The organism is Halobacteriovorax sp. GB3, assembly GCF_028649655.1.
In the GTDB taxonomy this organism is placed as follows: Bacteria; Bdellovibrionota; Bacteriovoracia; order Bacteriovoracales; family Bacteriovoracaceae; genus BSW11-IV.
Window position 1 is genome coordinate 1,409 of record NZ_JAQSLN010000005.1, and the last position, 115,343, is coordinate 116,751.

110 protein-coding genes (1 of these 110 cut by a window edge) are annotated in these 115,343 nt (G+C 36.0%); 24 read left to right on the plus strand and 86 right to left on the minus strand.

Translation table 11 applies throughout. The features are described 5' to 3' along the window. Positions 1 to 102: 102 nt before the first annotated feature. The 10 genes from HBN50_RS15475 to HBN50_RS15520 all read right to left on the minus strand — a co-directional run bounded on the left by HBN50_RS15475 (position 103) and on the right by HBN50_RS15520 (position 9,015). Complete coding sequence (locus HBN50_RS15475; protein WP_273871533.1) at positions 103 to 741, minus strand: HD domain-containing protein; 639 nt, start codon at positions 739 to 741, stop codon at positions 103 to 105. A gap of 52 nt (positions 742 to 793) precedes the next feature. Continuing rightward, complete coding sequence (locus HBN50_RS15480; RefSeq protein WP_273871535.1) at positions 794 to 958, minus strand: hypothetical protein; 165 nt, start codon at positions 956 to 958, stop codon at positions 794 to 796. A gap of 24 nt (positions 959 to 982) precedes the next feature. Then, positions 983 to 1,270 carry a cytochrome C oxidase subunit IV family protein gene (locus HBN50_RS15485; protein ID WP_273871536.1) on the minus strand — a complete coding sequence of 96 codons (288 nt, stop codon included), beginning with the start codon at positions 1,268 to 1,270 and terminating at the stop codon, positions 983 to 985. Positions 1,271 to 1,285: 15 nt separating this feature from the next. Beyond that, on the minus strand, positions 1,286 to 1,975 hold the full coding sequence (locus HBN50_RS15490; RefSeq protein ID WP_273871538.1) for an SCO family protein: 690 nt from the start codon (positions 1,973 to 1,975) through the stop codon (positions 1,286 to 1,288). A 2-nt stretch (positions 1,976 to 1,977) separates the two neighbouring features. Next, the gene (locus HBN50_RS15495; protein ID WP_273871540.1) at positions 1,978 to 2,871 is read right to left on the minus strand and encodes a c-type cytochrome; all 894 of its coding nucleotides are present in this window, start codon (positions 2,869 to 2,871) and stop codon (positions 1,978 to 1,980) included. 10 nt (positions 2,872 to 2,881) lie between these two features. Continuing rightward, positions 2,882 to 3,463 (minus strand): cytochrome c oxidase subunit 3, encoded by a 582-nt coding sequence (locus tag HBN50_RS15500; protein ID WP_273871541.1) that lies wholly within the window; start codon positions 3,461 to 3,463, stop codon positions 2,882 to 2,884. Positions 3,464 to 3,476: 13 nt separating this feature from the next. Next, complete coding sequence (locus HBN50_RS15505; RefSeq protein ID WP_273871542.1) at positions 3,477 to 5,204, minus strand: cytochrome c oxidase subunit I; 1,728 nt, start codon at positions 5,202 to 5,204, stop codon at positions 3,477 to 3,479. Positions 5,205 to 5,239: 35 nt separating this feature from the next. Beyond that, entirely contained in the window at positions 5,240 to 6,049 is an 810-nt protein-coding gene (locus HBN50_RS15510) for a cytochrome c oxidase subunit II (protein WP_273871543.1), read from the minus strand. 116 nt (positions 6,050 to 6,165) lie between these two features. Then, on the minus strand, positions 6,166 to 7,971 hold the full coding sequence (gene cyoE / locus HBN50_RS15515) for a heme o synthase (RefSeq protein ID WP_273871546.1): 1,806 nt from the start codon (positions 7,969 to 7,971) through the stop codon (positions 6,166 to 6,168). A 75-nt stretch (positions 7,972 to 8,046) separates the two neighbouring features. Then, positions 8,047 to 9,015, minus strand: coding sequence for a COX15/CtaA family protein (locus tag HBN50_RS15520; RefSeq protein WP_273871548.1), 969 nt, complete (start codon positions 9,013 to 9,015; stop codon positions 8,047 to 8,049). A gap of 90 nt (positions 9,016 to 9,105) precedes the next feature. On the opposite strand from HBN50_RS15520, the gene HBN50_RS15525 reads away from it, so the two are divergent. Both HBN50_RS15525 and HBN50_RS15530 read left to right on the plus strand, forming a co-directional pair. After that, positions 9,106 to 10,200 carry a tryptophan 2,3-dioxygenase family protein gene (locus HBN50_RS15525; protein ID WP_273871550.1) on the plus strand — a complete coding sequence of 365 codons (1,095 nt, stop codon included), beginning with the start codon at positions 9,106 to 9,108 and terminating at the stop codon, positions 10,198 to 10,200. 2 nt (positions 10,201 to 10,202) lie between these two features. Then, positions 10,203 to 11,357, plus strand: coding sequence for an aminotransferase class V-fold PLP-dependent enzyme (locus HBN50_RS15530; RefSeq protein ID WP_273871552.1), 1,155 nt, complete (start codon positions 10,203 to 10,205; stop codon positions 11,355 to 11,357). On the opposite strand, the gene HBN50_RS15535 is transcribed toward HBN50_RS15530, so the two are convergent. From HBN50_RS15535 to HBN50_RS15570, 8 genes are all read right to left on the minus strand, one after another. Beyond that, the gene (locus HBN50_RS15535) at positions 11,337 to 11,882 is read right to left on the minus strand and encodes a DUF420 domain-containing protein (RefSeq protein WP_273871554.1); all 546 of its coding nucleotides are present in this window, start codon (positions 11,880 to 11,882) and stop codon (positions 11,337 to 11,339) included. The genes HBN50_RS15530 and HBN50_RS15535 overlap by 21 nt on opposite strands. Then, on the minus strand, positions 11,883 to 12,107 hold the full coding sequence (locus HBN50_RS15540) for a hypothetical protein (RefSeq protein ID WP_273871555.1): 225 nt from the start codon (positions 12,105 to 12,107) through the stop codon (positions 11,883 to 11,885). It abuts the gene before it with no gap. A 2-nt stretch (positions 12,108 to 12,109) separates the two neighbouring features. Next, complete coding sequence (locus HBN50_RS15545; RefSeq protein WP_273871556.1) at positions 12,110 to 12,742, minus strand: cytochrome c oxidase subunit 3; 633 nt, start codon at positions 12,740 to 12,742, stop codon at positions 12,110 to 12,112. A gap of 31 nt (positions 12,743 to 12,773) precedes the next feature. Next, positions 12,774 to 15,608, minus strand: a complete 2,835-nt coding sequence (locus tag HBN50_RS15550) for a c-type cytochrome (RefSeq protein WP_273871557.1) — start codon at positions 15,606 to 15,608, stop codon at positions 12,774 to 12,776. Between the two features lie 25 nt (positions 15,609 to 15,633). Beyond that, the gene (locus HBN50_RS15555) at positions 15,634 to 16,710 is read right to left on the minus strand and encodes a hypothetical protein (RefSeq protein ID WP_273871558.1); all 1,077 of its coding nucleotides are present in this window, start codon (positions 16,708 to 16,710) and stop codon (positions 15,634 to 15,636) included. Positions 16,711 to 16,747: 37 nt separating this feature from the next. After that, a complete protein-coding gene (locus tag HBN50_RS15560) occupies positions 16,748 to 17,530 on the minus strand; it encodes a cytochrome b N-terminal domain-containing protein (RefSeq protein ID WP_273871559.1) in 783 nt (260 codons plus the stop codon). Positions 17,531 to 17,571: 41 nt separating this feature from the next. Beyond that, positions 17,572 to 18,075 (minus strand): QcrA and Rieske domain-containing protein, encoded by a 504-nt coding sequence (locus HBN50_RS15565; RefSeq protein WP_273871562.1) that lies wholly within the window; start codon positions 18,073 to 18,075, stop codon positions 17,572 to 17,574. 116 nt (positions 18,076 to 18,191) lie between these two features. Further along, positions 18,192 to 19,067 carry a HEAT repeat domain-containing protein gene (locus HBN50_RS15570; RefSeq protein ID WP_273871564.1) on the minus strand — a complete coding sequence of 292 codons (876 nt, stop codon included), beginning with the start codon at positions 19,065 to 19,067 and terminating at the stop codon, positions 18,192 to 18,194. A gap of 145 nt (positions 19,068 to 19,212) precedes the next feature. Between HBN50_RS15570 and HBN50_RS15575 the strand changes: the two genes are divergently transcribed. After that, on the plus strand, positions 19,213 to 19,758 hold the full coding sequence (locus HBN50_RS15575) for a hypothetical protein (RefSeq protein WP_273871565.1): 546 nt from the start codon (positions 19,213 to 19,215) through the stop codon (positions 19,756 to 19,758). A gap of 12 nt (positions 19,759 to 19,770) precedes the next feature. On the opposite strand, the gene HBN50_RS15580 is transcribed toward HBN50_RS15575, so the two are convergent. Continuing rightward, positions 19,771 to 21,084: a hypothetical protein gene (locus HBN50_RS15580; RefSeq protein ID WP_273871569.1), complete on the minus strand. Its 1,314-nt coding sequence runs from the start codon at positions 21,082 to 21,084 to the stop codon at positions 19,771 to 19,773. A gap of 9 nt (positions 21,085 to 21,093) precedes the next feature. After that, positions 21,094 to 22,275, minus strand: coding sequence for a thiolase family protein (locus tag HBN50_RS15585; RefSeq protein WP_273871571.1), 1,182 nt, complete (start codon positions 22,273 to 22,275; stop codon positions 21,094 to 21,096). 86 nt (positions 22,276 to 22,361) lie between these two features. Between HBN50_RS15585 and HBN50_RS15590 the strand changes: the two genes are divergently transcribed. Both HBN50_RS15590 and HBN50_RS15595 read left to right on the plus strand, forming a co-directional pair. Next, on the plus strand, positions 22,362 to 22,781 hold the full coding sequence (locus tag HBN50_RS15590) for a hypothetical protein (RefSeq protein ID WP_273871572.1): 420 nt from the start codon (positions 22,362 to 22,364) through the stop codon (positions 22,779 to 22,781). A gap of 34 nt (positions 22,782 to 22,815) precedes the next feature. Further along, positions 22,816 to 23,241 carry a FliG C-terminal domain-containing protein gene (locus HBN50_RS15595; protein ID WP_273871574.1) on the plus strand — a complete coding sequence of 142 codons (426 nt, stop codon included), beginning with the start codon at positions 22,816 to 22,818 and terminating at the stop codon, positions 23,239 to 23,241. Between the two features lies 1 nt (position 23,242). Here HBN50_RS15595 and HBN50_RS15600 read toward each other — a convergent pair whose 3' ends face one another. From HBN50_RS15600 to glmU, 7 genes are all read right to left on the minus strand, one after another. Then, positions 23,243 to 23,719 (minus strand): Crp/Fnr family transcriptional regulator, encoded by a 477-nt coding sequence (locus tag HBN50_RS15600; protein ID WP_273871575.1) that lies wholly within the window; start codon positions 23,717 to 23,719, stop codon positions 23,243 to 23,245. Continuing rightward, positions 23,697 to 24,605 carry a Ppx/GppA phosphatase family protein gene (locus HBN50_RS15605; protein ID WP_273871576.1) on the minus strand — a complete coding sequence of 303 codons (909 nt, stop codon included), beginning with the start codon at positions 24,603 to 24,605 and terminating at the stop codon, positions 23,697 to 23,699. Before HBN50_RS15605 ends, HBN50_RS15600 begins: the two co-directional genes overlap by 23 nt. A gap of 3 nt (positions 24,606 to 24,608) precedes the next feature. Continuing rightward, positions 24,609 to 25,655, minus strand: coding sequence for an S-methyl-5-thioribose-1-phosphate isomerase (mtnA, locus tag HBN50_RS15610; protein WP_273871579.1), 1,047 nt, complete (start codon positions 25,653 to 25,655; stop codon positions 24,609 to 24,611). Continuing rightward, positions 25,655 to 27,928: a hypothetical protein gene (locus HBN50_RS15615; protein WP_273871580.1), complete on the minus strand. Its 2,274-nt coding sequence runs from the start codon at positions 27,926 to 27,928 to the stop codon at positions 25,655 to 25,657. The genes mtnA and HBN50_RS15615 overlap by 1 nt, the downstream gene beginning before the upstream one ends. An 82-nt stretch (positions 27,929 to 28,010) precedes the next feature. Beyond that, positions 28,011 to 30,260, minus strand: a complete 2,250-nt coding sequence (locus HBN50_RS15620) for an ATP-dependent helicase (protein WP_273871582.1) — start codon at positions 30,258 to 30,260, stop codon at positions 28,011 to 28,013. Between the two features lie 14 nt (positions 30,261 to 30,274). Next, entirely contained in the window at positions 30,275 to 32,098 is a 1,824-nt protein-coding gene (gene glmS / locus HBN50_RS15625; RefSeq protein ID WP_273871600.1) for a glutamine--fructose-6-phosphate transaminase (isomerizing), read from the minus strand. Between the two features lie 120 nt (positions 32,099 to 32,218). Further along, on the minus strand, positions 32,219 to 33,610 hold the full coding sequence (gene glmU, locus HBN50_RS15630) for a bifunctional UDP-N-acetylglucosamine diphosphorylase/glucosamine-1-phosphate N-acetyltransferase GlmU (RefSeq protein ID WP_273871602.1): 1,392 nt from the start codon (positions 33,608 to 33,610) through the stop codon (positions 32,219 to 32,221). Positions 33,611 to 33,848: 238 nt separating this feature from the next. On the opposite strand from glmU, the gene lon (HBN50_RS15635) reads away from it, so the two are divergent. The 3 genes from lon (HBN50_RS15635) to HBN50_RS15645 all read left to right on the plus strand — a co-directional run bounded on the left by lon (HBN50_RS15635) (position 33,849) and on the right by HBN50_RS15645 (position 37,134). Then, complete coding sequence (gene lon, locus HBN50_RS15635) at positions 33,849 to 36,296, plus strand: endopeptidase La (protein WP_273871604.1); 2,448 nt, start codon at positions 33,849 to 33,851, stop codon at positions 36,294 to 36,296. 101 nt (positions 36,297 to 36,397) lie between these two features. After that, a complete protein-coding gene (locus tag HBN50_RS15640; RefSeq protein ID WP_273871607.1) occupies positions 36,398 to 36,796 on the plus strand; it encodes a response regulator in 399 nt (132 codons plus the stop codon). A 59-nt stretch (positions 36,797 to 36,855) separates the two neighbouring features. Then, a complete protein-coding gene (locus HBN50_RS15645; protein ID WP_273871609.1) occupies positions 36,856 to 37,134 on the plus strand; it encodes a hypothetical protein in 279 nt (92 codons plus the stop codon). Here HBN50_RS15645 and HBN50_RS15650 read toward each other — a convergent pair. The 14 genes from HBN50_RS15650 to HBN50_RS15715 form a co-directional block, all read right to left on the minus strand. Continuing rightward, a complete protein-coding gene (locus tag HBN50_RS15650) occupies positions 37,131 to 37,322 on the minus strand; it encodes a hypothetical protein (protein ID WP_273871611.1) in 192 nt (63 codons plus the stop codon). The genes HBN50_RS15645 and HBN50_RS15650 overlap by 4 nt on opposite strands. Positions 37,323 to 37,544: 222 nt before the next feature. Next, positions 37,545 to 37,745, minus strand: a complete 201-nt coding sequence (locus tag HBN50_RS15655; RefSeq protein ID WP_273871613.1) for a hypothetical protein — start codon at positions 37,743 to 37,745, stop codon at positions 37,545 to 37,547. Between the two features lie 202 nt (positions 37,746 to 37,947). After that, positions 37,948 to 38,196 carry a hypothetical protein gene (locus HBN50_RS15660; protein ID WP_273871616.1) on the minus strand — a complete coding sequence of 83 codons (249 nt, stop codon included), beginning with the start codon at positions 38,194 to 38,196 and terminating at the stop codon, positions 37,948 to 37,950. An 81-nt stretch (positions 38,197 to 38,277) separates the two neighbouring features. Further along, positions 38,278 to 39,903 carry a DUF6531 domain-containing protein gene (locus HBN50_RS15665; RefSeq protein ID WP_273871619.1) on the minus strand — a complete coding sequence of 542 codons (1,626 nt, stop codon included), beginning with the start codon at positions 39,901 to 39,903 and terminating at the stop codon, positions 38,278 to 38,280. Between the two features lie 88 nt (positions 39,904 to 39,991). Beyond that, positions 39,992 to 40,882, minus strand: a complete 891-nt coding sequence (locus HBN50_RS15670; protein WP_273871620.1) for a type II secretion system F family protein — start codon at positions 40,880 to 40,882, stop codon at positions 39,992 to 39,994. A gap of 5 nt (positions 40,883 to 40,887) precedes the next feature. Then, positions 40,888 to 43,086: an ATPase, T2SS/T4P/T4SS family gene (locus HBN50_RS15675; protein WP_273871622.1), complete on the minus strand. Its 2,199-nt coding sequence runs from the start codon at positions 43,084 to 43,086 to the stop codon at positions 40,888 to 40,890. Next, the gene (locus tag HBN50_RS15680; protein ID WP_273871623.1) at positions 43,086 to 44,579 is read right to left on the minus strand and encodes a pilus assembly protein N-terminal domain-containing protein; all 1,494 of its coding nucleotides are present in this window, start codon (positions 44,577 to 44,579) and stop codon (positions 43,086 to 43,088) included. Before HBN50_RS15680 ends, HBN50_RS15675 begins: the two co-directional genes overlap by 1 nt. Further along, positions 44,580 to 45,389: a Flp pilus assembly protein CpaB gene (gene cpaB, locus HBN50_RS15685; RefSeq protein ID WP_273871624.1), complete on the minus strand. Its 810-nt coding sequence runs from the start codon at positions 45,387 to 45,389 to the stop codon at positions 44,580 to 44,582. A gap of 81 nt (positions 45,390 to 45,470) precedes the next feature. Beyond that, entirely contained in the window at positions 45,471 to 45,980 is a 510-nt protein-coding gene (locus HBN50_RS15690) for a hypothetical protein (RefSeq protein WP_273871626.1), read from the minus strand. Beyond that, entirely contained in the window at positions 45,974 to 46,534 is a 561-nt protein-coding gene (locus HBN50_RS15695) for a hypothetical protein (RefSeq protein WP_273871627.1), read from the minus strand. Before HBN50_RS15695 ends, HBN50_RS15690 begins: the two co-directional genes overlap by 7 nt. After that, positions 46,482 to 46,784 (minus strand): hypothetical protein, encoded by a 303-nt coding sequence (locus tag HBN50_RS15700; protein ID WP_273871629.1) that lies wholly within the window; start codon positions 46,782 to 46,784, stop codon positions 46,482 to 46,484. Before HBN50_RS15700 ends, HBN50_RS15695 begins: the two co-directional genes overlap by 53 nt. After that, positions 46,757 to 47,260, minus strand: a complete 504-nt coding sequence (locus HBN50_RS15705; RefSeq protein ID WP_273871631.1) for a prepilin peptidase — start codon at positions 47,258 to 47,260, stop codon at positions 46,757 to 46,759. Before HBN50_RS15705 ends, HBN50_RS15700 begins: the two co-directional genes overlap by 28 nt. Then, positions 47,260 to 47,469, minus strand: a complete 210-nt coding sequence (locus HBN50_RS15710) for a hypothetical protein (protein ID WP_273871633.1) — start codon at positions 47,467 to 47,469, stop codon at positions 47,260 to 47,262. The genes HBN50_RS15705 and HBN50_RS15710 overlap by 1 nt, the downstream gene beginning before the upstream one ends. Before the next feature lie 110 nt (positions 47,470 to 47,579). Beyond that, positions 47,580 to 47,768, minus strand: a complete 189-nt coding sequence (locus HBN50_RS15715; RefSeq protein ID WP_273871636.1) for a Flp family type IVb pilin — start codon at positions 47,766 to 47,768, stop codon at positions 47,580 to 47,582. A 477-nt stretch (positions 47,769 to 48,245) separates the two neighbouring features. On the opposite strand from HBN50_RS15715, the gene HBN50_RS15720 reads away from it, so the two are divergent. Next, a complete protein-coding gene (locus tag HBN50_RS15720; protein ID WP_273871638.1) occupies positions 48,246 to 48,776 on the plus strand; it encodes a hypothetical protein in 531 nt (176 codons plus the stop codon). Here the strand turns inward: HBN50_RS15720 and HBN50_RS15725 are convergent. From HBN50_RS15725 to HBN50_RS15735, 3 genes are all read right to left on the minus strand, one after another. Then, entirely contained in the window at positions 48,769 to 49,764 is a 996-nt protein-coding gene (locus HBN50_RS15725) for an SDR family oxidoreductase (RefSeq protein WP_273871640.1), read from the minus strand. The genes HBN50_RS15720 and HBN50_RS15725 overlap by 8 nt on opposite strands. A 118-nt stretch (positions 49,765 to 49,882) precedes the next feature. Continuing rightward, positions 49,883 to 50,716 (minus strand): flagellin N-terminal helical domain-containing protein, encoded by an 834-nt coding sequence (locus tag HBN50_RS15730; protein ID WP_273871642.1) that lies wholly within the window; start codon positions 50,714 to 50,716, stop codon positions 49,883 to 49,885. A 280-nt stretch (positions 50,717 to 50,996) separates the two neighbouring features. Beyond that, a complete protein-coding gene (locus HBN50_RS15735) occupies positions 50,997 to 51,845 on the minus strand; it encodes a flagellin N-terminal helical domain-containing protein (RefSeq protein ID WP_273871644.1) in 849 nt (282 codons plus the stop codon). A gap of 286 nt (positions 51,846 to 52,131) precedes the next feature. Here HBN50_RS15735 and HBN50_RS15740 point away from each other — a divergent pair, with 286 nt between their 5' ends. Further along, positions 52,132 to 53,169, plus strand: a complete 1,038-nt coding sequence (locus HBN50_RS15740; RefSeq protein WP_273871646.1) for a GNAT family N-acetyltransferase — start codon at positions 52,132 to 52,134, stop codon at positions 53,167 to 53,169. Here the strand turns inward: HBN50_RS15740 and HBN50_RS15745 are convergent. Beyond that, positions 53,166 to 54,899 carry an ABC1 kinase family protein gene (locus HBN50_RS15745; RefSeq protein ID WP_273871647.1) on the minus strand — a complete coding sequence of 578 codons (1,734 nt, stop codon included), beginning with the start codon at positions 54,897 to 54,899 and terminating at the stop codon, positions 53,166 to 53,168. The two genes, HBN50_RS15740 and HBN50_RS15745, sit on opposite strands and share 4 nt — an antisense overlap. A 153-nt stretch (positions 54,900 to 55,052) precedes the next feature. Here HBN50_RS15745 and HBN50_RS15750 point away from each other — a divergent pair, with 153 nt between their 5' ends. Genes HBN50_RS15750 through HBN50_RS15775 form a run of 6 tightly spaced genes read left to right on the plus strand, consistent with a single transcriptional unit; the run spans position 55,053 to position 59,790 of the window. Continuing rightward, positions 55,053 to 55,562, plus strand: coding sequence for a hypothetical protein (locus HBN50_RS15750; protein ID WP_273871649.1), 510 nt, complete (start codon positions 55,053 to 55,055; stop codon positions 55,560 to 55,562). Beyond that, positions 55,562 to 55,864, plus strand: a complete 303-nt coding sequence (locus tag HBN50_RS15755) for a hypothetical protein (protein WP_273871650.1) — start codon at positions 55,562 to 55,564, stop codon at positions 55,862 to 55,864. The genes HBN50_RS15750 and HBN50_RS15755 overlap by 1 nt, the downstream gene beginning before the upstream one ends. Positions 55,865 to 55,875: 11 nt before the next feature. After that, complete coding sequence (gene greA, locus HBN50_RS15760; RefSeq protein ID WP_273871652.1) at positions 55,876 to 56,355, plus strand: transcription elongation factor GreA; 480 nt, start codon at positions 55,876 to 55,878, stop codon at positions 56,353 to 56,355. Beyond that, a complete protein-coding gene (locus HBN50_RS15765) occupies positions 56,327 to 58,453 on the plus strand; it encodes an ATP-dependent DNA helicase RecG (RefSeq protein ID WP_273871654.1) in 2,127 nt (708 codons plus the stop codon). Before greA ends, HBN50_RS15765 begins: the two co-directional genes overlap by 29 nt. 28 nt (positions 58,454 to 58,481) lie before the next feature. After that, positions 58,482 to 58,913, plus strand: a complete 432-nt coding sequence (locus tag HBN50_RS15770) for an FHA domain-containing protein (RefSeq protein WP_273871655.1) — start codon at positions 58,482 to 58,484, stop codon at positions 58,911 to 58,913. Then, complete coding sequence (locus HBN50_RS15775) at positions 58,906 to 59,790, plus strand: alpha/beta fold hydrolase (RefSeq protein ID WP_273871656.1); 885 nt, start codon at positions 58,906 to 58,908, stop codon at positions 59,788 to 59,790. The genes HBN50_RS15770 and HBN50_RS15775 overlap by 8 nt, the downstream gene beginning before the upstream one ends. Here the strand turns inward: HBN50_RS15775 and HBN50_RS15780 are convergent. Next, entirely contained in the window at positions 59,787 to 61,031 is a 1,245-nt protein-coding gene (locus HBN50_RS15780) for a TIGR04552 family protein (protein ID WP_273871657.1), read from the minus strand. The genes HBN50_RS15775 and HBN50_RS15780 overlap by 4 nt on opposite strands. A 50-nt stretch (positions 61,032 to 61,081) precedes the next feature. Here HBN50_RS15780 and HBN50_RS15785 point away from each other — a divergent pair, with 50 nt between their 5' ends. From HBN50_RS15785 to HBN50_RS15805, 5 genes are all read left to right on the plus strand, one after another. Further along, entirely contained in the window at positions 61,082 to 61,570 is a 489-nt protein-coding gene (locus tag HBN50_RS15785; RefSeq protein ID WP_273871659.1) for a phosphatidylglycerophosphatase A family protein, read from the plus strand. Between the two features lie 224 nt (positions 61,571 to 61,794). Continuing rightward, on the plus strand, positions 61,795 to 62,922 hold the full coding sequence (gene recA, locus HBN50_RS15790) for a recombinase RecA (protein WP_273871660.1): 1,128 nt from the start codon (positions 61,795 to 61,797) through the stop codon (positions 62,920 to 62,922). 71 nt (positions 62,923 to 62,993) lie between these two features. Next, positions 62,994 to 63,500: a regulatory protein RecX gene (locus HBN50_RS15795; RefSeq protein ID WP_273871661.1), complete on the plus strand. Its 507-nt coding sequence runs from the start codon at positions 62,994 to 62,996 to the stop codon at positions 63,498 to 63,500. A gap of 45 nt (positions 63,501 to 63,545) precedes the next feature. Continuing rightward, positions 63,546 to 65,276 carry an ABC transporter substrate-binding protein gene (locus tag HBN50_RS15800; protein WP_273871662.1) on the plus strand — a complete coding sequence of 577 codons (1,731 nt, stop codon included), beginning with the start codon at positions 63,546 to 63,548 and terminating at the stop codon, positions 65,274 to 65,276. A gap of 132 nt (positions 65,277 to 65,408) precedes the next feature. Then, complete coding sequence (locus HBN50_RS15805) at positions 65,409 to 65,810, plus strand: hypothetical protein (RefSeq protein WP_273871663.1); 402 nt, start codon at positions 65,409 to 65,411, stop codon at positions 65,808 to 65,810. On the opposite strand, the gene HBN50_RS15810 is transcribed toward HBN50_RS15805, so the two are convergent. Further along, complete coding sequence (locus tag HBN50_RS15810; RefSeq protein ID WP_273871666.1) at positions 65,811 to 66,044, minus strand: hypothetical protein; 234 nt, start codon at positions 66,042 to 66,044, stop codon at positions 65,811 to 65,813. A gap of 401 nt (positions 66,045 to 66,445) precedes the next feature. Here HBN50_RS15810 and HBN50_RS15815 point away from each other — a divergent pair, with 401 nt between their 5' ends. After that, positions 66,446 to 68,260 carry an AMP-dependent synthetase/ligase gene (locus tag HBN50_RS15815; RefSeq protein ID WP_273871668.1) on the plus strand — a complete coding sequence of 605 codons (1,815 nt, stop codon included), beginning with the start codon at positions 66,446 to 66,448 and terminating at the stop codon, positions 68,258 to 68,260. Between the two features lie 84 nt (positions 68,261 to 68,344). After that, a complete protein-coding gene (gene rpoZ / locus HBN50_RS15820; protein ID WP_273871669.1) occupies positions 68,345 to 68,557 on the plus strand; it encodes a DNA-directed RNA polymerase subunit omega in 213 nt (70 codons plus the stop codon). Between the two features lie 50 nt (positions 68,558 to 68,607). Here rpoZ and lon (HBN50_RS15825) read toward each other — a convergent pair whose 3' ends face one another. The 24 genes from lon (HBN50_RS15825) to HBN50_RS15940 form a co-directional block, all read right to left on the minus strand. Then, positions 68,608 to 71,097, minus strand: a complete 2,490-nt coding sequence (gene lon / locus HBN50_RS15825) for an endopeptidase La (RefSeq protein ID WP_273871670.1) — start codon at positions 71,095 to 71,097, stop codon at positions 68,608 to 68,610. A gap of 14 nt (positions 71,098 to 71,111) precedes the next feature. Beyond that, positions 71,112 to 71,588 (minus strand): hypothetical protein, encoded by a 477-nt coding sequence (locus HBN50_RS15830; protein ID WP_273871671.1) that lies wholly within the window; start codon positions 71,586 to 71,588, stop codon positions 71,112 to 71,114. Between the two features lie 83 nt (positions 71,589 to 71,671). Continuing rightward, a complete protein-coding gene (locus tag HBN50_RS15835; RefSeq protein ID WP_273871672.1) occupies positions 71,672 to 73,459 on the minus strand; it encodes a matrixin family metalloprotease in 1,788 nt (595 codons plus the stop codon). Positions 73,460 to 73,462: 3 nt separating this feature from the next. Next, positions 73,463 to 74,191, minus strand: coding sequence for a hypothetical protein (locus HBN50_RS15840; protein WP_273871674.1), 729 nt, complete (start codon positions 74,189 to 74,191; stop codon positions 73,463 to 73,465). 107 nt (positions 74,192 to 74,298) lie between these two features. Further along, positions 74,299 to 76,887 (minus strand): hypothetical protein, encoded by a 2,589-nt coding sequence (locus HBN50_RS15845; RefSeq protein ID WP_273871675.1) that lies wholly within the window; start codon positions 76,885 to 76,887, stop codon positions 74,299 to 74,301. 41 nt (positions 76,888 to 76,928) lie between these two features. Further along, positions 76,929 to 77,681 (minus strand): hypothetical protein, encoded by a 753-nt coding sequence (locus HBN50_RS15850; protein WP_273871676.1) that lies wholly within the window; start codon positions 77,679 to 77,681, stop codon positions 76,929 to 76,931. A gap of 194 nt (positions 77,682 to 77,875) precedes the next feature. Then, complete coding sequence (gene rpsI, locus HBN50_RS15855; protein ID WP_273871678.1) at positions 77,876 to 78,280, minus strand: 30S ribosomal protein S9; 405 nt, start codon at positions 78,278 to 78,280, stop codon at positions 77,876 to 77,878. A gap of 22 nt (positions 78,281 to 78,302) precedes the next feature. After that, positions 78,303 to 78,740 carry a 50S ribosomal protein L13 gene (rplM, locus tag HBN50_RS15860; protein WP_273871679.1) on the minus strand — a complete coding sequence of 146 codons (438 nt, stop codon included), beginning with the start codon at positions 78,738 to 78,740 and terminating at the stop codon, positions 78,303 to 78,305. Between the two features lie 143 nt (positions 78,741 to 78,883). After that, complete coding sequence (locus tag HBN50_RS15865) at positions 78,884 to 81,772, minus strand: POTRA domain-containing protein (RefSeq protein ID WP_273871681.1); 2,889 nt, start codon at positions 81,770 to 81,772, stop codon at positions 78,884 to 78,886. Further along, positions 81,760 to 85,686, minus strand: coding sequence for a translocation/assembly module TamB domain-containing protein (locus HBN50_RS15870; protein ID WP_273871683.1), 3,927 nt, complete (start codon positions 85,684 to 85,686; stop codon positions 81,760 to 81,762). Before HBN50_RS15870 ends, HBN50_RS15865 begins: the two co-directional genes overlap by 13 nt. A gap of 64 nt (positions 85,687 to 85,750) precedes the next feature. Beyond that, positions 85,751 to 87,295: a hypothetical protein gene (locus HBN50_RS15875; protein ID WP_273871684.1), complete on the minus strand. Its 1,545-nt coding sequence runs from the start codon at positions 87,293 to 87,295 to the stop codon at positions 85,751 to 85,753. Positions 87,296 to 87,366: 71 nt separating this feature from the next. Beyond that, positions 87,367 to 88,710 (minus strand): acetyl-CoA carboxylase biotin carboxylase subunit, encoded by a 1,344-nt coding sequence (accC, locus tag HBN50_RS15880; RefSeq protein WP_273871685.1) that lies wholly within the window; start codon positions 88,708 to 88,710, stop codon positions 87,367 to 87,369. Positions 88,711 to 88,723: 13 nt separating this feature from the next. Beyond that, positions 88,724 to 89,164 carry an acetyl-CoA carboxylase biotin carboxyl carrier protein gene (accB, locus tag HBN50_RS15885; protein ID WP_273871686.1) on the minus strand — a complete coding sequence of 147 codons (441 nt, stop codon included), beginning with the start codon at positions 89,162 to 89,164 and terminating at the stop codon, positions 88,724 to 88,726. Positions 89,165 to 89,185: 21 nt separating this feature from the next. Beyond that, positions 89,186 to 89,758 (minus strand): elongation factor P, encoded by a 573-nt coding sequence (gene efp / locus HBN50_RS15890; RefSeq protein ID WP_273871687.1) that lies wholly within the window; start codon positions 89,756 to 89,758, stop codon positions 89,186 to 89,188. A 2-nt stretch (positions 89,759 to 89,760) separates the two neighbouring features. Then, on the minus strand, positions 89,761 to 90,207 hold the full coding sequence (locus HBN50_RS15895) for a type II 3-dehydroquinate dehydratase (RefSeq protein WP_273871689.1): 447 nt from the start codon (positions 90,205 to 90,207) through the stop codon (positions 89,761 to 89,763). A 68-nt stretch (positions 90,208 to 90,275) separates the two neighbouring features. Continuing rightward, positions 90,276 to 91,499 carry a hypothetical protein gene (locus tag HBN50_RS15900; RefSeq protein WP_273871690.1) on the minus strand — a complete coding sequence of 408 codons (1,224 nt, stop codon included), beginning with the start codon at positions 91,497 to 91,499 and terminating at the stop codon, positions 90,276 to 90,278. Continuing rightward, complete coding sequence (pilQ, locus tag HBN50_RS15905; protein ID WP_273871692.1) at positions 91,499 to 93,283, minus strand: type IV pilus secretin PilQ; 1,785 nt, start codon at positions 93,281 to 93,283, stop codon at positions 91,499 to 91,501. Before pilQ ends, HBN50_RS15900 begins: the two co-directional genes overlap by 1 nt. 72 nt (positions 93,284 to 93,355) lie before the next feature. Beyond that, complete coding sequence (locus HBN50_RS15910) at positions 93,356 to 93,802, minus strand: pilus assembly protein PilP (RefSeq protein ID WP_273871693.1); 447 nt, start codon at positions 93,800 to 93,802, stop codon at positions 93,356 to 93,358. Between the two features lie 23 nt (positions 93,803 to 93,825). Continuing rightward, the gene (pilO, locus tag HBN50_RS15915) at positions 93,826 to 94,449 is read right to left on the minus strand and encodes a type 4a pilus biogenesis protein PilO (protein ID WP_273871694.1); all 624 of its coding nucleotides are present in this window, start codon (positions 94,447 to 94,449) and stop codon (positions 93,826 to 93,828) included. A gap of 2 nt (positions 94,450 to 94,451) precedes the next feature. After that, entirely contained in the window at positions 94,452 to 95,066 is a 615-nt protein-coding gene (locus HBN50_RS15920; RefSeq protein ID WP_273871695.1) for a PilN domain-containing protein, read from the minus strand. Then, positions 95,063 to 96,169, minus strand: a complete 1,107-nt coding sequence (gene pilM, locus HBN50_RS15925) for a type IV pilus assembly protein PilM (RefSeq protein WP_273871696.1) — start codon at positions 96,167 to 96,169, stop codon at positions 95,063 to 95,065. The genes HBN50_RS15920 and pilM overlap by 4 nt, the downstream gene beginning before the upstream one ends. A gap of 79 nt (positions 96,170 to 96,248) precedes the next feature. After that, positions 96,249 to 97,037, minus strand: a complete 789-nt coding sequence (locus HBN50_RS15930; RefSeq protein ID WP_273871697.1) for a prepilin peptidase — start codon at positions 97,035 to 97,037, stop codon at positions 96,249 to 96,251. Beyond that, a complete protein-coding gene (locus tag HBN50_RS15935) occupies positions 97,034 to 97,801 on the minus strand; it encodes an ABC transporter permease (protein ID WP_273871698.1) in 768 nt (255 codons plus the stop codon). The genes HBN50_RS15930 and HBN50_RS15935 overlap by 4 nt, the downstream gene beginning before the upstream one ends. After that, complete coding sequence (locus HBN50_RS15940; RefSeq protein WP_273871699.1) at positions 97,801 to 98,661, minus strand: ABC transporter ATP-binding protein; 861 nt, start codon at positions 98,659 to 98,661, stop codon at positions 97,801 to 97,803. Before HBN50_RS15940 ends, HBN50_RS15935 begins: the two co-directional genes overlap by 1 nt. Positions 98,662 to 98,865: 204 nt before the next feature. Between HBN50_RS15940 and HBN50_RS15945 the strand changes: the two genes are divergently transcribed. Next, a complete protein-coding gene (locus HBN50_RS15945; protein WP_273871700.1) occupies positions 98,866 to 99,468 on the plus strand; it encodes a hypothetical protein in 603 nt (200 codons plus the stop codon). A gap of 36 nt (positions 99,469 to 99,504) precedes the next feature. On the opposite strand, the gene HBN50_RS15950 is transcribed toward HBN50_RS15945, so the two are convergent. From HBN50_RS15950 to HBN50_RS16020, 15 genes are all read right to left on the minus strand, one after another. Next, on the minus strand, positions 99,505 to 100,083 hold the full coding sequence (locus HBN50_RS15950; RefSeq protein WP_273871701.1) for a type IV pilin protein: 579 nt from the start codon (positions 100,081 to 100,083) through the stop codon (positions 99,505 to 99,507). A gap of 169 nt (positions 100,084 to 100,252) precedes the next feature. After that, entirely contained in the window at positions 100,253 to 101,470 is a 1,218-nt protein-coding gene (locus HBN50_RS15955) for a type II secretion system F family protein (protein WP_273871702.1), read from the minus strand. Then, positions 101,470 to 102,597, minus strand: coding sequence for a type IV pilus twitching motility protein PilT (locus HBN50_RS15960; protein ID WP_273871703.1), 1,128 nt, complete (start codon positions 102,595 to 102,597; stop codon positions 101,470 to 101,472). The genes HBN50_RS15955 and HBN50_RS15960 overlap by 1 nt, the downstream gene beginning before the upstream one ends. A gap of 11 nt (positions 102,598 to 102,608) precedes the next feature. Continuing rightward, positions 102,609 to 104,285, minus strand: coding sequence for a GspE/PulE family protein (locus HBN50_RS15965; RefSeq protein WP_273871706.1), 1,677 nt, complete (start codon positions 104,283 to 104,285; stop codon positions 102,609 to 102,611). 83 nt (positions 104,286 to 104,368) lie between these two features. Next, positions 104,369 to 105,043 carry a hypothetical protein gene (locus HBN50_RS15970; RefSeq protein ID WP_273871708.1) on the minus strand — a complete coding sequence of 225 codons (675 nt, stop codon included), beginning with the start codon at positions 105,041 to 105,043 and terminating at the stop codon, positions 104,369 to 104,371. Continuing rightward, positions 105,036 to 105,965 carry a bifunctional riboflavin kinase/FAD synthetase gene (locus HBN50_RS15975; protein WP_273871709.1) on the minus strand — a complete coding sequence of 310 codons (930 nt, stop codon included), beginning with the start codon at positions 105,963 to 105,965 and terminating at the stop codon, positions 105,036 to 105,038. The genes HBN50_RS15970 and HBN50_RS15975 overlap by 8 nt, the downstream gene beginning before the upstream one ends. Further along, on the minus strand, positions 105,962 to 107,620 hold the full coding sequence (locus HBN50_RS15980) for a BatD family protein (RefSeq protein ID WP_273871711.1): 1,659 nt from the start codon (positions 107,618 to 107,620) through the stop codon (positions 105,962 to 105,964). The genes HBN50_RS15975 and HBN50_RS15980 overlap by 4 nt, the downstream gene beginning before the upstream one ends. 1 nt (position 107,621) lies before the next feature. Next, entirely contained in the window at positions 107,622 to 109,484 is a 1,863-nt protein-coding gene (locus HBN50_RS15985; protein ID WP_273871712.1) for a vWA domain-containing protein, read from the minus strand. Further along, a complete protein-coding gene (locus HBN50_RS15990) occupies positions 109,481 to 110,467 on the minus strand; it encodes a VWA domain-containing protein (RefSeq protein WP_273871713.1) in 987 nt (328 codons plus the stop codon). Before HBN50_RS15990 ends, HBN50_RS15985 begins: the two co-directional genes overlap by 4 nt. Beyond that, positions 110,464 to 111,222 (minus strand): hypothetical protein, encoded by a 759-nt coding sequence (locus HBN50_RS15995; RefSeq protein WP_273871715.1) that lies wholly within the window; start codon positions 111,220 to 111,222, stop codon positions 110,464 to 110,466. Before HBN50_RS15995 ends, HBN50_RS15990 begins: the two co-directional genes overlap by 4 nt. Then, entirely contained in the window at positions 111,219 to 111,986 is a 768-nt protein-coding gene (locus tag HBN50_RS16000; RefSeq protein WP_273871717.1) for a DUF58 domain-containing protein, read from the minus strand. The genes HBN50_RS15995 and HBN50_RS16000 overlap by 4 nt, the downstream gene beginning before the upstream one ends. 80 nt (positions 111,987 to 112,066) lie before the next feature. After that, entirely contained in the window at positions 112,067 to 113,017 is a 951-nt protein-coding gene (locus tag HBN50_RS16005; RefSeq protein WP_273871718.1) for an AAA family ATPase, read from the minus strand. Further along, entirely contained in the window at positions 113,017 to 114,219 is a 1,203-nt protein-coding gene (locus tag HBN50_RS16010; protein WP_273871720.1) for a class I SAM-dependent rRNA methyltransferase, read from the minus strand. Before HBN50_RS16010 ends, HBN50_RS16005 begins: the two co-directional genes overlap by 1 nt. Next, a complete protein-coding gene (locus HBN50_RS16015) occupies positions 114,220 to 115,050 on the minus strand; it encodes a hypothetical protein (RefSeq protein WP_273871721.1) in 831 nt (276 codons plus the stop codon). 46 nt (positions 115,051 to 115,096) lie between these two features. After that, a protein-coding gene (locus HBN50_RS16020) for an NFACT RNA binding domain-containing protein (protein ID WP_273871722.1) crosses the window boundary here: on the minus strand, positions 115,097 to 115,343 show its final stretch. Its footprint extends 1,118 nt past the window's final position; the window shows 247 of its 1,365 coding nt (coding positions 1,119-1,365); its start codon lies beyond the right edge, outside the window; it ends in the stop codon at positions 115,097 to 115,099.

A 115,343-nucleotide genomic window follows, 5' to 3' on the forward strand; every position in this document is an offset into this window, starting at 1 on the left:
TTTTACTTTTACTTTTACTTTTACTTTTACTTTTACTTTTACTTTTACTTTTACTTTTACTTTTACTTTTACTTTTACTTTTACTTTTAGATTCTTTTTTTATTATTCAAATGCAACTTCTTCTTTTAGTTTTTCTAAAAAAAGTTTCATAAAATTATTTTTTTCTTTAGCTATTTTTTTTGCCTCTTTTGTATTTAAGAGTTCTTCGATCTTAAAAAGTTTTACAAAGAAATGGTCGACGGCATATTTCTTATCATCTAGATTTCTTTTGTCTGCATAAAAATCATCTTCATCAAAGAGGTGATTTTCTAATTTTCCACTTATATAAAAACAACGTGCAATACCAAGAGCACCTAATGCTTCTAACCTGTCTGCATCTTGAATAATTTTTGCTTCTATTGTTTTTGCCTGAATATTTGCTGAAAAACTATGGGCCTCTATAGCATGCTTCACTTTCTCAATTTTTGAATATTCTAATGAAAAATTCTCTTTCAGAATTTCTTCTGCTTTTTTTGCAGCTAATTTTGAACTTTCTTTTCTTTCGGGATGATTTTTTGGTAATGAAACAATATCGTGGAAATAAGAAGCACAGATTAAAATATCATCACACACATCATATTTTCCTTCTTGATTTATTTTCCTCGCAATTTTTAATACTCTTCTAAAATGGCCTAAGTCATGTGAAGCATCTTTTGTTTTATAATTTTGCTCAAACCATTCGACAATTTTAGTTTCCAACATCCTATTTCCTTATTTTTTGCCAAAAAAAAAAGGAGCACATAATGCTCCTTTTTTATTTTCCGTCTCTTTTTTCATCTTTTATGTAGATAAAGGTCTTTAGAATAATAAGTGCAACCACTAAAAAACCAATAATCCACCATGTTTGAAATTCAGGTTGACCGTCTTTTATAGGAACAGTCTTTGAATCTACTACTGACGATGTTTTTTGTTCTTCCATTTTAACATCCTTGTTATATGTTTTTTATCTATAATAAGATTCTAACATCAAAACCGCAGCATAAAGAAAAGCAGAACATGGAACTGCTGCAATATATTTTAACCATTTCTTTTCTTCATTTAAGTGCATGAAAAAATATCCAACAAGAAATGCCTTCCCTAGAGCAAGAGCAACAACTGAAGTCGACTTCTGAAGCTTAGTTAGTGCATCCATTCCAGGAATAATAACCTCTAGAACAGTTAGTGCTGTTAGAGCAAAGAAAATGATCATGTATAATTTAAAGTGACTTTTGTATGCTTTACCTTCAGCCATATTAGACTCTCCCTCTTAAAACGTATTCATTCTGTTAACGAGAAGACCTACATCAATCATCATTTGGTCAATGCTTGTCTTATCGGCATCATAGTATCCTCTGATCTCACCATCACCATCGACAAGAACAAATTTTTCACTATGAGCAATATCCATTAAAGTAACTTCTTCTCCATCGACGAGTCCCTTCATTGGTAATTTTGTACCCATTTTAACATTAAATCCATCTACGATGACTTTTTTAAGGTCTTCTTTAGGTCCTGTTAAAAATTTCCAAATGACTGGATTTGCCATTCTGACCCTCGAATATCTTCGAAGAACATCCGGAGTATCTGTTTCAGGATCAACCGTAAATGAAACTAGGGCAATTTTATCGCCTAGTCCTCTTACTCTTTTTTGGATTTTCTCCATTTCCTTAGACAGTCTCAGGCAAGATGATGGACAAGTTGTAAAAATAAAATTTGCAATATAAGTTCTTCCCTTAAGCTCATTTGAACCGAATGGCTTTTTGTATTCATTCGTAAATGTGAAAGTAGGAACTTTTGCAATTTTAGGTAGAGGAGCAGGAAGCTCTCTATTCATTGATCTGTAAATTGGATAAGAAAAGTTCGCAACAACGAAGATGAGCCAGAAAAGCTTGCTCTTCACAAGCTTCTCTACCCAATTATTTCTTCTTTCAAATCCTAATTTACTTACTTCAGACATTCTTAGTTACCAATTGCATCCATGAATGCTTTTCTCTCAGGCTTGTTTTTCATATCCATAAGATACTTAACGTAGTGAGATACGGCCCAGATGTCTTCATCGCTAATCGTTTCTTTCCAAGATGGCATAGCTGTTCCACCAATCCCAGCATTTAAACGAATATAAAGTTCTTCAACCGTTGTAGCAGATCTAACTTCATCCCAAGTAAATTCAGGTGGCAATGATTTAAATCCCCATTCAGTTTCTTGAAGCTTTACTTGATACATTGAACGATCAATATCAGCGTGAGTAAGGTTTTCACCATTCACTTTCTTACTAATTTCAATGAATTCATCTTTACTTACATAAGCTCTGTGACAAGATTGACATTGAGCTACAGTATGAAAGACTTCTTTCCCTCTTTGAATAGCACTATTTTTATGTGCTGGACCATAAGGGTCTTTAGTAACAACAATTTGTGTTCCTAATTCTTTATCTTTTCCTTCCCATACTTGAGGAGCAAAAGTTTTAATATAAGACACAACTGCAAACATCTGATCTTCAGTTAGATCCCATGGAAGCATAGCTGTTCCGTGTAGTCCTTTTTCAAGGATCTTATAGAAATGCTTATCGTGTGGAAGTTCACCAGTAACAACTTCACCGAATTTAAAAATTCCTTTAGTGAAATCTCTTGGAGGAACTTGTAGACCTTTTGCAGCTACACCCTTTCCATCACCTTTAACACCGTGGCAGGCCATACAGTATTCAGTATAAATTGACTTACCTTTATTTAGAACTTTGGCCTCAGCAACAATTCCACCTGCGAAGACTTTATCTTCTAGAAAGTGCTTTTCTGAACATCCTACTAAAGTAGAAATAAGTCCTAGTCCAATAAAGAGTTTATTTGCTCTTCTCATAGCTATCCTCTTATAAAACAAACATTACAACGTACATTAAAAACCAAACGATTCCCAAGAAGTGCCAAAACTTAGATACATTCGCAACTAATGTCGCTTTTTCATCAAAGTCTTGCTTAATAATCGCTGGAATCATTAATAATAAACCTAAAAGTCCTGCAACAATGTGAGCCGCGTGAATCCAAGTTAGAGTGTAGAATAAAGATGGGAAAATCCCAGCTTCAACATAAAGGCCCATGGCCTTCATTGATGCCCATAACTTGAACTGAACACCCATAAATGCAGCACCAAGAGTTAAAGTTACAAGATATAAAGGAAGAAGGATTTGTTCTTTTTTAAGTTCAAACTCTTTTTCAAATTTCCATAAACTTAAACTGCTTACTGCAATAATGAATGTACTTACCGTTGGAAGAAAGAGTGGAACCCTCTGCATTCCCATCGGTGGCCAAACATCAGAAGTCAGTCTGTAGATTGCATACCCAAGGAGTAAGGTTGCAAAAAGCATTGAAAAAGAAACGAGAAGAACAATCATTCCAATAGATGAAACCATTTTTCTACCTTCTAAATTTCTTATCTCAGTTCTTGCAACCATACTTTCCTCAGTATTAAGCTAATTCTTCAGTTTGATATTGGAAGTCTCTATCACCTGTTAAGTTCGGGTTACCGTACTCATGTGGTCCACACTTAACAACAGGAAGATCCTTGAAGTTATAGTGAGGTGCCGGTGAAGGAATCGTCCACTCAAGTGTTCCAACTTCCCATGGGTTGTCAGAAGACTTCTCTTTCTTAAAGAAAACTGCGTGTACAAAGTTAACAACGAAAATAATCTGAGCTAGACCCATAACAATCGCTGACCAAGTAATAAAAGTGTTAATTGGTACTAGATTTGCCATGAAGTCATAAACAAATGGGTTATAAAGGCGTCTGTGCATACCTGCGTATCCAACAACCATCATTCCCATGAAGATTCCGTTAAGACCTAGCATTGTGATCCAAAAGTGAACTTTCGCCCAAAACTCGTTCATCATCGTTCCAAACATTTTTGGCATCCAGAAGTAACAAGCAGCAAATCCACCTAGAAGAACAGAAGCGGCCATTGTGTAGTGGAAGTGACCAACTACAAAATATGTATCGTGAAGATAAAGGTCAGTTGTAACTGTTCCTAGGTAAAGACCAGTAAGACCACCTAGTCCAAATACAAATACAACACCAAGAGAAAATAGCATTGGTGAATGAAATCTGATTGAACCTTTCCAAATAGTTCCTAACCAGTTTGCAAAGAAAATTGCAGATGGAATAGAAATCGTCATCGTTAGAGTCATGAATGATTGAGTCAGAAGTGGAGACATCTGAGTCGTAAACATGTGGTGACCATAAACGATAGTTGAAAGAATTGTAATCGATGTCATTGAAAGAGCTGTCGCTTTCGCACCGAATGCTGGCTTTCTTGCAAAGAATGAAAGAAGGTCAGATACAATTCCCCAAGCTGGAAGAATAAGGATATAAACTTCAGGGTGACCAAAAATCCAAAACACGTGCTGAAAAAGGATTGGATCACCAGTACCGCTTGTCGCTGCTGCACCAGCTAAGAAGAAAGTTGTTCCAAATACTCTATCAAAGATAAGAAGTAGAACACCCGCTCCAAGAACTGGAATGAAGATAGCGTTTAGAATAGCAGTAAGTCCTAGACCCCAAACTGAAAGTGGCATATCAAAGTATCCCATCCCCGGAGCTCTAAGAACGATAATTGTCGTAATATAGTTAACTGCACCCATTGTAGAACTAACACCAAGAACAAAGATGGCCAATGCCCATAGAGTTTGCCCAACCCCTGGAGATCCAATCAATGTTGATAATGTTGGGTACGAAGTCCAACCACCTGCTGCCGCCCCTAGTGGAGTAAACAGTCCAGCTAGAAGCAATAGTCCTGAAATAAAAGCAATCCAGAACGAAAGCATATTAAGGAGAGGAAAAACCATATCTCGCGCACCAATCATCAGCGGAATGAGAAAGTTCCCAAACGCCCCGATAAGAATCGGCGTAATCGCATAGAAGATCATGATCGTACCGTGCATAGTAAATAGCATGGCGTATGTATCAGGTGGAACAACTCCCCCAGTCTCTGGGAATAAAAATTGTCCGATCATTGGGAATGGAACCCCTGGGAATGCTAGTGTCCAACGAATCATAAGGGCCATGATTCCACCAACACCTAGGAAGAAAATCCCGTACCATAAAAACTGCTTACCAATTACCTTGTGGTCGTATGAAAAAATATACTTCGACAAGAAGGTTGTTGGCTTAGCGTGCATGTGCTGTTCAAAAAATGCCATTTTTAAATATCTCCTTCAAGAGTCTTATTTTCTAATTACCAGTCCCATTTCCAACCCCAGAATAGTTCAGGGTTTTCAGGGTCATTCATTGCAAGAGCTCTTTTTTGAGCTTCATTCATCCATGCTTCGAAGTCTTCTGGAGAATAAGTTGTAAGGTGTGCTTTCATTCTGTAGTGGTAAGTTCCACACATTTCGGCACAAGCGATATCCCAGTCACCAGCTTTTGTTGGTTCCCACCAAAGGCGAGTTAGACGTCCAGGAATTGCATCAACTTTTCTTCTTGCATTTGGAAAGTAAAGTGAGTGAATAACGTCTTTAGAAAGAACTTGAAAAATGATCTTTCTGTTTGTTGGAAGTCTTAGATCGTTCAGTTGAACAACATCATCTTCCGTGTTGAACACACCGTCTTTACCTGCATAACGAAAGTTCCATGCCCATTGCTGTGCAAGAACTTCAACACGAAGTGGATTCTCATCCTTCTTCGGCCAGTTAGCAAAAACTCCGATGTAGTCATTGTTAGACATTCTTGTAATGTTCATATCGATTCCAATAAAAACCGATAGACCAATGATTGTCGCAACAATTACGTGGATCTTCTTATTACCGTATGTGTAGTAAGCCTTCGGGTGTCTCTTAGCACTATAAAAGTAAGAGAAACCAAAAAGTCCTGCACAAACAAGCGCAAAGAAAAAGAGGTTAAGATAGGTTGTATAAGCAAACAACCAATCGATTAGGTTACCATGAACAGAGATGTCTTCAGGTGGCTGCATTCTTTCCCAAAGACTCATGGATTTGGTTGCAGTATTAACTGCAGCAGCAGAAAGTAACGGCATAAACAAACTCATAAACTTTTCCCTTCAATAATTATGAAGCATTTAACCAAATATATGTCAGATAAAAATCTTTTCTATTCTATATTCAAAACGACGTTTTTTCTATTGATATCGGCGACTAAGTTGCTTTATCTAAAAAAAATCATCGATCCCAGTAAAATTGGTAAATAAAAGATGGACGCCCAAAAATAGTTTCTGGCCCAAGCTTTATGCCTTGCTTCATCTTTTAATATAAATCCCATGAAAGATAAAATAATAAATGCACCATTAACAATAACTGATACCCAAGCAAAAACATCTGTCGCAAAGCCCTGTGAATAAGGGAGGTAGGCGACAACGCCAAGCACAACAGTAAAGACAGCAATTCCTACATTTGTTAATTCATTTCCACTTTGATTTGGATAAACTTTAATACTCGCTGCGCCATAATCTTCTGCATGATAGATTGAAATGGCCAAAAAGTGCGGAAGTTGCCAAACGAAGAGAATAGCAAAAAGAATCCAGGCCATCGCATCCATTTCACCCATCACAATAGTCCAACCTAAAATAGGAGGAATTGCTCCAGGAATTGCCCCAATGTAAACGGCCGAAGGGCTTTTTTGCTTCATTGGTGTATATGCCCACAAATATAAGACTGCAGCCAGAGCTGAAAGATAACAAGTTGCTGGATTAACGTAAAAATAAATTAAAGGAAGAGAAATTAGTAAACAGGCCCAACCAAAAACTAGCGCGACATAAGGCTTCATTCTTCCAGACGGAAGTGGTCTGTCTTTTGTCCTCTCCATGAGTCCATCAACATCTCTTTCTATGTAGCAATTTAGTACTGCTGCACCCATGACAACCATGAACACGAGTAGAAAAGAAAAGATAGAAAAGAAAAAGTTGATCTGTTTTGGTGCCAGTAAAATCCCTACCCCAACAGTAACCATAACAAGGCTCGCAAGCCTTGGCTTAGTAAGCATTACCAAATCAGAAAGAAAAGTATTGGCTCCCTTTGGAAAAGCAAGAACTTCATATTCTTCAAGCTTCTTATTTAAAAACCAAAGAAAAATTAGCGAAAGAACAGCTAATGAATAGTGAAATGCTATAAAAAGCTCTCTATTTTCAAATCCTAAAACTGATTTAGCGACATAAAATCCAATAGAAGAGAAAGCGAGAAGGATACCACCATAATTTTGAACGGTTTTATACTGACTTCTATAGCGAGACTTCTTATACCTTAGTACGATTACAATACTAAAATAGAGTAACGATAATAATGAAAGAACACCAATCAGTCTGTGCACCATATGAAGCTCGGCCATTGGTGAGCTTGGCCACAGAAAGAAAGTTCCCACACCTTGCTCCACACATTGAAACAAATGGTCAGGTTCAAGGCCGCAGACTTTCCCCGCCCCAGACTTTCTTACTAAAAGACCTAAAAGGGCCTGAAGTAAAAATAGAGCAAAAGTAAAAAGAACTCCGTGCCTGTCTTTAGCTTTGTACAAAGTCTTTAACTCAAGAATTCTCTCTGAAGTAAGAGATTCCTTAACAAGAATGAATCTCAGGTTGATTAGTGAGACAATATAAACAATCGATAAGATAAAATGACAGATCGTCACAACAGTAGGGAGCTTATAAAGAGCGCTTACAGCACCAAGCCCCGCCTCTAAGAAAAGAAAAATCAAAGGCAGTGCGGCCTTTCTCTTGAATTCAGATACAGAGTTCTCATTTCTAACTCTTAAAAAAAGTATGAGCGTAGTGATAAAAACAATACCACCAAGAACTCTGTGGATCGTTGGAAGTAGCCCTTTGACAGTCATTTCTGGTGAATAACAAATTGGCCATGAAGGACACTGAAGTCCAGCTTGGCTCATTTGCATTAGCCCACCAGCCAGCATTAGGGCAAAAGCTAAAAGTAGCGATATATTAATTAAACTAATATTCTTTTTCATTGTCTCATTTTTGATTTAAGGATGGCTGTCTTATACCCAAGAGACAATATTTGTGCAACTAAACATGCAAAAGTCCTAGCTTTCTTTATGAAGATTTACGTCACAAAAACAAGTGTACTGAAAGCCCATAAGCATTACTGCGGCCAATAGATGAAGAGGCTGCATAGAAGCAGGGAAATCAAAGTAAGAAAGACTAATACCACTCAAAATTGAAATGGCTAAAGAGCCTAACATTCCATAAGCATGAAAGTTCAACTTAGGAATTTTTACAGGTAATTTCAGTAGCTTCATTGTAAAAATGATATGTACAACAACAAGTACTATTGAATAAGATCTGTGAACTAAAAACTCTAAACCTAGCTTTGAAACCCAAAACTCTCTCGCAATTGGCATTGCAGCTTTAGCAACATGATCTACTGCTTCCCTAACCTGCGTACCAAGCACAACTTGTATAAGAGTCAGACCCATTGCAGCAAGAGCATACTTCTTAAGAACTGCGTGATCTAATCCAGGAATAAAGTCTTTTATCGCTTCTTTCTCATTAATATATTTCTTTGTTTGCAGTAAAATGAACACGATGAAGATGGCCATAACCATGTGAGCAGTAATGATAACTGGTTTCAAATGAGTTGAAACCACAACTGCACCCAGCCAACCCTGAAAAATAACGGCGAATAAATTAAAGATTGAAAGTCTAAAGATTCGTTTATCGGACTTTCTGTATGCAAAAGACATGATCGCCAAAATAAGAATGAAAAAGCCCGTTAACATTCCAAAAAGGCGGTTCAAGTACTCTGTCCAAGTCTTCACGGCATTGAAGTCAGCGATTTCTTTACCTGAAATAGCAAATTTCGTCTTATAGTCTAGCGGCAATTCAGAAACATGAGTTGGTGGAACTATTTTACCAAAACATGTTGGCCAATCAGGACAACCCAAACCAGAACCAGTACTCCTTACGATTCCTCCAATCAAAATAAGAGCGTAAACAGTAACTAGAACAATATTGATAAATCTTTTGAAATTCTTTTCGCTGACAAAATTCATGATTTTCCTTACCTTGATTCATTGAGGAACCCAATTCAAATACAGTAGAATAGATGAAAAATCAAAGTAACATAAAAGGTGGATAAGAGTATGACGAGGATCAGTGGCCCAACTTACTATGGAGATTATTTAGAATTAAACAAACTTCTAGATAGCCAGCATCCTAAATCTAAGGAAATTGGAAACGAAGCTCACGATGAAACTCTTTTCATCATTGTTCACCAAGTCTATGAACTTTGGTTCAAGCAAATCTTACATGAAATGAAGTCTGTTCAAAAAATTTTCAACGCTCCAAACGTTGATGAAAAAGATTTGAGCTCATGTGTTTTTCGCCTTGAGAGAATCAAGAAGATTCAAGGACTACTACTCGGTCAACTTGAAGTAATGGAAACAATGACACCAATGGACTTCCTAGAGTTTCGTGACCTACTTGTTCCTGCATCTGGTTTTCAATCTGTTCAGTTTAGACAAATTGAAATTATGATGGGACTTAAGACAGATGACCGCATGGGTGTTGATAGAGAATACTTCCTTGGACGCCTTGATAAGAAAGACCAAAAAGAATTATTAGAACTAGAAAAAGAGGAATCTCTCTTGAAACTTGTTGAGAATTGGCTTGAAAGAATGCCTTTTACGACATTTGAAAGATTTGATTTTTGGAAAGAATTTGAATCAACAGTAAACGCAATGTTTGATGAAGACGAGAACGTTATTAATGAAAACCTCGCTTCACTAAGCGAAAGTGCACTTAAGATACAACTTGATAACCTAGATGCCACGAGGAACACATTTAATACTCTTCTCGATGAGAATCTACACAAACAACTTATCCTTCAAGGAAAAAGAAAACTTTCAAGAAAAGCGACTCTCAATGCTCTATTTATTCTTTTATATAGAAGTGAGCCAATTCTTCACCTCCCATTCGTTTTTCTCAGAAACCTAATGGACATTGATGAAAACTTTACGACATGGAGATATAAGCACGCAATCATGGCCCACAGAATGCTTGGGACAAAAATTGGTACAGGTGGTTCTTCAGGACATGCCTATCTAAAAAGAGCTGCTGACACAAATAGAGTTTATATGGATTTATTTAATCTTTCGACTTTCATTATTCCAAAATCAAAATTACCCGTGCTTCCAAATGAGCTCGAAAACCAACTTGGGTTTCACTTTAGAGGATAGAAATGTTTCAAAAATATTACTCTCGTTTTTTAAATCAAAACCCAGACAAACTTCACATGGCCTCACATAGTCATCACTATTGGCCCGATTGTACTCGAGAAGCAATGATTCAATACTGGGATGATTCAGCAAAATACGTTGATGAAAAATGGGGTTATATTTTTTCGCAAATTATTCCGAAGGCTCAAAATTTAATTGCAGATGTATTAAATATCGAAAACTCTGATTTAATTTCGTTTGCACCTAATACGCATGAACTTGATTTTCGTCTTCTAAGTGCACTAGACCTAAGAAAAGAAATCAAAGTACTGACAACTGATTCTGAATACCACTCCTTTGAAAGACAGATTCAACGACTTAGTGAATGGAGTAATATAGAAGTTGTTAAAGTCCCTGTTCACCCATTTGAAACATTTGAAGAAAGATTTATTGAAAAGGCAGAAGAGAATTTTGACTTTGTTTTTTTTAGCCACGTCTTTTTCAATAGTGGTCTTGTAGTTAAGAATTTAGAAAAGATAGTCGAAGCTCATTGGCGAGAAGACAATATCGTCGCAATAGATGGTTACCATGGCTTTATGGCCGTACCAACTGACCTTAGTAAGTTACAAAACAAAGCTTTCTATATCGCCGGAAGTTACAAATACGCACAAGGAGGAGAAGGCTGCTGCTTTATGGTATGCCCTCAAACAAATTTGCGCCCTCTTCAAACTGGTTGGTTTGCCGAAATGGACCAACTCGACACTAAAGAAGAAGGTCAAAATGTGACCTATTCTAAAAATGGTCTGCGATTTGCCGGAGCAACAATCGACTTTTCTCCTATGTATCGACTTATTTCAGTTCTAGAGTTATTTAAAAAGGAAAACATTACAGTTTCAAAAATTCATTTATACGTTCAAAAGCTACAAAAAAAATTCTACGACTTGCTTCCTGATGAAGGCTCTATTTCCAAGGAAAGTCTTATCTATCAAGATTTAGACCTCCATGGTCATTTTTTGACTTTTCAACTGGATTCTCACGAAGAAGCAGTCTCATTAAATAAGAAGCTAAAAGAGATGGGAGTCTTAGTCGATTACAGAGCAAATAGAATTCGCTTTGGCTTTGGAATCTACTTAAAAGAAAATGAAACGTTTAACTTTTTAACCGAAGTTTTTGAGTAAGAAATAGATAGCGACACCAGTAAAAGAAACATAGATCCAAATTGGAAAGGTCCACTTAGCTATTCTTTTATGCTTAGAATAATTCTTTCTTAGACCGTGCCACAATGTTGCAAAGATCATCGGAACCATGATTCCAGAAAGGACGATGTGAGTAATCAAGATAAAGAAATAAATAGGTCGAATAAAGCCTTCGCCCATAAATTTAGTATCGCCATGAAAATGATGATAGATAATATATGACACTAAAAATAATGCAGAAGTCCCTGTCGCACTAAGCATTGCCTTAATGTGTGCTTTTTTATGTCCTCTTTTAATCAGTATATAACCAACAAATAGAAGAACTGTTGTTATTGAATTTAGCCCAGCATTAACTGCAGGCATATATTCAACCCAACTATGGTGAGTTGATTGACCTTCATTGAAATAGATTAACCAAGTAAGAAAAGCTAAAACAACAAAGCTAACTATACCAATTATCGAATAGGCTAATTTATCGTCATTTTGTCTATTAAGAGAGTTATTCATTTACTTTAGGTCTGACTCTTTCAACTCATTAAGATGTCTATTCTTAATAATCGTTCGATAAAGAAGATAAAAAGGGATGTAAATCAAAACGATAAATACAATTAAAGAATAAACAAGGTACTTATCTTTAGGATTTTGCAAAGAACCAGCACATGCAGGACAGGCCATAACCTCTCCTGCAAATACTGTTAATAATGTAATTACTGTTAGAACTAGTGCTTTCATTTTTAAATAAGGTAGATAAATGTAAAAACAAGAATCCAAACAAGGTCAACAAAGTGCCAGAAGAGACCAGCAATCTCTAGCATTCCATAGTCACCTTTATCAAAGCGCCCTTCAAGAGCAAGCTTATACATATAACATAGGTAAATAACACCAGAAAGTACGTGAAGACCGTGAAATCCTGTAATCGAAAAAAATGTTGAAGAAAACAGGTTATTTCCGTGTGCATAAGTACTGAAAGTCATCCCCATATCAGTCATAAGGTGAGTGTACTCATATGCTTGAATACCAAGGAAGATTGCTCCACCAATAATTGTAGCAAGTAGCCAGTTTAGCATTGCTTTTCTATTTCTTTGCTTACAAGCATCAATAGAAAGAACCATTGATACAGATGAACAAATAAGAATGAATGTCATGAGAGCAGAAAGCTCAACACCACCAAGTGCCTCAACTGGGTTTGGCCAATCTTTTGTTGTTCTTAGAACACCATAAGCAATAAGAAGACCAGAGAAAGACATACCGTCTGTCCCAAGAAATAGCCACATTCCAATTTTATTTGGAGAAGCTTTACCAAATTGTGGATCCTCAGGATAACTGATGACTCCATCATGAGCTTCAACTTTATGATTTGATGCCATTGCACAAACTCCTAAAAAACCCTAAGGCCAATTACTTGGCCTCAGGAGAATATTTATCTTTACTAACTTCTAAGATGTATTTTGTTAGAGCTTCAATTTGCTTATCAGGATCTCCACCTAGGATTCCTGGAGCCATACTTTCTCCATCTTCCCAGAATGATGGCATCAGAGTTCCAGGCATAATTGCTTGAGGATCTCTCAACCATTTCTTAATCCATGACTTTCTTAGCCTTCTCTTAGCAAAGTGTAGATCTGGTGCCGTTGGAGTATCGTTTGTAAATCCAGCAGCGTGACAAGATGTACATGCAAGCTCATTGAAAAGTTGAATCGCAGCTCTCTTCTCACCAGGAAGCCACTTCACTTCAGCATCATTATCTTCAAATGTTTGCTGTCCTGATTTAGCTTGGAACATTGCTACAATTTTATTTCTTTCATCATTTGTTAAGTTGAATGATGGCATTCTTAGCCCATTCTCTTGAACAAACCATGGTCTAATTGGATATACATTCTCAAGGAAGTAATGGAACCAATCAGATTGAACTCTATGACCTTGATCAACAAGTCTTGGTGGACCTTGGTTGATGTCATCTTCATAGATTGCAAGGATATCCCCAAACATTCCATCAATTTGGTGACAACCAATACAGTTATACTTTTGAACAACTTTCATACCCTCAGCAGTAATTGCTTCGTTGGCATCAAGTCTCTTAACACCTTTAAGAGGTACTCTATCGGCAACTTGACCTAGAAGAGCAAGGGTAATTGAGTCAGCCTGCTTTTCAGTCATGTTAAAGTTAGGCATTCTAAGAAGATCTTTGAATGGTTTATCGACACCGTTATCCCATCTTCTTGGGTTAATGAGGTGAGCCTTAATCCAACCATCTCTTGAATGTTCAACATCGTACTCGTGTGCGAAACCAAATTGAGTAAGTGGCTTTGAACCAACTTTAGTAAGTTCTGGACCAATCGGTGCTCTACCATCAAAACCATCAATCGTGTGACATGAGTAACATCCGTACTTACCAACAGATCTGTAACCAAGCTCTAATGTTCTTTCTTTATCACTCATTGAAGCAAGCTTCTTCTTTGCTACTTCGACAGTATCGAAAGCTGAGAAATAAGTAACAAGAATCTCATCTCTAAGCTCTTTGTTCATTTCAGCAAATTCTAGAGATTCAAACTTGTTGTTCTTTAATGTCATTAAGTAAGCTGTAATATCATTTGCTTCTTTATTCGTAAGACGGAAAGAAGGCATGATCGTATCTTCTTGGTAGTGAGATGGTTTCTTAAGCCAAGACACGAGCCAGTCAGCATCAACTTTAGAACCAATACCTGTTAGGTATGGACCTTTATAAGCATCAACTTTCTTAGATTCTGATGGATAGTCTTCAACACCGTGACAAGACATACACCCAACATCTTTAACTAGTTTCTTTCCGTTTTTAACGTTTCCACCAGTAAACTTCATGAAAGGCTTATAGCTCTTTGACTTATCAAAGATAAATTCTGCCATAGCATTAACTTCGGCAATATTCTTATTGATAAATTTCTCTGTCTTAGTATTGTTATCCTGCATGAAAAATGATGGCATCTTTGCATGCTTATTAAATGATTTTGGATCCCATACCCAGTTCTTAAAGAATTTCTTATCTACTTTCGCAGCGATTTTCTCTAATGATGGACCTGGCTTACGTTTATGCTCCCATCCTTCGATTTTGTGACAAGCATAACATCCAAATTTTTCAATATTTCTGCGTCCCTCATTAAGAGCAGTTGCTCCAGGAATGTATTGAGTATCTGTGTGACACTTTACACATCCAGCTTCTGAGTATTGCTTCTTAAATTGTACGATAGGTACTTTGTGCGGCTCATGCCAGTGATATTTCTTTTCCCACTCTTTCTTTTGTTCTTCATTCTGCGGAATGTGAGCAGCAGCGTTGAAGTCTGTAACTCTGTGCCCTTCACCACCGTGACATGTAGTACAACCAAAACTCTTCATTGGGTGAGTTGAGTTAGCTCCAACCATAAGCTCTAAATTAGGGTGAGTTTTATGCGGGTTTGGTTGATCTTCATACCCAGCCTTGTCAATGAATGTGTGACAAGTCATACATCTATCAACTTTAGGAACGTGCTGGAAGTATCTATCATCTGTAATGTTAGAAAGAACTACTTGTTGAATCTTAATTGTAGGGTCAAGGAAATCAACAAATGGAGCGTTTCTAATTGCAAAGATCGGATCCATTTTTAGTTTATCTTTCGCTTTACCAAGAAGAGCTGTCTTCATTTCCATATCAGAAATTTTCTTCTCAACTGAAGTTAAAGACTCTTTTTTTCCAGAAATTTCTTTATTCTTAGCTTTTTCTGCAGTCTGAAGGTTCTTCATTCTGTCTTTTGATTCAGCAAAAAGTCTCTTATTACGACGAAGCTCTTTAAAAAGATCATTAGCATTTGGCTTATGATGAGAATGAGCGCCTTCCCATTTAAAAGTTAAAGCAGCAACTTGACCATTTAAACGACCATTAACGATTTGCTCATCTTTAATATCACGTTTAATGATAGCAAGTTCAGACTCAAGCTTTTTGATTTCGTCTTTCTTAGCTTCTACATCTTTAAGAGCCGCTTCTCTTTCGGCCTTAAGTTCAGCAAGTTTCTTTGCATCAAGTTCTTTCTCAGCTTCTTCGATCTCTTTAGCAATTTTTGCTTTTTTGATCTTCATCGCTTCAACTTGAATAGCTTTCCATGGACGAATATAGTCGTCTAAGAAAACCCATACAACTGTAATAAGGAGGCCCACAGACATGAAGGCAAATACCTTATTCAGTTTATCCATATTAAAGGCCATTCCTGGCTCATTCTTTTTCGTCATCGCTCAACCCTTTTTTAATCTCAAACTAGAGATTCAGCTCCCACTCTGGGAGTGCAACAATATACTTTAAACTGAATAGCCATCTTAAAACCATTTTAATTGGTAGTGATGTCATACCTAGAATCAAGATAATGAAGATGTAGTATCTTACCTTTCCCATATCTTGAACGAGTTTCTTACCCCATTTAGTCGTTGCAGACAGTGGAGGTAGAACCACACAGTAAATAGCAGTAAGTGCAATACCTAAAATCTCTCTAACAATAAGGTTTCCTGGCATTGGCATATTAAGCCACTTAACCCATAAGAATTCAGAAAGGTTTACGTTATATTCAGCAACAACCTTATGGAAATCCCAGAACTCGAATGGTCCATAGAATGTCCAGTTAGGTCCTCTAAGGAAAGTTCCAACAATAATTAGATAAATCCATAGGACTAGCCATCCAAACAAGAAAGCTGTAACGGCCATTTTTCTCTCAACGAAAGTAAAGTAACCATTTCCTTTAGGGTTTGTATCAATATAAGGAATTGCAAGTAGACCAACAACAATTAGTCCAGGAAGAACAACACCGGCCATCCAAGGGTCAAAGTATACAAGCATTTCTTGTAGACCAAGGAAGTACCAAGGTGCCTTGGCTGGGTTTGGTGCCCAAGTTGGGTTTGCTGGTTCCTCTAGAGGAGCTTTAAAGATAATCGCCCAAACAATTAAGAAAATTGTCGTTCCGATAATACACATTAGCTCTACGTAAACGAGGTTTGGCCAACACCAAACTTTTTCACGGTTCTCAGGCATTGCCTCGATCGGACACTCACCGGCTTCAATTCTTTTATCGTTCTCAGCACATCTATAAAGAGAGTACCAAGTTAACCATGCAATTAAGATGATAATGATGTTAATTGGAATGTTATCTGGCCATAAGATAATCGACATGAAGTTAGAGTCTGAACAAAACCAAGCTACGATTGGAAGTGTTACAGCTAATGCCCAGTATGCAAACTTTTTAGTCCCGATTTCTCGATAGTACTTAATCATGACAAAGAATAGAATCGTCACAATTGGGAACGATCTAATCGGGTCAGCCATCCAGTTAATAAATTCTTTCATTCTATTTTCCTTAACTTAAAAAAGTATTTTCTAATTCCTAAAGTGGTGCAGAAATACCACCGTCTTTTCTTACTCTCCAAAAGTGAACCGCAATAAGCGTTCCAACAACTAGAGGGATGAAAACACAGTGAAGGATATAGAATCTTAGTAGCGCTGGCTCTCCAACGAAACGTCCTGCTAGAAGCTGGAAACGAACGTCGTTTTTATCAGATACAAGAACGAAGTCCCCAATCTGAGCAAGAGCAGCACCTGGACCACCGTGTCCTAAGAACGGAGTAGCCTTAGCCATGTTTGAACCAACGGCAATCGCCCAGATCGCTAGCTGATCCCATGGAAGAAGGTAACCAGTAAATGAAAGTAAAAGTGTAAGAACGAGAAGGATTACACCAACACCCCAGTTGAATTCACGAGGTGGTTTATAAGAACCAGTCATGAATACACGGAACATGTGTAGCCACACGGTAATAACCATGGCGTGGGCACCCCATCTGTGAATCTCACGCATAATCCCCAAAGGCACGTGCTCTTTAAGGGCAATGATATCGTTATAAGCATACTCTGCTGTAGGTCTGTAATAGAACATTAACAGAAGCCCAGTAACAGTAAGAGCTAGGAAGATAAAGAAAGTTAGTCCCCCCATACACCAAGTATATCCAAGCTGAACACCAGACTTTTTCAGCTTAATTGGGTGTAAGTGAAGAAAAACGTTTCCAGCAATAACAGATGCTCTGTTACGCGCGTTATTAGGTGGCCCGTGTCTGAAGATCGACTTCCAAACCTGGGTCTCACGAACTTTGTCAGCAAAACCTTTTCCAGACATTTCTCTTTTCCTCTATATAAAATATTAAAAATTAATAATTATTAAACTGCTAAATACGAATCAGGGTGATCCCACTGACCTTTCTCATAACGGTAGATCTTAGTCTTATCAACTTTGATCTTACCTTCAGGTGTAAGAGCGATCTTATACCTTTCAAGTGGTCTTGGAGCAGGGCCCTCAAAGTTAATACCGTTCATGTAATAACCAGAACCGTGACATGGACACTTGAACTTTAATTCCGCCGGTAGCCAGTTTGGAACACAACCTAGGTGAGTACAAATGTTTGATAGAGCAACAAGCTTACCTTCTTGTCTAACCATCCATACACCAAAACCATTCTTCCAACGCTCATCTACACCCTCTTCGTACTCCGAAGGGAATCCCGCGATAAAGTCCATTTCTGGTTCAAAATTAACGTTTGGATAAGTGTATCTAAACACCAAACTTCCAAGCCCTGCTAATGCAGCAGTGAAAGCAACCCATCCTACAGTGACAAAGCTAAAGAACTCTCTTCTGTTCAATTGCTGTCTAGTCTCTTCTGCCATGGCCTTTAACCTCTTTTACGTAAACCACAAAACTATAAAAAAGCTGAACACTCAAGGTGCTCAACTTCGTTAAATAATTAAAAAAATATCTATAGCCAGATTATTCAATGAGTCTATCACTTTTTCAACTGTTTTAAAACTTCCTTGGCCTTAGATACAACCTTTACATCCTTGTCGTTTGTAGAAATTTCCTGAATTAAATCCAAAGGAGCTTTCCACTCAGACTTACTAACCGCGTTAAGTATATTCAGTTTTAAAGCTGCAATTTGCTCTACACTAAATAATGGCGATTTATTCTTATCCTGACTAGGAGTAAATTCTAGTGATAAAATCTCTTTAATAACTGGTAATGCATTTTCATTTTTAAAGTAAACTAATGATGTTCCGGCAGCAAAGCGAACACCGCGACCATCGTCTGACAACAGTCCTTGAAGCTTTGGCTCAGCTTCTGCAACACGGTGCGTCCCAAGGGCTAAAATAGCCGCTTGCTTGATTCCATGATCTTCTGCTTCAAGAAAATTTAGAACATCTGTCCAATCAACTGTGACACCCTGTGGTATATTTCCAAGGGCCACAACAGCGTGAAACTGAACATTCTTGTCTGTATCTTTTACCGCAGTCTGTAAAAGTTCCAACGCAAGAGGATTTCTAAGAGCTCCAAGAGCGACTACAACAAAATCTCTTGTTCTAGAGTCAACTGTATTCTTATATACATGAGAAAGGTTCTCAACTAACCAAGGGATATCTTCCTCTGGAATCTTATTACTTGCAATTAATTTAGATAGTTCTAGTGCTGATACCCACTTATTCCCAAATTGCTTTGACTGCATTTCGCGAACGAGGTCTTTATATGATTGATCAGTAGAGAGCATTTTCGTAACACCGAAAATAACGAGTGCACCTACTAATACGATTGCGATTGGAACAACAAGACTTCCCACGAAAGGATTCTCGAGCATTTTTTTATCAACTGGATTATTGTTTTTGGCCATAAACGTCTCAACGCTTTTCAAATTTAAGGATCTGTTCTATAGAATGTGGTGTCAGATTTAACAAATCTACATAACTATGACAATCAGATTCATGTCATATAACGTTTGAATATATTAATCTTATTATTTTAAATAAAGAGTAGTTATGGCCTATTTACTTCGCTCGCTAATTTTACTGATGGTTCTCGCTGTATTGCTAACAGCATCATTGGCCCATGGATACATTACGATGGAATTCAGCCACATCCAAATTGCAATTCCAACATTCCTTTATACTATTTTTGCTCAAGCATTTGTCATGTTCTACTTCATTGGAGTCTCAAGACTCGTGAACAACATTCAAATGATTCTCAAATCTGAAAACAATCTACCGGAGCTATTTGAGAATCCACCTGAAGATCTGACTCCATACGTTAAAAAAGTAGATCGCTTTGTACACGAAGCAGATCTCGCAAAGAGACAAACAATCCCTTGGACAATGCTCATGCTAATTTTGGGAATGATTGCTTTCTTACTTGGTGGAGCACACGATACCAACATGGTCGAAAAGACAACTCACTCAGGTGTTGTTTACGGCTTTCTTGCAGCAATGCTTATTGGTTTCTTCAGACAATGGTGGTTCCTTGGAAAGGCCCACCTACTTCTTAGAAAAGTTAAAACTCTATTCGATATACCAGATGGTCAAATGTAGTCCCTAACGGGGCTACATGCTTTTTACCCAAATAAAGACTTTGTTTTTTCCTGGTGGATTTCTTCGAGTTCTCGTTCTCGACTCATAAATAACAGCGGCATCAACTTCTTCAACTTCTGCCATAAATTCTTTTAGATAAGTTCTCGGAACATATAAGTTATAATAAAAACCACCCGGAACTGCGATTCCAGGTTTTACGTTATCAACTTGTTTCACGTCATATTTATCAATAAGCTTAGATAATCCATTTTTAGCTGTAGTCGCGTCTGAACTTCTCATGAGGATTCGATATACTTTTGTATTTCCGTATCGACTATCTCGATAACCTCTTTTCTTAACTTCTTCGTAATCGGATTGCTCAAGGTCAGCAGTATCAATATCTTTAGGCAGAGAATCCCAAGAAGTTAGTACAACTTCAGATTCAACCTCGGTACGTTCCACATCATCAAGAGTCTCACCTAATTGATTCTCAAACTCTGCTACGTTTTCAATATCTGAGATATCAAGTTTGAAATTGCTATCGACTTTAAGATCATCAACGCTTTTAAATGAGAGAGTTTTATCGAGCCATTTGAATTGTGGTTCATACACACTGATCTTATCGGCGAGATAATCTTCATACCAATTATTAATTGCTGTCACGGCCCAAACAGCAAGGAGACAAAAAAGAATTAAAGCAATCGCTTCTTTTACTATTTTAAGTTTTCCAATAAGGCGATCTTTACTTTCAATCTTTTTTAAACCTTTATCACCGTGAGAGAAATCTTTTTTCAGTCTAGCAACAAAGTTTGACCAATCTTCATATAAAGTCACTTCAAGAGAAGGCATAATTTCTTCAACATATGATCCAACATCAAACGTTTCAAAATGAATGGCCTCTTGAATATCTGCGAAAGTCAAAGAAAGGTTGTGGCTTCCAAGGTTTCCAATTTGAAAGACTTCACTGAAGTACTCTTCTTTATGAGGAGCAATATCAACGAAGTAGTTCCTTAAAATAACTCCAACAACAGAAGGGGCCATCTTAGATTGCTTAGAGAGCTCTAAGATGGTCAGCTTCTTTTCTACAAAACAAAAACAAATAAATTTTTCTTTTAACCAGTTAAACCAAGAAATGAGTGGTCCAACTTTAAGGATGGAACACGAGTAATTAAATCTCTCAATGATCTCACTAATCGTCATATCTCCGGCAAAGAACGTTTGCCAGAATTCTTCAAATTGCGATTTAAAACGACCCTGCCAAGTAACGCTTTCAAGGTTCAATTTGATCCATTGGCGAAACTCTTCAAAGTCACTTTCATTTAATTTTATTACACTCGCGTTTTCCATCCGAACATTCTAGCAACTTTTTAACAAGAGCGCTATTCCCTGACCTCCGCCAATACAGGCAGATGCGATTCCCATTTTCACATCATAATGCTTCATCTGACGCGCCAATGTAGTAGTGATTCGAGTTCCGGTTGCTGCGAGGGGGTGACCAATTGCAACAGAACCTCCCCATACATTTAACTTTTCCATCGGAAGCGAAAGGTCTTTAACACAGGCCAAGGCCTGGGCAGCGAAGGCCTCATTAATTTCAAAAAGATCAATTGAGTTTAGAGAAAGTTTATTTCTTTCAAGCAATTCTGTAATTGCAGGAGAAGGTCCAATTCCCATAATTGAAGGATCTACCCCAATGACATGACCATCAACAATTTCTGCAATTGGAGTGATTCCCTCTTTCTCACAAAATTCTTCGGAAGCAACGAGAACAACGGCAGCGCCATCGACAATTCCAGATGCAGATCCAGGAGTCACAACACCTTCTTTATCAAATGAAGGTCTAAGTGTTGTCATCTGTTCTAGCGACACGTCAGTTCTTATATGTTCATCTTTTTCACAAGAACCTCTTTTAAGCTCTATCTTACAAAGCTCCCCTTGTAATAGATTATCCTCGTAAGCTTTCGTGGCCTTTAAGTGCGACTGGTAAGAGAACTCATCACTTTGATCACGAGTTACCTCAAGCTTCTTTGCTAGATTTTCAGCTGTGATTCCCATAGGTGTATTTGAGAATTTATCCGTTAAGGCATCCAAAAGCATGTCCACAGATTTTAATCCTCCATACTTTGTGCCAAAGCGCCCACCAAAAGTTAAATGAGGTGTCATTGACATATTTTCAGTTCCACCAGCAAGAACACAATTCGCTTCATCTAACTTTATGAGACGAGTTGCATCGAGAATAGACTGAATACCTGATCCACAAAGTCTATTGACCACCATTCCAGGAGTTTTTTCAACACAACCTAACTTAAGTGCGAGGTGGCGCCCACCATACATAGTATCTGTTGAGGATGTGATTACATTTCCAAGAATTACTTGATCAATTTTATCGGCCATCACTCCTGTTTCCTCAAGAAGTGACTTACCTGCATAAACAGCTAAATCTACTGGAGTAATATCCTTTAAAGACCCCCCAAACTTTCCAAATGGCGTTCTTTTACCAGCAATAAGAAAGACTCTTTTCCCTTTATTTAAGGACATATTTTCCTCCCTTGAGATATGTCGATTGAGTTACATAGAATATATTAAGGCGCATCTGTGGCGCATGCAAACTTTTGGATAAAACTATGTCGGATATCGCACAATTAAGAGCTCAAAGATTTAAAGAAAGCGAAACAAAGCGCTTCGGTCTAGAACTACGCAAAATGCGAAAAGATCATGAGCAGCAATTTAATCTAGAAGTTAAAAAGCATGACAAACAAATCACTCGTCTAAAAAAAGACTTCTCTACTGAAGTTAACTCACTTGAAAATGAACTCGAGCAAAAGCTTGTAACAATTCGTGAAAAGCAAAAAGATACAGTCACTTCTGAAAGAAAAAGACTTCAAGAAGAGATTGATAATCTCAAACTTGCTCATCAAGACAGAGTCGCTGAACTTCAAGAAAGTCAGGACAATCAAATCAATGAAATGATTAGCTCTCACAAAGAAACTCTCGCGAATGCTCAAGAAAAGTATAAGCAAGAGAAAATGAAGTGGGATTCTTAATTAATCACCAAACGATCTTCGATCAGAGGTTTCTATGGAAAACAACCAAGGTACAATTTTTATCAATGGTAAACAACAAGTAATCGACATGCTCCAGTTTATGACTGAAGAAGAAAGAATGGTTCTTGTGAAAAATATTTACAATAGAAATCCGCAATTAGCTAATGAGCTCTTTGAAAAGAGTTTAAAATTTGAAAGTATTGCCAGCTTAACAAATGATGATCTTCAAAGATTGCTTGGGTATACAAATGCACAAGTGATGGGAGTTGCTCTTAAAGGAGTTCCCCAAAATCTTCAAAGAAGAGTGCTCTCTTTGGCCCAAAGAAGCTACGCAGAAGAAGCTTTTAAAGTAATGAATTCAACTTTAAGAAACGAAGCTCGCGATGTGACAAGAGCGCAGGATAGAATCGTTTCGACACTGATCAGTCTTTCTAAAAAGAAGGTCATTAAGCTACAATAGCTTAAAGACCTTTCTTCTTTTTATATTCTAGAATTGCTTTTTTAAAATGAACTTCTTCCTCTGGTTGAAACTCTAAAGACACTCCATCAGAATCATCAAATATTTTATGTGCTCTTAGGACATCCATTGTCGATTCGAGTCTCTCACCCATTGTTTTCATCAAGTTTCTAACCCAGTCAGGAAATGATTTCATTGCAGAGTTTAAGTCCTGTCTTTTAATAACAAAAGCCTCTGTATCCTCTGTTGCAATCGCAGTATCTTTTCTTGATTCATTAGCAAAATATGAATCGAGCCCTACGAAACTCTGCTTAGAAAGCTTCGCGATCACTATCAAGCGATCATCATTTTCTTTTACAAGAGAGACTGAGCCACTTTTAATAAGATAAACAAAGTGCGACTGCTCTCCTTCAGTATAGAGAACTTGCCCCTTTTTAAAATCAACTGGAGTTGGACCCTCACCTGGCCATGAATTGCTCATCTATTTTACCTTTTAAAAGAGTTCCATATCGAAGGCCGTAAGTACAAATCTGTATTTGCTTAACTCCAAGTGCCTCGATAAAAGATACTGCTGTTTGCTCACCACCTTTCATAACTTTTGCTCTTTTCCCTAAAAATGGAAACTCGCTCAAAAGTTTTTCGGGGGCATATTTCGAATACTTTTCAATAAATTTCTTAAAATCAGCATTTGAAATTATTGTATCATTAACTTTTTTGGCCTGAAAATCAGATAGGTTTAAATACATCGCACCTATTGATGTCATACAACCGGCCACACAAACTAATTTATCTGTTGAAAAGCGATTTTTAATTTCTTCACTCATCAATCCATTAAATTTTTCAAGAAAGATTTCATCTTGAATCCATTCTATTGCTCTTGAAGCGCCAATAGGTAAGCTAATTAAGTCAATAATATGGAAAGGCTCTTTTTGAACTTTAATTAACTCTGTTGATGCTCCACCAATATCCATAATGACAAAGTTTGAGTCATTACAAGATGCTGAGACACCATAAGCAGTATAAAAAGCTTCCCCACTTCCTGAAATTAGTTGAATATTCAAACCAAATTTCTCTGCAGCATTTTCGATAAAATCTCGTGAATCTTTCGCCACTCGCGCAGCTTCAGTAGCTGTGACAACGCAATTTTCAGGAGAGATATCATGATCTCTAAGGATCTCTTTATACTCTTCCAGTGCTCTATAAGAATCTTCTAACGACTGTTTATCAAAATAGCCTGTTTTATCGATTCCTTTACCCAAAAAAGTAATTCTTGATTCATCAACAAATTCAACGATTCCTTCTTCGCTTTCCTGTGCAATTAAAAGGAGAATACTATTAGAGCCAATATCAATAGATGCACGTTTCATAATTCACCCTAAAACTTTTAAAACATTTTCTTTATCGACAGGCTTTATCAAACCATTTTCACAAAAGATTCCTTCAATCATTTTGTGATCCGTAACATCAAAGCTCGGGTTTAAAGCTCTAGAGTCAGCAGGTGCTACTCTAATACCTTTAAATTCTAGAATTTCTTCTTCTGGCCTCATCTCAATAGGTATTTCACTTCCTGTCTCCATGTTGATATCAAATGAACTTATTGGAGCGGCGATATAAAATGGAACATTATAATGATTTGCAACGATACTTAGACTTGAAGTACCAATCTTATTAGCAGTGTCACCATTTGCAACAATACGATCTGCACCTGCAAAGATAGCATCCACATTTTTTTCTTTTAATAAATATGAGAACGCACCCTCAACAGTAACCTCATGAGAGATTCCACTCTTTGAAAGTTCATAAGCAGTTAAACGTACACCTTGCATATAAGGTCGAGTCTCAGAGGCATAAACATGTTTCACCTTCCCCTTAGAGTGAAGATAAGTGATAATGCCAAGGGCAGTACCTTGAGGTCCACAGGCTAAATAGCCCGTATTACAAATTGTCATGAGAGTATAAGGACCTTCGTGACCAGTTACCTCTTTAAGTTCTTGCTCTGCTCTCTTTGCCATGGCCAAATTTTTATCGTGAAGAACCTTCATTTCATTAATTGCATGGGCTTCTAAAAGTGTCTTAAATCCCTCTAGAGTTCCATTTTCAGCGCAATACTTAGTTGCCATCTCTACACATACTTTCAATTCAAATTCTAAATTAACAGCTGTTGGTCTAGCTGAATTGAGGTATGAAGCAGAAGCTTTAAAGTCATCTAGACTTGTGCTCTCATTTAAAGCGAGGACGAGCCCCCAAATTCCGGTAAAACCAATAAGAGGAGCTCCTCTTACCACCATATCTTTTATCGCATTAAAGGTGTCTTCTACATTCTTAGCGATTACGATAATCTCTTCCATTGGAAGCTTTCTTTGATCAATAAGATATAGACATTCGTCTTTCCATTCTAATGGCGTTACTTTTTGCATTAGTTAAACAGTCCTTTTAAAAGCTTATCTACTTTTTTCTTATTCTTACCCTTCAATAATTTATTTAATTCTTTTTGAATCACTTTTTTACCTTGGGTTTTAACAGCTGATTTCGTAGATTTTTTAATTGTATATTCGTAATCTGGAGTTAATGAAAACCCTTTTCCTATAAGTTTCAAAGGTAGTGAATTCATTCCCAACTCTTTCTTTAATGGTTTAGAGATCTTTCCTGTATTATCGACAAAATCAACATAAACGACACTATCCTGATTTAGCATACTTATTTTTCCACTTCCCGACGCCTTCGCCATTTTCTTATCAAGTACAAGAGCGTAGTTATTCATCGTAATCAACTCATTAGTTACACGACCTTTGAATGAAAGTGACTCTAATTTAGATCCTGCTTTATATGAAAAATCTTTCTTAACATATTTGCTAATACTTGGAATTCCTCTTATGTACTCAGTAGCGTGCTTACCAAAGTCGACTCCACTAATTCCAACATTCGTCCCATTGAAGACAATATTTGATGAGTAAACTAATGCCTTTCCAATCGAGAAAGTCCCATTAGTATCAGCTGAGACAACCCCTTGTAGTTTCTCAATTGTATTGTCCGGTAATAATCTTGAAAAAAGATCAAAATTGAGCTTCTTTAAATTCACAGAGAAATCACCGCTAATCTTTTCAGAAAGAGCTATATTTGAATTAAGGTCGACTCTCCCATCTCCTATATTAAGATAAGATTTCTTTAAAATTTTCAATCCACTTTTACCCAAAGTTATTTTCAAATCACCATTTACTTTTGCATCTGCGATTTTATTATTCTTCAAGTTAATTTCTAAGTTCATTGGTGGAATAAGTGGCACACTTTGGTCTTTGGCCTGCTCTTTTTTCACACTATCTGTCTTGGCCCTATTCTGATTCTTTGTTGGTGTTTCTTTTTGTTCTTTTGGTAATACAAACTTTTTTTGATAATTAATTCCATTAATCGTAACAAGGGCATTAAATGGCTTTAGCTTAGAAAGATCAAAATTATTGATATCAACATCTCCATCCAGCTTTGTTGTCACAACTCCATCAAGAGTTTTCGTTGTTGTCGATGATGAAATATTATTTCCTTTAACTCCAAAATCAACTTCTGTACTTGTATCAATTCCTGATGCACTTACTTTAATCTCAGGGCCGACATGACCACTAAGGTTAGGGATGATTTTTCCATTAATAAGAGCAACATTTCCAGTGACTTTTAATTTCGTATTTACAATTTTAACTGCATCTAATGATTTTTTTATGTCTCCAAAACCATCAAGAAGACCCATAATGTGTAGATCCGTATCGATACGATCAACATTAACTTTGTTCTTATCTATTTTGGCAATAAAGTTGATATGACTACTTTCACCAATGAGCGTTTTAACTGATGCTTCAATACTCTCTGAGATTTGAACCTTTGTTTCGGCCTTTACGTTTGGAAAGCTTCCGAAATTTTCCAATGAAATATCAGATAATTTAATATTTAAATAACTTTCTATTTTCTTATTTTCTAAAAGGTCTTTTAACTCAAACTCACCTATAACAAGAGCATTGAGTTTAGCTAACTTTTCTTTTTCAATATGTGTCTTGATTTCAAAGGATGACTTCTTTAAAAGACTAAGATCTCTAACAAGAACCTTATCAATTGAAACCTTTGATAATGATGTACCGTCGTCATAGCTAACGAGAGCATTTTGAATGGAGATATTTAATGAAAGACCAGCTAATGGACCAGCACTAATCATAGCTGAGTCATCACTGTTATTTTCAGAACTTTCTTTGTTTTCTATTTTCGTTTTACTCGATTCTTTTGATGTTACTTTAGAATCCACTTTCTTTTTACTGCCAAGAGCAAATTCCCAATTTGATTTCTTTCCAATCATCGAATAATAAAGCTTAGGTGAATCAATAATAATTTCAGCTTCATTTTTACCAAATAGAAATCCAATCAATGGTAGCTCGGCCTTAAAATCTTTTATATTCGTCATAGGGATGACTTTTTGATTCTTAGGTAAAGAAATCTCTAAAAAGTTAAAGTGAATTTTAATTTTAAGTCCAAGTGAATAATCAACTTTTCCGAGTGAAACTTTTGCCTTAGGAAAAGCATTTTGAATTTGCTCTATTGTTAGAGATCTAATTTTCTCTGGATTAAGCTTTTTAGAGGCGTAGAAAATTCCTCCAGAAATGATGACTGCCAATAGAAGTGCAACTATCGCAAGACCTTTAACTAACTTCTTCATGAAGAGCTCCTAATAATCTATATTTCCAATTATTATACCTATTAAAGATAAGTTTACGAGCTAGGAAACTTTTAAAGTTAAATTAAAGCAAAGTTAAAGGAGCAAATTTAACCATAAACTTCTTACGGGCCCCATCACTAAATTGAATTGTAACCTTCTCATCTGTACCAAAACCTTCAGAATTTAAAATAAGGCCTTCTCCATAGAGAGTATGAACAACCTTTGATCCCTTTGGGTATTTAGCCTTCGGCATATCTGAAGGTGTAGAAGTCGCAGAATTTCCAACCTGAAAGACGACATCATCATCAAAAGGATTCTCTTGAGAAAAGTCATCCCAGTCCCTATCAAATGAAGAACCTTTAGATAAAACACCACCTGTGGCCTTTCTCCATAAATAGTATTTTTCTGGAATTTCATTAATAAAGCGGCTTGGTCCATTAAATTTTAGCTGACCAAATAGCATTCGTGCTTGAGCGAAAGTGATATAGAGTCTCTCCATTGCCCTAGTCATAGCAACATAGAAAAGCCTTCTCTCCTCTTCAATTCCAATTTCCCCATCATCTAAGCTTCTATAACTTGGAAAAACATTTTCCTCAGCTCCAGTAACAAAGACATAGAGGAATTCGAGTCCTTTTGCCCCGTGAATGGTCATTAAAGACACTTCACCAGTATCAAGAGCTTCATCTTCAGTAGAAGATTGATCTAATGTGATTGTCTCAAGAAAGCTAGTGAGACTAGGTCTTTCATTTGTATCTTCAAATTGGCAAATTGCACTTGTCATTTCTTCCAGGTTTTCAATTCTTGCCATTGATTCATAGTCTTTACTTGATTTTAGAAAGTTATAGTAACCAGATTCATGAAGTAGCTTTTCATAAAGATCACTTGGAGCTGCACCTTCCTCTTCTTTAATCTTCACTTCATTAATTAAATGAGTAAAAGAACTTAATGAAGACTTAATCTTTGCACTCAACCTCAAATGACTATATTTTTCGGGGTTATCAACAATGTCACAAATAACTTCCCAAAGAGAGCTACCAGAAGTGATTGCTTCAGTTTCCAGCTTTCTAAGGCTTGTCGCACCAATTCCCCTTGCCGGAACATTGATAATCCGACTAAGCGCCAAAGAGTCCTTTCCGTTAACTACAAGTCGCATATAAGCAATTAAGTCTTTAATTTCTTTACGCTCATAGAATTTTACTCCACCGACAACCCTATATGGAGTATTATCTCTTCTTAGATAATCTTCTATAATTCTCGACTGCGAATTTGTTCTATAGAAGACAGCAATTTCTTTGCAAGGAATGCCTTCTTTAATTAATTTTTTTACTTGGCCAGCTACAAACTCTGCCTCTTGTTTATCATTTTGACATTCAACAACTTCAACAGATTCCCCTTCAGGATTATCTGTCCACATTGTTTTCCCTTTTCTCTGAGTATTTCTAGAAATCACACAAGAAGCTGCTTCAATGATATTTTTAGAGGAACGGTAGTTTTGTTCTAGTTTTAGTAGTGTTGCATTAGAAAATGTCTCTTCAAAATCCAAAATATTTCTAATATCGGCCCCACGCCATGAATAAATCGACTGGTCTTCATCCCCTACAACACAAATATTTTGATGAATATTTGAAAGTTTCTTTACGAGATCAAATTGAGCGCGGTTTGTATCTTGGTACTCATCAACTAAAAGATAACGAAATCTTTCTTGATATCTTTTAAGTACATCTGGATACTTTTCAAACAGTTTTAGGACTCCTGTAATGAGTCCTCCAAAGTCAGTAGCATTCGCCTTGTGAAGCTCTGCTTCGTACTCTTTGTAATATCCATAAAACGGATCAGATTTATCCGTTTCAAAATCTTCAAGATTTTCATCGCGATCGACGTAATGACCATTATTTTTCAAATCATCAATGTAGTAGAGAACTTCATAGGGAGAAACTTCTTTCAAACTAATTCCGTGTCGACCGAGAATAGCCTTGGCAACGGCTTTAGATTCTGAAGTATCATAAATTGTAAAATTCTTACTGAGTCCTAAGTAATTTGCTTCACTTCTAAGAACTCGAGCACAGAAGGCGTGAAATGTCGTAATCTGTAGCGCTCCAATATCACTTTTAACAAGTGTTGAAACTCGATCGCGCATCTCCTTTGCCGCCTTATTTGAAAAGGTTAAGGCTAAAACTTGATAAGGACTAACGTGCAACTCTTCCAGCATATACGAGATTCTTGTAACAAGTGTTCTCGTTTTTCCAGATCCAGCACCAGCTAAGATCATCGTAGGGCCTTCAGTATTTAAGACCGCTTCTTTTTGCTGTTTATTTAATCCATCAAGTTGCACTTAGCCCCCGCTTTTTATTCTACTGTTACAGACTTGGCTAAGTTTCTAGGCTTATCAATATCTGTCCCTTTAAACTTTGCCATGTAGTAAGAAAGTAATTGATTCACTACGTTTACATATAGAGGCGCAAGCTCTTCAAGTCCTTCAAAATCCAGTGGAATGTAATAATCACTTACTTCCATTGCACCTTTATGATCTCTTGGACCAATTGTAACGATCAATCCCTTTCTCGCTTTAATTTCTTGCACGTTTGAAATGGCCTTATCAAGAAGCTCAGGACCAACGATTGCAATATTAACTTTTTTCTCGTCAATAAGAGCAATTGGACCGTGCTTTAACTCTCCAGAGGCATAACCTTCAGCGTGAACATAAGCGATTTCTTTTAATTTAAGAGCACCCTCAAGAGCAATTGGGAAATAAACCCCTCTTCCTGTAAAAAAGAAACCTTCAAAATTATAAATCTCTTCTGCAACTTTTTTGATCTCTTCAGATCTAAGAAGTAGCTGGTCAATTCTTTCAGCAAGAAGACTAAACTTAGAAGCAAGCTTTACTTTAAATTCTTCGCTACCATACTCTTCACTCATTGCTGCTGCAAAAAGTCTTCCCGTTAGGGCCTGCTGAGTGAAAGCTTTCGTACTTGCAACACCAATTTCAATTCCTGCTCTAATCAGTAAATTTTCTGAACAGTCTCTAAATAGAGTTGAACCTTCGGTATTAACAATTGAAAGTGTATTAAGTCCGCTTTCTTTACAGAGAGCTTGAGCAGCTAATGTATCTGCTGTTTCACCTGATTGACTGATAAAGAGTCCAAGATCAGATGTATTAATGAGTGGGTTACGATAGCGAAACTCACTCGCAAGGTCCGCATCACATGGAATACGATTATATTTTTCAATGTAGTTCTTAATAACAAGACCTGCATAATAAGCAGTTCCACAAGCACAAATGTGGAAACGATTGGCCTTAAGCTCTTTCGCCTTATCAAGTGATTCTTTTCCTTCACCCTGAAAGTAATACTGGGCCAATGAACGAACAAGCTCTGGTTGTTCGTGAATCTCTTTAAGCATGAAATGCTCAAACTCACCTTTATCAGATGCATCATGAGTCATATCCTGCTTCTTACTCATATAACGTTTCGACTTCTCTTTATCTAGCTCATAGAAGTTAAGAAGGTTTTTATTTGATGCAGATAAGTGACAAAGAACTTTATCCTCTGGGAAATAAAGTTTCTCAACCATTCCAGCAAGAGCATACGGATCAGAAGAAACAAGAACCTCAGAACTGATTGGATTGATACCACAAACAAGTGGAGCCCCACTTTTAATTGCAAAAATCTCTGCTGTCTCACTATTGAGAACAACAAATGCTGAATGTCCTTGAACTCTTGAGTAGGCACGAATAATTGAATCGATAATCTCAAGTCCGTCATTTACACCATCAACAACAAGAGCAAGAAAGACCTCAGAGTCTGTCTCTGACTTAAACTCATATCCCTTAGCTCTAAGCTCATCTCTAAGCTCAGATGCATTCTCAATAATTCCGTTATGAACCAGTGAGATTTTATCATTTGAGTGCGGGTGAGAGTTTTGATCATTCACTTCACCATGAGTGGCCCAACGAGTGTGACCAATACATGAGCGGGCAGTTAAATTGATCCCCTCTAAAACTGATTGCAAATTCGCAATTTTCCCCGTCTTTTTATGAACTTGAAGATCATTATGCTCATCGACAAAGCTAACACCTGCCGAATCATAGCCACGATACTCAAGCCTTCTCAGACCCTCTAAAACAACTTCTACTGAATTTTTAGGTCCTAAGTGGCCAACAATTCCACACATAAACATTCCTTTGCCATGCACAAGATATGCGAGATGATAAGATCATTAAAAATAGCATTAACAAAGGGATTTTCCAAGATTTGGCCAAAAAAAAGGCCGTCAAAAGACGACCTTTTTCATTTAATCTTTTTTCTTAATGAAGCGATGGGCCATTCCCTCTTTCGTTGTTTGCTTTCCCCTGGAAATAGCAAATGATCCATCTGGCATGTTATGAGTTACTGTTGAAGCACTTGCAACGAAGCAATTTTCACCAATTGTCACAGGAGCAACAGTCTGAGAATCGGAACCAATAAATGACCCCTTCCCTATAATCGTTTTATGTTTACTCGCACCGTCGTAGTTACAAGTGATGAATCCACATCCAATATTCACTTCCTCACCAATTTCAGCATCTCCAACATAGCTTAGATGTGAGACCTTAACGCCTTTTTCAAGTTTCGACTTCTTGATTTCGACAAAGTTACCGATTTTTGACTCGGCTCCAATATCTGCTCCAGGTCTCAAATGAGCAAAAGGTCCAACTGCGGCGCTATTTCTAACATGGGCATCAGTGATATAAGAGTAAGCCTTAACATGAACACCATCCTCAATGATGGAGTTCTTTATAACTGCCCCTTGTTCGATCACAACATTCTTCCCAATTTTACAATCAGAATCGATTGAAACAAGCGCATTAATAATTGTCCCATTACCAATTTCCGTCGTTTCGATGTTAACACTTGAAGCAGCTCTTACAATGACTCCTCTTTCAAGCATTAATCTCTTATTGATTCTCTCTTTATAGAGCTCTTCAGCTTTAGCAAGTTGAGAGAGGTCATTAACACCAAGAAAGAAGCTCTTATCATCGAATAATAAAGGCTTTACAGCTTTTCCTTCTTTAAATAAATCAGTCAGGTAAAATTCTCCAGAATTATTCTCGGAATCAATACTATAAAGATGCTCCTTAATATATGATGTTTTTAGAACATAGATTCCTGAGTTCACTTCATCAATTTTTTGAATTTCTTCACTTGCATCTTTTTGTTCAACAATGCGAAAGCCCTTATCTGATCGTACGATTCGGCCATATCCAAATGGATTCTCCTCTTTAAATGTAGCCGCAACTCCATCTAAACTCTCCTCACTAATCAAGTTGCACATTTTTTCTATAACGTGTTCTTCAATTAATGGAGTGTCTGCACAAAGAACAATTGTATATTCACAATCAAACGCATAATCACATTTATCAAAGTAACTTTTGAGAGCATCAGCTGTTCCGAGTTGCTTCTCTTGAAAGGCAAAGGAAAGATCATTTTCACTTTTAAGATGGTCCTCTAAAAGCTCTCTTTTATGTCCTGTAACAACAGCAATTTTTCCGAATTCTTTGGAATTCTTAAGATAATTATTAACAGGCTTTAAGACATAATTAATAAGAGATTTGCCCATAAATGGTGCTAGTGGCTTGGGTACTTCTAGTTTTAATCTCGTTCCCATACCCCCGGCAAGAATTACCACACCATATTTCGCTGACATATATTTTTCCTTTTTTCACAAAGTCCTAGGTTTTTTGTCTAGTACTCTAAGTTCCCATCATAAGGGAATATAATATAAGTAATAAAACTATAAGGAGCTATTAAACTGAATTAGTCAATTTTGTAATTCAAAAAAACTTTAACAAACATTGCAAAAAGTTTAAAGAGTTCTGTCGATTTCCCGATTGGTTTAGCTGAAAGCAGTTGTGATTGCAAGGCCATTATGTGGAGGAAAAGATATGGTAACAAATTATGAGGGTGATAACATTGAGTTTAAGGATACACTACCCCTCCTCCCAATTAGGGATTTAGTCGTATATCCGTTTATGATCCTCCCACTATTCGTTGGAAGGGATTCCTCAATTAAAGCAGTAGAGCACGCGCTCAATAATTCTGAAAGACTAATTCTTTTAGCTTCTCAGAAAGACATTGTCGCTGAAACTCCTGCGCCATCCGAGATCTATGAACTTGGAACTGTAGCGATGATCATGAGAATGAGAAAGCTTCCTGATGGAAGAATCAAAATTCTTGTACAAGGTCTTTCTAAAGCTCGTATTCTAAACTACGAACAAACAGACCCATTCTTTGTTACTAAGATTGAGAAAATTGAAGATAAACAATGTGAAGAAGATATGATTGCAGTTAATGCACTCATGAGAAACATCAAAGAGCAGCTTGAAAAAGTTATCACTCTTGGAAAAGTTCTCTCACCTGATATTCTCATGGTGCTAGAAGATATCCAAGACCCAGGTAGACTCGCTGATCTTGTTGCTTCCAATTTAAACCTCCACGTTGGCGAAGCACAGATCATTCTTGAAATCTTGGATCCAGTTGAACGACTTCATAAAATTAGCGAAATTCTTTCGCGCGAGCTAGAAATCCTAGCGATGCAGCAAAAGATTAGAAGTGCGGCGAAAGATGAAATTAATAAGAATCAAAAAGAGTATTTTCTTAGAGAACAGATTAAAGCAATTAAATCTGAGCTCGGAGAAAATGGTCAACCGATACAAAGTGAACCTGAAGATGAAATCTCAGAATTCAGAGAAAAGATTCTAAAGTCAGGAATGCCAGAAGAAGCTGAAACGGAAGCTCTCAAGCAACTTACAAGACTTGAGAAGATGCACCCGGACAGCTCAGAATCGACGATTACAAGAACTTATCTCGAGTGGCTAACAGATCTTCCATGGTCAGCGGAATCGACTGAACACTACGATCTAGACAAGGCCCTTGATATTCTTGATGAAGATCATTTTGATCTTAAAAAAGTAAAAGAACGTATTCTAGAATTCCTTGCAGTTAAAAGACTTAAAGGAAAAGATATGAAAGGACCTATCCTTTGTTTCTCAGGGCCTCCAGGTGTTGGTAAAACATCTCTTGGAAAGTCTATCGCAAAGGCTACAGGTAGAGAGTTTGTTAGAATTTCTCTTGGTGGAGTGAAAGACGAAGCTGAGATGAGAGGACACAGAAGAACTTATGTTGGTTCAATGCCTGGTCGCTTCATTCAAGCTCTTAAGCAAGCGGGAACGAATAATCCAGTAATCCTTCTGGATGAAGTAGATAAGCTTGGTGGTGATTACAAAGGTGATCCTGCGAGTGCACTACTTGAAATTCTAGACCCTGAGCAAAACAAACAATTTAGAGATCACTACCTTAACGTAGCTTTTGATCTTTCAAATTGTATGTTCATCGCAACTTCTAACGTCCTAGAAAATATTCCAGGACCACTTAGAGACAGAATGGAAATCATTAATCTTTCTGGGTACTCTCAGGAAGAAAAGCTTCAAATCTCTAAAAAGTATCTTATTCCAAAACAAATGGATGAGAATGGTATCACTGATGACCATGTCAACTTTGAAGATGAAGGAATTGAAAGCGTTATTAGACACTATACTTCTGAAGCAGGTCTTCGTAACCTTGAAAGAAGAATTGGTGCTCTTTGTAGAAAAGTAGCAATGAAGATTGCTAAAGGTGAAGAAGAAACAACAAGTATCATTCACGAAACTGTTGAAAAGTTCTTAGGACCACCACTCTACACAAAAGAAGATCATCACGATCGCGACGAAGTCGGTGTTTGTACAGGTCTAGCTTGGACAGCACATGGAGGAGAAATTCTTCATATTGAGTCGACGATGATGAAAGGAAAAGGGCTTACTCTTACAGGTCAACTTGGCGATGTAATGAAAGAGTCTGCACAAACTGCGATTGGATATATTCGCTCAAGAGCTGAGTACCTTGGCATTGACGATGAGATCTTCGAGAAAAACGAAGTGCATATCCACCTTCCAGCTGGTGCAATTCCAAAAGATGGACCAAGTGCGGGGATAACTCTTGCAACGACTCTTGTTTCACTCTTCACGGGTACGCCAATCAGCAAAGATGTGGCCATGACTGGTGAGATCACTTTAACTGGAAAAGTTCTTCCTATTGGTGGTCTAAAAGAGAAGGCCTTAGCGGCCATGAGAATGAATATTGGAACAGTAATCATTCCTTGGAAAAATAAGAAAGACCTTGTTGATATCCCAGACGAGTACAGAGAAAAGATCAACTTTGTACCAGTAAAGACGATTGACCAAGTTCTTGATATCGCCCTTGTCGATTGGAAGGAAAAGAAAAAGTCCTTCACAAAGAAGATTGGCGAAAGCACAGCGTCCAAAAAAGATACAGATCTACCACCGGTAGCAGCATAAAATAAGGCCCGCAAAAAGCGGGCCTTTTTATTTCCCACCTTTTCTTTTTCAAAACCTCAGATAAAATTTAAAGAGATTAAAAATTCATCAATGGATTGATTATGAGCAACACGAGAAATCAAGAGTTTAAAATAGTTGTAGTAGATGACTCAGATATTGCAAGAAATGCTACAGTTAGTTTGCTAGAGAAGCATGGGTTTAATGTCGTAGGAAGCGCTGATAACGCCGAGAAAGGCCTGCAACTTGCAGCCTCAACTGGTGCCCAGCTCTATCTCATCGACGTCGTTATGCCTAAAATTGGCGGTATTGAATTAGCAAAAAATATTCTTGAGCTTAAGACCGGAGTCTATATCATCATGACTTCATCTCTAGATATGGAAAGTATAGTTATTGAGTCGGTTTCTACCGGGGCCCTGGATTTTTTAACAAAGCCATTTTCAGAAGAGGATTTGATTAAATCTGTTAGTAAAATTGAATACGAATTCGAGAAAGAATCATGATGTTTATTTTTAGGTTTTTCTTTTATTTTGTACTGAGCTTTCTTATTTTAGCTTTTCCAGTGAAAGACAAACAAGTCTTCCACTACATTTATAAGCACGCTGCCCCTTTAACGAAAAGTGCTTATCAATTTGGAGAGCAATCCTTTGATAGTCTCTTTATCCAGGTCTCAGGAATTCTTAAAAAGAGCTATCAAAATTCATCTCCTGAGGACATTTACCAGGAAGAAGCACTTAGCTTTAGTGCCTCTGCCGCTTCTGAACTAGAGGAATCAAGCGATTCCTACACTCCAGAAGAAAAGGAAGCCCTCAAGAGAATCCTTCAGGATCACAATCTTTAGTCTCTATTTACAGACTGAGTTTTTGACTCTTCTTCCTTCTTTGGAACTTCAAAGTTAGCTGATTGAGCTTTCACATTACTCGTTCTCATGAGTGCTGAGATCTTTGAGCAGTCCTCTGTATTTACCTGACCTTCTGCAAATGAATAACCTGAAGTAAGTAGTAGTGTTGCTAAGATTAATTTTTTCATCGTTTTCTCCTGTTGATTCTCTTAGCTTATATAAAGCACGAATCATGCCAAACTTGGCATCCTGATATTAAGGACTTAACGATATTGGTTTGAATTTATTTTAGACAGTGACTAATCATTGAACAAAATCGGAAGAGCGCAAATCTTTTTCGGGGGGGAAGGAATTTGCACTCTCCCAATTTTTTTTAGGGGGGAAATATTCTGCCAAAGCAGAATTCTAAATTAATGTCTTACAGTTGCTTTATTATCTTCTTTTACCTCTTTTACATTCTGAACTGCAGGCTCATTAGCACTTGAGCTTAAACGCCCTTCAGTACGTGCTCCCTGGAATCCACCTGTACAGTCTTCCATTGAAACCTGTCCGTTAGAAGCGAAAGAAAGAGTAGTAAATAAAAGTCCAAATACGATAGTTAGTTTTTTCATAATAGCCTCCCAAGCATATTAAGTTATTTGCTTATATATATGCATAGGGCGTGCCAAAAACAGCTTTTCGTAATTGCGATGACTTAAGGATTACATAGGTGAGTTTGTGTGTTTGCTAGACAGTCAGGTGTATGAAAAATAGGCAAAAAAAAGCCCTCTCGTAGTGAGAGGGCCATTTATTATTTTATACTTTTTTAGATACTTATTGAGATCCACCACGATTTATACTGTTCGAACTATCGTTTTGTTGAGGCTGAGCAGGGTCTTGATTCAAGTCTTGCCCCTTATCACCAGCAGAATCTCTTGTAGTACGTAAAATCTTTGTACAGTCATCTGGGTTATCAATATCATCTCCTCTAGCTGTAACTGCTGCTTCGTTTGCGAAGGCTTGAGTTGCAAAGAGACCTAAGAATAAAAAAGATGCTAATAGTTTTTTCATTTTATACCTCACATATTCAATTATAATCGAGTTTCATATAATCCCCAAATAGAGCCTATTTGCGGACAGAGTGCGACTTAAAAAGTTGCCACTCTACATATTTAAGTTAACACCAGCAGGCTTAACAATCGTCAGTAGCGACTGGAATGCCTTTGTCACTTGTAACGCCATTTTGTGCCCAGCCTTGGACTCGACCTTCTTGATTTCTCCGAAGTTGTCATAAGCAACGTTGATCTTACCTACTCTTTCCATAGCAATCTCAACAGGCTTACCTAGAGAGTTGTACTTGAATGAAAGAACTCTCTTCTTCTTAGTTTTTACTTCTTGGTCAATCATTTTAGTAATTCGACCTTTGCTATCATAGATAAGAAGAACAGCATTCTTCTTATTATATGCTTTTTTCAAGTTACCTTTTTTGTCATATTCAAAAGCTGTACGCCCTTTTCTATTAACGACTTCAGTAATCTTATTAAACTTCTTGTGGTACTTAAGCTCTACATACTCCCCTCTAGAAGATGACTTCTTAGTTAGGAGACCTTTGTCATTATAGTCAAAAGTTGTAACTTCTTTTCCACGAGTAATTTTAAGTGGTAGTGAACAACACTCTGAGTAGATAGTTTCAGTTCTAAGACCATTGATGTCTGTTAGAATTCTATAAGTATAGTGAGCACCATCTGGTTTAGTTTTGATTTCATACTCATATCTATTACTTACTTCTCTACCTGTTGGAGATTTCTTCTTAACAATTGTCCAGTAGTGAAAATCAGGATTCTTTGGATTTGAATCGTAATCATAACTTGTTAGCTCACCATTTTTCTCTTTCACTGAAGCTACGAACATCGTTTTCTTATGGTATTTGATGTCCATAGAGCTACCGTCTTTATAAGTAATCTTCTCTAGGTTGTGATTAGAGTCATATGAATACTTAAATACGTTTCCAGCAACATCTGTAGATTCAACAAGATTATCGCCCTCATACTTGTAAGTTGTCTTTTTCTTACCTGTAGAGCTGATGTGCTTAATTTTATTGTCTGGATACCACTCGAAGAAAAGTTGCTTTCCTTGAGAGTCTTTGATCGACTTTAACTGCTTATTAGACCAGTTAAGGTTTACATAGTAACCATTCTTATTTTTAACTCTAATTAGTTTCCCATCAGAGTTGAAATCTTCTACTTTTCCATCATTAAAGCTTCTTCTATAACCCTTAGATGTTTTTTCAACTTTCTGAAGACCTCTATTATTAGAGTAAAGAACCGACCCAACAGCAATATTAGCTTGAACCTTCCATCTCTTAGCGTAGACTTGTCTAAGCTCAGCATTGTTCGTTAGGTTTTTAATGAGTTTGTCTGCAACGTTTTGAGGTACCTGAGACTTCTTTCTCATTGCTTCAACAATTTCTTGAGCCGCTTTCTTTGGGTCTACTGCCTTTTTTGGAACAAATCTAGACTGAGCCCCTGAACCACTTTCATAAATGACTACTGAACCGTCAGCTGATGGAACGAGATATGTTTCATAATCTGATCCCCAACCAAATCCAACCCAACCTTTATGTGGTGATTTCGAGTTATAATTTCTTAAAAACTCTAAATCTTGTCCTCCACCTGGGACAACAATATCAGAGTAAGAAATATAGAAGTTACCATTTTTTACGTTAACTCCGGCCATTGCCGTGAACGGAATCAACAATAGGAGTAGCAATTTTTTAAGAAAGTTCATCATTATGTCCTTTTTAAACCCATTAAGTTTTTTGGTTCCTCTATCTACAGTTCGGAATAACTTTACTCGGACTTTAGGGAATTATAGAAAATTACATCTTTATTTTTACAATTTTTAGAATAATTATAAATCCGACTGCATCTAGTATTAATGCCCCTATCATAATGGCAATTCCCAGAAACGAGTCAAACATTCTAATCATAGACTGAGGATCGGAGGCTGCATAAATCCCTCCTATTGCGAATGGCATCGCTGCAATAGTCATTCCTTGGAACATCCCTTGCGCGGTATAAGTATCTACTTTTTGTTGAAGACGAACACGTTCTCTAATAACGTTAACAATAGTGTCAAAAACTTCGGCAAGATTACCACCTGACTCACGAAGAATGTTGATACTTGAGACGAACATCTCATTGTCTTCTGTCGGAATTCTTTTTGCTAAGTTATCAAAGCACTCCTCTAGAGGAACACCAATTTTATTTTGTTGAAGGATTACATTGTACTCTTGCGAAATTGGCTCCGGCATTTCATCTACAACCATACCAACAGACTGAGGAAGAGAGAGACCAGCTCTAATTCCATTAGAAAGAAGTGTTAGAGCATCAACCATCTGAGATTGATATAACTTAACTCTTCTACTGACGAGATAATCAACAAATGGTTTTGGAATTTTAAATCCAATAAATGAAAGAAGAATTCCTAAAAAGAGCCCGAGACCCCATTTACTCAGCGCCCCTAATACTAAGAAAGTAAATCCACCTATTCCAACAGAAAGAAACAATAAAATATAAGTAATTCTCTCTGGCGCAATATCAATAAAAAGAAGCTCTAACTTTTCGAGAATATAAGTTCTCGTTCCAAGAGTTTGTCTTTCGATAAAATCGAAAATATGAACAGAGTACTTGTAACAAAAAGCAAAAATCATGATTCCCACGAGGGCAACCATTCCTTTAAAACCTAATAGTTGTAAAAATACACTCATATAATCTACTTCTTAACCGGCTTCTTTTGAGGAGGTCTCTTACCGCCAGGAGGAGCCTTTTTCTCTGGAGGTTTCACTGGAGCACCGGTATGTCTTGGTTCGTTACTAAAAAGTCCTCTCGGCACGTTATATCCCTTTTTTTCAAGGATCTCGATAAACTTAGGGATAAATCCACTTGCTTGGAACTCTCCAACAATTTTCCCGTTTTTATCCATATCTTTTTGATTGAAAGTAAAAATATCTTGAAGTGTGACAACTTCCCCTTGAATCCCACCAATTTCTGTTACATGTGTGACTTTACGAGAACCATCATCTAGACGCTTCTGCTGTACAATCAAGTGAACAGCACTAGCGATCATTTCTCTAATTGCCTTTGGAGTTAGTCCAGCACCAGCATACTGTACAAGTGTTTCTACACGCCCAATACACTCTCGCGGATTGTTTGAGTGAATTGTTGTCATCGAGCCGTCATGCCCTGTTCCCATGGCCTGAAGCATATCGAGAGTTTCACCACCACGACACTCACCAACGATAATTCTATCTGGTCTCATTCTCAGCGTTTGTTTTACAAGACAGCGGATATCAATTTCACCGTCACCTTCTAGCGAAGGTGGTCTCGTCTCAAGGCGGACAATATGATCTTGAGGGAAGTTAAGTTCGGCAGAGTCCTCACAAGTAATAATGCGTTCATTTGCTTGAATAAAGCTTCCAAGGATGTTGATAAGTGTCGTCTTACCTGATCCAGTACCACCACTTACAATAATATTTCTGTGAGCTTCAACTGCAATTCGCAGAAAGTCGGCCATATTCTGAGTGACAGAGCCAAATTTGATTAAGTCTTTGTAAGTTAGTCTTTCTGTTGGGAACTTACGAATTGTAATACAACAACCATCAATAGCAGATGGAGGAATAATCGCGTGAACCCTTGATCCATCGTGAAGTCTAGCATCTACATATGGAGTTTTCTCATCGATCCTTCTACCAATAGGAGCAACGATTCTTTCAATAACATTTAGAACCTGTCGATCATTAGTGAAAGTAATATCTGACTTTTTAATTTTTCCACTATGCTCATAAAAGATCTTATCTGGGCCAACGACCATAATTTCAGTACAATCACTATCTGCAAGAAGGTCTTCTAAAGGTCCTAATCCAAGAGCTTCATCGAGAATCTCTTTAACAATTCTATTCATATCTTCTCTAGATTTTAGAATTGTTTTTGTATCTTCTTTATTAAGGAGTTCAACGACTTTTTTCTTTGTCTGCTCTCTTAAAATAACTTGAGCTTTAGGATCATTGTCATCACTCTTTTTTAGATCCATCTCATCAACAAGACTTTTATGAATTCTTGATTTTAAATCTGTCCATACACTTTTAGACTTAGGATCAAGAGCTCCACCAGCGGTTCCACCACTCTTAGTTCCAATATCTGCAGGTTTATTAAGGCTAGAAAGAGTTCTAAGAACGTTCTTTTGTTGAAGTTTATTAACTACTTCAATAACACCTTTTGCGAAAGATGAATTCTTAGCGACAACAAGTGCTGGTTTTTTTTGGTTTAGAGCAAGAACACATGTTTGATCATCTTTTGGAATTGCTGAGAACACTCCTTTACCAATAGTTTTACCTACAACTTCAGGAGTAACGGGATGCCCTTTCTGATGCTGGTTTAAAATAACTTGCATCATATCTTTTGGAAACATCATCGTAACAAGTTCAGAGTACAATCTTTTTGTCTGATTTAAAGCGAGAATATCAGGAGTTACAACAATGAAAATCAATGTCGAATATTCCAAGGCCTTGAGAGTTAAAGGCGTTAATTCAGAACCACCATCAATAATTGTATATGGAAAAATTCCAGTACAGGCCTTCAGCGTTTTCCCAATACCTTCCGAATCAACACTATCACTTTCATTTGGATCACTTGGCATTCCAATATAATTCACTCCCGAAGGGTGTGGTGAAACAAATTGAATAATAGATCTTGGATCAATTGCTCCAGGAAACGAAGCAATATCTCGAACTGTCTTTTTCGGCTTTATTCCCGTAATAAAGTTCTGATCCCCACTGGCCCTTTGATCAAAGTCCATAAGTAGAACTTTACTTCGAGTTGAAGTAGCATAAGCAAAAGCAAGGTTCGCTGCAATTTGCGACTTCCCTTGTCCTCCCTTACCACCAATAACTGTTATAATATGACCTTTGGCCATTAACGTGTTCTCCTTCTGAACTTTCTTTTAATTTCTTCTGTTCCTTGAGAAGCAGACTGAATGATCTCAGGAGTGACGAAAACAACAAACTGACTTTTACCAGATGTATAGTTTTTCGATCGGATGAAAGAAAGAAGTCCAGTACCATTTTCAACTTGATCTGCTCCGTCAGGTGCATTCTTGTCAAAGTCTGTACTACTTGTACTTACAACAACTCCACCTACAACTGCTGATTCTTTCGATTTAACAACAACTGAAGTAGAGATATCATTTGAAAGTTTTGTTGGCGGACTCCCCACAGTTGAACTTACAGAAATGCCTAGAGCAAGATCAATACTCTCTCCTGATAATATTGTAGGCGTAACATTTAAATTAAATCCTGCGGTAACCGACTGAGCTCTTGTAAACTCATTTGTTCCAACACTAAATGTTTGTTCAGAGTTTTTCTTAATTGTTCCTCTTGTTTTATCTTTCGTTACAAGAATCCCTGATTGAACAATACGTGCATAACCTGCGGCCTTAGCTGAAGATAACTTTGGAAAAAGGTTCGCAATTGTCCCAGAGAGAGTTCCATTAGACTTAGTTGTAACTCCTCCATCTGTCGTTTTCCCGAAAGAAATCGACCCTCCTCCTTCACTTAAGCTAGGAGTCCATTTGAAACCAAAGACTTTATTATATTCTTTTTTAAGCTCAACAAACTGAGCCGTAATTTTGATAAGCTTTGGTGGGGGTTGTGGTTTCTGCTTCTGATTAACAACAATAAAGTTATTAATAATAGGTCTATTCTCAACTGTTTGAACTGCTTCAGTTCTCTGAGAGAGTGTTTGAATTCTATCAGGTAGGTAGGCAACAGCAATCTGTTCTGCTCTAACCTTATCTGCTTCATTAGTAACAATACCTTCTAACCAGTAAGCACTGTTTACAACTCTTACTGAAACGTCTTTCATATTAGATCGTTGAATTTCTTCTTGCATTTTTTTTGCAATATATCGTTGCGTCTGAGGTGAGAGTTCAACAAGCCTTAAAACTTCGGGATACTTATCCAAAACCAGAACGACCAGACCAATATCATTGGGAACAACGATATTCCCACCAACATAGACGTCTCCGCCTTTAATTCCAACTTCAATACCTTCAACTTTTGCAAGTTGCTCTTTAATTTTTTGAACTAATTTCGATTGATCAGTAGCTGTAACATTAACAAGAAATTTTGCCTTAATATCACCGGCCGTATTTCTGATTGTTACAGACGTTTGTCCAGGACCTCTACCTTTTAAGGTAATCTCCCTCTTTTGAGGTATGAGTTGATATGAGAGAATTTTCTCATTACCGATTTGAACCTTAGTAGAAGGTGCAAAGTTCAATTTCTCAATATGATCAATCCCAAGGACAAGTTCTACTACAACCTCTTTAGGCTCTTTATCTTGTGCCCAAGACATTGAGCTCATAGCGACAAAGATAAATATTAGAACTCTTGGAAAGATAGATCTCATTTACTTCCCTTGGTATTTTTCAGAGAAAAATTGCTTTGCTCTTACACCTGTATCATCCCCTAAGACATCAAAGATCTTCGTTTCTCCGATATTAACTTTTGTTTTATCGTTAATATTTCTAAGAGAAAGATATGGCGGATACGGTGAGTACGTTAAAAGAAAAATAAGCTTTTGAACCTGAAATGGATCGAGTTCAATCGTTACTGTATTATAATTTGCATACGTATTAAGTTTCATCTTCTTAATAACTGTTGGTGTTTTAACTCCAATGAGAGGAAGGTTATTTGAAACACTCATTCCCGTTGAAAGAACTCTTACATCTTGAAGAATAGTCTTTGTTGTTTGTAAGTCTTTACGTCCAGAGGCATAGTCAATAGAGGCGATAATATCAACTCGATCCCCAGGTTTAATCAGCTTCGAAACCGCCTGTTTATCAGTAATACTGATTGCGATGGCCCTTTTTTCTACAGAGACCTCTCGAGATAGTCCTGTTTTCTCACCAGGAAATGTTAATCGAGGCTTCGTAATTTGCTCACCTTTCAAGATAGGAACAGTTGCAATAGTATTTTCAACTTCCCTCATTGTTTTAAAGTGACCGGGAGCAAGGAATTTTTGAGGAACATTCATTACCGTTACTTTAGAATCATCAAGAAGTTCAAATTCCTTAATATCTGTCTTAGCAACAACAACAGAGCTCATCGTCCCATACTTCAATGTCAATGATGCTTTTTGGTCTTCTACATAGGTATAAACCATAAACATTGCAAAGACTGCGATGATCAAGGCCAGTGTAAACGATCTAGTATTCATATTTCCTCTTTCAACCTAAATACGTGTTTTAATTAAATTTTAACATTCCCTTAGGTCAAAAGGAGGGAGGCAAGAAAGTTCTCATTTATATGTACAGATGTCGCGAGCGCGACCAATATAATCCCGACGATAATAGGCGCCTTCTTTAACGTAGCTTTCGCCACAAATTCCAAAAAAGGTATAGGCCCTAACATATGCTGTCTTGGTTTGCCCTGGAATTGGATTTTTACAATCTTCGGAATCACTCAAACCGTCTCCAGGCATACTAGGAAATTTATAGCAAGCACCATGGTACACATCACCCTCTTTACTTGCTCCCCAGCCAATGATGTAAGTTGATGTCTTAACTAGACCCGCGCCATTAGCAATATCCAAGTCGGCAACAGTTGGAACATTCGAGTTTCCAGATAAGAGGCGAAAGGCATATCCTCGCGTAGCTTTTTGTTGATTAATCGAAGCATTTATCGCGTTTCCAGCATTCATCATGACCGCAACAATATACAAAATAAAAGGGATGAATATGACAAATTCAAATACTGACTGACCACTTTCATCAAGAAATTTATTTTTAATTTCTTCTTTCATTAACATCCATTATCAAAAAACGTTACATATTGATTACAATTCGTCCCAGCGGCCGTAAGCGCTTCACATATTCTCTCAACACATTCACTTCTTGTTGGCTCTCTCCCCAGAAAAGACTCTGAAGTAAGATTCAACGTCTGATTCGTTCCCACTAATGAAGGAGAAGGGAATCTTTGTTTAAATTTAACATAGGGTCCGACATAGGACTTTCTCCCACCAAAATCAGGAGAATTGACTTGAAAATCAACATTACTAGCATCTAATAAAGACAGGACTTGATAACTTTCAAATACTTTTTTGGCTTCATCAGCAGCAACTGGATCTGCAGTAGATGAACCAGCGAGATTGTTATCTATAACAAGATAAGATCGACTCGCCATAAATGTTGCATAATGAACAAGAAACCCATTCGTATAAACTAGGGCAAGACGGACAACAAAGAAAACCAGTCCAATGGCAAAGGTCATTGTTGTCAAAAACTCAATTGTTGATTGTCCGCTTTCTTTTCTAATACTCTTCTCTTGGAGTAAAGAATCGCGACTCTCCAGAGATTGGATCATAATATGTCTCATGTTGTTCATTACCATAAACACTAGTCGTAGCATCCGTTCCAGGTGAGCCATGACGATAAGAATATTCAAATTGACTTCTAAGAGATGCAAAGAGATTTGAATTGTCTCCAAATAACTGCTTAAAGGCATTACTTTTAAATACTGTTGCACCAATTGCTATGACAACAACGAGAACTAAAATATACTCAACAGTACTTTGCCCTTTTTGATCTACACAATGTCTTTGAATAGATTCCATCCTAATATTAGCCATCCTAGTAAAATAACTGGTGCATAGGAAAATCGTTTTCCAAAAACACCTTTAATGAAATTTCTATCTTTCATTCTAAGGAATAATATAAAAGATTGAAAGTTCTTCAATAGATTAATCACAAATAGAGTTCCACCGACTAAAACAGTCGCATATAAAAGATATTCAAATGCCTGATCGTGTAAAGATATTGGAACACATAAAAATAGAGTCGCAAGATATTTTGCATCTCCACCTCCCATGATCCCGAGAGCAAACATCACAAAACCACCAAAAAAGAAAAGTAGCGGAAACTTTATTAATTCAAGGCCTAATTCATAAGAAGAAGGAAAGATGAAAAGAAAAAGAACAGCAAAAGCTAGATGGAGATAAGACCAATTATTAGAAATCTTTCCCTTTTTAAAATCGATATAGGAGACGACAACAAGCTCTATTAAGAAGAAGAGGTAAATTGAAAGAGGCACTAGAAGTTCCTATTCCCAAAGGCCTTATGTAAACATTGACCTTCACATGCACCAATCGTAAGTTGTTGTGTCAAATGATAGGCCATGCTTCCAACTGAAGAACCTAGATAACTACCAATCCCCTTCACCATTCCAACAGCAAGTAAGGCCATAAAGCTAAAGAGTAATAGGTATTCAATTAAAGCTTGTCCGCTTTGTTTTTTATTCATGAGAAAATTTTAATCGACAAACGCGAGAATGCGCAACACAAGGCATCTCCTTCTTTAAGCGAAGAAGATAATAGGAAATCCAGACTTTCTTTTAGATAAACTAAAATTAATTATTGAAAGTCTGGATCATCGAGAATGTTGTCAGCTTTTTCAAACACTCCACCCGTTAAAGCGGAAAGCTTTTCTGTAGCTTCTTTCTTGAATTTGAAAACGATCAAAGCAACAACTGCAACGAGTAGGATATACTCTGTTGACGTCTGCCCATCTTCATTTTTCAGAAATTCGTAGAACTTCTTCATAGTTGCTCCCTTTATGAACCTATCTCCTTATCGTCTGTGTTTAAAAAAAGTTGAGGGATTTCTCTCACTTTTTCACCATACAGCTCCATTTCAATCATTATAACCCGACGCATCATCATATAAAATGAAAAAGTATTTGAAATCACCTAATTTCAGCAACCTATCATAATTACAAGAAAAATTTGTTTTCTTGAGTGCTGACCCCAAAATCTAGTATAATCTTAGCTGGGTCCGGTAGTTGGCAAATGACGAGTTTCGCCCTACAAATTATGTAATCGGAGTGGTCCCTGATTACTGTGAGCAAGCTCATAACTAGACCATTGGTCTTTTTCAGTGAGAAGCCTAACGTAGTTACTAACCGCTGCCACCTGTCAAATGACGGGCGGAACCGAGAGATCAACTATCGGACCTGTATTCCCTACCTTTTAACTCATCCAATTTATTGACAGTCAATCTCCATCCATTCATTATTAGAGTATGGATAGTATGACTTCTACTGAACAAATTTCCACGAAATGGATTGAAAACCTCGCTCTTGAAGAATTAAATATGGAAGAGTCTGGTATTGTTAATTTTAACAACCACCTAAACCCTGCCTATCTTCTCGAAGAGTCTTCAATTGATTTCATGAATCAACTGCGTGATCGCTTTGAACTTTATACAACTAAGTTCAATGAGTATCGTGGTATGCATACAGGAAATGGTATTAAGATTTTCAAAATTTCTAATACAGTTAATGACTTCATGCTATTTCGTAATTCTTTAAGATTGATTTTTGCTAGAAAAGCTCATGATCTTATTAACATTGGCTTTCTTGCCAATGGTAAAGATCTTTTTTCAGCAAGAATGTCACATGAAGAAGATCACGGAGCACCAAACGTACATGAAATTAGGGCCCATATCGGTCCATTTAATAATATTACATGGCGTTTTAATGGTGAGATCGTTGATCCTGATGCACTTGTAAGGCATTACATGACAGAGTTCATCACAAACTCTGCTAGATAAAGTTAACACCACCAGTATTCTTATCTTTCTTCGATTCTTTCTTCACTCCATGAAGTCTTTTAAACGTATAGTTAAGTGATTCTTCAATACTTGGAAGTTTAATATTTAAAAACCCTTCTAAGTTTGAAACATCGAGATCAAAGTAAAATTTTTCAGCAACGTGTGTCGCTGCACTTGTTAGAATGGGATAAGACCACTTTCCTTTAGTAATAAGGGTACTTTGATCATTGAATATTTCGGCGTACTTCTTAGTAAAGTTATAAAGTGTCATCTGGTCTGTACTACTGACTTGAAAGAGTCTGTTCTTTACTTCTCGGTCAAAACAGATTTTTAAAATCATGGCCAGATAGTAAACATCTAAATAACCGGTTGAAACATAGTCATCCAATTCGATTTGTTCTTTTTGAGACAATTTCATTTGGATTAAATCAAACCAAGTGAATCTTTTAGGATTATTAGATCGCCCATAAAGTTTTGAACTTCTAAACAAGATGTAATTCAATGACGTTTTTTGTATATAAAATTCTGCGGATGCCTGAGTTTTTCCATAGATCGTGTTTGGATCAGGAATATCCATTTCTAGATAATTTTTCTTCTCACCTGCAAATACGTTGGCCGAAGAAATAAAACAAATTTGAGATTTATAACGAGCACAGTAGTCAACGACATTAAAGAGTCCCGAAGTATTGAGGGCATCAGCTCTTTCTGGCTCTAATGCACAATCGACAACTGATGACATACCGACAGCATATATTGTGATATCTGGTCGAAATGCAAAGAGAACTAACTGAACCTCATCTTTTTGTAAGACGTCACAAGGAATCGTTAAAATTCCAGGAATACGAACTGGGTTTTTATTATATGTTCCAACAACTTTATACTCATCTTTAAAAAATTCAGCGAGATTTGAACCTAGGAAAGAAGAGATTCCAAAAATTAATATCGTTTTTTTTCTTTTTGGCTTAATGGCCTTAACTTCATTATTCATGTGACCATTTTACTTTAAATTCGTTTTGATAGATGTATGGGAAGAATTTGCGATAAGCAAAATAAAAAGAAGGTACCCTTGCCTCATTCAAGGCCAAGGGTACAAGAGAAAGACTAAATTACTTCAGTAAGCTTAGAGCCACATTTGGGAACTGATTAGCCTGTCCAAGGACAGAGGCTCCCGCCTGCATTAGGATATTGTTCTTTGTCATTTTCGCTGACTCTGAAGCGATATCCACATCTCTAATTCTTGATTTCGCAGCACTTAGGTTTTCATCACTGATTCCTAAGTTATTCACTGTCGAACTCAAGCGGTTCTGTAAGGCACCAAGATTTGATCGCACTCCGTTGATTTGCACAAGAGCATCATCAAGTTTCTTGAGTGATGTTTGCGCTCCTTCTTTAGAGCCGATAGTCTCAGCGGAAATTCCAAGCGAAGCGAGCGTTGCATCTGAACCAGTTCCGTCATAAGTAAGCCTATCCAAGATTGGATCATTGTTGATTCCAACTTGAAATTCCATTCGCCCACTCGTTCCATCAAGAAGCTTCTGACCGTTGAACTCACTAGAGCGAGCGATACGATCGACTTCTTCTTTAAGGTTCTGAAACTCAATGTCTGCAAACCTTCTCTCCTCTGGCCCGAGCGTGTCGTTGGCTGCTTGAACAGAGAGCTCTCTAAGTCGAATAACGATGTTAGATATCTCACTCAAGCCTCCTTCTGCCGTTTGGATTAAAGAGATTGCATCACTTGCGTTTCTCTTTGCTTGTCTCATACCTCTGATTTGTGCTCTTAAATTTTCACTAATCGCCAAACCAGCGGCATCATCACTTGCTCTCGTGATTCTTTCACCACTTGAGAGTTTTCTTAAGTTATCATTTAATCTTCTATTAGTTGTTGAAAGTGTTCTTTGCGCAGCTAATGAAGATACGTTTGTATTTATTCTAAGACCCATTGTTAATCTCCTTCAAACATATAAAACCTCCTGTTTTGTACAGCGAACCTCTTGTTCACCAAAATTGTTAATTGTTCTAAAGTTCTCATTTTTGCTTTAAGCTTTTTGAGTAATTAACTAGTCTTCCTCTATAATCTTCTTTTTTATTTTTTCCGGTGCAACCGTACCTTGCAGGGTGGACGGCTGCCCCTCAGGTTTTAACCCGTTGAACTAGTCATCTTAAACTCCTAAGCAAAACAATCTTAATTACATAAAGCCTTAATCAGTTAGCGATCACGGATTAACCGTTAGACGCTGCTTGGATTAGACTTAGGGCACTCTTTGTACTTGTGTTGGCCTGTGATAGAACCGAAGTACCTGCCTGCATTAGGATGTTTTGTTTAGTAAGCTCAGCAGTTTCTGCAGCAATATCAGTGTCTCTAACACGAGAGTTTGCAGCAGATAAGTTTTCAATACTTACTTGAATGTTGTTTACCGTTGATTGAAGTCTGTTCTGAAGAGCACCAAAGTCAGCTCTAATTCCAGATACAGATACAATTGCTTGGTCAATTGAAGATAGAGAGTTCTGTGCAGAAATCTTATCAGCAACTGAAGCAAGGTTTAAACCAAGGGCCGCTACGTTTACGTCTGCACTTGAAGCATCAAATGTTAGACGGTCACTAATAGGGTCATTTCTTGTTCCAATTTGGATATCAAAAACAGCACCTGTTCCGTTTAGTAGTGGAACACGGTTGAATTCTGTAGAGTTTGCGATACGGTCAACTTCAGATGTTAACTGTTCGAATTCAACGTTAAGAAATTTTCTTTCCGTTGCACCGATAGTATCAGAAGCAGCTTGTACAGCTAGTTCTCTAAGACGAATAAGGATGTTAGATACTTCACCTAATGCACCTTCAGCAATTTGAACTAAAGAGATACCATCTTCAGCGTTTCTTTCCGCTTGTCCAAGACCTCTAATTTGTGCTTTTAGGTTTTCTGAGATTGCCAGACCGGCAGCATCGTCACCAGCTCTGTTAATTCTTTGACCCGATGAAAGTTTCTCTAAAGATTTGTTCATCGATAGACGTGTTCCACTCAAATTTCTTTGAGCATTAAGTGACGCCACGTTTGTGTTAATACGAAGTCCCATTTCATCCTCCTTGATTTGGGTACTGACAAGAATCCTTCTAGTCAGAGAACTTCACGCAGTGATTTCCATATCACTAACGTTCTTAACTACCCTATCGTCGCTAATTCTTGGAACTTTAGAAAAAAATGTAAAATAATTAGACACCAATATCAGGTAGGCAAAAACTGCCAAAGCACCTCTATATAGGGCTATAGAGGATTCAACCGACTTATAGCATCGGTTATTGTTTTGAAAAAAATGTATTTTTTTTTACAGTTTTTTAAAGAGAACGTTTAAAATTTAATCAATGAAAGCGGTTTTAAAAGAATATATTCATACAAATTTGGCTAGAAACCCAGAATTTCTAATTCAAACACTTGGACTCATTGAAAAATCTTTTCAATATCCTAAAGAACATTCTTTTGAGACTGATTTCTATCCTCTTTTAAACCCTCATAACTATAAGAACTGTCACATTCTTCTTAACGAAAACAAAGAGGTTATTGCACATGTTGGCGTAAAGCTTCGAACCTTAAACTTCAAAGAGACTAACTCTCCAGTTGCATTGCTTGGTGGAATTTGTATGCGAGAAGACTATAGAGGTAAAGGAATCTTTAAGGCCTTCTTTAATGAATGCATCAATATATATTCTACTAAGGTAAGCTTCTTCCTTTTATGGAGTGATAAAAGTGAGCTCTATGGTAAGTTTTCCTTCTTTCAAGCAGGAGGAATTATTCAAACTGGCGATATGATTATCGATCCAGAGTATCTGCCTCCTTATTTAGAAAAAGCTGAATTAAGTCCAAAGACAATGCCCGATATAAGATACTGTTATAAAAGTGGTATAGAGGGGCGTTTCCTCACTTTAAAAAGAGAAGAATCAGACTGGAATGACTTTATGAATATCAAGTCTGCAAATCTCTACTTTATAAAGAACTCATCTAGCGTCGATGGTTACCTTCTCTGTGGAAAGGGTGCCGACTTAAAAGATGTCATTCACGAGGTCGCTTTTGCACAAAATGAGGCATTTCATCTAGAGAAACTTTCAGAGTATCAACTCTGGCTTTCTGAAAGTGAGTATAAGAGATTCAAGTCAAAGAAAACCATTTACATGGGTCTCTTTAAAGTTGGAAATCATCTTTTGTTTCAAAATTTTATCAATGCCTACACAAGAGGATTAATAAAAGTCATAAAAATAGATCAAGACAATGTCCATTTTAACTTTGAGAATTCGAATATCACAATGGATATGAGTGAGTTCTTACAAATTATCTTCGGTCCATCAAGAGCAACAGAACTGTCTAAGTGCGAACCACTATACATAAGTGGAATGGACAGTATCTAATTACTTCTCTTTAAGATTCTTAAGGCATTAAGGATTAACACAGTAGAAATCCCCCAGAAGATCCAAGCAATTGTTGGAATATCTTTTAAAGAATGCACATTAACATCTTTAATTAATAGAACTCCTGCTAAAACCATGATTCCACTTAATAAAGAGTTTCCTAAAAAGATAAGTGAAGAACTTAACATAGAGAGTTGTTCTTCATGTCCTCTATGAATGATCTCAAAAGCATAACCTTTTTTCGACCACTCCTTTAAAAACCACTTTAAGTGTCTTGGAACTGTCCTTGATGCAGACAAAATATCGCGTCCAGACCACATGGCCTCTTCTAATAATTCCTCTTTCTTGAAATTACTTTTTACGATTCCGCTAATATCTTTATTAAAAAGTCCAAAGAGATCAAGATCCATATCTAAAGACTTTCCAACTCCATCGAGAGTAATGAGAGCTCTAAATACAATGAACCAATCTCGAGGTAAGTAGATTCGATGAGTTCTTAATGTCTCGGCTAATGTTCTTAGAACAATTGTGAAGTCTGTTTGTTGAACAGTTAGACCCACAAAGGGAGAAAGAGAATCTCTTAAGTCCTTAACTAATGTATCTACATCAGGAATCTCATCATATTCTGCGACATCAAGAAATTCATAAACTAAGTTTTCATAATCATTGGTAACAAGAGCATATAAAATCGCAACAAAATTCATGCGACTTTTTTTACTTAATGTTCCCATTAAACCGTAGTCTATGATTCCAACTTTTCCATTTGGAAGATAAAAGAAATTTCCGCCATGTAAATCAGCATGAAAGAAACCATCTAAAAGAAAAGTTTTGATGATAACACCAACACCCTTTTCAATCTTTTCTTTAATCGAGTCTATTTCTTTATTTACATTATCTATGTCACTAAAGGCGAAGCCTTCGAGCTTTTCCATAACAAGAAGATCTTTTGAGCAGAACTTCTTATAAATTTTTGGAATATAGAAGATTTCTTCTGGATCATACTTTGCAAGGTTTTGAGCAAAGCGAGTGCAGTTCAGTGCCTCGATATTAAAGTTAAGCTCATTTTGTAAGGAATGAGCGAAGTCTTTTAGAATACGACTGATTCCTAAATAACGAATATCTTCACTGGCCCTTTCCAGTTGAGAAACGAGAAAGATAACAATTGAAAGATCTGTTGTTATATCTTTTTCAATTCCCGGTCGCTTAACTTTGATAACAACTGGCTCACCTGTTTTTAGAAGCCCCTTAAAAACGACTCCAATAGAAGCTGTTCCAATCGGATTTGGGTCAATAGATTCGAAAACTTCTGTCCAATCTTTTTCTAGAGACTCACTAATGACATCTTGAACCTCGTTAAAAGGAACTGGTTTTACTTTATCCCTTAGCATTTGCATTTGTTCAATAAATTCTGCAGGAAAAATGTCTTCTCTTGATCCCATAAGTTGACCTAGCTTAATAAAAGCTGGCCCAAGCTCTTCAAAACTTTTCCTAAGTCTCTCGCCAACATCTCGTGCTAGATCTTCATCAGTCTTACCTTTTTTAATCTGCTCTTCAATTGTATCAGTGCCACTCGCCTTCTCAGGAAGCGATAATCCAGGAATCTTTGACATGGTGGCCCTTAGAACCAAACTATCAAATCCATTGCGCATAAGTACTGAGATGATTTCTCGCAATCTCCCAACGTTTCTTATTGTTTTAGAAAGTTGAATACCTGTCTTTATAAGGCCCATAATTTGTCCATTTGAAATTTCATATACTTATATTTTAATCAGCATTCCTCTAAATGCCTAGACGGCAAGGCTTATACAATTCATTTGGTCTATTCTCGTAGAAATTCACGACTTAAAATGGTAAAAAGAATATTCAAGCATTGGAGACAATAGTTGAGTAAATTTATTTTTATTATTTTAGCTTTTTCACTTTCACTAACTTCATTCTCACAAGAGACATGTAGTCGTGTTGCCGTTATCAATTATCAAGAAGTTCTTGTGGATACGAACTCAACTCAAAAAGGTGAAGGACTGCGTTATCATCTTGAAAAAGATGAAGTCGCAATGAAGTATCTAAATAAATATCAAGAGGGCACTAAGACAAAGTGGCAGAATGCCGCACTTGGAACTGTTGGAACATCTTTATTATTAACAGGACTTCTTAGTAGCAGCAGTAACTCGACAAAAAAGACTCTTCTTATCGGTGGAAGTGCAATTATCCTTGTAAACTTCCTCATAGCTAAAACCTATGAAAGGGCCAACGAAGAAAATTTGAACAGAGCGATTGAAGAATATAACAAAAGAAACTTACCAAGAATTTACTTTGGTCCCGACCTCGACTCCAGTGGGGAAAGCGAGAAGACGGGAGCAAAGTTTTTTATCGACAAGAGCTGGAGTTTTTAATGTTTAATGATAATAAGGCAATAACCTGCTATAATTGCAATAAAGAACTTAGCTTAACGACTGGTCAGAAAATTCTACGTAGTGAGGAATGTCCTCATTGCTACGCCTCTGTCCATTGTTGTAAAATGTGTAACTTCTATGACCCGTCTGCATATAATGAATGTCGTGAATCGAGTGCAGACAGAATTGTTGATAAAGAGAAGGCAAATTTCTGTGACTACTTTATTCTTAAAGGAACCGGAAATAGCGGTAGTGATAGCGACGATATCATGGCCCAGGCAAATGCCCTATTTAAAGATTAACGGAGTAAATTATGAGTTTAAATGGATCACCAATGACAAGAGAAGGTTTCGAAGTAGTTCAAAAAGAACTCGATCACCTTATTAAAGTTGTCCGTGAAGAATTAAAAGTAACGATTTCTGAAGCCAGAGAGCTTGGCGACTTAAAAGAAAACGCTGAATATCATGCTGCAAAAGAAAAACAATCGGTAGTTGAAGGAAGAATTCTTCTTCTTCAAGGAATTGTTGCTGGAAGTAAAGTTATTGACGTTGAGTCAACAGATAGTGATACAATCGTATTTGGTGCTACTGTAACACTGATCAACGTAGATAAAGATGAAGAAGTGACTTACCAAATTGTTGGAGAGCATGAATCTGATATGTCTAAAGGAAAAATCTCTTTTACTTCTCCTCTAGGAAAAGCATTGCTAGGAAAAGAGGAAGGAGATACTGTTGTCGTAAAAGCACCAAAAGGTGAAGTTGAATATGAGGTCGACAGTTTCGAATACAAATAAATTATTATGGAGTTCCCCCCTCGAAAGTCTATTTACTCGAGGGGGCTCTAAAACTCTTACAAGTCTTCAGCAAGCAAATATAGATAAAATTGAAGACTTACTCTGGATACTTCCCTTAAAAATTCATTTTATTCCAGATGCTCATTCTTTTAATAAAGCATCAATAGACCAATACTTTCGTGGAAGAGGCAAGATCGTCTCAATTCAAAGTAGACCGAATTTCAAGGCCCGCGGAAAAGGTAGAGCGATGCTCTTGAATATTACAGTCATCGTTCAAGATCTAAACAGTACGCAAACCTTAACCCTCAAATGGTTCAACTCTTATGGTTCTGTAAATGATAAACTTAAGAAGATCGACACAATTGAGTTTGTCGGTGTCATCACAGAATATATGGGTCAATTACAAATATTAAATCCAGAGTTTCAAGAATATCAAGAGAGTTTAGAATCAACCTCTTCCAATACTTTAAAGATTCAATATCCGACTATTAATGGCGTTAATACAACTAATGTCAAAAGAACAATCGACAAGATTCCAAAGTATCTTTGGGACTCAATTGATGAGACTCTTACGCCTGAACTTATAACACAAAGAAGTTTTCTAACTCTAGAAGATTCATTCAAAATTATGCACGGAAAGATTTCAGCAGACAGTTGGAGTAATGAATTAGTTGACCGTGCAAAAGAAAGACTTATTTATGAAGAGTTCTTTTTAGAACAAATTAAAATAAAGCTTAGAAAAGATAAGAATGCTCTTCTTCCAGGAATTGAGATAAAAGTAAATGATGAGAACTTTAACAAAGCGCTCAATATTTTTCCATACCAATTAACAGAAGATCAGAACAAGACAATTAATGAGGTCCGACACGATTTACTCGGAGAGAAGCCAATGATGAGGTTGGTTCAAGGTGATGTCGGATGTGGGAAAACCTCTGTCGCTCTTATTAGCGCCCTATTATGTCACTATGAAAATTATCAAAGTGCGCTAATGTGTCCTACAGAATCACTTGCACTTCAACATTATCAGGAAGCACAAGAGTTCTTATCTCCACTAGGAATGAAGATTGCTCTTCTTATCGGAAGTACAACTGAAAAAGAAAAAAAGAATATCAAAGAATGTCTACTCTCTGGTGAAATTGATCTCATAATTGGAACACATGCGCTTTTTCAAGATAGTGTTCAATTCAAAAATCTAGGTTTATCTATTATTGATGAACAACATAAGTTTGGTGTTGAACAAAGGCTTAAATTAGCAAATAAGCAAAAAGGTAGCCACTGTCTAATTATGACAGCAACACCTATTCCACGCTCTCTTAGCCTAACTCAATATGGAGATCTTGATATCTCGATAATTAAGACAATGCCCAGTGGTAGAAAAGGTTGTAAAACGCGAGTCGTAACACCAGGGACATTTGAGAAGTTTCTAAGCTTCATCAATACTCGTCTTCAAATGTCTGAACAGGTCTATATTGTTGTTCCAGCAATTAATGAAAGTGAGACACAAGAGTTTCTTTATTTAGAACAAGTCTTAAAAAGATTCGAAAATTTCTTTCCAAACTATAGAATTAAGGGTCTTCATGGGCAACTTTCACCAGATGAAAAGTCAGAGGCTTTCAAAGATTTCAAAACACATAAAATTGATATTCTTATCGCTACAAGTGTAATTGAAGTCGGTATTAACGTCACGAATGCAACGGTGATGGCCATAATGAACCCTGAGAGATTTGGACTTTCTTCGCTCCATCAACTTCGAGGTCGCGTAGGACGTGGAGATAAGCCTGGCTTCTGTTTTCTAGTTAACGATCGCCAAGTTTCACCAGAGAGCTTACAAAGACTTCAAGTTATAGAAAAATACACTGATGGATTTAAAATAGCAGAAGAAGATTTAAAAATTAGAGGCTCAGGAGATCTTTTTGGTACAAACCAATCAGGAATCCAGTCAACTAAAAGACTCGCAGATATCGTCCTTCATCAAAATCACTTACTACAAGCTCGAGAGGATGTTGATGAAATTCTTGATAAAAATAATATTAGTGAAAAACTCTCTAAGCTTATTGAATCTTTTAAAAATGACGAGAGAATTTTTTCTACTATATAAGAATGAGAATAAGTATTAAAATAATACTATGATAAAACTTAAAGTTCTTAAATCACCAGATATAGAGAAGCTCGTACCCTTCACTTTCAATTTTGATCAAATCAAGATTGGGTCAAAAAAATCCTGTGATATTTACTTGAAAGATATGGCCATAAAGAAACAGGTTTTAACTTTAAAAGTTAAAGATGATAGAGTTCTTGTTACAGGTGAAAACTCGGAGCTTTTTTACAAAATAAATGGAAAGAAAATATCTGGGTCTAAACTTCTAAGAGTTGGCGATTTAATTACGATCGGTGAAACTCAGTTATTATTAGAATCAGCGAAGGAAAACTGGAATCCAATTACAGTTAATTTTGAAGAAAAGATTTCAAATGCAATAAATGAGACTCCTGAGATGAAAGAGATTTTTGATCTCCTTGAAAAAGAAGTCATCATAGCTGGAAAAGAAAAAGATGCTTAAAACAAATTATAGTGCCTATAAATACACAGACCAAAACACCAAAATCCTGTACTCAACTAATTTTGAAATCAAGAACATAAAAAAGGATGAGCCTTTACTCGTTTTTAATTACGGCCTAGTTTGCTCCAATGCACACTGGATGTATCAACTACCCTACTTTGAAAATCTAGGATATCAAATCCTCATTCATGATTATAGATGTCACTTTTCATCTGAATGCAGTGATGGAATTGAGACTTGCACCTTTCAAAATATTGCTAACGACCTTCATTCAATTTTAAAAGATATTAATTCGAAAAATGTTCACATGATCGGGCATAGTATGGGCGTGAATGTGACATTAGAATACGCACGTCTCTACCCTGAATTCATAAAATCACAAACACTGATATCCGGAACAGTCTTACCACCACAAGATATTATGTTCGACTCGAATATTGTCGACATAACATCGCCTTATATTGAAGATGTTGCTAAGAACTTTTCCGATCTATTCGAATCTATTTGGAAAAGTTCATATAAAAACCCCATTGCAAGACTTGCTGTTTTAAGAGGTGGGTTTAATCCGAAAAAAACAAGTGATGATTTTGTTCAACTGTATATGAAGAGAATTGGTGAACTTAATAGCGATCTCTTTTTTCATCTACTTAATCAGATGAAAGAGCATGATATTATAAATGATCTCGAGAAGATAAAAACACCTACTCTCATCATTGGTGGCGATAAAGATAAAGTTATTCCTAACTATCTTCAAAAAATTCTCTATCAATATATTAAGAATTCAGAACTCTATATCGTAAAAGACGGAAGCCATGTTCCTCAAGTCGATTTTCCAGACTCTATTAATGATAGAATTTCACGATTTTTAAATTCTTAATCTACGTTCATATTTTTGTATTGAAGTAAGTCTTTAAAAACTCTCTTCATAGCAGATATTTTTTGACTTCTCTTATACTCTTGGTGAGATGCCTCACCTTCAGTATTTTGCTTATGAGCATCGACATCTACAACTTGAACTTCAAATGGGTAAAAGAATCGAACATCTCTAGCAATAAGAGAGAAATCCATTGAAAGAATCTTCTTTCTGAGTTCATCATTTTCATCGGCCTTCTTAGCTAGTTTACGAAGGTCATGAAATTCTGTCATAAATGGATTTTTATATTTGATCAACTGTCTACATGTGAACTGAATTGATTGATAACCTTTCTTAGAGTGAAGATTTCGATCAGAGTTTTTACTAGAAAATCCATTTTCCATAATCTCTCTATTTAGAGCCTGTAAAAAACGCTCTTCTGAAAGATTATTACGTAATGCCATTCTTAGAATTTCACTATGTCTTCTTCTAAAATTATCCAGATTCACCATCGTATTTACTGAACGACTAGGCTTGATATTGTGAGGAATGATGACGTTATTCTCAACAAAAAACTTCACAGCAAGAAGCGAGTCGAAACGAGTTTTGGTGATGACTCTTACTCCAATTCTATCAAATAATTCTTCAGCGACATTTTCAGCCTTATGAAGAAGTTTAATAATAACACTATCACGAGTTTTCTTAGACTTCGTTTCAAAATCTATTAATGGGATTTGATATTTATTATCACTTGTCCCTAGAAATAAATTTTGCTCTTCATCGCGATACAGATACTTATAAAACTTATCAAAAATCTGAGTCTGAATGACATTAAAGTAGCTAGAACGGAGATCCTTATCAACATGTAAAATAGTATGCATGATTTTTAAAACGATCTCACACCATAACTTCTCCTCATAAGTCTTTGAAGGATCAGCACCTGTGGCCGTTAAAAATACATCACTGATATCAGTAACCATATATAGTGAATTTGGTATTTTAAGATCAAGGCCATCACGACTTCCCTCTTTAAGGAAATAACGTCGGATAAACTGAAGGGCCTCTTGAAAGTTCCCAAAGAGCTCAGCTTTACTAATATTATCACTTGGATCAAGACCATAACTCTTAAGAAAAGAGTTCACCTTATCTATATTGAATTTCTGATCTCCCAGGAACTTTGAATCAAGCGAAGACTTGCCGCCAATAACAACATCAAAAACTTCCCAGTCAAAAATATATTTAGATAAATAATCAGGTCTATTCATAAGCTTTTAAAACCTTTAGTAAACGTTCGAAATAAGATATCATAATTACCATGAATGACAATAAGAGACTTAACGCCCTTAGCCTAGAAAACCTTTTCCTCTCCTTTTTTGGAGTTGGCCATATCCCATGGGCCCCTGGAACTTTTGGAACACTAGCTACAATGCCATTTCTCTATGCTCTTGGTGCATTTGGTACACCATTCTTTTTTCTTATTCCTTTTATTGTTATTACCTTTATTATCTCGTGTTTTATTACTGACCATGTTCAAAAACAGTTAAAAGTTGAGGATCCATCATGGATCGTTATCGATGAAGTACTCGGGATCATGGTTACATGGTTGTTTCTACAATCGCATCACTGGATTCATTACGTTGTCATTTTTATTTTCTTTCGATTTTTCGATATTGTGAAAATTTGGCCAGCAAATTACGTCGATAAAAACGTCAAAAACGGTATTGGTACAATCTTAGATGATATTATAAGTGGTGTTTACGCAGGGCTCCTATACCTAATTCTTACAAAATTAAACATTCTCTAAGTTACGCAAATTACCCCTTGACTTACGCATAACTTACGCACAAAATAAACTTACTGAACGAAGTAAATATTTGAAGCTGCCCTAAATTTAAGCCCGAAAATACAAGGTCTTGAAATCTGTGAAGTCTCTTCAATTTGCATAACTTTGTCCGTGAAACATTGAAACCATCGTGATAGCGTACGGACGCTTTGCGATCACCATAAATCATATTAATGAGGTACTTAATGGCAACAAAATCTACTACAGTCGATGCAAACAAAAAGAAAGCACTAGACCTAGCTCTTTCATCTATTGAAAAGCAATTTGGTAAAGGTGCCATCATGAAGCTTGATGCTGACTCAAATACTCCTGAGAAGATTCCTGCAATCTCTACTGGATGTCTTGGTTTAGACCTTGGTCTTGGAATTGGTGGAGTGCCTAAAGGTAGAATCATTGAAATTTATGGTCCAGAGTCTTCTGGTAAAACAACACTTACTCTTCATATCGCAGCTGAGTGTCAAAAAGAAGGTGGAACAGTTGCCTTCGTTGATGCTGAACATGCTCTAGATACGGTTTATGCTTCTAATCTGGGCGTTGACATCCCTAACACACTTATTTCACAACCAGATAGTGGTGAACAGGCTCTAGAAATTGCGGATATGCTCGTACGCTCAGGCGCAGTAGACCTTCTCATCGTTGACTCTGTTGCAGCACTTACTCCAAGAGCTGAACTAGAGGGAGACATGGGAGACACACACGTAGGTCTTCAAGCTCGTCTAATGTCACAAGCTCTTCGTAAACTAACTGGTTCAATCTCAAGATCAAACTGTACAGTTATTTTCATCAACCAACTTAGAATGAAAATTGGTGTTATGTTCGGTAACCCAGAGACAACAACTGGTGGTAACGCTCTTAAATTCTACTCATCTGTGAGACTAGATATTAGAAGAACTGGTGCTATCAAAGATGGAGACAATGTTGTTGGTAACAGAACGAAAGTTAAGGTTGTAAAAAACAAAGTAGCTCCACCATTCAAAGTCATCGAATTTGATATAATGTACGGACAAGGTATTTCAAAAAGTGGTGACCTTCTTGACCTAGCTGTTGAAAACAAAATCGTTGATAAAGCTGGTGCATGGTTCTCTTACAACAATGCAAAAATTGGTCAAGGACGTGAGAACTCGAAACGCTTTTTAGAAGAGAATACTGAAATTATGGAAGAAATTAAAAACAAAATTTTAGTTATTCACGGACTAGCAGAAGGACCTGTCGAAACTCTAGCAGAAGAAGTAAATACTGAAACTGGAGAGATCATCGAAGAAGAAGTGACAGCTACAAAGAAGACAAAGAAAAGTAAAAAAACTGTTCAATAATCCAATTTTAAGTTGAGGATGAGTGATGTCACTACTGAATAGTAGGCCACCATTCTCCTCAGCTCTTTATTATGTTCCAAAGCAAATACAAAGTTAAAGAATCTTCAACAAAGAAGGCTTACAATTACCTTATTAATCTCATCGCTAAGAGAGATTATAGTGAGTACAAGCTAAGAGAGAAGCTAAGACTCAAAGGTTATGAGAGTTCTCACATTGATGAATCAATACAAAAGCTCATCGATGATGGATACTTAAGGGAAGACTTTTATACAGATGCCCGAATAAGAGGGCTTATGTCTAAAAACTACTCTCCATCTCATATTAAAAGATCACTAGAGCAAGAAAAGATATATGTGGACGAGAGCTATATACTTTCGATCTTTGGCGATAACTATACATCAGTTGATGACCAGGTAGACTATCTCGTAAGCAAGAAAATAGGATCAAAACCTATTCCTGAAGGAAGAGAAGAATTCTATAAATTCAAAAATAAAATCATTACTTTTATTGTCTCAAAAGGACACAGTTTTTCTGCGGCATCCGATGCCTTTAATCGTTATCTCGATAAGACGGATTAAAAAAGTTGTGTTAGCCTATCTCCGACATCATGAAGGAGACAACACATGGGAAGACTACTCATTAGTCTGATTTTAACTTTTTCGATCTTTTCTTGTACGAAAAGCTCAAAACTAGATGAAAATACTCTTAATGTTCCAATCGCTGGACAAATTTCGACTTTAGATCCAGCACAATCATTTGATACAATTTCAGCTTCAGTTATCTATCAAGGTTATGACCAACTCTTTGAATATCATTATTTAAAAAGACCGTACCAAGTTCAACCACTTCTTGCGACGTCTATGCCTAAAATAGAAAATGATGGCACTCGCTACATTATTAATATCCGCTCAAATATTCGCTATCACGACGACCCTGTTTTTGAAGGAAAACCTCGCTACGTTAAAGCTGAAGACTTTATCACTCAAATAAAAAGACTGGCCTTCCTTCCAACAAATAGTAATGGGTGGTGGCTTTTTAAAGGAAAGATTAAAGGTATTGACGAGTTTAGAAAGCAAGCTGGAAATGATTTAGAGAAATTCAAGTCACTAAAAGTAGAAGGTCTTACAGCAACTGACGATACGACTTTAGTCATTGATCTTGTTAAGCCACATCCTCAAATGCTCTACGCTCTCACGATGACATTTGCTTCTCCAATGCCAATGGAAGCGGTGATGAAATACAATAATGACCTTGGGGAAAGAATAATTGGAACAGGTGCATACAAGCTTAAAAACTGGACAAGAAATTCAATCATTACTTTTGAGAGATTTGAAAATTATCACAATCGTTTTTATCCTGCTCAAGGTGATCGACTGGCCAATAGTCGTGAGCTATTAAAAGATGCTGGTAAAAAGCTACCATTTATCGAAAGAGTTAATTTCAAAGTCATTAAAGAAGCGCAAACAAGATGGCTAAATTTCCTTAAAGGAAAAATAGACTACCTCGCACTTCCAAAAGATAATTATAATACGACAATCACTCCTTCAGGTGAGCTAAATTCAGAATTAAAGAAGAAGAAAATTAAGTTACAAATTTTCCCTTCACTTACTTACTGGTGGCTTTCATTCAATATGAATGATCCAATTGTTGGGAAGAACCTCAATCTTAGAAAAGCGATTGCTCACGCTATTGATTATGATCGCTATATTACAATGTTTACAAATAATATTGGTCAAAAGGCAAACTCAATCTACCCTCCGGGTATTGCAGGATATGATCCTTCCAATGTCTTGCCTTATGAGTATAGTTTAGAAAAAGCAAAAGAGTATCTTGCCAAAGCAGGCTATCCAAATGGAAAAGGTCTTCCAATTATCAAGTATGATACGCGTGGATCAAATACAACGATTAGACAAAGAGCTGAGTTTATTAAAACTTCTCTATCTAAAATTGGGATAAAGATTGATGTTCATACGAATAATTTTCCGGCCTTTCTCGATAAGGCCAAAAAAGGAAAACTACAATTTTGGCTAGACGGATGGGCGCTAGATTATCCTGATGCTGAGAATGTTCTTCAACTTCTTATCTCAAAGAACGTAAGTCCTTATGGACCAAACTCTACATTTTATTCTAATAAGAAAGTAGATGATCTATTTGATCAGTTGAAGATACTTCCAGATGGAAAAGAAAAGTTCGATCTAATGGTAAAAATTGAGAAAGAAGTTAATGAGCAACTTCCTTGGGTCATGCTCTTTTATTCAAGAAACTATATTGTTTCACACGAAAGACTCAAGAATTTCCGTCACTCAGACATTATTTACAATCAAATTAAGTACCTAAAAATAGATAATAGGTAGAGGGTTTCCCTCTACCTTAAAGGTACTTTTTTCCGCTCAAGCACTCCAACCTATAGATTCTCTTTGGCATCCCGAATAGAGCTAATAGAAGTGAGTTGAATCACTTCTCAATTACTCAATCTGGAGTTTGAGATGCTTAGAAAAATCAGCCTGCACGCTTTAATCATCCCCGTATTCCTATTTACGGCAACCATGGGTTTTGCTCGAGATTATATTATTTATAATATCTCGCAAGAAGTTCCCATGAGTAAGACTCACGTTCCGAAAAAGAACTTCTATGTAAATGTTGGAACAGAGCAAGGTCTTCAAAAAGGCAACATGTTAGAGGTCTATAGAACAGTCTCTCGCCTTGATCCTTACGAAACAAAGAAAAGATATACTTATAGAGTTAAACTTGGTGAACTTAAAGTGATCCATTCAGAAGATAACGCGGCAATTGGCGTTCTATCTAATTTAGACGTTGGGGAAGAAACTCCAATGACTGAAATTAGTAAATTCATGATTGGTGATCATGTAGATCTGAAAGTTAAATAATTATTTAATCTGATGAAGCAAGGCCCTTCTTTCTTTGATAAGAACGATCATCTTATCAACGGCCTTGTTTCCTTTTTCTATTCTTTCAATAATCTTAGGATCAATTTCAACTTCTGAGTTAACAAGGCCTCTGTGAACAATTGCGCCCATTCCCTGAGCAACAACAAGTTGATTACTCAAATCATGAAGAAATTTTCTTTCATCAAGTGCCATTTGTTCAACAGATTTTTCCATCCATTACTCTCTTCTTAAAATTGATTATGTGTAAACTTATTATACTTAGTTATCAGGGTTTAATAAAAGTGTCATTTATTTCCTTATGTGAAATTAACTTAGAGATTAACTCTGTTTTATTTATTCTAATTTCTAGTAAATATAAGAGGTATTCACTGTTCTTTTCGAAGCTTTTTGATAATCCGTCCCCCTTTAAGACTATTCTATTGATGTAATGACCTCGATAGTTGCCTATGAAATGAATATCTACTCTATGCTCAGCGACTTTGAGGCATTTCCCCAAGGCGAGAAAATATTTTTGAGTCTTCACCTTTTACTCCTTCTTTTTATTTTCATTAAAGAGGACTACAATGAAGAATAATTAAAGATAATCTAAAGCACTCAATTTAAAAGGTTTTATAATGAAACTTGATCAAAAAACGATATCAAACCTCTTCCTTAAAAGAGTTGAAAAAACCCCTCATCACGATGCCGTTGGTTGGATTGAAAACAATACTGTTCGTTATCTTTCATTCGAAACTTATTTCAATGAAGTGTCCAAAGTAAGTAATGGGCTCTACTCATTAGGTATTACGAAAGAAGATAAAGTCTCAATTCTCGGACAGACGAGCTTAAAGTGGAACTTATTAGACTTAGGTTCTCTATGTGCTGGATCTACTGTTGTTCCAATTTATCATACGTATACTGAAGAAGAAGTTGAATATATTTTAAATCATTCAGGTGCTGCTTTAATATTTGTTGAAAATTCATCTCAACTAAAAAAAGTCACAGATGTACAAGAGAAGCTAACAGCTCTTAAATGGATTGTGATGTTCGATGAGATTGAAGCGAGTGACAAAGTAAAGATTAAGGAGGGAATAACAATATTTTCTCTACAAGAACTGAAAGAGCAAGGTAAAGATTTTAAGGAAAAGCAACCTCAGTACCACAAAGAAAAAATGGAAAGCATCCAAGAAGTAGATATGGCCTCAATCATCTACACTTCGGGTACAACAGGTGTTCCCAAAGGGGCAGTTGTTACACATAAAGCTGTGACAACAATGCTTTTAAACATTCACCAAAGGCTTGGAAGCATTATTAATGGAGATAAGCTTCTTACGTTTCTTCCGCTATCTCATGTTCTAGGTCGTTGTGATTCTTTACTCCCTCTGGCCCTTGGTTCTCAAAATATTTACGCTGAATCAATTGATAAAATCATCGATAACTTGGCCTTGGTAAAACCAAATGTAATGATTGCTGTACCAAGAATTTTTGAAAAAGTTTATGCAGGAATCCTAGAAAAAATCGAAAACTCAGGAACTATAACAAAGAAGATGTTCCACTGGGCAAAAGAAGTCTCTGATCGTTACTTTGAAAAGATTCAAAATGATAAAGCACCTACAACGAGAGAAATTATTGAAAGAAAACTGGCCTACAAACTAGTCTTCTCAAAAATATATAAGAGATTTGGTGGAGAAATTCGCTTTTTCGTTTCAGGAGGAGCGCCACTCTCACCTAAGATCATCGAGTTTCTAAGAAATGCAAATCTCACTATTCTCGAAGGTTACGGACTTACTGAAACAATTGCTCCGTGTGCACTAAACCCACTCAGTAAGCAAATCCCAGGAACAGTTGGAACTCCTCTGGGAGATGTACAAATTGGTTTTGCTGACGATGGGGAAATCCTCATCAAAACAGAGGCTCTTTTTAAAGAATACTACAAAAACCCAGAGGCGACGGAAGAAGCATTCGATGGAGAATGGTTTAAATCTGGAGATATCGGGGAATTAACTAGTGAAGGTTATATCAGAATTACCGATAGAAAGAAGGACATCATCATTACCTCTGGCGGAAAGAATGTCGCACCACAAAAAATTGAAAATATGCTGAAAACAAAGCCACATATTTCTAATTTCATGGTTGTTGGAGACAAAAGAAAGTACCTCTCTGGAGTCGTTTCTATTGAAAAAGATAGCTTCTTAGACGAACTTCCGGCCATGGGGCTTGAAACAAGTTGTAGCTTAGAGGAAATAGCGAAGCACCCAAGAACACGAGAAATTCTATTGAAAGAGATTGAAGAGACTAATGCTGAGTTAGCAAGATTTGAAACAATAAAGAAATTTTATATATCACCAGAAGAGTTCACTATTGAGAATGGACTTCTGACTCCTTCCCTTAAGCTCAGAAAGAAGGAAATACTGAAAAAATTTGCTACCGAGATAGACGCACTGTACTAAAATCGGTTAAACTTTGACTTTATTAACTTATTGCAATATATAAATAAACTTGTACGTATTTTAAAATCTACTGGAGACCTTCCTATGGCAAGAATCACAATCGAAGATTGTCTTGAAAAAGTTGAAAATCGTTATGAACTAGTTCACCTTGCAACTAAAAGAGTAAAGCAACTTAGAGAAGGTGCAGAGTCTCTTGTAAGAAGCAAGAACAAAGACGTTGTAACTGCTCTTAGAGAAATCGCTGCTGGAAAAGTTAAGCACGCTCCTGCAGAAGAGTACGATTCAGACGAATTCTAGATTTTTCTCAAAATCTTTACATAAAAAAAGGAGCCCTAGAGCTCCTTTTTTTATTTCTTATTTAAAGCAATTTTTAATACTTCATCAAAGTGGGCAACAGGATAAAACTTAATCCCTTTTCTGTGTCTATCAGGAACTTCTTTAAGGTCTTTTTCATTTGCCTTAGGAAGAAGAATTGTTTTAATACCAGCTCTTTTAGCAGCAAGTACTTTTTCCTTAATTCCTCCAACTGGAAGAACTTTACCTGTAAGACTCAACTCACCTGTCATCGCTACACCTGACTTAACACGCTTGCCAGTCGCAAGACTGTAAAGGGCCAAGGCCATTGTAATACCCGCAGATGGTCCATCTTTTGGAGTTGCACCAGCAGGTAAGTGAAGGTGAACTTCATGTTGATCTAAGAAATCTTCAGGTGACTCATCTGTCTGCTCACCTTTTTTATTTTGACGTTTCTTAGGTGTATTGATCATTTCATTTTCGAGAAGTAGTTTAACGTAACTATATGCCAAATTTGCTGATTCATTCATGACATCACCAAGTTGACCAGTTAACTTAAATCCACCTTTTCCTCTTAGAGGTAGAGTTTCAATAAAGAGAATATCACCACCGTAACCAGTCCAAGCAAGACCAGTTACAACACCAGGTTGAAGATTTCTTTCCGCCATCTCAGTTTGATAACGAGCTCCACCTAGTAGTGCCTCTAGATCAGCTGGCTTTGGAGAAAATTTCTTATGTCTCTTACTTGTAACTTTCATAAGAGCTGCTTTTCTACAAAGCTTCGCGATGAATTGCTCCATAACACGAACACCTGGTTCACGAGCATAGTCAGAAATTAATTTCTTAATTGTCGTAACAGCTAATTGAAAATCAGCTTTTTCAAGCCCATGCTTTTTCATTTGCTTTGGAATGACCCACTTCGTTGCAATCGACACTTTTTCTTCAATCGTATATCCAGATAGATCGATAATTTCCATTCTATCTAGAAGAGGCTCTGGAATTTCACCGATATAGTTTGCAGTTGCAATAAACAATACTTTTGATAGATCGAAAGGTACATCTAGGTAGTGATCAATGAACGTAGAGTTTTGCTCTGGATCAAGAACTTCAAGAAGTGCAGAAGCTGGATCACCTTGGAAAGATTGTCCAAGCTTATCAATTTCATCAAGCATAATAACTGGGTTGTTAACTTCAACTCGTTTTAGTGCTTGAATAATACGTCCTGGCATAGCTCCAACGTACGTTCTTCTATGTCCTTTAATTTCTGCTTCGTCTCTCATACCACCAAGACTGAAGCGATAAAACTTTCTTCCTAAAGACTCAGCAATTGAGCGTCCTAATGATGTTTTACCTACACCTGGAGGCCCAGCAAGACAAAGAATAGTACCATCATAAGAAGGCTTTAATTTACGAACGGCTAAGAATTCTAAGATTCTTTCTTTTGCTTTCTCTAAACCAAAGTGATCCTTTTCAAGAATCTTCTTGGCCTTAACCATATCAATTAAATCATTTGTTGATTTTGACCAAGGTAAATCGATAATCCAAGTTAGATATGTTCTCGTCACATTATATTCTGGTGAACTATCCGGAATAGACTCGAGTTTTTCGAGTTCCTCATTTACTGACTTTAGAACTTCTTCTGGTAAATTCGCTTTCTCTACTTCATCACGAAACTTTCTAAGATCACGTGATTTATCATCATCTTCCATTCCAAGTTCAGAACGAATTACTTTTAATTGCTCTCTAAGGAAGTACTCTCTTTGATACTTATTAACTTTGTCGTTAACTTCATCTGAGATTTTCTTTTGAATATCTGCGACATCTTTTTCTCTTTTTAGGTAAACAAGAAGTTTTGCAAATCTCTTCTTAACAACAAGTGTTTCAAGAAAGTCTTGCGCTTCTGGAATATCAAGAGAAAGAGCAAATGCAACTAAATCAGCAAGAGCTCCAGGTGATGGAGAATTTAAAATGGCTAATTTCATTTCCTCATTAAAATAAGGATTGATTTCACTTAATCTCTTAACCTGATTAATAACAGATCTAGTATATGCGTCCAACTCATCGTCTGCGTCGATGATATCATCGAATACATCAACTTTTGCTCTAAGAAGAGGTGCCTCATCAGTAAAACCTGAAACACGGTATCTCTTGATTCCATGTACAAGAACATTCACTGATCCATCTGGTAATTTTAACTTTTTAACAACTTTACAGAGAACACCGACTTTGTAGATATCACCTGTTCTTATTTCTCTATTATCAATATCAAGCTCTTCTTCGTTGATGAATTCACCTTCATCATCTTTAAGGTCTGACTTTACCAAGTTTAGAGCTACATACCCAGACTTGAGAAGATAATCATCTAATTCTGGCGTAAATTTATCTTCAGTAAGAATGATCGGTGCAATCATTCCTGGAAAGATTGGACTATTCATAATTGGGATGATGACAACTTCACTTGGGAAGTCATTTTCATTTCCACCTAAATCGCTTGCATCAACTGCGCCTAATTGTACTTGTAGTTCGCTTTCAACATCTGACATGATGACTCCAGTATTTAACCTTTAATATCGATAACGAGTCTTCCTGGACCTTTGAGGTAGAAGACATCAACATTAACATTTTTTTTGAATTTAATTTCCATTGATAAGCTATCATCTTCAATCGGATAAAAATCGACATTATTTACAAATTTAGACTTACCAAATGAACCAACGTTCTTTGTTAACTTAGTGTTGAAAACATCTAAATATACTTTCTTATGTTGATTCGAGATATAACCATAGATTCGAGGAATCTCTTTTGTTTCGAAGTCGATAACAACTCGTTCAAAACCTCTTGATTCGCTATACGAGTGTCGTACTGCCTTAATCGTTGATGATATCTTAGGTCCTCCATTATGGAAGATCCCACTATCAAAATAAATAGATCTCTTTTTTGCCGGTACTCTTCTGATTCTTTCGGCCATAAGATCTTGTGCCATTACAGACTGTGACACAAAAATTAATACTAATACTTTAAAAATAAATCTCATAATCTGCCTTCCGATGACATATTAAACTTCCTATAGATTCTCTATTATATTATGGGTTTTTTTTGGCTTAAATGAAAGAACTTTTACTGGTTTAGCGCTTTAAATCTGAAGAGTGTAATGAGCATCATCATTGAAAAAACAAGGAGCATTGACTTAGGTCCACTTCCGTTTGAATCATTATTTATAAAAGCAACAGATGCACAACCTGCGACTTCAACATCTCTTGAACCAGAAAAGGAAGAATCAATCAATTGTCCCGAGCCTGTATCAGAAGATGACGTCATAGAATATGTTTGCGAAGCATCTAGACATAGAGAGTTATCAGATACGTCAAATACAACTGGATCAACCTTTGTATAACTTCCATCCGTATTCTTTTTTACTAAATGCGCTTGAAACAAATAGAAAAACATCGATTCACTCGATTTTTCGATTCCAGGAAATGTATTCTCTTTCGCTCCAGCATTACCAATTTCTACAAAGTCTATATCGTACGGAGTAATTGTCAGAGTAAAAGACTTGGTTAAAGCACTTGTCATATCAACAGGCATTCTTATAACAGCATCGATTTCATAATTATTGTCAGAATCATATTCAAACGAAGTATATATTCCATCGCTAGGAAAGTTTGATTGTGCTCCATCAGCTCTCGTTAAATTAAATACATTTCGATATGCCGAAAAGAACTCTTGGTTTGTTACTTTTACTTCCAAATATAAGTCATCTGAAAGATTTGCCGTTATGTCTTCAATCCCTAATGTTGAGAAATCGATATTAATAACATCTGAAACATTTGTTTCAACATCATTGCGAGTAAAATATCCAACAAAAGGAGATCCGATTTTATAAGAATTTTTGAGATATTGAGTGAAATTCGTGAAATCATAATCTGTTTTATTTGAAAAATAATCTACTGGCACATCCAGATTACAACGAATCGATATATTTTCAGTATCAAAGATATTGCGTCCACTACTTAGATCAATCGTCTGAGGAATTCCTTCACTTGAAGTTCGGCAAGCTTGAAAAAATGAACCCCTATAACTTGAACCTGAAGTACAAAAATTCTTTTTTACATCTTCATAATACTCAGGAAGGACATTTAATCCATCGAGTGGTGATGTGTAGATATAGTAATGATCATTCTCTAGACCCTTAATTGAATATGTTCCATCGCTATTTGAAATGTCCGCAGCAACAACTTTTCCTGTAGTTGAAGAAACGGCATGAACATTTGCACCAAAGACAGGCACAAGATCTTCACCAACAATTTTTCCTTCAATTACATTTAGGTTTGGTCCATAAAGAGCTCGAGCTCCAGAATGGTCATCAGTATGCAGCGTTCCCTGTCCCTTAAAAAGTCTATAAAACATTGTTGAACCAAGAACTGTACTGTGTCCAAGTCCTAGAAAATGCCCGAGTTCGTGAGAGACAACATTACCTAAATAATATGAGCTATTTGAATCTGTAGAAATATTAAAAACATCATCGTTGATAATAATATCTGCTTCTTTGATTTCGCCCGTAATATTGTTATAGGCAATCGATGTAACTCCAACTACTCCCACGCCTGCATAGAACGGATTCTCTGAATTAAAATAGAGATCGTTTCTTGAATCAGAAGGTGCTGAATTTGTCGTCGTTTTCTGAATATTAAAATCTGATTTTTCGTTCCAAGATGTTAAAGCACTGTTGATAATCACTTGAGCATCTGCTTCTGCAATTCTAGAGTTTGCAGGATTTACAGCAATACTTGTACTAAGAGTCTTCCACTTAATAAACCCATCATCACTACTATGATTTAGAGTATAAGCATCAACTTTCATTGAAAGTATCGTAATGAATGTAGCAATGATTAAGCCCAGTTTCATTTTTTAGTTCTTTTTCGCCCTACTTACACTTTTTAAAAATAATGCGCCCATAACTCCAAAAATAATTGCTAACCAAATAGTTGTACTTACACCCTCTGGTTCATTTTCAGTTGAAGCCGGTTCACGGCCATCTCTCGACCTTACCGTTATTTGTGAATCAACAACTTTCTTTTTCGTTACGCGGTTAACATATCTGTCTGAGAAGATTTCATGTAACTCTTCACCGAATTTATCTCTAACAATCTCATTAAATTCTTCGTAAGAAATAACTCCGTACTTTTCATGGTTTGGAAAAACTGAAGAACGTAGCATCACACCTTCATCTCTATTTCTTTCGACTTTAAACTTTCCAGCAAGAAGTGAATTAACGGTATATCCATACTTAGAATTTCTAAGCATTAGAACAACTTCTTCACCTAATTTAAATTTTGGTGAACCAAATACTTTGTAAGTAACATCTTGCCACTCTCCACCTGGATACATAATTCTAAAGGCATTTTTATTAAGAACATCGTTATGCTTTATTCCAGCAGACTTAATTACTGTAAAAAGCCCTTCTGTTACAACCTGACCAGATGGAAGCTTTTTATAAGTTTGACCATTAAACACACCATGAACGACGGCATGTGAGTCATAGATTAATCTTTCAGGTGGGGTTGGTCTGAACGTCGTCGCTAATGTACTTGTGACGTACACTAATGAGAGCAATGTTATTTTCAGTAAATTAGTCATATTAAAATATTCCTTGGAGCCCATACTCATTGCTTATCGGAATATAAAGCCTATTCTTTACTGATTTTATCAGGTAATTGAACCCATTTAAATTTCGAACACTTAGACTACATTTTCATGATTTTATGAGCGTAATCCTCAAAGAATTCGTTCTCATCAATAAGAACGATTGTATTGTTCATAGACAAAAGCCTGTGTAGAAGTTCGACAATTTTGGCCATTTCTTTTTTTGAAAGTCCGAAAGAGAGGTTCTCAAAAAAGAGGACAGAATTGCTAATCTCTTTTTGCATGGCCGAAAGAAGTTTAAGACGCTGTCCTTCTCCTCCAGAGAGAGAACTCAACTCTCTATCGAGAGATAAATAATCTAGATTAAGAATTTTAATATACTCCCAAATTCTTTTCATTTTTGGCGTCATACGAACCTGAGGTAAAACTCTATTCATTGGAAGGCTAAATGATTCATGCACACTAAAGTTACCGTCATGTATCGTGGCATAAAGTGGTTTTAACTTCATCCCCTTACAGTCTTCACAGGTAAATTCCAGATCTTCTAAGAATTGCATATCGATAACTTTTGTTCCCTTTCCATCACAACTTGTACATTTTCCAAGATCTGAATTTGGAGAAAAGTTTCCAGCAAGGAGTCCCATACTTTTTGAAACGGGAAGATCTGCAAAGTGCTTTCTAAGTATTGGAGTAACACCAATCATTGTACCGACAGAGGAGCGGCTTGAAGACCTTAGTGGCGATGTACCAAACGAAAAAACATCCAAAGTATCCATCGGATATTGAAGCCCTTTTACTTTCGCATCGTTGAAAAATAATTTCTCACCTTTGATTTCATAGCTAAGTAAATTAGCTAAACCTTCAATAAGTAATTTTGTTTTAATACTTCCAGTTCCACCTTTCACTAAAGTTAATTGATTCAAAGGAAGTTTTATATTTTTTAAGGCATGATCCTCAATTGTTAGTTCTTTAAATTCTAGAGAACCTTTTCTTTTTTTATCATAGAGATCTTGTGGCAGATCATTGAATTTCGATTTCTTAAATTTGCCTTGGTAGACAACTTCTCCACCTTCATTTCCCGCTCCAGGACCCATAAGAATTACTTCATCACTCATTTTTTGTAAGTATTCAGAGTGATCTACCAAGATAATCGTATTACCTTGTTCTTTTAAATCTACTAAGCATTTCCATAAGGCTTCTTGCTCATTTTTAGTTAAGCCTAAAGAAGGTTCATCCAATACAAATAGCGACCCATTACCACTATAGGATAAATACTTAACAAGTAGTAAACGTTGATATTCTCCAGTAGAGATCGTGCGAGCTTTTTTAGTAAGGGGTAAATGGGAAAGCCCTAAGTGGTTAGCCTTTTCTAAAATCAAAACAGCATTCTCATAGCTAGACTTATACTTTGGCCAAAGATCACTCTTACTCAGATTACTCTTTAATTCTAAAAGAGAAATATAGGCCTCTCCTAGATTCATCGATAATAAATTTTCATAAGAAAGATCATTCAGTAAAACATTCAAAACATTTTGATTTACTCTTGTTCCGTTACAAACAGTACATACTCTTTCCGTTTGAATACTTCTAAGAAAAATTCTAACGCTTCGTTTGTATCTTTTAGACTCTAAGTAATCAAAAAGTTCATTGAAGCCACAATAGCTCCCCTTCCCATTATAAAGAAGTGTCATGAATGCCTTAGGAAGTTTTTCAATCGGCGTATCAAGGTCAAGGCCGGCCTTTTTCATTTCATTTTTTAGCCTTGAGTTCTCCATAGAGAGTCGCTTATTTGTTAAAAAAGAAACACCGTCCTCTCTTACAGACAAAGACGGATCTTTAATTAACTTTTTAATATCATACTCAAGAGTCATTCCATGTCCCTGACAATTATCACAGGCACCAAGTGCATTATATGGAGAAAAGTATTCGTAAGACTTAACTTCGACCTCTTCTGAATCACACTCTGGACAAACTCTATTGCTTTTAACTGGCAGATAAAAACTTTCAGCTAAGCTTTTAGAAACGATAAGAAAGTTTCCTCTAAACTCTGTCAGATTAAGCTCTTTGAAGCTCTTACTAACTTTATCCATTTTACTTTTCTTGAAGCGGAATAATTCAAAATAATAATCTTCTGAATTAAAATCACGAAGCTCAGTTAAATCAGCATCAACGGAGCGACTAGGCAGAACATGTGAAGAGACAACTTTCTGGTAATCATTTTTAGCAATAAAGCAGTGGTACACTTCCTCACTAGAGTCCTCTAGTAAAGACTGAAGCCTCTGCTCAATTCCCTTTTCAACATATTCAACTTCATGATCTGGACACGTATTTTTTCCCGCAAGATAAAAGATCTTTTGTACTTGATCAGATAGTCCAATAATATCAGCGACGGCAGGCCTTGAACCAATAATGGGATTGTTTTGAGCTAGGCCCCATACTGGAAGAACCGGATTTATCGAATCAACATCGACAACATTAGGAAGATCCCAAAAGAACTTCACATCACTTGGAAATGAGTTCATAAAACGTCTTTTAGATTCTGTTAAAAGCGTATGGAAAGCTAAAGTAGATTTTCCAGATCCTGATGGACCATAAAAACAAGTAATCGATCCTATTTTAATTTTAAGATCTATATTTTTGAGATTATTAGTTCTCGCGCCCTTGATATCGATATGAGTAAATTGATTCATCTCATCGTTATATCATGGAGATGATAAGCTGCACATAGACCTTAAGGCTCTATATTTTCTCGACAAAAATTCTCACCCTCAGGAACATTTAAATAGAGAAAGTTAATCAGTCTATCGTAATTCTCTGTTCGTTGGTAAAAGTCCCATAAAAGACAAAAAATCTCCTTCTTTTTATTCAAAGCTGTTTCCTCTGAAACTAAGACACTCTCAAGACCATCTGTTAGTTCTTTCATATAGGGAACATCTACAGAAATAGACGCCTCTTTTTTGAACTCACAAATGTAAAAATCTGCTCTTTCTTTAAGATTATTATCTTTTATTACTGTACTCATATATCTATTTTCAGTGGATTGTGATTCAATCATTAACTTATAGTTTGGATCATTTTTAACAGCAATTTCCTCCGTAATACTTGCCCCATCTAGCACAATTCCCAATTTTTTTTCCTCAGCATCAACTTCATACTCTTCTCCACTATGAAGAAGCTCATTAACAGCAAAATATATGTCCAAAAGCGCCTCACACTTTTTCTCTAAAGAAGAATCTACAAAGAAGCATTCTTCCTGTGCTTGAGCATAAGCTAATTCATAGACCTCTAGGAAATCATTTGCTTCTATATATTTTTTAATGAGTCGGAGCTCCTCGTCAGCAAGCTCAGGGAGGCTAGAATACTCTAAACTCTTGTGCATATGGAGAAACGAAAGGAACTTTGGAACACTCTGAAGCTCCAGAGTTTCTTGAGCTTTATTATTAACTTGTGTCTTTTCGACTCCGTTTATTTCTACATGCAACATAACTTTAGTAATGGACCCATTAGCAAAAGCATCTAGATGAAAAAAAATCAAGAAAACGCAGAAGACGAAACGATTCATGACTTTCTATTCGGAGAATTCAAAAATATAGTTAGAAAATAGATAGCCTTAAAAAAGTACAAAAAAAGCCCTCCATAAAGGAGGGCCTTGTAACGTATATCGAAAAAGTATTTTGATTAACGTTTCGAGAATTGGTATCTCGCTCTCGCACCTTTTTGACCGTATTTTTGTCTTTCAACTTTACGTGGGTCACGAGTTAAGAATCCAGCAGCTTTTAGCTCTGGTCTTGCAGCTGGATCAAGCTTAAGGATTGCTCTTGCAACACCTAGTCTTACCGCACCAGCTTGTCCAGTTGTTCCACCACCTTTAACATTGATGTTAAGGTCGTACTTATCAATCAGCTTAAGAAGCTTAAGTGGTTGATTAACAACGTATCTATCAGTTCCCTTTGGGAAATAATCTTTGATGTCTCTTTTGTTCACTGTGATCTTTCCAGAACCAGTTGCTACATAAACTCTAGCAACAGAAGTCTTTCTTCTACCTACAGCGTGTGCATCGTATGTTTTACCTTTAGTAGCCATAAAAAATCCTCTTTAACCTAAATTAGAAATTGTAAACTTCTGGTTTTTGAGCTTCGTGTGCATGTTCATTACCTGCAAACACTTTAAGCTTTTTCAGTTGTTGACGTCCAAGAGAGTTCTTTGGAAGCATCCCTTTAACAGCATTCATAACAACTTGCTCAGGCTTCTTAGCAAGAAGTTCTCTTGCAGTTGTTTCTTTTAGTCCACCAACATAACCAGAGTGCTTGTAATATTTCTTTTGGTCAAGCTTTCTACCAGTAAATCTAACTTTGTCAGCGTTTACAACTACAACGAAATCACCAGAGTCTGTGTGCGGAGTGTACTTTGGATTGTTCTTTCCTCTTAGGATGTCTGCAATCTCAGTAGCAAGTCTACCGACAACTTTGTCTGTTGCGTCTACTAGATACCATTTTTTGTCAGCATCAGCAGGTTTTAGTACAAAAGATTTTTGCGTATACATAATTTTTAACCTTCCACCTAATAATTAATAACATTTTCTTTTACATATTGGGGAAATGTAACGGGAATGTTGTCCTTTATAATTGACTATGGGGCCTCTAGTCAAGAGCTAAATTCTACCTAAGTAATTATTAATATGGCCTTTTAGAAGAAGCCAATTGATAAATGGAATCGACCAAAAGACTCTCTTTGCTGAGCATCATTTTCTCGCCTTTTAAGCTTGATTCCATAATCAAAATCCAGTGAACCTACTTGAGTCACAAATTTAAAAGTTCCACCCACAGCAGTACGTAATTTCAATGGCTTAAGACTATTTACATAAAGAGACCCTGCATCAAAGAATCCACCAATCACGACATTATCATTAATATAGTACCTAGGCTCTACCTTCAGGTTCAAGAAATAGGCCTTATCATTAATAATGACATCCCCTATATCGACCCCAGACTCAAGACGATTTATTTCATCAGAAGAAAAGCCTCGAACCTGATCGACACCTTCTAAACGAAAGACCTTTAGACTTGGAATATATCCAATAGGTACAGGGTTTCCAACTTCATCTTGTTCAATATTTCCATCAGCATCTTTTCTAAAACCAGTTGCAAAGTTTTTCTCAACACCACCGGCCAAAGAAGTTGCAATAACCAATGAATCAGTAACTGGTACATAAAAGCGATTTCTCGAAACTAGTTTATTAAAGTTAATGACTAGATCATCTTCTTCCATTGAATAGAAATAACTATTCGCAAACTCCCATGAGAGAGCAAAGTATGCACCTTTTTTTGGATTGGTTGGATCATCTCTTAAATCCCAACTGATAGAAGGAGTAAGCGAGCCAATCCTAAATGTATCGTTGTTAATCTCTCTCGTGGCGTCAAATTGTCGGATAACTTCTAACTGATAACGTAGCGAAGTAGAAACATTGTCTCCAAATGTTTTTGAAAGCTGTGGAGATAGCTTGAAAATATCAGCATCGAAACTCGAGAATCTCTTTCTTTGAAAAGACGCTGACATTTCGCCATCGAGTTTAGTTTTAATAAGATTATAGCCAACATAGGGTTCGTTAAAAGAGAACTTAACCAATCCCTCTAGCAGTCTTTTCTCTTCCTGCTTTCTTCTTTCATCTAGACCTTTAAAACTAAGTCTCAAGTTTCCTTGTACTTGCATACTTAAAGATCGGTTCATGCCACTAATGTTGTTTAGAACGACTCCTCCTGAAAACTTCGCCCCTAAATCGGTACGATAACCCGGAGCCACCTCAGCTTGACCAAAGTCTTTCTCTTTCAATTGAACAAGTAAATTAACTCTCGTTTCTCCATTCTTTTCATTTGATGAACCAATGTATGGAGTGACTCGAATTGCAGAGAATAATCCTAATAAAGTCAGACGATTTCGAATGTTCTGCATTTTCTTTGGCGTAATAATATCACCGCGTTTCATGAGAACTTCTCTATCAATAACTTGAAACTTAGTTTTTACATTTCCAGTTACAAGCAAGCTCTCAAAAACTGTTTTTGGGCCAGAAATAATATCTAACTGTAAGACTGCTTCTTTGTAGTTACTCGTATAAGTAACGATCTTTTTAGGATCTCTATTTCTATATTCAGCAAAATAATAACCTTTCTCACGAATGACATTGATTACTTTATCAAGATCTTTTTCAAGAGCAACGACATTTAAAGCGGCACCCTTCTTATTATGAATGCTTTTTAAAACATCTTCGAAAAGCTTATTATCAACACCCTTAATCTTTATTTCGTTAAGTGTTGTTTGTTGTCTTTCAATAATAAGAATATTAACCTCGGCCTCATCCTTCTCTTCATTGAAACGAATGACAGGCTTAACAATTTCCGAAAAAAGAAATCCGTTTTCTAGATACTTCTTTTTAATAATATCTTGAAATTCAGTTAAATAATTTTCATCCAAATAGTTGGCCTTAATAAGCGAGCTTCCCTTCTTATAAAAAACATCTGTCAAAAACTGCTTACTAAAGAATCGATTCCCTTCGAAAACTAAATTATTAACTTTAACCTTATTACCTTCTTTAAGCTCAACAAAGTAATGAATATATGGCAGACCATTTATATCTAACCCTCTTCTCTCATTGAAAAGAACGACAGTATTATAAAGTCCCCTCTTACCATACATTTCGAGAATCACTTCTTTTAGATCAGAGGAATTGAACTTGAATCCTTGAGATTTAACAATTGCTCTAATCTCCGTTACAAATTCTTGTTTTGAAAAGATTTTATTATTATAGAAATCAAAGGCATATCTCTTGCCTGGAATAACATCAATATTAAGACTTACGTTATCTTGCTTATCAAACTTTGGCGGTTTCAAGCTTAGCTTTATTTCATAAAATCCAAGAAGAAAGAGTTCATCTTGAATACCTTCTAGCTGAATCTGAAAACTGCTTTTGTCCCAAATTTTATTTTTTCGAGTTATCAACTTTGTCGAAATAAAGTCCTTTAACCATACAATATTTGATTCAACATTTATTGATGTAATTTTAGAGTATTTACCAAGAGTAACATCAAATGAAATATTAACGACTGATCCTGTCTCATTAACTTTCATCTTAACTTGTGAGTTAAAATAGCCGTGTTCCCTCAAATACTTTTTAGCATCATCATAGCTCTTTGCGAGTAGTTCTTCTGAATAGTAATCATCTATTTTCAAAGAGACTCTAGAGGAAATTTCATCGAGTGCGACATCTTCATCAAAAGTAAAAACAATATCATTAACTTTTCTTTTAATTCCAAGCTCAACTTCAACAACAATTTCGTTTTCGCCTTCATACACTTCATAAGCAAAAGTGTTAATGGACTGATCTAAAAGTTTGAAACGGAGTTGTTCACGGAGTAATTCGTTTGAAAACTCAAGGCCAATGATATCGTCAAATTTATCTTTGTACTCAGAACAAAGTGATTTAATGTCACATGTGACATTAAAGGTACTAATCTTCTTTGCGTAACTATTAAAAGAAACGACTAAAAAGAATATGAATGTCATTAATCTTAGAATGACCATCTATATTTTATATCCGCACCAATCGAGTCTGGAGTATCGACAGATTCTTCACTACTCGATTTGAGTTCATAAACCCCTTCAACAGAGAGGTTCTTATTTATATTATAGTTTAAATTCATTTCTTGTTTTTGCTCTAACGAACCACCTATCGTACTAGATAATGATAAATCCATCGAGTTTGTTATTTGTTTTTGTACTTTAACCTTAGTAGCACTTTTAAATCTAGATACATCTCCATCACTTACTCCTGATTTTCCCTGTAAAAGTGTATCCTCATTCTCTCCAAATTCAGGAAGAACACTCAATCTTAGTCCCAAAGATGAATTTAGTCCTTCGTTAATTTTAAGTTGATCAACAAGTAAAGTTCCTAGACCTAATGTCGTAACATTCTGTCTTTCTCGAGACTGTAGTCCTTGTGAGATATCGGAAGTAACACCTAGAGTAAGAAGAGACAAGATATCCTCTTGGACTAGGAATGGCTCCGCAGAAAGATTAATATTTAAGTCATTTGATTTCCCACCAACTTCTAGCTTTATGTCATATTGATTAATTCTAGATTGAGCAGAAAAAAATAATTCAGGAGTTGACCCGATTGATTCATCATCAAAATTTACTTTCCCTTCGTAGAGAATAAATTCATGTCCTTTGAATTTAAATTTACTGATCGAAGGTATAAATAGGAGATTACCAAAGACTTTTGGTCTAATTGGACTCCCAGTAATTCTCGCTTTTCCAGTAAATTGAAGATCGGACAAACTATTTTTTACAAATAAAGGGCTATCTGTATTTAAGTTAATATCTAAATCAAAAAAGCGAGTATTATCGATATTCGTTTTATCTGGAATGAACTGATACACACTTGAAGGAATGATTTCACTCTTAGAGAATTCATCAAATTCATCACTATAACTACCAGCTTTTAAAATAACATCTCCCTGAATTTTATAAGGAAAACTCTCTCCAATAATTTTTGAGTTTGCTGAAACAACAACACCAGATTTCTTAAAAAATGGAATATATGCACTATCTACTTTAATATTTATATCAGATCGAGGAAATGGAAATACAAATTCTACGATTCCATTCGATGTTATGATTCCTCCACCAAATTTGGCACTAGCTTCCTCTAGCAACAGATTCTTACCATCAAGAATTATTTTTGCGTTAATATCTGTTATGACATTTGGAAGTTTTTCTATCTTTGCTGAGACATCACTTACTTCTAATTCATAAAAATTATCAACCTGACCTATTTCCCCAACAAAGACTCCTCGTCCTCTTATTAAACCTGATATCTTATGAATTTTTGGAGTTAATACTTCGGCCCAATCGGCATCGAGGACGAGTTCTTGTTCAATTCGAAGCCCCTTTTCAATAGAGCCACTGAAAACTGTTTTAATTCCCTTGTCTCTATGCTTTAAAAAGAATTCACCCTTGGTCACGATACCGTTATTTAAAACGAGACTCTTCTTCCCAGGAAGGAGAATTGTAGATCCACCTCTGCGAACAGCGAACTCATCAAGAGTTAAATTCAAATTAATATTCTTAAGGTCTTCATAGTTAAAATTACTATCCAGTAGCCCTCGCACCCTTCCTGTAATTGAACGATCTCTTATATTGTGGTCTGAGATAATACCAAGAATTTCCCTCAGATTATCAAAGTCAAAGAGTATATTTATCTTAACATCTTTAGAGTCTGTATTAATTTCTGAAACGATAGCTATTTCATCACCAAGACCTTCGGCCCTAACATTCAATCTTTTATCAACATATTTAAATTTTAATTCTGAGTCACCGACTTTAACATTGTTGATTTGAGAACCAAGTAAGCTTATATCCCCCTGAATTATTGATTCACCAAATTTCTTTTTAAGGGAAATATTTGATTTAACAAACCCATCTAAACCAAGTCCTGTAAGACGATAAAAGTCACTATCTTTCAATCTAAAACTATTTAGCCGAATATTTAATTCATCCATTTCACCCTGATAAAAATGAATATTTCCAGCTAATTTACCGTTAGACTTTTTGAAGACAACATCATTAATAAAAATATCTCGACTATCGATACTGAAGTTAGCCTTTGCATCTTCAAAAGTTTCACCGTAAAGATCAATATCTTCTAAATCTATTTCACCCTTCAGTTTAACATCATCAAGACTACCAGACAGTCTCATATCCACTTCAGCATTAGCTCTAATTTTTTCAGGAATAGTCAAAGGAATCTTCTTAAAGAAGTCCTCTGTAATATACTTCATATCAAGATAAGTGATCTTTGGAATATCGAATTTAATATCAAGATTGTTTTGACTAAAATCAATAAAACCTTCAGCATTACCATCAGTAGAATCGAATTTAAAAACGGTATCGTTAATGAGTATCTTGTTACGACTAAGGTCATAAAAGATATTTCCCTTTGCTTTTTTTGTTTTGAAATCAAGAAGACCAAAGTCTTCAAGATCTAAATCAACATTGAAGGTAACATCGCCTTGATAGTTACCATTAATAATAACCTTGGCCTTTCCTTTCCCATCGATAGGAAATTCCATAATTTTTCCAAACTCAGCAAAATCAAAATTATTATTGGCTAGTTCGAAAAAGATCGTATTATTCCCAACCTTACCAGTTACATTAAATTTTGTATAACTCCCTGAGATAGCATCTAGTCTAAAAAAGACCGAAAGATCTTCATTTAAAACGATCTGAGAATCTGAAAAAGTAATATCCTTTGGGGACAAAACAACTGGGCTTTGTTCATCTAAAACGTATTTTGTCTGCTTTAATTTTGTCCCGGATAAAATATGAAAGAGCCAAGTATCTTTTATAAACTCTATCTCTAACTCTCCATTAATAAATCCCTTTAATCCATCCAGGCTATCTTTAATGGCATATAGAGCGTCGTTTGTATGAAAATCGTTGGCCTTAATATGAAATTTAAGTTGATCCAATTTATTGATATTTACTTCAATAGGTTTTGAGTTTTCAATTGACCCTTCTCCCCTTTTAAGAAATGCCTTACTGGCCGATAAATTCCCATCTTTATATCGACCTTTACTTTCAAAATAATCATAATGAAAATAACTTGATATCCCTTCCCAACTTTTAATCACGAAGTCTGCTTGGGGATCTGATACATTTCCTTTTGATGTCACTTCAAATTCAACATATCCATCAATTTTTTCGTCAAAGCCTTTTATTTCATCGATAATATCCTGAATACCTCCAGAATATTTCATTTTAAGATCGTGAGTACCATTTTTGAGATCATCAACAATTTCTCCACTCAGAGAAAGTTTATTGAGGCCGTCTTCAATCATTAAGTTCTTAATTCTCAATTTATTTGCGCTCAGCTCTGTTTGAAAATCGATACTATCTCTTTGAAGATACTTATCAATATTTGTTTCACCACTTCGAACACTATTGATCTTCCCATTCACCTCTATACTTTTAGAAAAGTCAGATAGTTCGATATTATCGATATAAATGATCGCATCATTTATAAATACTGACGTTTTATTTACATACACTCGAGAAACTTTAACAGGTAGTTTCGTATCAATTGCTTGTCGTATTTCTTGAAATATATTTTTTAACTTGAAGTCTTCTCTTTTGCTTGATTCCTTTGACTCAGGAATACTTCCATATATTTCTGCACCATAGATATCAAAAGAACTAATAGATAACTCTTTCTTGAAGAAATCTAAAATACCAAATTTGAGTGCTACTTCTTTTGATTGAAAATCTATCCAGCCATCATTTAGTTTCTTCTTAACTTTTATATCTTTTAAAATTGTAGCTGGAGGAAAGAAACCAACTCCAATTTGTTTAAACTCTAAACTCAAGTCGGCTTTATCTTGAGCAATCTTTTGGACCTGCTTAGATAAATATTCCCCTACCATCTCACTTTGCAACAAAGATCGTGCTCCATAAATAGTTATGGATATTAGCAAAACAAATATTAATAAAAATGTATTTACTTTACCTAATCTCATTTAACCTCTGCTTCACTAGTCGATAGTTTTTGTCGACAGCAAAGACTCTTGCATAGTATTTCATGGCCTCTAATTTTCTACCTATTTTTCTATAACACTCTCCAACGATGTAGTAAAAATCTATTCGTTCATCTTCTGTAAAAGGGATTTCATCAATTGCGGCTTCCGCTCTATTTAACGCTTTATAATATTCCTTATCTTGAAACAAAGCATTCACTATTAGATATTCTCTTTTTACAATTTCTTTTAAGTCTTCTGTCTCACTCAAAGATTCAATCATACTTACAACAACAGTTGGAAGTTCCATCATCAAAAGAGCAATAGATAGATCATAGTATTGTTCATCGAGTTCTTCTTTGGACGAGTTCTCAATAAGCTTTTTAACATATGACTCTATTTCACTTGTTTTCTCTTCAGGCTCTTCTGAATACTTATTAATTATCTTCGTAAAATCTGTAGTTACGTCTCTATTAATCGCTAGCGCTTTAGAACCCTTCTTTCTCAGTTTCTCATCTTCAAAATCACTAATTAGAGTACTGTCACTTCCCCTGGCCTTTAGTTCATTAATTAGTTCTTCTGCTTTTTCTTCCTCACCCATTTGAATGAGAAAATTTATTCTATTTTCAATCTCTTGCTCTTCTGTCAAAACATCTATCGCAAAGAGATCAGTTCCAAGATCAATCTCATCTCGATAATCAAATTCTTCAAAATTTCGAACTTCCATATCCATTGCAAGAAGTTCATCTTTTTGATTCTCTGTTAATAAATCAGAAAAATATTTTTCACTTAAAACTTTGATTAAAAGGTCACACAGCTGTCTTCTTTTTAATTCAAATGACTTTTTCAAAAGAAAAAAGAGTGTCTCCTTTTCCTTAGGTTCATGAATTAAAATCTGTAAGCATGATGAAAAGAATTCTTCATCTTCTAGGCCTAGGTTTAGAGCGAGCTTTTTATATTCATATTTTTTTAACCATTCTTTTTTATGATTTGATAGTTCAAGCTCACTCATAAAAATTTTGTATTCGTTTTCAGAGCTTATAAGATTAAAAACACTTGTTTCGCCCTTCTCTATCATCACTCTAAATTTCGCTCTAATCAGCTTTGAGCGAGGCACATTGATATCATTCATCTCTTCTATAAAAGACATGGCCTGATCAAAAAGTTTTTCATCTAAGAGTTTATTTAACATCTTGGAAGCCAACTTCTTTGCTTCAGCGATTTCACCTATCAAAATATAAGACTTAAAAATTTTATAAGTTACTGAGAAGCGAAGATCTCTTACAAGATTCTCCTCATAGAATTTAACAATGTTTAAGGCATCATCTGCAACAATTAAAGTCTCAATACAAGCTTCAACAGTCGACCTAATGTTAAGCTCTAATTTCTTTTTTATATGAATGGATAAATTAAAGAATTCGATTTTTTCTTTAGAGGTGAAATGTTCAATTTCTTTTTCAATACTTTTCAAGCATGCAAAAGCATCATGGATTTTTCCACTCGAATATAGCATTTGCAATTTTGAAAGAACCAAAGGGCCTCCTAAAAAAAGTAAATATTAGAGTTAGAAACTCAAGTTTAAACTTGAGTTCTAACTCCTTTATTTTACTTCATTTTAAGAGCAAGAAAGTTTGTAGCGTAATTATTTCCCCTGAAGTCAGGGTCATCAATTATCGATAAATGTAGATCTTTATTTGTCTTAATTCCATCAATGAATGTTTCATTAAGAGCACGTCTCATTCTATCTAAACACTCATCTCTGTTACGAGCTGTAACGATAACTTTTGCAATCATCGAATCATAAAATGGTGGTACCTTGTAACCAGAGTAGATGAAATCATCAACTCTAACTCCAATACCAGCTGGGCGGTGATAATAGATAATCTCACCTGGAGATGGCATGGAAGTAACAGGATCTTCAGCATTAATACGGCATTCAATAGAGTGTCCAGAGAACTTAATGTCTTCTTGTTTAAACTCTAGTACTTCATTTTCAGCTGAACGAATTTGTTGAGCAATTAAGTCAACACCTGTTCTTTGTTCAGTTACAGGGTGTTCTACCTGAATTCTTGTGTTCATTTCCATGAAGTAGAATTTTTGCTCGTCTTGATCGTAAAGATATTCAACCGTTCCAACAGAGTCATAACCAACGTGCTTTGCTAGATCAACAGCAGATTGGCAAATTTCTTGACGCTTTTGTTCTGTTAAAACAGGACAAGGCGACTCTTCAACAACTTTTTGAAATCTTCTCTGAACAGTACAATCTCTTTCACCAAGGTGAATCACATTGCCATGCTTATCTGCAAGAATCTGAACTTCAACGTGTCTTGGGTTTGTAATGAATTTTTCTACAAATAATGTATCATCACCAAATCCAGCTTTCGCTTCCGTCTTCAGTCTTGTAATAGCAGGTAGAAGATTTTTTGGGTCGTCGATCATTTGCATCCCGCGTCCACCACCTCCGGCAGATGCTTTGATAAGAACAGGGTAGCCCATTCTCTCTACATCAGCGACGATATCAGAGTCAGTTCTTCCATTCACCTTAATTGGCTTTAGAATTGGAATACCTGCGGCTTCAGCAAGCTCTTTTGAAAGAATCTTACTTCCCATTTTGTCGATACATTCAACATTTGGTCCAATAAACTCAATACCCCATTTAGCACAAAGTTCAGCAAATTCTTTATTCTCTGAAAGAAAACCAAACCCTGGGTGAATTGCTTCAGCACCAGTGATCTCTGCTGCAGAAAGAATTGCTGGAATATTAAGATATGAAAGAGCTGACTTTGCAGGACCAATACAGACCGACTCATCAGCAAGCTTTACGTGAAGCGAGTTTTCATCAGCTGTCGAATGAACACAAACTGTTTCAATACCAAGCTCTTTACACGTTCTAAGAATACGAACCGCAATTTCTCCACGGTTCGCAATTAAGATTTTTTTAAATTTCATGACGACCTCTAAATTAAGGTTTGATTTTGAAAAGAACTTGTCCAAACTCAACGTATGTTTCGTTCTCTACACAAACCTCAACAATCTCACCAGAAACATCTGACTCAATTTCATTCATGATCTTCATGGCTTCAACAATACACATGACTTTACCACTTGAAACTCTATCTCCAACTTTTGCATATACGTCAGCATCAGGAGATGGTGATGCATAAAAAGTTCCAACAAAAGGAGAAGTAATTTCAAGAAGACCAGAGTCAGCAGAAGTCGCTGCCTTAGACTGTGGGGCTACCTGAGGAGCCGCAGCGGCTGCAACGATTGGAGCAACAGGAGCAACAGTTCCAGCGGTTGGAAATTCAACAGAAAATTTTTCTTTACCTGCTTCATATTCAAGTGAGCTAGCACCTGCTTCTTTTGCGATTTCAATAAATTCTTTTAGCTTTTCAAAATCCATGACTGCCTCGATTGCTATCTATTAGCTTTTAACACGCTCTACGTATTCACCTGTACGTGTATCAATTTTTAATAATTCACCTTCGTTGATGAAAAGTGGTACGTTTACCTGAAGCCCAGTTTCCATAATGGCCTTTTTCAGTCCACCTTGTGCAGTGTCACCTTTAAGTCCAGGGTCTGTTTGTGTAACTTTCAGCTCAACGAAGTTTGGAAGTTCAATAGAAATTGGATTTCCTTTATAGTAAAGAACATACAATTTAATCCCTTCTTGAAGGTAATTAACTGCATCCCCACATTGTTCAGTTGTAACGTGAATTGTTTCGTAAGTAGACTGGTCCATGAAGTTAAATCCGTCAGTATCTCCATACATATACTCAACTTCTTTTTCATCTAGATCTGGCTTCATTACACCTGTTGAAACACCAGACTTATAAGTTCTTTCTAAAACGTTTCCGTTTTCAAGGTTTTTAAGTTTAACTTTATAGAAAGCAGAACCTTTTCCAGGGTTTGTGAAGTCACATTTAACGATAAGATATGGCTTATCATCAACTTCTACTTTAAGACCTTTTCTAAAATCTGTAGTTTGAAATTCCATTATTAATTTCCTTTATTTAACTGAGTTAAAATTCCGAATAAATAAGCATTTTTTCCTAGGCCCTCCATTATGATTGTGGAGGCTTTGGCCGTCAACTTGACCTGTCTAAAGGTCTCTCTCTGATGAGTGTTACTTAAATGAACTTCAACAATTGGTATTGATAACATTTTCAGTGCATCCAAGATTGCGACACTCGTATGAGAATACGCGGCAGGATTAATAATTAAAGCTGAAAAGTCAGATTCCACTAATCCCTGTATTTTATCTATTATTTCGGTTTCTGAATTTGACTGAAACCAGTTGATTTGAACACTGTGTCCCATCTTTGAAAGTGTAGATTCTGTATAGTCTTGAATATCGTTTAAAGAGTCATTTCCATAGATAGAAGCTTCTCTTTTTCCCAACATATTTAAATTAGGTCCATTAATGACCATAAATTTCATTGCCATCAGGCACTCCACTTTTTCACGGTGCACCAAATAATTAGCAAGTGTAATAAATGTTGTAAAGAAAAGAGCTAGCGAGGATTAGCTACATTAGCAGCTCTCGATTTGATCAATTCGTGAAATCTCCAAAGCCTACCTTCAAGCTCTACAAGTCTCTCTCGGCTTTCGTCTGATTCTAAAGACTTAGGTTCTTCGACAATTTCAGCTTTTTCCACTTCGCGCGGAGCAACATTATCGATATGGTACTTCTGCTCATCGACCTCTTTAAACTTCGAGGCCAAAATACTCATTAAATTCTGTCTTCCAGCTTCCTCAGTTTCTTCAATTCTCTTGGCCGTCTGCTCTACAAATTGAACTTCTTCCTGTTCTTTAGCTGCCTGCTCAATCTCTTGCTTGAATTCAAATGTATGCTCAGCGAGTGATTTCGATTTATTTTTCGATGGTTTCAACAATTCCATCTCAAGTTCATTTAGCCTTTTGATTGCCGCTTGATCTTTAGGATTCAATTCAATGATTTTCTCTAAAATAGAAACGGCTTTGTCTGTATGACCCTGAGAACAATAAAGATCGACTAGAGTTTGTGTATAAACTGAACCTGTATCTTCTTCACCATCTTGATCTATTAATTCTGTAGCAAATTCAATCGGCTCTTCTTCAACGACTTCGTCTAAATCTACTTCTTTCTCAACTGACCAAGAATCAATATCAGTTTCAGAAGAATTCTCCGTTTCATCACCTTCTGGATTAAATTTAACTTCTACCCACTCATCAAATGAATCAGCTCCAGCATCAATTTTCTCAACATTAAAGAAGTTGCTTTTATCTTCTGCTGGCTGCTCAGTGATGATGTAATCAAAGTTCCCACCAGGTGATGGGTAAAGGCTATCTTCTAACTCTTTTACCTTCTCTGCAAAGTATTCATTTTTAGGGTTCATAAAAAGAAGAAGCTTGAATGTAGATAAGGCTTCTTCTCGATGATTGATCTTTAAACAAATATCTCCAAAGAGTTTTTGAAGTAAGAGATTCTCTTTATTCGAATCAATATACGGCTTGATGGTTGTATAAGCGAGTGATTCTTCGCCCATATCAAAGTAACAGTGAGCAAGACCCACGTGTCCAAGAACATAATCAGGGTTTTGTCTTATCCCTTCTCTTAGAATATTTAGGGCCTGCTTTACAAGTCCCATTTTGCGATAGACCTCTGCCAAAGGAGCAAATACTCTTGATTTTGGATTTTTCTCCAAGATCTCACTATATTTATCAATCAAAGGCGTAGTCGTATCACTTGAACTCATTAGCTTTTATTCCCAAGTCCAGCTTCTTCTTGGTTAATCACTCTTGGTGTCATAAATATGATCAACTCATTTTTACTAATTTCAGGCCCAGAAGGAGTTCTAAAGAACCATCCAATTAGTGGAATATCCTTTAAGAAAGGTACTCCAGAGTGAGTTTCACGCTTTTCGTAGTTATAAACACCACCAAGTACAATTGTAGATCCATTATCTACTAGAACACTAGTATTAACAGTTCTAGCTTGTTTATCAGGTGGAGCTAAGTTACTTGGTCTCGTACCAAATTGCTCTTTACTCAATTCGATGTCTAGAGCAATTGAACCTTCATTTGTAACTTGTGGAGTTACTGCGAGATTTAAAGTAGCATCAATTTGTTGGAATGAAGTAACTGCATCATCACCGTTTCCAGTTTGTTGTGAGTAACTTGTTGTATCAACTGTTTGAATCGTTGCTTTCTTTTTGTTTTGAGCAATAACTTTTGGACTCGCAACAACCTTCCCTTTCGATTCATTCTCCATTAACTGAAGCCTAAAATTTAAATTTAGAAGTCTCCCAAATCGAGTGATTGATAATCCAAATAGATCTCTCGCACCATCACCTGTACTAGGAGCAGAACTTAGTGAAAATCCAGGCCCACTATCGGATGCATCTGCTGTAGAAGTAATTGGATCGTAACCAAAGTTTAAACCTTCAACTAATCCAATTTCTTTTTTATAGCCTTCTGTAACTTCAACAATCTTAGATTCGATTAAAACCTGTGGTGTCTGAGTATCTAAGATTTCAATGATTTTTTTAATCTTTTCAATATTCTCGACAGTATCTTTTACGATCATCGAGTTCGTTCTATCGTCCACAGAGAGAGTTCCTCTTTGCGGTGTAAGATATGGTTTAACAATATCAGTCAAAGATTTTGTATCAGAGTAAGATATTGGAAAAATCTTAGTTACAAGGGGTTCATCTCTAACCTTAATTCTCTTTGCTGCAATTTCTTTTTCTTGCTCTTTGGCCGCTTCATCAAAAGTAGTTACCATAAGGATGGCACCATTCTTTTTCGCAACTAATCTTCCAAGTCCAAGAACAGTATCAAGGGCCTGATCCCAAGGAACATTGACAAGATTTAATGATAGCGGAGGTAATCTTTCAACAGATTCCGTCAAGATAATATTGAATCCCGAAGCATCTGCAATCATCTTTAGAATTTCAGCAATTTTTAAATTTTGTACGTTGATTGTAATTCTTTTACCGATGTATTTTTTTCTACCTGAGAGTGTCAGGTTTTCAAGAATATCCTCGACGGCGCCAGACTTAGGAATGAGAACCTTTGAATCCTCTTCAAGAGTCTCTGCAACTTTTTCTTCGAAACTTTGTCCACTAGAAATTGTATTTTCAGAAAATGCTCCGAATCTATTTTCAATTTCTAAAACGATTCTATTCGGCTTTCTTTTGAGAAGAGATCTAACGTTATCTCTTAATTGAAGAACTAAACGAATATCTTTTGGATTATCTGGTTTTTTATAGGCCGATACATAGACAACTCCACCAGAAAATTCTGAAGTATCAAATCCACGTAGAATTTTATCCGTTGCTGTGGAGTTTTTGATATCAATAATAATCTGCTTAAATTCCGAGTCTTGGAATTTTTTAGCTTCTACATTATTACTGTCAAAGATTAATTCGAGTTGGCTGATTTCACCTTTTTGAGCAAAGTCGATTTTCTCTAACTGTGCACTGAAAGCATTAATCGTCAAAAAGAACGCACCTATTGTGAGTAAAATTCCTCTTTTCATATCACCTCATCCTAAGGTCTTAGATACATACCTGATTTTATTATAGCATTATTTTCAAAAGTCTAAAGAACTTTATTCATTAGAAACTGGAATAACCGTTTCTAAGTACTCTTCTTCGTCATATACGTTAGTAATTTTCTCGGCCAATAAAATTCCACCTGGCAGGATCGCTTTGATGATTGCCTTATTTTGCCCCAACGTCATTCCCTCTTTTAGAATAAAGGTCTCGTTGTCGTTTTGATCACCACCAATAACTTTTGCGATTGCTCTTCTTTCTTTACCAACAAGAATACCTACAATTCTGATATTTTCTAATGGCGTAGAGTCGATTGTTGGAACGTTAGTGAAAAATGTCGTTTCAACTTTCTTAGCCTGCTTCTTCTTAGTCTTAAGAGACGGTCTTTTGAATGGATCTCTTAAGTCCAGAGGGTTAACAATATTCGTTTTACTCTTTCTTAAAATAGCCTCTGCTTTTTTAGAATTACCCAATGCAGGTAGAGCAAATATAAATAATGTCATTATAATTAAGGTACGATTCATCATTATCCACGACCTTTTTTGCTTTTAAATTCACTTTCAATTTTATCAATACCACGATCTTCTTTATGATTATCATTATATTGATAAGCTTCTACCTTAGCTTCGAAATTAACTTCTTGGAAACGTCCTCTTCTTGGTGATGTTCCCTTTGAAATAGTAATCTCTGAAACGTTTAATAGCTGCTCAGCTTCTGAAATTTTTTCTAGGAAAATAAGAAACTGAAGAAAAGTTCCCGAACCCTTAAATTCATAAATCTTTGTGTTATAAAAACCATGATTTTCTCCACTTCGAGGAGAGAGATAGATATTTTTAACATTTAGAGTTTCAGCAATTGTTTTAATGAATTCGAGATTTGATGCATCTGAAATACTACTTGGAAGTTTCTTTTGAATCTTTTCTACTTCAATAGCAACTAATTCGATTCTCTTTTTTGCATCTTCAATTTCCTTCATATAGTTTTCGATATCAGTTTTCTTTTTTTGACTCTTCTTAATTCTTTGCTCTATCGTAGGAATTTCTGATGTAGAGTTAACTTTACGTTCTTCAATAGCAATATACTTTTCATAGGCACCAAAGCCTAGATACAACAACAAGAAAACATGGAGATTCTTTATTAATAACTTCATAACTATTCAGACCAAGGATCAAAGGTTTCTATATTTCCCTCTATTTCAAATACGAGAAATCTAAATTCTGTTCCCTGTACTCTTTCAGGTTTTGTCTCAGAACTTTTAAGGTTTAATGAATTACCGTAAAATCGCGATTCATTAGTAATACTAATAAAGTCACCTATATGCTTATATTCTAAGGCAGCACCTTTGAGATATAACATTCTATCAGACGTAATTCTTAGCTCATCTAACCAAAGATCACTTGGTATTCCTCTTGCGAGTTTTTCTAGCAATGACTTCGGATTTGTTCTCTTTTTAATAATTGCATCAACTTGACCAGAGCGAAGTCTCAGTTTTTCAACTTGATCATTATATGCCGATAACTTTTCTTGAACATTCTGATTTTTTCTTAGGAAAGTTCTTAATTGCCTTTCTTTATTACGAAGCTGCTGAACTTTTTCTTCATTAGCGACAATCTCTTCTTCCAGTTTTGGGAAGTAAAAATAGTCAGGTGTTAATGATATCAAATAGACGATGATAAGCATCTTGAAATTGATTTCACTAACCTCAATTCCTAAAATTTTAGGAATTCTCTTTTTCTTCTTTTTTGCGATGAGGTTAATATAAATCATTTATCAGTCTGCCCTAGTCCCAAGCCCAAAACAACACACCCTTTAAAGGCAATGTCGTTTATCTCTTCTTCAGAGAACTTCTTATCATATTTAATTCCATCAAATGGATTCAGTACTTCAACATCAACATTCAACAGCGCTTTAATCCCTTCTACTAATCCAGGAATAAGTGAACTACCACCAGTAATGCTACATCCAAGGAAGCTGTCATCTGAGGTTGAACTAATATAGAAATCAATTGTTTTTTTGAGTTCACCAAAGATAGCTTCTACAACATCATCAATAATCTCTAAAATTTCTTCAGGTAGATTTCCATTCTCATCCCCTGTGATTTTGAGATCTTCAGCTTCAAAGTAATTAACACCTAATTGTCTTTGAATTTCTTCCGTAATCATTGATCCACCAACATCAATCTCTTTCATGAATATTGGAGTACCATTTTTAAATATTAAAATCTGAGTCTTCTGTGCCCCTAAATCAATGACAATCCAAGAACCCACTTCATCTTCAGAAATTTTATTATAAACAGCCAGTTCAAAAATATTGCAAAGAGCAATTTGACTTAAGTCTACTCTCTTGACCTTCAAACCGCTCGCTTCAACCAAATCTTTATAATTTAAAAGGACTTCTTTCTTAGCAGCAGCGATAATTACATCAACACCACCACCTTCGTTTTCACCAAGATTAAAAAAATCGAGATTACAGTCTTCAATAGCAAAAGGAAGGTATTGTTCAGCTTCCCAAATTACTTGATCCTCGATTTCTTCTTCTGTACCACCGGCTAGCTGAAGTTTTCTAGCGATCGTATTAGCCCCGCTTATTCCTAAGCAGACATACTTACTTTCAAACCCACCTTTTTTATAAGCCGTTTGAATAGCAGCAACTATTTCATTTTCTTTTTGAATCTCATCATCAATTATTGATGCTTCCGGAAGTGGGTAGCTAGAAAACCTTTCTAACTTAAACTCTTTTCCATTAAAACTGACTTCGCTAAATTTAATAGCGCTTTGACCAATATCTAGACCAAGCAAAGTTTTATTACCAAAGCTCAACTGATCTTTTAAATCATCAATGAATGAATCTAGTTTGTTTTGAATATCCAATTTATTTTGTCCACTATTAAAGTACTTTAAGCTTATCTATTCAAAATTATAACTGATAGATTCAACTATTTTCAAGAAATTAGACGCCTAAATGAAATAAACTTTCCATTATTCTCGAAAAATCTTCTTTAAAAAAGATTTGAAAGAAAGCAACAACCAAAATAAAAGGACCAAACGGTATCTGAGTCTTTCGGTTTGTTATTTTTAAAGCAATAAGAGCAATCCCAACAACAGAGCCTAACATACAGCTCAAAAAGATATTATGAATAATGCCGACAACACCAAAGTGAATCCCTAAGACACCCCATAATTTAACATCCCCCATACCAAGACCTTCTTCACCCCGGAGAGCTTTAAAACCTCTACTCACAAGAAAAGGTCCACCAAAACCTGCAAGTAATCCGGCTCCCCAAAATAATGGAGATGAAAAAAGAATTGCATACACTAAGAATGTTGCAAGGAGATATAAATTAATAACATTTGGAAGAATCTTAAATTCTAAATCAACGATAAAGTGAACGAGAAAACAACTGAAGATTGAAAAATAGAAAGCATAAAAGGCCAAGCTTTCTGAACTCAGTGATGATGGCATTAAAAGAAGAGAAGCAACCCCTGTGACAACTTCAACAAAGGGATATCTAAGTGGTATCTTCCAATGACATTTACTACATTTACCTCTCAAAAATAAGTATCCTAAAATAGGAACATTTTCATACCAATAGATTAGTTTCCCACAACCTGGGCAAGCAGAACGAGGCCTCACAAAGTCGAGCTCTCTTGGAATTCTGTAGATAAGTACATTGAGAAAACTTCCAATCATTGCACCAAACACAAAGAAGAAAGCTTTAATTAAAAAAAAGTCGGTCATGTTAAATCTTTTTTGTTAAGAATGAAAACAGAAAGCAACATAATAGCAGCAATATAGATTATTCCATAAGAAAAACTTCCTACGAGATAACTCGTAGATAAATGATTCTCGAAAAGGACAAAGTTTTTAATATTAAGCTTACTAAAATTAGGAAAAAATGTTCCATAAAATTTTAGAAGATAGAGAAATACAGGATTATTTTTTGCAAAGTTTAACGCCGTTGTATTCGTAAGACTATGTCCCAGAATATAGATTAATATAGTATAGACCGTGCTCATCGTAACATTTGTTAACATAGAAAAAAGAACACTAATACATAGAATAATTACCGATTCAACGACAGCAAATAGAATCGCCCAGTAAATAAGTGAATCAAAGAAATTCCCAGAACTCATCCAAAAAACAAAGAGACTCATCAAGCTTAGAATTAAAATATTCACAATTAGCATTGTGATCATCCCTAGGACTCTACCAATGAGATATTCCCATCTTTTAACTGGACGAGATAAAATCATATAGATTGTTCTTCCCTCAATCTCTTTTGAAATAAGCGTGGAGCCAAAGAAAATTCCCATACCAACACTTGATAATGTCAAAAGGCCAAGACCAAAGTCTAGAGCGACTCTCTCCGGAACACCATAGGTAAATTCTCTCGCAATAAATGATGCGATCAGAAGAATCACTCCCAAGAAAAGAGTATTATAGATAATTCGACTTTTAAAAACTTCAATGAATGTATACTTGGCGATACTTATAACTCTCATTATTTTTTCAACTTATAAACAACTTCTTCTAGAGTTGGTACGATTGCCTCGACTCTTTCGATGGCCTTATTGTTTTTAATAGCTTCTTTCAAAAAGATATTCTTATCTTCTTCATTAAATACTTTTTCAATCAGCTTATCTTTTTCACGAAGAATCACCGAATATTGAAGATCAGTATCCTTCTTTAGTAATTCATCCTTACTTCCATTAAATAAAACCTTACCTCTTTCTAAGAAAATGACATCGCTACAAACCTCTTCTAAGTCAGAAACAATGTGGCTACTAAAAAAGATAGTCATCCCTTTTGCATTTAGCTCCCGTATTGCATCTTTCATAACAGAACGCCCTATTGGATCGACTCCTGATAGTGGCTCATCTAGTACGAGAAATTTTGGTGAATGCAAAATGGCGACAACAAAACCTAATCTTTGCAACATCCCTTTTGAATAACTTCTGATTTTCTGATCGAGGGCGTGATCAATAAGCAATTTCTTTGTCCAACGGATTAACTGATCATTATAGTCACCTATCTTAAGCCCATTTAACTCTAAGAGGTATTTCGCAAACTCTCGCCCCGTTAAATAAGGATAAAAATATGGGTGTTCTGGTAAATATCCAATATTCTTTTTAATCTCAAGGTCGTTGTTTCCTAGCTCTTTTGAGAAAACCACTGTACCAGATTTAGGTTTAATAAAATCCATTAAGATTTTGATAGATGTAGTTTTCCCTGCTCCATTAGCGCCGAGAAAACCAATAACCTTCCCTTGTGGTATTTCAAAAGAGACCTTATCGAGGACGACTTTCTCTTTTGACCAAAAATCTGATTTGAATGTTTTTAGAACTTCGTTAAAATGAATCATATTATGTATAACTTTAAAAAATATTTTTTATTATTACCTATATTCATATTATTCTATTTCGCTTTTGTTTTAAATAGTAGTTTTAAAAAGCCTAAACTTGAAATTACTAAACAAGATAGTGCGCAAAATTTTAATAATGACTTTCTAAAGATTTTCTCACTCGGACAAGAGCGCCTCTTATCCAGTATCCTCTGGGTAGAAACAATGATGAACTCAGACATTGATCATTATAAAAGTAATGACCTTCTCTCTTGGATGTATCTACGATTTAATACCATTACTGATTTAACACCAAAATTCTATGAACCTTATCTTTATGGTGGGATTTACCTTTCAATCATTAAAGATGACGATCTTGGGGCTAAAAAGATTTACGAAAAGGGAATTAATCAATTCCCTAATGATTATTATCTTCTTCTTAACAGCTCATTTCACTATTACTACGAATTAGGTGATGTAGATAATGCCATCACGAATTTAACTAAGATTAAAGACCACCCTAGAGCTGCGAGTTATATTCCCTCATTGATCGCGAGATTAAAATCATCATCAGGAGATCTCGTAGGAGCTTTCACTCTACTTTATGAAACCTTTCGAAATGCACCATCAGAAAGTGCTATCAAAAAGAAACTTGCTAATGATCTCTATTCAATTAAAGCAGAGATTGATTTAGACTGCCTTAATTCAGAGTCAAATAAGACTTGCCAGAGACAAGATTTTTTTGGAAACGATTATATATATATGAATGGTCGTTACAGTTCTTCAAAGCCTTTTAAACCTTACAGAAATAAAAAAGGGGCAAACTAAGTTGCCCCTTCCTTTTTATCAAAGAATAAATTCTAATTAGAAACCAGCATTGATTTGCATTAGAGTCTTGTTTTCGTTGATTGCCCACTTACTTGCAGAAGTGTTCTTGTTGAAATCGGCATCAATAACACCAATTGCACCAGCTACGAAATAAGAACCATTTGCATAAACTGCAGGGATATCAAGTGCTGAGTTCCCAGAGTTATTTAAAGTTGTCGTCGCGATGTTCTTAATGTCAGCGATAGCCATTTTCGCACCACCAACAGTTTTATTAGCAGGGAATCCATAAGCTCCGGCCACACAAGAACCACCGTTATCTACGATAATTTGGTTTGCAGCTGTTGCTTCAGCAGAGAATCCAATTGCATAATAATTTCCAATCGGAGCAACATATCCAGCACTTTCAAGACATGATCCAAAGGCATCATAGTCAGCTTGAAGAGCTGTAAGTGCAGAGTAAATAGCAGAAAGTTGAAGCTTCGCCTCAGACGTCTTTGCTTTTGATTGATAACGCTTAAAGTTTGGAATTGCTACAGCTGAAAGAATACCAATAATGGCAACAACAACCATGAGCTCAACCAGGGTAAAACCATGTTCCAGTCTTCTCTTTTTCATAAAAGTTCTCCTTAAAAAACTAATAATAATAGCTTCCTATCTAACTTAAACACATTGAGAGAGCTTAAGCAGACTAAGAATGTTTATATTTTAACACAATTCAATATTCGTTTATTCTAAATCGGATATTTCAGAGTAAAACTTTAGCTAGCACCGAAATATCAAACACTTACGCGCCACCTGCACTCATGAACATCGGTAAGTACATGGCAACGAGGATACCGGCAATAATCCCACCTAAAACGACAATAATGATTGGCTCAAACATCTTCGTCATTTGCCCAACCAAGTCATTCACTTCATCTTCAAAAACTTGCGCAACTTTTAAAAGCATTTGGTCAACGGCACCCGTTTGCTCACCTACTTTAATCATCTGAGTTACCATGTCTGGGAAATAGTCTATTTTCATTAAGGGCTCTGAAAGGGTTTTCCCTTCAACAACCTTCTTTTTAACTTTCTTGAGATCACTTGTGATAACTAAATTATCAATTGTTTCAATACAAATATCTAGTGCATCAACAAGAGAGACACCAGAAGAGAGCATCGTCGATAATGTTCTAGAAAATGATCCTAGGTTCCCCTTGATAACAATTCCGCCAAAGACGGGCATCTTCATAGAGATTTTGTCATAGATCAATTTTCCGGAAGGAGTTTTTATATAATTTTTTAAAGCAGCGAAGGCCACGAATGCACCAATGAATGTGAATATGGCATAGTCCCCTAAAAAATCAGAGGCACCAATAACAAATTTAGTAATTCCAGGAATCTCTTGTCCTGTATCCGTTAGCATACTTGTAAATTGTGGAACAACAAAAACAAGCATCGCCCAAATTACACCTGTTCCAACAAGTGAAACAATAACTGGATAAGTCAAAGCTGACTTAATCTGAGCAATGGTCTTTTGCTGCTTCTCCATGTGCTCAGCTAGTTTATCTAGAATAGAGTCGAGAATACCTCCCGTCTCACCGGCCTTAATAAGACTGCAATATAATTTATCAAAACCTTGCTGCTTTTCGAGTGCTTCAGAAATCGTCTTACCTTCGCCAACTTCTCTAGCGACTTCTTTAATTGCTCTTTTTAGCGATGGATTCTTCTCCGACTTATAAAGAATTTCAAGTCCATGAAGAATTGGAACCCCGGCAGAAATCATAATAGAGAGCTGCTTTGTAAAGTTCTTTAACTCAGTCATTCCAAAAGGCTTAGCAAAACCTTTTTCTTCCATCCACTCACCAATATCAAATTCTAATAACGACGGTGGGGTAATTTTTTTAATCCTGATTCCCTGAGCTCTTAAGATCCTTCTCGCTTCTCTTTCATTTTTTGCATCGACCGCCCCCTCTAGGCGCTTGCCATCTTTGCTTAATCCTTCGTAGCGCCAATTAGCCATTACGACCTACCTCTCCCTTTCAATCCTAATTGAGAATTAAGTTCTTCAGGGTTAGTCGAATACGTTAGAGCCGCTTCAGCATCAATAAGTCCTCTATCAACAAACTTCTTTAAAGATTGGTTCATTGTTACCATTCCCGTTTGATCTTGACCTACTTGCATTTGCGAATAAACTTGGTGAATTTTATCTTCACGAATAAGGTTTCTAATGGCTGGAGTTGGTCGCAAGATTTCCTGCGCACAAACACGTCCACCTTCAAAAGACTTTGGAATTAGCTGCTGAGAGACAACCCCTTGTAAAACGAATGATAGTAGTGTTCTAATCTGACCTTGCTGATCAGAAGGGAAAACGTTGATAATCCTGTTAATTGTCTGAACAGTAGAGTTGGTGTGTAATGTTCCAAACACCAAGTGACCTGTTTCAGCAATTGTTAGTGCGGCTTCAATTGTTTCTGGATCTCGAAGCTCTCCAACCAGAACGATATCAGGGTCCTGTCTTAGGAGTGACTTAATAGCATTTTTAAACGTAAGTGAGTCTCTACCAATTTCTCTCTGATTAACGATACAACTTTTATGGTTGTGAACGAATTCAACAGGGTCCTCAAGTGTAATAATATGGCCTGCCTCAACACTATTTAATCTATCGATGAGAGCGGCTAGCGTTGTCGACTTACCTGAACCAGTTGGCCCTGTAACAAGAATTAGTCCATTTGAAATGTCTGTCATCTCTAGAAGAACATTAGGTAAGTTCAGTTGTTTAAAGTCTGGAATGATACTTGGAATTAGACGAAATACAGCGGCAACACCACCTTTAGAATAAAAAATATTTGCCCTAAAACGAGCAAGACCCTTAATTCCAAATGAGAAGTCTAATTCTAAGTTTTTCTCAAAGTCATTTTTCTGCTCATCAGTTAATATCTGATAAACAAGTCTTTTAGAATCTTGTGCACTAAGAGGTGGGATTTTAACTCTTACAATTTCCCCATTTACTCTAAGACCTGGGGATGTTCCTACTGTTAAGTGAAGATCGGAACCACCACTTTCAACCATTAATTTAAATAGCTGCTGAACCTTTAACGTATCATTTGTCGTATCATATTTGGTTCTAGTAATTGTATTATCAGACATATTATTCCCTCTTAAAATTTATCTGCACTTGAATTTGTTAATGCTTCACTTAACGTTGTATCACCCATCGCCACTTTGGTTAGGGCCGACATTCTCAATGTTTTCATACCGTCTTTGATTGCTTGTTTTTTTAGATCATCTGCTGAAGCATTTTTAAGAATTAGTTCTTTTACTCCAGGAGTCAGGGCCATGACTTCGTAAATTGCGACTCGGCCCTTATAGCCAGAGTTTCCGCAAATTTCACAGCCTTTGCCTTTATAAACTTTCATATTAGGAGCGCTTGAAGGGGCGACACCACAACTTATGATTTCTTCAACAGTGACATCCTTATCTTCCACTTTGCAATTGCTACAAATTCTTCGACAAAGCCTTTGAGCAACAACAACATTTAAAGAACCAACGACAAGGAAAGGTTCAATTCCCATATTTAGAAGTCTTGTAACAGTTGAAGGGGCATCGTTTGTATGGAGTGTTGAAAGGACAAGGTGACCGGTAAGGGCTGCTTCAACGGCAGTTTCACCAACTTCTAAATCTCGGATCTCCCCAACCATGATAATATCAGGGTCTTGTCTTAGAAAGGCCTTCAAAGCTATTGAAAAGTCCAGACCAATTTCTTTTTTAACGTTAACTTGATTGATCCCCTCTAAGTTAAATTCAACAGGGTCTTCAGCAGTTGAGATATTTGTGTCAGATTTATTAAGATCTGAAAGTGCAGAGTAAAGTGTCGTTGTCTTTCCTGAACCTGTTGGCCCTGTTACAAGACACATTCCATATGGTTGATAAATCCCTTCTCTAAAGACTTCTAATTGCTTTGGTTCAAAGCCAAGCTTTGTCATATCGAGTTGGAGATTTGATTGATCGAGAAGTCGAAGAACGACCTTCTCTCCAAAGAGTGTTGGTAACGAGGAAACCCTGTAATCGATTGGCCTTCCTCCAACAGAGAGTTTAATCCTTCCATCTTGAGGCTTTCTTCTCTCAGAGATATCTAACTGGGCCATAATTTTTAGACGAGAAATAATTGGAAGCATCAATGCTCGAGGCGGCTTAATTACTTCAACGAGGGTTCCATCTATTCTAAAACGAACTCTAAAGTTATGCTCATATGGTTCAATATGAATATCAGATGCTTTTCTTATAAATGCATCAGCAAGAATCCTATTCACGTAACGAATAACATCATCACCGATATCTTCTTCTTTTACCTCAACTTGATCATCAGCATTATTGGCCTTTACTTCACGCACCGTCTCTAATAATTCATCAACAGTTTCAGTAACACGGTCAAATATTTTCGCCCATGCTGAAATATTTGTAAGAATGAATTCGACATTATATTGAAATAAAGTAACAAGATCGGATCTCTTTTCAAGAATTGAAGGATCAAAGATTGCGACAGTAACAGACTTTGAGGACTTTTGAATTGGAAGAGCTCTATACTTAACGATATCAGCTTTCTTAATAAGCTTTAGATACTTGTCTTGTACCTTTGCCTTTGAGAGGTCGATAAATGTTAATCCATATTTTTCAGAAAGCTGTTTGGCAAATTTAACATCATCAAAGAAATCGAACTTCATTAAATCAAATTCAGAAATTTTGTTCTCTTCCTTATTCAACATTAAAGGGCGTAAGTCCTTTAAAGGAACCATACCGGTTTTACCAATAACGTCAGCGAACTCTTTTCTAAACATTAAGTACCTTCTTAAATCAATTCGTTAGTACTTATTCTAACGGATTTTTGGGTACTTATTTAGGTAGGCAAAGTCGTCAAATCTTATTCGATTGACCAAATTTCTAAAGCAAATTTAGCTTGTAGCTTGAGCATCTCAAGACCATCAATATAATTGGATACTTGAGTAAGATGATCGTGTTCTTCAAAATTGTAGTTTAGGTCAAAGAAAGTGACTTCTTTAGAGATCTTTCCATTGAAAATAAATGATCGTGAACATGTATTTACAACTAATGTTTGTTTGCTTAACTGCGATAGATCCAATTTTTCTAGGCAGTCTCCATTTTTTCTTGAGAACTGCTCAAAAGGTATGGCCAACTTATTAAGTAAACAAATTAGTACATGGGCCATGGACCCATCTCCTAAAATATAAACATTCCTCATCTTACTAAACTGATTTTGAATGATGTAATTCAGAGCTAAGTAATCAGTATTAAAACCAAAAAATTGATTTCCATCTTTTTTGATACAGTTAATAGCATTTAATCTTTGAGTTTCTTCATCCATGACTACTTCATCGAGAAAAAACTTCTTATATGGAGCTGTTATACTAAGCCCCTCATTAACAGAGAATAATTCTTGTAAACTTGGAACAATGGCTTCATCACTGATGTCGACGAGTTCATAGTCGATATTTCGACCTAAAAGACTTTCATACATCTCTTGAGACTTTGAATGAGAGATATTTTTACCAAGAAGTGCTAGCTTTGTTTTAGGCATTTTTAAAAAAGTCCCTAGCGACTTCAACATCATTTTTAATTTGATCAATTAAATCATTCACTGAATTGAACTTTACTTCATCTCTTACTTTTTTAATGAATTCGATTCTGATTTCGTTCCCATAAATATTATCTTCGAAATCAATGATGTGAGTTTCAACAAATAAATCATTGCCTGTGTTAAATGTAGGATTGCTTCCGACATTTGTGATAGAATTCCACACTTGATCGCCAAGAGTTGCTCGACTTATGTAAACGCCCTTACCTGGCGCAATTCGCTCTGCTAGAAATTGCATGTTGGCCGTAGGAAATCCGATCTTACGACCTCTTCCTTCTCCACGAACCACGCGACCAGAGATATAAAAGTCGCGCCCAAGCATTTCATTGGCCTTTTCTATATTTCCGATGTTGATATTCTCACGTATTTCAGTTGAAGAGACACAATGTTTGCGAAGTAAAAACTCTTCTAAGAGAACTATTTCAATATTTTTCGGTTTACAATATTCTTGCACAAACTCATGGTTTCCCGACTTATTTGCACCAAAAGCAAAGTCATGACCTAAGTATAGTTTTTCGACATTGCCACAAGATAAAATAAAGTCATCAAGAAAATCCCCTGGAGACATAGTCGAGACATCGCGAGTAAATTCGATTTCACAAAGATATTCGATACCAACATGCTTAAGTAGATCTCTCTTTTCAACATAAGAATTTATTAGAAAATGATTTCTTGGCCTTAAAATTTGAATTGGATGAGGTTCAAAAGTAACAACAACTAACTTAAGATCATTTTTTTCACAATCAGCTTTAATTTGCTTCAATATAGACTGGTGTCCCAAATGAACTCCATCAAAGTTACCAATGGTTACAGCGAACTTTTCTTTTTCTTCATTCAATGCACTTAAGTTTTTTACTATCTTCATACGTTTCTCAATTCTTTTTCAAGAGCCGTGATATGTTTCTTTTGTGTTTTTTTATTTATAACACTTTTTTGATTTTTATATGACTCTCTTTCTACTACTTCATATAGACTTTTAAAATACTTCTTCGCTTCGCTATCCAGATTGGAGCTTTCAATTTTTTCTAGGACACCTTCACCGTTACTTAGATCATTAAGAACACTAAACAAATCATGGTGAGAAAATTTTCCAGAACGAATCTTCTTAAGCTTAAGAATTTGATCACTATTTGATCCACCCTTTTTAAATGATGTAAAACTTAAAAGTATCAGAACAATACTCGCTGCGAGGGCGATGTTAAGCTCAACTAGATACTCACTAATATTAACTGGCTCATCTTTTACAACAAAGGTCGGACCGATAAGTTTTCCCTTAACTTTTGACTCTACAGATATTGTTGGTTCTTTTTTAGAAATTGCTTTAGTACCAGAATTTTTAACTCCTGCCGTAGAAGTTCCACCTACAGTTATTCCTGGTATATCAATTTCAACTCCAACATATTCTTTTCTTTCTGGGTCAAAGAAATGAAGGATTCTTTTACTTGGCGGTATAAGAAGAGAATCTCTAGCTAAGAAAGTATAATCAAAGATTTTCTTGGCCATTTGATTATTTAATTCTTGAACCTCAGTTTTTGTATCAAACTCTTCTAAAAATTCATGTTTATATATCTTTGGTGCATCATAACCTTCCAGAGCACCGTCACCAATAACTTCTAACTTTGCCTCAATTGCCTCATTAACAAGAAATTTATTTCGTGGAACAGTTAACTTGAAATCATATTTTCCAACTAGTCCTGTAAAAGTTTGAGGAACATTGTCTGCTGGTAATGCTAGTACTTGAATAACTTGTTGTTCGTTTCGAATAGTCTTCTTTCTAACATTCCTTTGAATACTTAATCCAAAAGGACTATTAGAAAAAGCGTTCCTTCCTGTGCTTTTATTGTAGCGAACTTCTAGTTTTAATTGCCCTATCTTAGCTTCGCCTGGTTTTTCAGCGAAAAGACGCGCTGAGTACTTTTTTATCCTTCTATACACTTTCCCATCATATTCAACTGATTCGACAGACTCATTAGGAAGGTGAAATCGCTTTACAAATTTTCGAAATTTTGGAAATTCTTTAACGTCTATCGAAATAACATTCGTTCTAAAGTAGACATAATAATCGACATTAAATCCTTCACCGACATAAACAGTATCTTTACTAGGAACAGCTTTAACGAATACTTCAGGTGCTTCTTTTGGCTCTCGTAATACTGTAATTGAAATATCTTTATGAGTTAATGTCTTGTCCCCTAGTTCAACTTTAATATCGCTTAACCTTATACGCCCTGCTCTTTCTGCGACAAGATCGAATCGATAAGTCACACTTTTCTTAGCATATAACTTTCCATTAATTAACGAAGTTGACATCATTCTTCCAGCTTCTGTTCGCCCCGTAACACGGGCCCTCCCTGGGTCAAATGAAATATAGGGTTCTTCATCGGAGTTAGTTTCAATTTCAAAGATTGCTGAAAAGCTTTCATTAACTACCGGATTATTTGGTGTAACAGCAACATTTAGCCTATCGGCCAAAGATGTCATTGAAAATAAGAGGCATGTTAGAGCTACTAATGTTCTCATTCTACCAGTCCTTTCTATTTCTTTGCTGAGATTGGGAATTTCTTATTCTTTCCAATACTCGTTTTTGTAAATTTCTATCGTTATTTAAGACCTGCTTCAACTTAGCAGGTAGCTTAACCATTTTTCTTTTCTTTTTAATTTCTTCTTCTTTTTCGTCTACACTCTTAGGTTTTGACTTTTCGGGCCGTTTTTCTTCGCCCTTATCTCTTTGATCTTTCTTTTCTTCTTTTTTCTTATCTTTCTTCTTTTCTTTATTTTGTTGATCATCTTTAGGATCATTATTCTCGTTGGGCCTTTTCTGTTTATTACTTTGACTATTAGACTGACCTTTTCCCTTGCTATCTTTCTGGTCTTCTTTGCTGTCTTTTTTCTCGTCTTCACCCTGATCTTTTTTGTCGTTTTTATCTTTCTTGTCTTTATTATCTTTTTTGTCTTTCTCTTCTTGCTCTTTTTGTTTTTGCTCTTGCTTCTTCTTTTGCTCAATTTCTTTTAAAGCGCTATAGATATTCTTTTTTACAATTTCTTTTTGTTCATCATTAAGCTTGTCATTTTTTTCGATATATCTAAATAAACTAAGACCATCTTTAGTTCTTTTATTTAAAAGAAGTGATGTACCATAATTTATGGCATCATTCGCATCCATACTATTAAGATCAGTGGCTCGTTCTTCATATATTTTTAACGCCTCTTCGGGTTTATCAATTTTTAGATATTCACCCGCGAGTTCAAAAAATCTCTTGTCTCGTGTATCTCCATCTTTAATTTTGTTTTTTATCGCTTCTACTTGTTTCATTTTTTCAGCTTGTATTTCTTCAGCTGATTTTTCCTCATTCGCTTTAACGTTGTTTTGGTAACTAAATAGAAAGAAAGCAATAAATGCTACATGTCTTAAAGATTTAAATTGCCTAAGGATAGTTGAAACAATAAAGAAAACGAAAAATGGAATTAACATTTTTTGTATTTCAACAGGTTTAACAATTGAACTTCCCTTTGAGAGCTTACTTGTAAATTTTTGTCTAAAAAAACTTAGTACTTCTTCAGTAGGAATATTATAAGATTGAACAACCCAGTACTTATAATTTTCTATCTTTCCTTCTAACGAACTCAACATGCTTTCATTTAATTTCGAAATTACTCTCTTACCATTGAATTCTTTATATTTTTGAAAACCACCTGTTCTAGCTCGTATAGGAATTGGGCCACCCTTTACAGTTCCAACTCCAACAAAAGCGACATTCACAGTTGAAGGAATCTGGATTTGCATAGCATCTTCATGTTCTTCACTATCAGTAAAGATAAGGAGATTTCCCTGTGAAATTTCCGTACTTGATTCTTCCTCTTTGAAGTATTGAAGAGATTCATTTATCGCTAAAGAGATATTAGAACCTCCTCTACTTAAATCGATGTCTTCTAGTCCACCAATTTTTGCATCAAGTAAGTCAATATCATCAGTGAAAGGGATAAGCTTAGTCTGAGAGTCAGAAAATAAGACGACTGAAATCTGATGACCAGCAGCATTTTTTACGAAGTGCCTTGCCATTAATAAGGCTTTTTGAAATCTATTCGGTCTCACATCTTCAACAAGCATACTCGCTGAAGCATCAATGAGAACGATCGTCTTCTGATCAGGAATATCACTTTCGATTTTTATCGGTTTTCCTCTGAGATCTAGAGTCGCTCCCCCTAGAAAAAGAAAAGATATAATAAAGAATATGAAAGATAGATTGTTAATCTTTGAGGACTTTCTGAAGAAAAAGCGCTTCGTTAGATTATAAAAATTTGAACGATATCTGAGAACAAGAAATGAAAACAGAATCAGAACAACTAGCATGGCAGGCAACATCGATATTTTTTCAAAATTCATTCTGCCTCCTTCAACCAATATCTTCTAAGAATCTCAACAATAACCAACAACACAGAACCAAAGATCAAAAATTGATAATGATGATAACTATAAATAATCTTTGCGCTTATTTCGATTTTCTTTCTTTCAAGTTTTTCAATTTCCGCGAGTACTTCGCGAAGAGCTTCAGAGTTACCAGCAATGAAGTCCTTTCCTCCTGTAATTTCAGCAATCTTTTGAAGAGTTTCAAAATCAACACTTCCACCTGGAATCTTTTGATATCTCTTAATTCCAAAAGTATTACTTATTGGCATTTGTGCATCTTCAGAGCCACCGATTCCAATTGTATAAACTTTAATTCCTTGATTCTTAGCCTCTTCAGCAGCTTGTAAAGGAGTCATATAACCAACCTGGCTTACACCGTCAGTCAATAGAATAATTGTCTTCTTGTTAGTAAGTGACTTTGCTCCTCTTGCAACAGCTAGAGCAAGAGCATCTCCAATATTTGTTCCACCGCCTAATAATCCACCGATTCGAATTTCATCAATAACCCTTTCTATCAATTTCAAGTCAGTGGTTAGAGGAAGGAGTGTGAACGCCCTTTCTGAAAACATAATGATTCCAATTCTATCTGTTGGAACCATTTTTATGAATTCGTATATCTTCTTTTTAGCCGCTTCTAATCGATTTGGCTGAAAATCCTCTGCAAGCATGGATCTAGAAACGTCGACAACAAAGAAAATGTCATTAACTTCTGTATTATTTTTCGCAAATCCAGCAGGTTTTCTTGGAATAGTCCCCGAAATCCCTAGTGCAATCCAAGCAAAGAAAGCCAGAAGGATAACTGTCCATGTTTTAAAAAAATTCCCTGAACGTAAATACTTATTAGGTAGACGCAACTCAGGCTTCTTAAATGGTTTAAGTAAGCTGATAAGCCAAAATATAAAACCAACTATTCCAAATATAAGAAACATTGGTTCTTTTAGTTGTAATCCTGCTATCATAATTTCTCTATTACTGTCTTCAATTCATCATAAGCATCTTGAACTTGATGGAGCTCAATATCATCCCATTCTCTCTTGTACTGACAAGCATTCAGAGCTTCAATAAATCGAAGTTTACAAGGTGTATCGTTAGGAATTAGTTTTCCCCACTTATCTTTTAATCTGTAGATTGATTCAAATTCTTCTCGCGTATTCAAATCCGTAAAAATCTTTTTCCAATTTTCTTCTTCCCCCTTTTGTTTGCCCTTACGTATCACAAAAAAGTAAAGTATCACTCCAATAGCAATCAAAAGTAAAAGACCTGCTAGCAATATTTTTTCAAGATCACTGCCGTCAGTAATATCTGTATCCAAGACAACAACCTTCTGCTGAATTTGTTCACCCTTTTCGAGCTTAAACCCCTTGAATTCGACAGGGATATTCAAGGCCTTCCATGACCAGATATGTACATCACTCAGACCAACAGTTTTAGTGTAAGTAATTTCAAAACTGACATCCCAAACTTGAGGATTATTCTTATTTTGATCGAGACCTTCAATTTTAACGATTCGAAAATATTCTAAAAAAGGTTCTCCTTCTAATTTTTTTAAATCTTCCTTTACCATTTTTTGGATATTAAAGACTCGCATTCGTCCTTTTACAATTTCTCCAATTTCAACTTCCTCTTTCTCTAACGTTAGGACCGCTGTTGTGTCATAGCCCATAACTTGAAAACAAAGTAAAAATAAGAAAAAAATAAAGATATTCTTCATCACATCATCTCTTTAATAAAATCTTCTAAATATCTATCTTCAACATTTAGCTGCTTTATTCTCTTTCCAAGTGTTTCGTTCATGTCTTTTTTCTTGAAATTAATCTGATACATTCCCTTTTTAGAATTCTCTGATTGAACAGCTTTGATCATATAAGGAAAAGAGTCAGACCTATCGACGAGTGATAGAATTTGAAAACAGTGAACATTCTTTCTAAACAATAGTCTTCTCAAATGCTCTGTCGAAAGAAGACCGTTAAAATCGGAGAGAATAACTAACTCTCTCTTTTTACCAACATGCTTCATAATCGACTTATACTTTTTCGATTCATCGTCAGTATCGGCAATCTGATCTTGGTATCGATGATCAACTTTCCCCTGACTATCTAAGACTCCCATTTCTTGAAGAGTTGATATCAAAGCAATAATTCCGAAATCACCACTTTTCTTTGGAATATCGACTAATTCATTGCCTACCACTAAGACGTGAACATAATCATTAGTTTCTTTGGCCAATAAATAGAGTAAACAACAAAGTTCAATTGCAGCTTGCAATTTTGTTACTCCACGATCTCCAAAGAACATTGTCGCTGAAATATCAAGAACGACGACAATTTCGACGTTTCTTTCTTCATCAAATGTTTTCACATAAGGATTTGACGTCTTCGCTAAGATTTTCCAATCAATGAACCTTACATCATCACCAGGAACATAGACTTGATGTTCTTTAAACTGAAGACCCGTTCCTTTAAAATGGGACTTCAACATTCCTATTGAATATGAGTTGGAATTTTTAAACAGAGTAGACTTTATTCTACCAACTGTTTTCCTAACCTCGTTAATATCCATTAGATCTGTCCTTGTGCAATCTCCATCGCGACTTGATCGGCCTTAATATCGTCGATCGTTGCTTCATAACTCAGTAGAATTCTGTGACCAAGAACACTTTTAACAATCTTCAAGATATGCTCTGGTGCAACATAATCCTTGCCATCAAGGAAGGCCATGAACTTACCAATTTTATGAAGCCAGATACATGCACGCGGAGAAGCTCCTGCAATGAGAGCACCTTCATACTTTTTATTAAAATACTTTGAACCTGGCCTTGTTGCTTGAACAATACGAACAATAAGATCTTTCATCTTATCGTCTACATAAATTCCATCAACAACTTCTTGCAATGAAATCAGATCATCAGTACTTAGAACAGATTCCATATCAGCTTCATATGTTTTTTTAAGATCTAAAATTGCTTTTTCTGCATCAAAGCTTGGATAGTCAACGTAGACTTTCATCATAAATCTATCCATCTGAGCTTCTGGAAGTGGATACGTTCCCTCTTGATCAATCGGGTTTTGTGTAGCAAGAACAACAAATGGTCTAGATAACTTATGAGTATCATCACCAATCGTTACTTGTTTTTCGGCCATTGCTTCTAGTAGAGCGGCTTGTACTTTAGCTGGTGATCTGTTGATCTCATCGGCCAAGAGAATCTGAGTAAAGATTGGTCCAAACTTCGTTGTAAACTCCTCACTTTTTTGACTATAAATCATCGTACCCACAAGATCCGATGGAAGTAGATCAGGTGTGAACTGAATTCTTTTGAACGAAAGATCACAAAGCTTACTTATCGTTGAAACTGAAAGCGTCTTACCTAAACCTGGCATACCTTCAATGAGCAAATGCCCATCACATACAAGAGCAGCTATAATTGAATCGAGTAGATCGTCTTGTCCGAAAATTACAGACTTAGCACTCGTTAATGTTTTATGAACTTTCTCTAATAAAATATCATTCATCAGACTTCTCCATATCTAACGTAATAAAGAATATATTTAATATAATTTGATTTACTATTTAATGTTTCAAGATTGTGATCACTTCCTTGAATCCCTATATCTTGAACAAAGACTTTATAATTTTTCTTTTGTGCTGCTTTTAGAACAATCTTATCTAATTCATCAAGTGAGATATAGTGAGTACAAGAAGCTGCTACAAGTAATCCCTCATTCTCTGTTATATCAAAAATATTTTGGTATAACTTGTCATAGCCCCTAATAGCTGATTTCTTAGCATTTTCATTTTTAGCAAATGCAGGAGGATCACAAATAACAAGATCATATTTTTCATTTCTACTCTTAGCATCTAATAAGAATTTAAAAACATCACTTCGATGAAATTGCCCCTGACCTTCAAAGCCATTCAATTTTAGATGATGTTCTGTAACATCTTTCATATTTGCTTGGTCGACAAAATCAACATACTCGACATTTCCCTTAAGAGCATGTAGTCCCCAACTTCCAACATAAGAAAAGAGATCAACTCCTTTTTTAAGCTGTCCTTTATAGTCGAGAAGTCGTAGTTTCATTTTGTCTCTATTATCTCTATGATCGTAGTAATATCCAATTTTCTGCATATGAGAAGCTGGAATGGAATATTTAATTCCAGACTCTTCAATAAGAATATCTTTATCTATTTGTGTTTCATTAAATCTAGGAAGTAATTCATTTGCTCTATATTCATCGTTATCTAAAAAATACACCTCACGATCAAGATTTTCTTCCAAGACTTCTTTTACAAGATCCCTATAGCGATCAATTCCAGCTGTATTTATTTGGACAATAACAATATTTTTATACGAATCGACAATTAAACCGGGAAGGCTATCTTCATCACCAAAAATAAGTCTTGCTCCTTCGCTGAATCGTTTAAACTTACTTCGATAATCAAGAGCAGATAATATATTTCTAGTTATAATAAATTTCGCAAATTCATCTTCATTTTGTTGAAGACTCTCACTTCGGCCGACACATCTAAAAACAGGACCTTTATCAATATTAACATTTATAAAGCCAAAAAAGCCTTCTTTAGTTTTGAGTTTAATCCATTGCCCAGGAATGAAGGATCTTCCAATTTCATTGAAATCTTTTAGGTATAATCCTTTTTCTCCACTTATTAATTTATTATATCCAGACTTGGATAATTCAACTTCTTTCAACACTTAGTTTTTCCCTTTCATTAATTCTCTTTTAGCAATCCCTTGATTTACCTGAAAATTATCGAAATTTAAAATAAGTTTCCCTTTGCCTAAACTCTTTTCTTGCAGCTTATTCTTTTTGTCTTTGAATTTAGCAATCGTTTCAGAGTTTACTTCTATCTTCTTTGGAAAGCCGTATCCACTCTCATTTACATAATCAATATGAGTGTCAACTTTAACAAGCCGATTCCCTTGAATCGTTTCACTTGCGAGGCTTTCAAGTACCCATTTATTTCGTGACCACGTTTTCTTTGTCGATGTAAAATCAGTTGTAGAAACAAGAGAAGGTGAAAAGGAAATAGACTTCACTAGTCTTCCATCATTTGAAAAGATGAACTTAATTCTACTTGAATTAAGTTTTTGTGTTTTATCAACACCCCCAACCTCAACATTACCTTCAACAGTTTCAGCACTCAACTGATATGCTCTTATTCGTGGTTGAAGTTCTTGTGGAATAACGTAAATAAGATAAGGCTCCACGGCCATGCGAATTCTATTTTTTAGTTCATAGAATCCATTTGGTAATCCATTTACCTCTAACTTTAATTCACCAGGAGTTAACCAATAAACTTTAACAAAGACATCAGATAGTTTTCCAAGTGCACGCCCTTCATTAAGAGATTCAACTAGTCCCTCTTGTCGTATCTCAAACGTTAGATCTTTGAGTGCAAATTTATCTGGATGATAAGTTCTAAGATCATATTGATCGATAGTTTCTCTCGCTATTTTTTCATTCGCTTGAACTGAAAAAATGAGAGTAAATAGAACTGTAATAGAAATGAGTTTCTTAAGCATAAGTATACCTCTTAAATATATTATACTCATTTTACTTTTCAATTACTTAGACACAATCTCTTGCAATTCTTTCCTTCCATTCCCGACAATAATTAACGGATATATAACGCTGCTTTTTCATTGTTACACCTCCCTTTTGTCCTTTAATTCCTTTCAAGTTTTTAACCTGTGTATACATCAATGGAGGTCGATCTAAAGATAGCGAACTATAATCTGCGAGAAGAGATCCTATAATATCAAGGTGTTCTTGATTTAATTTACTAATATTATCAACTTTAATAATCAAGTGAGCA

Excerpts from the sequence above, each read along its gene's own strand:
- HBN50_RS15475 (WP_273871533.1), bottom strand. The coding sequence starts at position 741 with ATGTTGGAAACTAAAATTGTCGAATGGTTTGAGCAAAATTATAAAACA.
- HBN50_RS15480 (WP_273871535.1), bottom strand. The coding sequence starts at position 958 with ATGGAAGAACAAAAAACATCGTCAGTAGTAGATTCAAAGACTGTTCCT.
- HBN50_RS15485 (WP_273871536.1), bottom strand. The coding sequence starts at position 1,270 with ATGGCTGAAGGTAAAGCATACAAAAGTCACTTTAAATTATACATGATC.
- HBN50_RS15490 (WP_273871538.1), bottom strand. The coding sequence starts at position 1,975 with ATGTCTGAAGTAAGTAAATTAGGATTTGAAAGAAGAAATAATTGGGTA.
- HBN50_RS15495 (WP_273871540.1), bottom strand. The coding sequence starts at position 2,871 with ATGAGAAGAGCAAATAAACTCTTTATTGGACTAGGACTTATTTCTACT.
- HBN50_RS15500 (WP_273871541.1), bottom strand. The coding sequence starts at position 3,463 with ATGGTTGCAAGAACTGAGATAAGAAATTTAGAAGGTAGAAAAATGGTT.
- HBN50_RS15505 (WP_273871542.1), bottom strand. The coding sequence starts at position 5,204 with ATGGCATTTTTTGAACAGCACATGCACGCTAAGCCAACAACCTTCTTG.
- HBN50_RS15510 (WP_273871543.1), bottom strand. The coding sequence starts at position 6,049 with ATGAGTTTGTTTATGCCGTTACTTTCTGCTGCTGCAGTTAATACTGCA.
- cyoE (WP_273871546.1), bottom strand. The coding sequence starts at position 7,971 with ATGAAAAAGAATATTAGTTTAATTAATATATCGCTACTTTTAGCTTTT.
- HBN50_RS15520 (WP_273871548.1), bottom strand. The coding sequence starts at position 9,015 with ATGAATTTTGTCAGCGAAAAGAATTTCAAAAGATTTATCAATATTGTT.
- HBN50_RS15525 (WP_273871550.1), top strand. The coding sequence starts at position 9,106 with ATGACGAGGATCAGTGGCCCAACTTACTATGGAGATTATTTAGAATTA.
- HBN50_RS15530 (WP_273871552.1), top strand. The coding sequence starts at position 10,203 with ATGTTTCAAAAATATTACTCTCGTTTTTTAAATCAAAACCCAGACAAA.
- HBN50_RS15535 (WP_273871554.1), bottom strand. The coding sequence starts at position 11,882 with ATGAATAACTCTCTTAATAGACAAAATGACGATAAATTAGCCTATTCG.
- HBN50_RS15540 (WP_273871555.1), bottom strand. The coding sequence starts at position 12,107 with ATGAAAGCACTAGTTCTAACAGTAATTACATTATTAACAGTATTTGCA.
- HBN50_RS15545 (WP_273871556.1), bottom strand. The coding sequence starts at position 12,742 with ATGGCATCAAATCATAAAGTTGAAGCTCATGATGGAGTCATCAGTTAT.
- HBN50_RS15550 (WP_273871557.1), bottom strand. The coding sequence starts at position 15,608 with ATGACGAAAAAGAATGAGCCAGGAATGGCCTTTAATATGGATAAACTG.
- HBN50_RS15555 (WP_273871558.1), bottom strand. The coding sequence starts at position 16,710 with ATGAAAGAATTTATTAACTGGATGGCTGACCCGATTAGATCGTTCCCA.
- HBN50_RS15560 (WP_273871559.1), bottom strand. The coding sequence starts at position 17,530 with ATGTCTGGAAAAGGTTTTGCTGACAAAGTTCGTGAGACCCAGGTTTGG.
- HBN50_RS15565 (WP_273871562.1), bottom strand. The coding sequence starts at position 18,075 with ATGGCAGAAGAGACTAGACAGCAATTGAACAGAAGAGAGTTCTTTAGC.
- HBN50_RS15570 (WP_273871564.1), bottom strand. The coding sequence starts at position 19,067 with ATGGCCAAAAACAATAATCCAGTTGATAAAAAAATGCTCGAGAATCCT.
- HBN50_RS15575 (WP_273871565.1), top strand. The coding sequence starts at position 19,213 with ATGGCCTATTTACTTCGCTCGCTAATTTTACTGATGGTTCTCGCTGTA.
- HBN50_RS15580 (WP_273871569.1), bottom strand. The coding sequence starts at position 21,084 with ATGGAAAACGCGAGTGTAATAAAATTAAATGAAAGTGACTTTGAAGAG.
- HBN50_RS15585 (WP_273871571.1), bottom strand. The coding sequence starts at position 22,275 with ATGTCCTTAAATAAAGGGAAAAGAGTCTTTCTTATTGCTGGTAAAAGA.
- HBN50_RS15590 (WP_273871572.1), top strand. The coding sequence starts at position 22,362 with ATGTCGGATATCGCACAATTAAGAGCTCAAAGATTTAAAGAAAGCGAA.
- HBN50_RS15595 (WP_273871574.1), top strand. The coding sequence starts at position 22,816 with ATGGAAAACAACCAAGGTACAATTTTTATCAATGGTAAACAACAAGTA.
- HBN50_RS15600 (WP_273871575.1), bottom strand. The coding sequence starts at position 23,719 with ATGAGCAATTCATGGCCAGGTGAGGGTCCAACTCCAGTTGATTTTAAA.
- HBN50_RS15605 (WP_273871576.1), bottom strand. The coding sequence starts at position 24,605 with ATGAAACGTGCATCTATTGATATTGGCTCTAATAGTATTCTCCTTTTA.
- mtnA (WP_273871579.1), bottom strand. The coding sequence starts at position 25,655 with ATGCAAAAAGTAACGCCATTAGAATGGAAAGACGAATGTCTATATCTT.
- HBN50_RS15615 (WP_273871580.1), bottom strand. The coding sequence starts at position 27,928 with ATGAAGAAGTTAGTTAAAGGTCTTGCGATAGTTGCACTTCTATTGGCA.
- glmS (WP_273871600.1), bottom strand. The coding sequence starts at position 32,098 with ATGTGTGGAATTGTTGGCCACTTAGGACCTAAAAATTCAGTAGAAGTT.
- glmU (WP_273871602.1), bottom strand. The coding sequence starts at position 33,610 with ATGTCAGCGAAATATGGTGTGGTAATTCTTGCCGGGGGTATGGGAACG.
- lon (WP_273871604.1), top strand. The coding sequence starts at position 33,849 with ATGGTAACAAATTATGAGGGTGATAACATTGAGTTTAAGGATACACTA.
- HBN50_RS15640 (WP_273871607.1), top strand. The coding sequence starts at position 36,398 with ATGAGCAACACGAGAAATCAAGAGTTTAAAATAGTTGTAGTAGATGAC.
- HBN50_RS15650 (WP_273871611.1), bottom strand. The coding sequence starts at position 37,322 with ATGAAAAAATTAATCTTAGCAACACTACTACTTACTTCAGGTTATTCA.
- HBN50_RS15655 (WP_273871613.1), bottom strand. The coding sequence starts at position 37,745 with ATGAAAAAACTAACTATCGTATTTGGACTTTTATTTACTACTCTTTCT.
- HBN50_RS15665 (WP_273871619.1), bottom strand. The coding sequence starts at position 39,903 with ATGATGAACTTTCTTAAAAAATTGCTACTCCTATTGTTGATTCCGTTC.
- HBN50_RS15670 (WP_273871620.1), bottom strand. The coding sequence starts at position 40,882 with ATGAGTGTATTTTTACAACTATTAGGTTTTAAAGGAATGGTTGCCCTC.
- HBN50_RS15675 (WP_273871622.1), bottom strand. The coding sequence starts at position 43,086 with ATGGCCAAAGGTCATATTATAACAGTTATTGGTGGTAAGGGAGGACAA.
- HBN50_RS15680 (WP_273871623.1), bottom strand. The coding sequence starts at position 44,579 with ATGAGATCTATCTTTCCAAGAGTTCTAATATTTATCTTTGTCGCTATG.
- cpaB (WP_273871624.1), bottom strand. The coding sequence starts at position 45,389 with ATGAATACTAGATCGTTTACACTGGCCTTGATCATCGCAGTCTTTGCA.
- HBN50_RS15690 (WP_273871626.1), bottom strand. The coding sequence starts at position 45,980 with ATGTTAATGAAAGAAGAAATTAAAAATAAATTTCTTGATGAAAGTGGT.
- HBN50_RS15695 (WP_273871627.1), bottom strand. The coding sequence starts at position 46,534 with ATGATCCAATCTCTGGAGAGTCGCGATTCTTTACTCCAAGAGAAGAGT.
- HBN50_RS15700 (WP_273871629.1), bottom strand. The coding sequence starts at position 46,784 with ATGGAATCTATTCAAAGACATTGTGTAGATCAAAAAGGGCAAAGTACT.
- HBN50_RS15710 (WP_273871633.1), bottom strand. The coding sequence starts at position 47,469 with ATGAATAAAAAACAAAGCGGACAAGCTTTAATTGAATACCTATTACTC.
- HBN50_RS15715 (WP_273871636.1), bottom strand. The coding sequence starts at position 47,768 with ATGAAGAAGTTCTACGAATTTCTGAAAAATGAAGATGGGCAGACGTCA.
- HBN50_RS15720 (WP_273871638.1), top strand. The coding sequence starts at position 48,246 with ATGGATAGTATGACTTCTACTGAACAAATTTCCACGAAATGGATTGAA.
- HBN50_RS15725 (WP_273871640.1), bottom strand. The coding sequence starts at position 49,764 with ATGAATAATGAAGTTAAGGCCATTAAGCCAAAAAGAAAAAAAACGATA.
- HBN50_RS15730 (WP_273871642.1), bottom strand. The coding sequence starts at position 50,716 with ATGGGTCTTAGAATAAATACAAACGTATCTTCATTAGCTGCGCAAAGA.
- HBN50_RS15735 (WP_273871644.1), bottom strand. The coding sequence starts at position 51,845 with ATGGGACTTCGTATTAACACAAACGTGGCGTCACTTAATGCTCAAAGA.
- HBN50_RS15740 (WP_273871646.1), top strand. The coding sequence starts at position 52,132 with ATGAAAGCGGTTTTAAAAGAATATATTCATACAAATTTGGCTAGAAAC.
- HBN50_RS15745 (WP_273871647.1), bottom strand. The coding sequence starts at position 54,899 with ATGGGCCTTATAAAGACAGGTATTCAACTTTCTAAAACAATAAGAAAC.
- HBN50_RS15755 (WP_273871650.1), top strand. The coding sequence starts at position 55,562 with ATGTTTAATGATAATAAGGCAATAACCTGCTATAATTGCAATAAAGAA.
- greA (WP_273871652.1), top strand. The coding sequence starts at position 55,876 with ATGAGTTTAAATGGATCACCAATGACAAGAGAAGGTTTCGAAGTAGTT.
- HBN50_RS15765 (WP_273871654.1), top strand. The coding sequence starts at position 56,327 with ATGAGGTCGACAGTTTCGAATACAAATAAATTATTATGGAGTTCCCCC.
- HBN50_RS15770 (WP_273871655.1), top strand. The coding sequence starts at position 58,482 with ATGATAAAACTTAAAGTTCTTAAATCACCAGATATAGAGAAGCTCGTA.
- HBN50_RS15775 (WP_273871656.1), top strand. The coding sequence starts at position 58,906 with ATGCTTAAAACAAATTATAGTGCCTATAAATACACAGACCAAAACACC.
- HBN50_RS15780 (WP_273871657.1), bottom strand. The coding sequence starts at position 61,031 with ATGAATAGACCTGATTATTTATCTAAATATATTTTTGACTGGGAAGTT.
- HBN50_RS15785 (WP_273871659.1), top strand. The coding sequence starts at position 61,082 with ATGAATGACAATAAGAGACTTAACGCCCTTAGCCTAGAAAACCTTTTC.
- recA (WP_273871660.1), top strand. The coding sequence starts at position 61,795 with ATGGCAACAAAATCTACTACAGTCGATGCAAACAAAAAGAAAGCACTA.
- HBN50_RS15795 (WP_273871661.1), top strand. The coding sequence starts at position 62,994 with ATGTTCCAAAGCAAATACAAAGTTAAAGAATCTTCAACAAAGAAGGCT.
- HBN50_RS15800 (WP_273871662.1), top strand. The coding sequence starts at position 63,546 with ATGGGAAGACTACTCATTAGTCTGATTTTAACTTTTTCGATCTTTTCT.
- HBN50_RS15805 (WP_273871663.1), top strand. The coding sequence starts at position 65,409 with ATGCTTAGAAAAATCAGCCTGCACGCTTTAATCATCCCCGTATTCCTA.
- HBN50_RS15810 (WP_273871666.1), bottom strand. The coding sequence starts at position 66,044 with ATGGAAAAATCTGTTGAACAAATGGCACTTGATGAAAGAAAATTTCTT.
- HBN50_RS15815 (WP_273871668.1), top strand. The coding sequence starts at position 66,446 with ATGAAACTTGATCAAAAAACGATATCAAACCTCTTCCTTAAAAGAGTT.
- rpoZ (WP_273871669.1), top strand. The coding sequence starts at position 68,345 with ATGGCAAGAATCACAATCGAAGATTGTCTTGAAAAAGTTGAAAATCGT.
- lon (WP_273871670.1), bottom strand. The coding sequence starts at position 71,097 with ATGTCAGATGTTGAAAGCGAACTACAAGTACAATTAGGCGCAGTTGAT.
- HBN50_RS15830 (WP_273871671.1), bottom strand. The coding sequence starts at position 71,588 with ATGAGATTTATTTTTAAAGTATTAGTATTAATTTTTGTGTCACAGTCT.
- HBN50_RS15835 (WP_273871672.1), bottom strand. The coding sequence starts at position 73,459 with ATGAAACTGGGCTTAATCATTGCTACATTCATTACGATACTTTCAATG.
- HBN50_RS15840 (WP_273871674.1), bottom strand. The coding sequence starts at position 74,191 with ATGACTAATTTACTGAAAATAACATTGCTCTCATTAGTGTACGTCACA.
- HBN50_RS15845 (WP_273871675.1), bottom strand. The coding sequence starts at position 76,887 with ATGAATCAATTTACTCATATCGATATCAAGGGCGCGAGAACTAATAAT.
- HBN50_RS15850 (WP_273871676.1), bottom strand. The coding sequence starts at position 77,681 with ATGTTGCATGTAGAAATAAACGGAGTCGAAAAGACACAAGTTAATAAT.
- rpsI (WP_273871678.1), bottom strand. The coding sequence starts at position 78,280 with ATGGCTACTAAAGGTAAAACATACGATGCACACGCTGTAGGTAGAAGA.
- rplM (WP_273871679.1), bottom strand. The coding sequence starts at position 78,740 with ATGTATACGCAAAAATCTTTTGTACTAAAACCTGCTGATGCTGACAAA.
- HBN50_RS15865 (WP_273871681.1), bottom strand. The coding sequence starts at position 81,772 with ATGGTCATTCTAAGATTAATGACATTCATATTCTTTTTAGTCGTTTCT.
- accC (WP_273871685.1), bottom strand. The coding sequence starts at position 88,710 with ATGAAATTTAAAAAAATCTTAATTGCGAACCGTGGAGAAATTGCGGTT.
- accB (WP_273871686.1), bottom strand. The coding sequence starts at position 89,164 with ATGGATTTTGAAAAGCTAAAAGAATTTATTGAAATCGCAAAAGAAGCA.
- efp (WP_273871687.1), bottom strand. The coding sequence starts at position 89,758 with ATGGAATTTCAAACTACAGATTTTAGAAAAGGTCTTAAAGTAGAAGTT.
- HBN50_RS15895 (WP_273871689.1), bottom strand. The coding sequence starts at position 90,207 with ATGGCAATGAAATTTATGGTCATTAATGGACCTAATTTAAATATGTTG.
- HBN50_RS15900 (WP_273871690.1), bottom strand. The coding sequence starts at position 91,499 with ATGAGTTCAAGTGATACGACTACGCCTTTGATTGATAAATATAGTGAG.
- pilQ (WP_273871692.1), bottom strand. The coding sequence starts at position 93,283 with ATGAAAAGAGGAATTTTACTCACAATAGGTGCGTTCTTTTTGACGATT.
- HBN50_RS15910 (WP_273871693.1), bottom strand. The coding sequence starts at position 93,802 with ATGACATTATTTATATTTGCTCTACCTGCATTGGGTAATTCTAAAAAA.
- pilO (WP_273871694.1), bottom strand. The coding sequence starts at position 94,449 with ATGAAGTTATTAATAAAGAATCTCCATGTTTTCTTGTTGTTGTATCTA.
- HBN50_RS15920 (WP_273871695.1), bottom strand. The coding sequence starts at position 95,066 with ATGATTTATATTAACCTCATCGCAAAAAAGAAGAAAAAGAGAATTCCT.
- HBN50_RS15930 (WP_273871697.1), bottom strand. The coding sequence starts at position 97,037 with ATGACCGACTTTTTTTTAATTAAAGCTTTCTTCTTTGTGTTTGGTGCA.
- HBN50_RS15935 (WP_273871698.1), bottom strand. The coding sequence starts at position 97,801 with ATGAGAGTTATAAGTATCGCCAAGTATACATTCATTGAAGTTTTTAAA.
- HBN50_RS15940 (WP_273871699.1), bottom strand. The coding sequence starts at position 98,661 with ATGATTCATTTTAACGAAGTTCTAAAAACATTCAAATCAGATTTTTGG.
- HBN50_RS15945 (WP_273871700.1), top strand. The coding sequence starts at position 98,866 with ATGATGAACTCAGACATTGATCATTATAAAAGTAATGACCTTCTCTCT.
- HBN50_RS15950 (WP_273871701.1), bottom strand. The coding sequence starts at position 100,083 with ATGAAAAAGAGAAGACTGGAACATGGTTTTACCCTGGTTGAGCTCATG.
- HBN50_RS15955 (WP_273871702.1), bottom strand. The coding sequence starts at position 101,470 with ATGGCTAATTGGCGCTACGAAGGATTAAGCAAAGATGGCAAGCGCCTA.
- HBN50_RS15960 (WP_273871703.1), bottom strand. The coding sequence starts at position 102,597 with ATGTCTGATAATACAATTACTAGAACCAAATATGATACGACAAATGAT.
- HBN50_RS15965 (WP_273871706.1), bottom strand. The coding sequence starts at position 104,285 with ATGTTTAGAAAAGAGTTCGCTGACGTTATTGGTAAAACCGGTATGGTT.
- HBN50_RS15970 (WP_273871708.1), bottom strand. The coding sequence starts at position 105,043 with ATGCCTAAAACAAAGCTAGCACTTCTTGGTAAAAATATCTCTCATTCA.
- HBN50_RS15975 (WP_273871709.1), bottom strand. The coding sequence starts at position 105,965 with ATGAAGATAGTAAAAAACTTAAGTGCATTGAATGAAGAAAAAGAAAAG.
- HBN50_RS15980 (WP_273871711.1), bottom strand. The coding sequence starts at position 107,620 with ATGAGAACATTAGTAGCTCTAACATGCCTCTTATTTTCAATGACATCT.
- HBN50_RS15985 (WP_273871712.1), bottom strand. The coding sequence starts at position 109,484 with ATGAATTTTGAAAAAATATCGATGTTGCCTGCCATGCTAGTTGTTCTG.
- HBN50_RS15990 (WP_273871713.1), bottom strand. The coding sequence starts at position 110,467 with ATGATAGCAGGATTACAACTAAAAGAACCAATGTTTCTTATATTTGGA.
- HBN50_RS16000 (WP_273871717.1), bottom strand. The coding sequence starts at position 111,986 with ATGTTGAAGTCCCATTTTAAAGGAACGGGTCTTCAGTTTAAAGAACAT.
- HBN50_RS16005 (WP_273871718.1), bottom strand. The coding sequence starts at position 113,017 with ATGAATGATATTTTATTAGAGAAAGTTCATAAAACATTAACGAGTGCT.
- HBN50_RS16015 (WP_273871721.1), bottom strand. The coding sequence starts at position 115,050 with ATGCTTAAGAAACTCATTTCTATTACAGTTCTATTTACTCTCATTTTT.